Annotated in this window: 107 protein-coding genes and 2 tRNA genes (1 of these 109 running past the window's edge); 48 read left to right on the top strand and 61 right to left on the bottom strand. The window is 63.3% G+C overall.

Translation table 11 applies throughout. The annotated features are described in order from the left end of the window. From B5D62_RS21545 to B5D62_RS21515, 7 genes are all read left to right on the top strand, one after another. Positions 1-1,143 (top strand): tripartite tricarboxylate transporter permease (locus tag B5D62_RS21545; RefSeq protein WP_085935996.1); only part of this gene is annotated, 1,143 nt, incomplete at its 5' end. A gap of 18 nt (positions 1,144-1,161) precedes the next feature. After that, positions 1,162-2,130, top strand: a complete 969-nt coding sequence (locus tag B5D62_RS21540) for a hydroxymethylglutaryl-CoA lyase (protein ID WP_085935995.1) — start codon at positions 1,162-1,164, stop codon at positions 2,128-2,130. After that, positions 2,127-2,498, top strand: a complete 372-nt coding sequence (locus B5D62_RS21535) for a cupin domain-containing protein (protein WP_085935994.1) — start codon at positions 2,127-2,129, stop codon at positions 2,496-2,498. Before B5D62_RS21540 ends, B5D62_RS21535 begins: the two co-directional genes overlap by 4 nt. A gap of 8 nt (positions 2,499-2,506) precedes the next feature. Next, positions 2,507-3,691 carry a CaiB/BaiF CoA transferase family protein gene (locus B5D62_RS21530; protein WP_085935993.1) on the top strand — a complete coding sequence of 395 codons (1,185 nt, stop codon included), beginning with the start codon at positions 2,507-2,509 and terminating at the stop codon, positions 3,689-3,691. A gap of 52 nt (positions 3,692-3,743) precedes the next feature. After that, the gene (locus B5D62_RS21525; protein ID WP_139374007.1) at positions 3,744-4,439 is read left to right on the top strand and encodes a DUF6134 family protein; all 696 of its coding nucleotides are present in this window, start codon (positions 3,744-3,746) and stop codon (positions 4,437-4,439) included. Beyond that, entirely contained in the window at positions 4,436-4,816 is a 381-nt protein-coding gene (locus B5D62_RS21520) for a hypothetical protein (protein WP_085935991.1), read from the top strand. Before B5D62_RS21525 ends, B5D62_RS21520 begins: the two co-directional genes overlap by 4 nt. 1 nt (position 4,817) lies before the next feature. Continuing rightward, the gene (locus tag B5D62_RS21515) at positions 4,818-5,669 is read left to right on the top strand and encodes an alpha/beta fold hydrolase (protein WP_139374006.1); all 852 of its coding nucleotides are present in this window, start codon (positions 4,818-4,820) and stop codon (positions 5,667-5,669) included. A 48-nt stretch (positions 5,670-5,717) separates the two neighbouring features. Here B5D62_RS21515 and B5D62_RS21510 read toward each other — a convergent pair whose 3' ends face one another. The 5 genes from B5D62_RS21510 to B5D62_RS21490 all read right to left on the bottom strand — a co-directional run bounded on the left by B5D62_RS21510 (position 5,718) and on the right by B5D62_RS21490 (position 10,814). Beyond that, entirely contained in the window at positions 5,718-6,188 is a 471-nt protein-coding gene (locus B5D62_RS21510) for a DUF3237 domain-containing protein (RefSeq protein ID WP_085935990.1), read from the bottom strand. Between the two features lie 7 nt (positions 6,189-6,195). Further along, on the bottom strand, positions 6,196-7,797 hold the full coding sequence (locus B5D62_RS21505; protein WP_085935989.1) for a class I adenylate-forming enzyme family protein: 1,602 nt from the start codon (positions 7,795-7,797) through the stop codon (positions 6,196-6,198). A gap of 9 nt (positions 7,798-7,806) precedes the next feature. Then, on the bottom strand, positions 7,807-8,217 hold the full coding sequence (locus B5D62_RS21500; protein WP_085935988.1) for a rhodanese-like domain-containing protein: 411 nt from the start codon (positions 8,215-8,217) through the stop codon (positions 7,807-7,809). A gap of 90 nt (positions 8,218-8,307) precedes the next feature. After that, on the bottom strand, positions 8,308-8,718 hold the full coding sequence (locus B5D62_RS21495; RefSeq protein WP_085935987.1) for a DUF3775 domain-containing protein: 411 nt from the start codon (positions 8,716-8,718) through the stop codon (positions 8,308-8,310). 50 nt (positions 8,719-8,768) lie between these two features. Next, positions 8,769-10,814 (bottom strand): NAD(+) synthase, encoded by a 2,046-nt coding sequence (locus tag B5D62_RS21490; RefSeq protein ID WP_231714888.1) that lies wholly within the window; start codon positions 10,812-10,814, stop codon positions 8,769-8,771. A 36-nt stretch (positions 10,815-10,850) separates the two neighbouring features. Between B5D62_RS21490 and B5D62_RS32985 the strand changes: the two genes are divergently transcribed. Then, the gene (locus B5D62_RS32985) at positions 10,851-11,069 is read left to right on the top strand and encodes a hypothetical protein (RefSeq protein ID WP_139374005.1); all 219 of its coding nucleotides are present in this window, start codon (positions 10,851-10,853) and stop codon (positions 11,067-11,069) included. Positions 11,070-11,179: 110 nt separating this feature from the next. Here B5D62_RS32985 and B5D62_RS21485 read toward each other — a convergent pair. Beyond that, positions 11,180-11,254 (bottom strand) — tRNA-Val (locus tag B5D62_RS21485). Between the two features lie 91 nt (positions 11,255-11,345). Here B5D62_RS21485 and B5D62_RS21480 point away from each other — a divergent pair. The 3 genes from B5D62_RS21480 to B5D62_RS21470 all read left to right on the top strand — a co-directional run bounded on the left by B5D62_RS21480 (position 11,346) and on the right by B5D62_RS21470 (position 15,586). After that, the gene (locus B5D62_RS21480) at positions 11,346-12,245 is read left to right on the top strand and encodes an N-formylglutamate amidohydrolase (RefSeq protein ID WP_085935985.1); all 900 of its coding nucleotides are present in this window, start codon (positions 11,346-11,348) and stop codon (positions 12,243-12,245) included. A gap of 364 nt (positions 12,246-12,609) precedes the next feature. Then, the gene (locus tag B5D62_RS21475) at positions 12,610-14,109 is read left to right on the top strand and encodes a M81 family metallopeptidase (protein WP_231714887.1); all 1,500 of its coding nucleotides are present in this window, start codon (positions 12,610-12,612) and stop codon (positions 14,107-14,109) included. A 10-nt stretch (positions 14,110-14,119) separates the two neighbouring features. Next, positions 14,120-15,586, top strand: coding sequence for an N-acyl-D-amino-acid deacylase family protein (locus B5D62_RS21470; RefSeq protein ID WP_085935983.1), 1,467 nt, complete (start codon positions 14,120-14,122; stop codon positions 15,584-15,586). A 58-nt stretch (positions 15,587-15,644) separates the two neighbouring features. Here B5D62_RS21470 and dksA read toward each other — a convergent pair whose 3' ends face one another. From dksA to B5D62_RS21450, 4 genes are all read right to left on the bottom strand, one after another. Further along, positions 15,645-16,070, bottom strand: a complete 426-nt coding sequence (gene dksA, locus B5D62_RS21465) for an RNA polymerase-binding protein DksA (RefSeq protein ID WP_085936020.1) — start codon at positions 16,068-16,070, stop codon at positions 15,645-15,647. A gap of 196 nt (positions 16,071-16,266) precedes the next feature. After that, on the bottom strand, positions 16,267-17,058 hold the full coding sequence (locus B5D62_RS21460) for an HvfC/BufC N-terminal domain-containing protein (RefSeq protein WP_170921060.1): 792 nt from the start codon (positions 17,056-17,058) through the stop codon (positions 16,267-16,269). Next, the gene (gene bufB / locus B5D62_RS21455; protein ID WP_231714886.1) at positions 17,039-17,878 is read right to left on the bottom strand and encodes an MNIO family bufferin maturase; all 840 of its coding nucleotides are present in this window, start codon (positions 17,876-17,878) and stop codon (positions 17,039-17,041) included. The genes B5D62_RS21460 and bufB overlap by 20 nt, the downstream gene beginning before the upstream one ends. A 2-nt stretch (positions 17,879-17,880) precedes the next feature. Beyond that, on the bottom strand, positions 17,881-18,126 hold the full coding sequence (locus B5D62_RS21450) for a BufA1 family periplasmic bufferin-type metallophore (RefSeq protein WP_085936019.1): 246 nt from the start codon (positions 18,124-18,126) through the stop codon (positions 17,881-17,883). A gap of 23 nt (positions 18,127-18,149) precedes the next feature. On the opposite strand from B5D62_RS21450, the gene B5D62_RS34270 reads away from it, so the two are divergent. Next, a complete protein-coding gene (locus tag B5D62_RS34270; RefSeq protein WP_336470168.1) occupies positions 18,150-18,446 on the top strand; it encodes a DUF3553 domain-containing protein in 297 nt (98 codons plus the stop codon). On the opposite strand, the gene mobA is transcribed toward B5D62_RS34270, so the two are convergent. Continuing rightward, positions 18,379-19,086, bottom strand: a complete 708-nt coding sequence (mobA, locus tag B5D62_RS21440; protein WP_085935981.1) for a molybdenum cofactor guanylyltransferase — start codon at positions 19,084-19,086, stop codon at positions 18,379-18,381. The two genes, B5D62_RS34270 and mobA, sit on opposite strands and share 68 nt — an antisense overlap. Positions 19,087-19,136: 50 nt before the next feature. On the opposite strand from mobA, the gene B5D62_RS21435 reads away from it, so the two are divergent. Then, a complete protein-coding gene (locus B5D62_RS21435; protein WP_085935980.1) occupies positions 19,137-19,937 on the top strand; it encodes a 2-keto-4-pentenoate hydratase in 801 nt (266 codons plus the stop codon). A gap of 2 nt (positions 19,938-19,939) precedes the next feature. Here the strand turns inward: B5D62_RS21435 and pdeM are convergent, their stop codons facing one another. After that, positions 19,940-20,662, bottom strand: coding sequence for a ligase-associated DNA damage response endonuclease PdeM (gene pdeM / locus B5D62_RS21430; RefSeq protein WP_085935979.1), 723 nt, complete (start codon positions 20,660-20,662; stop codon positions 19,940-19,942). A 134-nt stretch (positions 20,663-20,796) separates the two neighbouring features. Here pdeM and B5D62_RS21425 point away from each other — a divergent pair, with 134 nt between their 5' ends. From B5D62_RS21425 to B5D62_RS21400, 6 genes are all read left to right on the top strand, one after another. Beyond that, entirely contained in the window at positions 20,797-21,573 is a 777-nt protein-coding gene (locus B5D62_RS21425) for an EipB family protein (protein ID WP_170921059.1), read from the top strand. A gap of 78 nt (positions 21,574-21,651) precedes the next feature. After that, on the top strand, positions 21,652-23,055 hold the full coding sequence (locus B5D62_RS21420; protein ID WP_269435115.1) for a cryptochrome/photolyase family protein: 1,404 nt from the start codon (positions 21,652-21,654) through the stop codon (positions 23,053-23,055). 20 nt (positions 23,056-23,075) lie between these two features. Then, positions 23,076-24,434 carry an NAD(P)/FAD-dependent oxidoreductase gene (locus B5D62_RS21415; RefSeq protein ID WP_085935976.1) on the top strand — a complete coding sequence of 453 codons (1,359 nt, stop codon included), beginning with the start codon at positions 23,076-23,078 and terminating at the stop codon, positions 24,432-24,434. Further along, positions 24,434-25,210, top strand: coding sequence for a DUF1365 domain-containing protein (locus B5D62_RS21410; RefSeq protein WP_085935975.1), 777 nt, complete (start codon positions 24,434-24,436; stop codon positions 25,208-25,210). Before B5D62_RS21415 ends, B5D62_RS21410 begins: the two co-directional genes overlap by 1 nt. Beyond that, positions 25,138-26,379, top strand: coding sequence for an SAM-dependent methyltransferase (locus tag B5D62_RS21405; protein WP_231714885.1), 1,242 nt, complete (start codon positions 25,138-25,140; stop codon positions 26,377-26,379). Before B5D62_RS21410 ends, B5D62_RS21405 begins: the two co-directional genes overlap by 73 nt. 57 nt (positions 26,380-26,436) lie before the next feature. After that, the gene (locus B5D62_RS21400) at positions 26,437-27,804 is read left to right on the top strand and encodes an MFS transporter (RefSeq protein ID WP_085935974.1); all 1,368 of its coding nucleotides are present in this window, start codon (positions 26,437-26,439) and stop codon (positions 27,802-27,804) included. Positions 27,805-27,806: 2 nt separating this feature from the next. On the opposite strand, the gene B5D62_RS21395 is transcribed toward B5D62_RS21400, so the two are convergent. Genes B5D62_RS21395 through B5D62_RS21375 form a run of 5 tightly spaced genes read right to left on the bottom strand, consistent with a single transcriptional unit; the run spans position 27,807 to position 32,197 of the window. Further along, positions 27,807-28,967: a DUF1501 domain-containing protein gene (locus B5D62_RS21395; protein WP_085935973.1), complete on the bottom strand. Its 1,161-nt coding sequence runs from the start codon at positions 28,965-28,967 to the stop codon at positions 27,807-27,809. Positions 28,968-28,977: 10 nt separating this feature from the next. After that, complete coding sequence (locus B5D62_RS21390; RefSeq protein ID WP_170921058.1) at positions 28,978-30,510, bottom strand: DUF1800 domain-containing protein; 1,533 nt, start codon at positions 30,508-30,510, stop codon at positions 28,978-28,980. Between the two features lie 10 nt (positions 30,511-30,520). After that, positions 30,521-31,048: a Spy/CpxP family protein refolding chaperone gene (locus tag B5D62_RS21385; RefSeq protein WP_085935971.1), complete on the bottom strand. Its 528-nt coding sequence runs from the start codon at positions 31,046-31,048 to the stop codon at positions 30,521-30,523. Between the two features lies 1 nt (position 31,049). After that, positions 31,050-31,601, bottom strand: a complete 552-nt coding sequence (locus B5D62_RS21380; RefSeq protein ID WP_085935970.1) for an anti-sigma factor family protein — start codon at positions 31,599-31,601, stop codon at positions 31,050-31,052. Positions 31,602-31,651: 50 nt separating this feature from the next. Next, a complete protein-coding gene (locus B5D62_RS21375) occupies positions 31,652-32,197 on the bottom strand; it encodes an RNA polymerase sigma factor (RefSeq protein WP_085935969.1) in 546 nt (181 codons plus the stop codon). Positions 32,198-32,297: 100 nt separating this feature from the next. Between B5D62_RS21375 and B5D62_RS21370 the strand changes: the two genes are divergently transcribed. Both B5D62_RS21370 and B5D62_RS21365 read left to right on the top strand, forming a co-directional pair. After that, positions 32,298-33,854: a gamma-glutamyltransferase family protein gene (locus tag B5D62_RS21370; RefSeq protein ID WP_085935968.1), complete on the top strand. Its 1,557-nt coding sequence runs from the start codon at positions 32,298-32,300 to the stop codon at positions 33,852-33,854. 151 nt (positions 33,855-34,005) lie between these two features. Beyond that, entirely contained in the window at positions 34,006-35,433 is a 1,428-nt protein-coding gene (locus tag B5D62_RS21365; protein ID WP_085935967.1) for a DHA2 family efflux MFS transporter permease subunit, read from the top strand. Here the strand turns inward: B5D62_RS21365 and B5D62_RS21360 are convergent. Continuing rightward, complete coding sequence (locus B5D62_RS21360) at positions 35,386-35,910, bottom strand: TspO/MBR family protein (RefSeq protein WP_085935966.1); 525 nt, start codon at positions 35,908-35,910, stop codon at positions 35,386-35,388. The two genes, B5D62_RS21365 and B5D62_RS21360, sit on opposite strands and share 48 nt — an antisense overlap. A 7-nt stretch (positions 35,911-35,917) precedes the next feature. Next, positions 35,918-36,592 carry a DUF1345 domain-containing protein gene (locus B5D62_RS21355; protein ID WP_085935965.1) on the bottom strand — a complete coding sequence of 225 codons (675 nt, stop codon included), beginning with the start codon at positions 36,590-36,592 and terminating at the stop codon, positions 35,918-35,920. Between the two features lie 226 nt (positions 36,593-36,818). Here B5D62_RS21355 and B5D62_RS21350 point away from each other — a divergent pair, with 226 nt between their 5' ends. The 4 genes from B5D62_RS21350 (at position 36,819) to B5D62_RS21335 (ending at position 41,385) form a co-directional block, all read left to right on the top strand. Continuing rightward, positions 36,819-37,592 carry an orotate phosphoribosyltransferase gene (locus tag B5D62_RS21350; protein ID WP_231714884.1) on the top strand — a complete coding sequence of 258 codons (774 nt, stop codon included), beginning with the start codon at positions 36,819-36,821 and terminating at the stop codon, positions 37,590-37,592. 363 nt (positions 37,593-37,955) lie between these two features. After that, positions 37,956-39,497 carry a peptide ABC transporter substrate-binding protein gene (locus B5D62_RS21345; protein WP_231714883.1) on the top strand — a complete coding sequence of 514 codons (1,542 nt, stop codon included), beginning with the start codon at positions 37,956-37,958 and terminating at the stop codon, positions 39,495-39,497. A gap of 5 nt (positions 39,498-39,502) precedes the next feature. After that, positions 39,503-40,480: an ABC transporter permease gene (locus tag B5D62_RS21340; protein WP_085935962.1), complete on the top strand. Its 978-nt coding sequence runs from the start codon at positions 39,503-39,505 to the stop codon at positions 40,478-40,480. Next, entirely contained in the window at positions 40,477-41,385 is a 909-nt protein-coding gene (locus tag B5D62_RS21335) for an ABC transporter permease (RefSeq protein ID WP_085935961.1), read from the top strand. Before B5D62_RS21340 ends, B5D62_RS21335 begins: the two co-directional genes overlap by 4 nt. 9 nt (positions 41,386-41,394) lie before the next feature. Here B5D62_RS21335 and B5D62_RS21330 read toward each other — a convergent pair whose 3' ends face one another. Both B5D62_RS21330 and B5D62_RS21325 read right to left on the bottom strand, forming a co-directional pair. Beyond that, positions 41,395-42,396: a TauD/TfdA dioxygenase family protein gene (locus tag B5D62_RS21330; RefSeq protein WP_085935960.1), complete on the bottom strand. Its 1,002-nt coding sequence runs from the start codon at positions 42,394-42,396 to the stop codon at positions 41,395-41,397. A 72-nt stretch (positions 42,397-42,468) separates the two neighbouring features. After that, positions 42,469-43,044: a carboxymuconolactone decarboxylase family protein gene (locus tag B5D62_RS21325; RefSeq protein WP_170921057.1), complete on the bottom strand. Its 576-nt coding sequence runs from the start codon at positions 43,042-43,044 to the stop codon at positions 42,469-42,471. Between the two features lie 104 nt (positions 43,045-43,148). Between B5D62_RS21325 and B5D62_RS21320 the strand changes: the two genes are divergently transcribed. The 4 genes from B5D62_RS21320 to B5D62_RS21305 are packed head-to-tail and all read left to right on the top strand — an operon-like array spanning position 43,149 to position 46,456. Continuing rightward, the gene (locus B5D62_RS21320; protein ID WP_218191186.1) at positions 43,149-44,177 is read left to right on the top strand and encodes a LacI family DNA-binding transcriptional regulator; all 1,029 of its coding nucleotides are present in this window, start codon (positions 43,149-43,151) and stop codon (positions 44,175-44,177) included. A gap of 29 nt (positions 44,178-44,206) precedes the next feature. Next, positions 44,207-45,187, top strand: a complete 981-nt coding sequence (locus tag B5D62_RS21315; protein ID WP_085935957.1) for a Bug family tripartite tricarboxylate transporter substrate binding protein — start codon at positions 44,207-44,209, stop codon at positions 45,185-45,187. Continuing rightward, positions 45,184-45,705, top strand: a complete 522-nt coding sequence (locus tag B5D62_RS21310) for a VOC family protein (protein WP_085935956.1) — start codon at positions 45,184-45,186, stop codon at positions 45,703-45,705. The genes B5D62_RS21315 and B5D62_RS21310 overlap by 4 nt, the downstream gene beginning before the upstream one ends. 1 nt (position 45,706) lies before the next feature. Beyond that, positions 45,707-46,456, top strand: coding sequence for an SDR family NAD(P)-dependent oxidoreductase (locus B5D62_RS21305; protein WP_085935955.1), 750 nt, complete (start codon positions 45,707-45,709; stop codon positions 46,454-46,456). A 4-nt stretch (positions 46,457-46,460) separates the two neighbouring features. On the opposite strand, the gene B5D62_RS21300 is transcribed toward B5D62_RS21305, so the two are convergent. From B5D62_RS21300 to B5D62_RS21270, 7 genes are all read right to left on the bottom strand, one after another. Then, positions 46,461-47,309 carry a DUF6671 family protein gene (locus B5D62_RS21300; protein ID WP_085935954.1) on the bottom strand — a complete coding sequence of 283 codons (849 nt, stop codon included), beginning with the start codon at positions 47,307-47,309 and terminating at the stop codon, positions 46,461-46,463. A gap of 31 nt (positions 47,310-47,340) precedes the next feature. Beyond that, on the bottom strand, positions 47,341-48,534 hold the full coding sequence (locus tag B5D62_RS21295; protein ID WP_085935953.1) for a M20 aminoacylase family protein: 1,194 nt from the start codon (positions 48,532-48,534) through the stop codon (positions 47,341-47,343). Between the two features lie 116 nt (positions 48,535-48,650). After that, positions 48,651-49,694: an ABC transporter ATP-binding protein gene (locus B5D62_RS21290; RefSeq protein ID WP_085935952.1), complete on the bottom strand. Its 1,044-nt coding sequence runs from the start codon at positions 49,692-49,694 to the stop codon at positions 48,651-48,653. Next, complete coding sequence (locus B5D62_RS21285; protein WP_085935951.1) at positions 49,687-50,721, bottom strand: ABC transporter ATP-binding protein; 1,035 nt, start codon at positions 50,719-50,721, stop codon at positions 49,687-49,689. Before B5D62_RS21285 ends, B5D62_RS21290 begins: the two co-directional genes overlap by 8 nt. Next, entirely contained in the window at positions 50,721-51,656 is a 936-nt protein-coding gene (locus tag B5D62_RS21280; protein ID WP_085935950.1) for an ABC transporter permease, read from the bottom strand. Before B5D62_RS21280 ends, B5D62_RS21285 begins: the two co-directional genes overlap by 1 nt. Position 51,657: 1 nt before the next feature. Then, positions 51,658-52,647 (bottom strand): ABC transporter permease, encoded by a 990-nt coding sequence (locus B5D62_RS21275; RefSeq protein WP_085935949.1) that lies wholly within the window; start codon positions 52,645-52,647, stop codon positions 51,658-51,660. 106 nt (positions 52,648-52,753) lie between these two features. After that, the gene (locus tag B5D62_RS21270) at positions 52,754-54,373 is read right to left on the bottom strand and encodes an ABC transporter substrate-binding protein (RefSeq protein WP_085935948.1); all 1,620 of its coding nucleotides are present in this window, start codon (positions 54,371-54,373) and stop codon (positions 52,754-52,756) included. Positions 54,374-54,584: 211 nt separating this feature from the next. On the opposite strand from B5D62_RS21270, the gene B5D62_RS21265 reads away from it, so the two are divergent. The 3 genes from B5D62_RS21265 to hemA all read left to right on the top strand — a co-directional run bounded on the left by B5D62_RS21265 (position 54,585) and on the right by hemA (position 57,697). After that, positions 54,585-55,994 carry an aspartate aminotransferase family protein gene (locus tag B5D62_RS21265; protein ID WP_085935947.1) on the top strand — a complete coding sequence of 470 codons (1,410 nt, stop codon included), beginning with the start codon at positions 54,585-54,587 and terminating at the stop codon, positions 55,992-55,994. Positions 55,995-56,133: 139 nt separating this feature from the next. Next, on the top strand, positions 56,134-56,346 hold the full coding sequence (locus B5D62_RS33455; protein WP_170921056.1) for a hypothetical protein: 213 nt from the start codon (positions 56,134-56,136) through the stop codon (positions 56,344-56,346). A gap of 127 nt (positions 56,347-56,473) precedes the next feature. After that, positions 56,474-57,697: a 5-aminolevulinate synthase gene (gene hemA, locus B5D62_RS21255; protein WP_085935945.1), complete on the top strand. Its 1,224-nt coding sequence runs from the start codon at positions 56,474-56,476 to the stop codon at positions 57,695-57,697. 4 nt (positions 57,698-57,701) lie between these two features. Here the strand turns inward: hemA and B5D62_RS21250 are convergent, their stop codons facing one another. The 5 genes from B5D62_RS21250 to gor all read right to left on the bottom strand — a co-directional run bounded on the left by B5D62_RS21250 (position 57,702) and on the right by gor (position 63,721). After that, positions 57,702-58,904 (bottom strand): MFS transporter, encoded by a 1,203-nt coding sequence (locus tag B5D62_RS21250; protein WP_085935944.1) that lies wholly within the window; start codon positions 58,902-58,904, stop codon positions 57,702-57,704. 6 nt (positions 58,905-58,910) lie between these two features. Continuing rightward, positions 58,911-59,540 (bottom strand): glutathione S-transferase family protein, encoded by a 630-nt coding sequence (locus B5D62_RS21245; protein WP_085935943.1) that lies wholly within the window; start codon positions 59,538-59,540, stop codon positions 58,911-58,913. 12 nt (positions 59,541-59,552) lie between these two features. Beyond that, a complete protein-coding gene (locus B5D62_RS21240; protein WP_085935942.1) occupies positions 59,553-60,701 on the bottom strand; it encodes a nicotinate phosphoribosyltransferase in 1,149 nt (382 codons plus the stop codon). A gap of 92 nt (positions 60,702-60,793) precedes the next feature. Then, the gene (locus B5D62_RS21235) at positions 60,794-62,203 is read right to left on the bottom strand and encodes a class II 3-deoxy-7-phosphoheptulonate synthase (protein WP_085936015.1); all 1,410 of its coding nucleotides are present in this window, start codon (positions 62,201-62,203) and stop codon (positions 60,794-60,796) included. A gap of 129 nt (positions 62,204-62,332) precedes the next feature. Further along, positions 62,333-63,721 carry a glutathione-disulfide reductase gene (gor, locus tag B5D62_RS21230; RefSeq protein WP_085935941.1) on the bottom strand — a complete coding sequence of 463 codons (1,389 nt, stop codon included), beginning with the start codon at positions 63,719-63,721 and terminating at the stop codon, positions 62,333-62,335. A gap of 138 nt (positions 63,722-63,859) precedes the next feature. Here gor and B5D62_RS21225 point away from each other — a divergent pair, with 138 nt between their 5' ends. After that, positions 63,860-64,348, top strand: a complete 489-nt coding sequence (locus B5D62_RS21225; RefSeq protein WP_085935940.1) for an EF-hand domain-containing protein — start codon at positions 63,860-63,862, stop codon at positions 64,346-64,348. A gap of 55 nt (positions 64,349-64,403) precedes the next feature. Here B5D62_RS21225 and B5D62_RS21220 read toward each other — a convergent pair whose 3' ends face one another. The 7 genes from B5D62_RS21220 to B5D62_RS21190 form a co-directional block, all read right to left on the bottom strand. Continuing rightward, a complete protein-coding gene (locus tag B5D62_RS21220) occupies positions 64,404-65,624 on the bottom strand; it encodes an ABC transporter substrate-binding protein (RefSeq protein WP_085935939.1) in 1,221 nt (406 codons plus the stop codon). Positions 65,625-65,761: 137 nt separating this feature from the next. Continuing rightward, a complete protein-coding gene (locus tag B5D62_RS21215) occupies positions 65,762-66,988 on the bottom strand; it encodes an ABC transporter substrate-binding protein (protein WP_085935938.1) in 1,227 nt (408 codons plus the stop codon). Between the two features lie 127 nt (positions 66,989-67,115). Beyond that, a complete protein-coding gene (locus B5D62_RS21210; RefSeq protein WP_085935937.1) occupies positions 67,116-68,339 on the bottom strand; it encodes an ABC transporter substrate-binding protein in 1,224 nt (407 codons plus the stop codon). 72 nt (positions 68,340-68,411) lie between these two features. Then, entirely contained in the window at positions 68,412-69,416 is a 1,005-nt protein-coding gene (locus tag B5D62_RS21205; protein WP_085935936.1) for a branched-chain amino acid ABC transporter permease, read from the bottom strand. 1 nt (position 69,417) lies between these two features. Then, positions 69,418-70,323, bottom strand: coding sequence for a branched-chain amino acid ABC transporter permease (locus tag B5D62_RS21200; RefSeq protein ID WP_085935935.1), 906 nt, complete (start codon positions 70,321-70,323; stop codon positions 69,418-69,420). A 19-nt stretch (positions 70,324-70,342) separates the two neighbouring features. Next, positions 70,343-71,056, bottom strand: coding sequence for an ABC transporter ATP-binding protein (locus B5D62_RS21195; RefSeq protein ID WP_085935934.1), 714 nt, complete (start codon positions 71,054-71,056; stop codon positions 70,343-70,345). Next, entirely contained in the window at positions 71,056-71,844 is a 789-nt protein-coding gene (locus B5D62_RS21190; RefSeq protein WP_085935933.1) for an ABC transporter ATP-binding protein, read from the bottom strand. Before B5D62_RS21190 ends, B5D62_RS21195 begins: the two co-directional genes overlap by 1 nt. 261 nt (positions 71,845-72,105) lie before the next feature. Here B5D62_RS21190 and B5D62_RS21185 point away from each other — a divergent pair, with 261 nt between their 5' ends. Then, entirely contained in the window at positions 72,106-73,182 is a 1,077-nt protein-coding gene (locus B5D62_RS21185) for an EF-hand domain-containing protein (protein ID WP_085935932.1), read from the top strand. 56 nt (positions 73,183-73,238) lie between these two features. Here the strand turns inward: B5D62_RS21185 and glmS are convergent, their stop codons facing one another. Beyond that, a complete protein-coding gene (glmS, locus tag B5D62_RS21180) occupies positions 73,239-75,062 on the bottom strand; it encodes a glutamine--fructose-6-phosphate transaminase (isomerizing) (RefSeq protein WP_085935931.1) in 1,824 nt (607 codons plus the stop codon). 22 nt (positions 75,063-75,084) lie between these two features. Continuing rightward, positions 75,085-76,443 carry a bifunctional UDP-N-acetylglucosamine diphosphorylase/glucosamine-1-phosphate N-acetyltransferase GlmU gene (glmU, locus tag B5D62_RS21175; RefSeq protein ID WP_085935930.1) on the bottom strand — a complete coding sequence of 453 codons (1,359 nt, stop codon included), beginning with the start codon at positions 76,441-76,443 and terminating at the stop codon, positions 75,085-75,087. Positions 76,444-76,502: 59 nt separating this feature from the next. Here glmU and B5D62_RS21170 point away from each other — a divergent pair, with 59 nt between their 5' ends. From B5D62_RS21170 to B5D62_RS21160, 3 genes are all read left to right on the top strand, one after another. Continuing rightward, the gene (locus B5D62_RS21170; RefSeq protein ID WP_170921055.1) at positions 76,503-77,204 is read left to right on the top strand and encodes an HAD-IA family hydrolase; all 702 of its coding nucleotides are present in this window, start codon (positions 76,503-76,505) and stop codon (positions 77,202-77,204) included. A 64-nt stretch (positions 77,205-77,268) separates the two neighbouring features. Next, positions 77,269-77,343: transfer RNA gene (locus B5D62_RS21165), tRNA-Val, on the top strand. A 233-nt stretch (positions 77,344-77,576) separates the two neighbouring features. Continuing rightward, the gene (locus tag B5D62_RS21160) at positions 77,577-77,909 is read left to right on the top strand and encodes a hypothetical protein (protein ID WP_085935928.1); all 333 of its coding nucleotides are present in this window, start codon (positions 77,577-77,579) and stop codon (positions 77,907-77,909) included. A 45-nt stretch (positions 77,910-77,954) separates the two neighbouring features. Here B5D62_RS21160 and B5D62_RS21155 read toward each other — a convergent pair whose 3' ends face one another. Then, positions 77,955-79,256, bottom strand: coding sequence for an alginate O-acetyltransferase AlgX-related protein (locus B5D62_RS21155; RefSeq protein WP_085935927.1), 1,302 nt, complete (start codon positions 79,254-79,256; stop codon positions 77,955-77,957). 141 nt (positions 79,257-79,397) lie between these two features. After that, positions 79,398-80,132: a DUF2061 domain-containing protein gene (locus tag B5D62_RS21150; RefSeq protein WP_170921054.1), complete on the bottom strand. Its 735-nt coding sequence runs from the start codon at positions 80,130-80,132 to the stop codon at positions 79,398-79,400. Positions 80,133-80,359: 227 nt separating this feature from the next. On the opposite strand from B5D62_RS21150, the gene B5D62_RS21145 reads away from it, so the two are divergent. Both B5D62_RS21145 and B5D62_RS21140 read left to right on the top strand, forming a co-directional pair. Then, positions 80,360-81,412, top strand: a complete 1,053-nt coding sequence (locus B5D62_RS21145) for a 2OG-Fe(II) oxygenase (protein WP_170921053.1) — start codon at positions 80,360-80,362, stop codon at positions 81,410-81,412. Beyond that, positions 81,409-81,780: a hypothetical protein gene (locus B5D62_RS21140; RefSeq protein WP_139374002.1), complete on the top strand. Its 372-nt coding sequence runs from the start codon at positions 81,409-81,411 to the stop codon at positions 81,778-81,780. The genes B5D62_RS21145 and B5D62_RS21140 overlap by 4 nt, the downstream gene beginning before the upstream one ends. A gap of 11 nt (positions 81,781-81,791) precedes the next feature. Here B5D62_RS21140 and B5D62_RS21135 read toward each other — a convergent pair whose 3' ends face one another. From B5D62_RS21135 to B5D62_RS21115, 5 genes are all read right to left on the bottom strand, one after another. Then, entirely contained in the window at positions 81,792-83,303 is a 1,512-nt protein-coding gene (locus tag B5D62_RS21135) for a M81 family metallopeptidase (protein WP_085935923.1), read from the bottom strand. A 19-nt stretch (positions 83,304-83,322) separates the two neighbouring features. Beyond that, the gene (locus B5D62_RS21130) at positions 83,323-83,871 is read right to left on the bottom strand and encodes a carboxymuconolactone decarboxylase family protein (RefSeq protein WP_085935922.1); all 549 of its coding nucleotides are present in this window, start codon (positions 83,869-83,871) and stop codon (positions 83,323-83,325) included. A 62-nt stretch (positions 83,872-83,933) separates the two neighbouring features. Next, positions 83,934-84,587 (bottom strand): ChrR family anti-sigma-E factor, encoded by a 654-nt coding sequence (locus B5D62_RS21125; RefSeq protein WP_085935921.1) that lies wholly within the window; start codon positions 84,585-84,587, stop codon positions 83,934-83,936. Beyond that, on the bottom strand, positions 84,584-85,147 hold the full coding sequence (locus B5D62_RS21120) for a sigma-70 family RNA polymerase sigma factor (protein ID WP_085935920.1): 564 nt from the start codon (positions 85,145-85,147) through the stop codon (positions 84,584-84,586). The genes B5D62_RS21125 and B5D62_RS21120 overlap by 4 nt, the downstream gene beginning before the upstream one ends. A gap of 12 nt (positions 85,148-85,159) precedes the next feature. Further along, entirely contained in the window at positions 85,160-86,554 is a 1,395-nt protein-coding gene (locus B5D62_RS21115) for a M20 family metallopeptidase (RefSeq protein WP_085936014.1), read from the bottom strand. A 157-nt stretch (positions 86,555-86,711) separates the two neighbouring features. Between B5D62_RS21115 and B5D62_RS21110 the strand changes: the two genes are divergently transcribed. After that, positions 86,712-87,533 (top strand): TIR domain-containing protein, encoded by an 822-nt coding sequence (locus tag B5D62_RS21110; protein ID WP_085935919.1) that lies wholly within the window; start codon positions 86,712-86,714, stop codon positions 87,531-87,533. Positions 87,534-87,536: 3 nt separating this feature from the next. Here B5D62_RS21110 and B5D62_RS21105 read toward each other — a convergent pair whose 3' ends face one another. Then, on the bottom strand, positions 87,537-89,888 hold the full coding sequence (locus tag B5D62_RS21105) for a RyR domain-containing protein (protein WP_170921052.1): 2,352 nt from the start codon (positions 89,886-89,888) through the stop codon (positions 87,537-87,539). 110 nt (positions 89,889-89,998) lie between these two features. On the opposite strand from B5D62_RS21105, the gene B5D62_RS21100 reads away from it, so the two are divergent. The 5 genes from B5D62_RS21100 to B5D62_RS33805 all read left to right on the top strand — a co-directional run bounded on the left by B5D62_RS21100 (position 89,999) and on the right by B5D62_RS33805 (position 94,857). Then, on the top strand, positions 89,999-91,111 hold the full coding sequence (locus B5D62_RS21100) for an iron-containing alcohol dehydrogenase (protein ID WP_085935917.1): 1,113 nt from the start codon (positions 89,999-90,001) through the stop codon (positions 91,109-91,111). A 281-nt stretch (positions 91,112-91,392) separates the two neighbouring features. Next, positions 91,393-92,715, top strand: a complete 1,323-nt coding sequence (locus B5D62_RS21095) for a hypothetical protein (RefSeq protein WP_085935916.1) — start codon at positions 91,393-91,395, stop codon at positions 92,713-92,715. Next, the gene (locus B5D62_RS21090) at positions 92,712-93,896 is read left to right on the top strand and encodes a glycosyltransferase family 2 protein (RefSeq protein ID WP_085935915.1); all 1,185 of its coding nucleotides are present in this window, start codon (positions 92,712-92,714) and stop codon (positions 93,894-93,896) included. Before B5D62_RS21095 ends, B5D62_RS21090 begins: the two co-directional genes overlap by 4 nt. Beyond that, the gene (locus tag B5D62_RS21085; protein ID WP_085935914.1) at positions 93,893-94,264 is read left to right on the top strand and encodes an EamA family transporter; all 372 of its coding nucleotides are present in this window, start codon (positions 93,893-93,895) and stop codon (positions 94,262-94,264) included. The genes B5D62_RS21090 and B5D62_RS21085 overlap by 4 nt, the downstream gene beginning before the upstream one ends. A gap of 74 nt (positions 94,265-94,338) precedes the next feature. After that, entirely contained in the window at positions 94,339-94,857 is a 519-nt protein-coding gene (locus tag B5D62_RS33805) for a ribbon-helix-helix protein, CopG family (protein WP_218191181.1), read from the top strand. Between the two features lie 49 nt (positions 94,858-94,906). On the opposite strand, the gene ggt is transcribed toward B5D62_RS33805, so the two are convergent. From ggt to B5D62_RS21055, 4 genes are all read right to left on the bottom strand, one after another. Beyond that, the gene (gene ggt, locus B5D62_RS21070) at positions 94,907-96,592 is read right to left on the bottom strand and encodes a gamma-glutamyltransferase (protein ID WP_085935913.1); all 1,686 of its coding nucleotides are present in this window, start codon (positions 96,590-96,592) and stop codon (positions 94,907-94,909) included. A 33-nt stretch (positions 96,593-96,625) separates the two neighbouring features. After that, on the bottom strand, positions 96,626-97,600 hold the full coding sequence (speB, locus tag B5D62_RS21065) for an agmatinase (protein ID WP_085935912.1): 975 nt from the start codon (positions 97,598-97,600) through the stop codon (positions 96,626-96,628). Between the two features lie 19 nt (positions 97,601-97,619). Beyond that, positions 97,620-98,960: an aspartate aminotransferase family protein gene (locus B5D62_RS21060; RefSeq protein ID WP_419188798.1), complete on the bottom strand. Its 1,341-nt coding sequence runs from the start codon at positions 98,958-98,960 to the stop codon at positions 97,620-97,622. A 145-nt stretch (positions 98,961-99,105) separates the two neighbouring features. After that, positions 99,106-100,272 carry an NAD(P)/FAD-dependent oxidoreductase gene (locus B5D62_RS21055; protein ID WP_085935910.1) on the bottom strand — a complete coding sequence of 389 codons (1,167 nt, stop codon included), beginning with the start codon at positions 100,270-100,272 and terminating at the stop codon, positions 99,106-99,108. 295 nt (positions 100,273-100,567) lie between these two features. On the opposite strand from B5D62_RS21055, the gene B5D62_RS21050 reads away from it, so the two are divergent. Beyond that, a complete protein-coding gene (locus B5D62_RS21050) occupies positions 100,568-102,463 on the top strand; it encodes a WD40 repeat domain-containing protein (RefSeq protein ID WP_085935909.1) in 1,896 nt (631 codons plus the stop codon). A gap of 11 nt (positions 102,464-102,474) precedes the next feature. On the opposite strand, the gene B5D62_RS21045 is transcribed toward B5D62_RS21050, so the two are convergent. The 4 genes from B5D62_RS21045 to phnA are packed head-to-tail and all read right to left on the bottom strand — an operon-like array spanning position 102,475 to position 106,448. After that, entirely contained in the window at positions 102,475-103,959 is a 1,485-nt protein-coding gene (locus tag B5D62_RS21045; protein WP_085935908.1) for a flavin-containing monooxygenase, read from the bottom strand. Position 103,960: 1 nt separating this feature from the next. Beyond that, entirely contained in the window at positions 103,961-104,785 is an 825-nt protein-coding gene (locus B5D62_RS21040) for an isocitrate lyase/PEP mutase family protein (protein WP_085935907.1), read from the bottom strand. Between the two features lie 24 nt (positions 104,786-104,809). Then, positions 104,810-105,166 (bottom strand): GFA family protein, encoded by a 357-nt coding sequence (locus B5D62_RS21035; protein ID WP_085935906.1) that lies wholly within the window; start codon positions 105,164-105,166, stop codon positions 104,810-104,812. Positions 105,167-105,185: 19 nt separating this feature from the next. Continuing rightward, positions 105,186-106,448 (bottom strand): phosphonoacetate hydrolase, encoded by a 1,263-nt coding sequence (gene phnA / locus B5D62_RS21030; RefSeq protein WP_085935905.1) that lies wholly within the window; start codon positions 106,446-106,448, stop codon positions 105,186-105,188. A 104-nt stretch (positions 106,449-106,552) separates the two neighbouring features. On the opposite strand from phnA, the gene B5D62_RS21025 reads away from it, so the two are divergent. Both B5D62_RS21025 and B5D62_RS34035 read left to right on the top strand, forming a co-directional pair. Beyond that, the gene (locus B5D62_RS21025) at positions 106,553-108,241 is read left to right on the top strand and encodes a Na/Pi cotransporter family protein (RefSeq protein WP_085936012.1); all 1,689 of its coding nucleotides are present in this window, start codon (positions 106,553-106,555) and stop codon (positions 108,239-108,241) included. A gap of 144 nt (positions 108,242-108,385) precedes the next feature. After that, the gene (locus B5D62_RS34035) at positions 108,386-109,579 is read left to right on the top strand and encodes a cyclic nucleotide-gated ion channel (protein ID WP_170921050.1); all 1,194 of its coding nucleotides are present in this window, start codon (positions 108,386-108,388) and stop codon (positions 109,577-109,579) included. 33 nt (positions 109,580-109,612) lie between these two features. Here the strand turns inward: B5D62_RS34035 and B5D62_RS21015 are convergent, their stop codons facing one another. The 3 genes in view from B5D62_RS21015 to B5D62_RS21005 are tightly spaced (at most 12 nt apart) and all read right to left on the bottom strand, a layout consistent with a single transcriptional unit that may run on beyond the window. Next, entirely contained in the window at positions 109,613-110,905 is a 1,293-nt protein-coding gene (locus B5D62_RS21015) for a glycosyltransferase (protein ID WP_085935903.1), read from the bottom strand. Between the two features lie 12 nt (positions 110,906-110,917). Beyond that, positions 110,918-112,159, bottom strand: a complete 1,242-nt coding sequence (locus B5D62_RS21010) for a glycosyltransferase family 2 protein (RefSeq protein ID WP_218191180.1) — start codon at positions 112,157-112,159, stop codon at positions 110,918-110,920. Positions 112,160-112,171: 12 nt separating this feature from the next. Continuing rightward, positions 112,172-112,219, bottom strand: partial view of an ABC transporter ATP-binding protein gene (locus B5D62_RS21005; RefSeq protein ID WP_085935902.1) — the 3' portion only. Its footprint extends 669 nt past the window's final position; 48 of the gene's 717 nt are visible here — the last part of the coding sequence; the start codon falls outside the window, past its right edge; the stop codon is at positions 112,172-112,174.

The following is a 112,219-nucleotide window of genomic DNA, read 5'->3' as shown; positions in this document are numbered from 1 at the left end:
ACGGTCGGCACCATCATCATCGTCATCTTCGCCGAGCCGCTGACGGCGATGGCCCAGAAGTTCGGCCCGGCCGACTATTGCTCGCTCATGGCGCTCGGCCTCGTCGCCGCCGTCGTGCTGGCCAGCGGCTCGGTCCTGAAGGCGATCGCGATGGTGTTCCTCGGCCTGCTGTTCGGCCTGGTCGGCACCGACGTCAATACCGGCGCCCAGCGCTTCACCTTCGACATCCCCGAACTCAGCGACGGCATCGACTTCGCCCCCATCGCCATGGGCCTGTTCGGCATCGCCGAGATCGTGGTCAATCTCGAACGCAAGATGTCGCGCTCGGGCGCCATCAAGGTGAGTTCGCTGTGGCCAACCCGCGAAGAAGTGCGGCGGGCCTGGCCCGCGGTCCTGCGCGGCACGGCGCTCGGCTCCATCCTCGGCGTCCTGCCGGGCGGCGGCCCCACCCTCGGCGCCTTCTCGGCCTACACGCTGGAGAAGAAGCTCTCCAAGCGCCCAGGCGAGTTCGGCAAGGGCGCGGTCGAAGGCGTCGCGGCGCCGGAATCGGCCAACAATGCCGCTGCCCAGACCTCGTTCATCCCCATGCTGACGCTCGGCATCCCCTCCAACGCCGTCATGGCCTTGATGGTCGGCGCCATGATCATCCAGGGCATCCAGCCCGGCCCCGAGGTCATGACCAAGAAGCCGGACCTGTTCTGGGGCATGATCGCCTCGATGTGGATCGGCAACCTGATGCTGGTCATCATCAACCTGCCCATGATCGGCATGTGGGTGAAGCTGCTGACGGTACCCTACCGCTTCCTGGCCCCGGCCATCCTGCTGTTCTGCTCGATCGGCGCCTACAGCCTGCAGAACAGCACCTTCCACGTCGTCCAGGTCGCCATCTTCGGCGTGCTCGGCTACGTCTTCGTCCGCCTCGGCTGCGAAGGCGCCCCCTTCCTGCTGGGGCTGGTGCTCGGGCCCCAGATGGAGGAGTATTTCCGGCGCGCCATGCTGCTGTCGCGTGGCGACCCCGCGGTCTTCATCCAGAGGCCCATCAGCCTCGGCCTGCTGATCGCTACCGCCGTCCTCCTCCTCCTCATGGCCCTCCCCAGCATCAAGAAAGCAAGGGAAGAGGCCTTCCAGGAAGAGGACGCCTGACCCTTAGGGAGTTTTGCCATGTCCGACCTGCCCAAGCGCGTCACGATCGATGAGGAAGGCCCTCGCGAAGGGTTCCAGTCGGAAAAGAAGATGATTCCCGTCGCCGACAAGGTCCGCCTCATCGAGGCCTTGGCGGAGACGGGACTGACGCACATCGCCTGCGTCTCCTACGTCAATCCCAAGCGCGTACCCACCATGGCCGACGCCGAGGAAGTGGCAGCGGCCATCCGGCGCAAGCCCGGCATCCATTACAGCGCGCTCTATCTCAATCAGCAGGGGCTCGAGCGAGCGTTGCGCGGGCCACTCGATGTGCAGGGCAGCGTGCGCATCACGGCCTCGGAGACCTTCTCGCGCAAGAATATCGGCAAGTCGGTGGCGGACTCGCTGGTCGAGCAGCGGATGTCGCTGCAGACCTTCAAGGATCGTGGCATGCCCGTCGAATGGGGCGTGGTGCTGGGCGCCTTCGGCTGCAACTACGAGGGTGAGCTGTCGACCGAGTTGATCCTGCAGCGCTGCCGCCAGGTCCTCGACGAGGCTGAAATGGCCGGATTCCAGCTCAAAGGCATCAAGCTGACCGATGCCATGGGCTGGGCAACCCCGCTATCCGTAGAGCGGCTGATTGGCGCCATCCGCAGCAAGTGGCCGGAACTCGAGATTTCGCTCCACCTCCACGATACGCGCGGCACCGGCATGGCCGCTGCGTACGCCGGCCTTCGTCTGGGCGTGACCAAGTTCGACGCTTCGGTCGCCGGTCTGGGCGGCTGCCCGTTCGCGGCCACGGAAGGTGCGGCGGGCAACATCTGCACCGAGGACTTTGCCTTCATGTGCGAGGAGATGGGCATCGAAACCGGCCTCGATATCGAGCGCCTGATCGAGGTAGCCAAGCTCGCCGAGCAGGTCGTCGGCCGGCAGCTGCCCGGCCATGTGATGCGCGGCGGCACGCTCAAGGCCGCCAAGCAACGGGCGGCGCAAAAGGCCGCTGCATGAACGCCGAGTCCCGGCTCGCCGATCTGGTGCCCGACTCGACTTATGTCGACGTCGCCGCCCTGCCCTGGCAGCCGACGCGCTTTCCCGGCGTCGAGTGCAAGGTGCTGATGGAGAACCGCGCGACCGGCCTGTCGACCGCCCTGATGCGCTGGGCACCGGGCGCCCGCCTGCCTCATCACGAGCATGTCGAGATCGAGCAGAGCTTCATCCTCGAAGGATCGCTGATCGACCGCGACGGTGTCTGCACCGCCGGAAACTACGTCTGGCGCCGTGCCGGCAGCCGGCACGATGCCTGGACCGAGGAAGGCTGCCTGGTGCTGGCGATCTTTCTGAAGCCGAACAGATTTTTCGATCAGTCGGGAGAATAACGAGGGTAATGGCTGGCGTTCTTGAGGGGATCCGCGTCCTCGATTTCGGTCGGTACATAGCCGGCCCCTTCTGCGGCACCATGCTGGGTGATCTTGGCGCCGAAGTGATCCGTATCGAGAAGCTGGAGGGCAGCGAGGACCGCTGGGTCACACCGGTCACCGACAGCGGCGAAGGCGCCATGTTCCTCCAGATGGGGCGCAACAAGCTCGGCCTGACACTCAACCCGGTGAAGCCGGCGGGCCGCGAGATCGTCAAAAAACTCGTCGCCGTCTCCGACGTGGTGATCGCCAACCTGCCCTACGAAGACCTGCAGAAGATGGGGATCGACTACGAGTCCCTGGAAGCGATCAATCCACGCATCATCCTCGCCACCAACTCCACTTTTGGATCCGAGGGTCCTTACGCCACCCGCGTCGGTTTCGACACGATCGGTCAGGCCATGTCCGGCGCCATGTACCTCTCCGGCGACGGCAAGGTCCCGACCCGCATGAACGCGCCGTTCGTCGATTTCAGTTCAGCCCTGCTCAGCACCGTGGGCGTCCTGGCGGCGCTGATGGACCGGCAGAAGACCGGCAAGGGCCAGAAGGTCGAGACCGCCCTGCTGCGCACGGCCATCAACATCACCAACGGCCACCTCATCGAGCAGGCGATACTGGATCTCAACCGGATCGCCACGCTCAACCGAGGCTTCACCGCCGGCCCCTCCGACACATTCAAATGCAAGGATGGCTGGATCTACGCCATGACCATCGGCCAGCCGCTGTTCGTGCGGTGGTGCCGGCTGATGGGTGACGAGAGCCTGGCCACGGATCCGCGTTTCAAGGACGATCTCGCTCGCGGCGACAATGGTGAGGCCCTCTCCGAGATCATGCAGAAATGGTGCGAGCAACGAACCGTGGCCGAGGCCCTGGCGGAGCTCGAAGCCAACCGCATCCCTGCCGGCGCGATCTATACACCGCAACAGGCCCTCGACGACCCGCATGTCCAGCAGGCCGGGTTCTTCCACCCGATGGAGTTCCCAGGGGCCGCCAAACCCATTCCGGTCTTGCAGGAGCCCGTCAGGCTTTCCCGTACTCCGCTCACCATCCGGCGCCGCGCGCCGAAGCTCGGAGAACACACGGACCAGATTTTGCAGGAACTCGGCTACGGTCCCGCCGCCATAGAACGGTTGCGGGCGGACCGGGTGGTCTAAAGCGCGTGACCGATCCAGGGACCTCGCGCCTTCGTAGACGTTACGGGGACTGATGAGGCGCCGTTTCTTTCTCACGACGATGTTGTCTACCGGAGCCGCTCGAGCCGCGGCCGCCTTGGATTTCCCCTACGGCAGCAGTCATATCTTCGCCGTCTATCGAAAGGGCGAACTGATCGGTCATCATGCGCTGCGCTTCCGGCACGAGGACGGCAAGCAATACGTCGCGACCTCGCTCGACCTGGCCGTGAAGGCCTTGGGAGTCACGCTCTTTCGCTATAATTATCGCTGTCATGAGGTTTGGGAGGGCTCCACCTTCCTGCGCCTGGAGTCCGAGGCAAACGACAACGGGACGAAATATGCCGTGAAGGCCGAGCACTCTGCCAGCGCCGTAGCGGTCGACCGGCTCGAGCCAGCCGCATCCTCGCCCGGAGGCCAGGAGAGCGTGCAGCCGGCGACGGAAGTGCGCGACAAGCTGCCTGCCGGCATCCTTCCGTCGACGCATTGGAACCGTCTTCAGGTCGAACAGTCGGCTTTGCTCAATACCCAGTACGGAACCATCTCGAAGATAAAGGTGTCCGTCGTCGGCCAGGAAGCGGTGAAGACGGTGACCCATACCCTGACCGCGACACGCTACGACTACACGGGCGACTTGCGGTTCAGCCAATGGTTCGATGATCGCAATCGATGGGTGAAAGCCAGCTTTCCCGCTCCCGACGGCTCGATCATCGACTACATTCTGCAGGAATGACTCCGCCTGATCGCTTCGCCCGCCTGCCGCGGCTGCTCGCAGCCGACGCCGATCTCATGCGGCGCGGCCATTGGCTCACTGTCGAATGCCGCATCGATATCGGCGCCGAACCGTTTTTCCTGTCCATCAGCGCCGGCGCGATAGCGAACCTCGATCGCGGCCTACGGCTGATGCGGTCGACTGCCTTCACGTTTCGCGCCGCGGAGGAAGCTTGGGCCCGCTATTGGGAACCCATTCCAAAGCCGGGCTGGCACGATCTCTTCGCGCTGACCAAGCGCGGCGCCGCCTCCATGGAAGGTGATTTGCGCCCGCTGCTGCAGAACCTGCAGTACTTCAAGGACCTGCTGGCCCTGCCGAGACTGGCACAGGGAGCGTAACGTGGCGCCGAAGCTCGATCCCATGATTGGCCGCTACCTGCGCACGGAGATCGGCGGCGTTCCTCACCGGCTCTATTTCGAAGAGGCGGGCCAGGGAATACCGCTCGTGTGCCTCCACACGGCCGGGGCCGACAATCGGCAATATCGACACCTGCTTGCGGATCCCGAGATCACGCGGCGTTTTCGGGTGCTTGCGTTCGACCTGCCCTGGCATGGCAAATCGACGCCGCCCGATGGCTGGGAACGCGAGGAGTATCGGCTGACCACCGAGAGCTATACGGCCGCGATCCGGGCTTTCTGCGCCAGCCTGGAACTGGACAAGCCGGTCGTCATGGGCTGCTCGATCGGCGGCCGCATCGTGCTGAACCTCGCGATCGCGCACGCGGCTGAATTCAGGGCTCTGATCGCGCTCGAAGCGGCCGACTTCCAGCAGCCCTGGTACGACACCGCCTGGCTGCATCGCCCCGATGTGCATGGCGGTGAGGTCTGTGCCGCCCTGATCTCCGGCCTGATCGCGCCGCATAGCCCGCCGGTCAGTCGTCATGAGACGCTCTGGATGTACATGCAGGGTGGACCGGGCGTCTTCAAAGGCGATCTTTATTTTTACCGCGTCGATGGCGATCTGCGTGAAAGGGTCAAGGCGATCGACACCAGACGCTGCCCTCTGTACCTGCTTACCGGCGAGTACGATTTCTCCTGCACGCCCGAAGATACGCTGCGCACGGCAGAACAGATCCCCGGCGTCGAGGTGCAGATCATGAAAGAACTCGGGCACTTCCCGATGAGCGAGAACCCGGCCAAATTCCGCGAGTACATCCTGCCGGTTCTGGAGAAGATCGCGTCCGGACCGTGAACGAGCCTCCGAAAACCATCGACGCCCCGAAAGGGCTATGATCTTCCCTCAAAGGATCTGGAAAACCTCGTAGACTGGCCCGGTCGGATCGCGCCGACCGGTGGCGACGCAAACGATGCGATTGAGGAACCGATATTTCTCGGAGGCGGTCTCGAACCAGGGCGTGGTGCGGAAATAATACTGGCTCGGATCGACCTTCTCGCCCTTATTGAGCTGCTCAATGACCCAGGCTGGGCCGTGCCGCATGCCTCGATAGTGCATGTAGATCAGATGATCGTCGTGCGTCTTGAGGCTGAGCCGCACATCGAGCATGAGGATACCGTCGCGCCGCTGCAGCAGCCAATCCCCGCCCGGGGTCGGCAGCACGATTCCCTTCAGCTCCTTACCCTCGAAATGCCCGCCTTTCACCGTCGCGATACGGCGGCGGCCGTAGGGAGTATCGCCGACGTCGGTCACGTTGGAATCGACGTCGAGCGTTAGGGTGAAGAGATGAGATGACAGCAGTGCTGGTTCGGCCATGACGCCCTCAGATTCTGGCGCTGCGTCCAGCCCAGTAAGGCTCACGCAGCTCACGCTTCATGATCTTGCCGATGGTGCTGCGCGGAAGCGAGTCGCGAAATTCGACTCCGACCAGGCGTTGCGTCTTGCTGAGCTGGGCGTTGGCCCACTCCTTGACGTCGCCCTCACCGACCTTTGCCCCTGGACGGCGAACACAAAGCGCCAGCGGCGATTCACCCCACTGATCGCTCGGAACACCGATCACCGCAGCGTCGACGATATCGGGATTTTTGAGCAGCAGCACCTCGATGTCGGCGGCATAGACGTTGAACCCGCCGGAAATGATCATGTCCTTCTTGCGATCAAGCAGGACGACGAAGCCGTCCTCGTCGATCTTGCCCATGTCTCCCGACTTGAAATACAGCCGCCCCTCCTTGTCGTACCAGAGAAGGTCGCGCGTCTTGTCATCCTGCTTGTAGTAGCCCTTCATCATCAGCTCGGCTCGCCCGGCAAGCTCGCCGACCTCGCCTTGCGGCAGCACCTGCCCCTGCTCGCCCAGGACCACGATCTCGCTGCCCAGCCCGGGCTTGCCGACCGTATGTAGCTTGTCGGGGTAAAGGTTTGCCTCCAGCGTGCAGCTTCCTCCACCCTCCGTAAGGCCATAGATCTCGATCAATCGGCCGGGCCAGCGCTTCAGGCAATCGGCCTTCACCTGCGCACGGAGCGGCGCACTGGTGGAGAGCTTGGCCTTGAAGGCGCTGAGATCGTATTTGTCGAAATCCGGATGGGCGAGGATGCGCTGATACTGCACCGGCACGAGCATGGCATGGGTGACGCGCTCGCGCTGGGCGATCTCCAGAAACTGCACGACGTCGAACTTGCGCATCAGGATGGTCGTGCCGCCGATGCCGATCGTGGCCAGCACCGCGACCAGCGTCGTGTTGGAATAGAGCGGTGTGGACGCTAGCGAGATGGTGCCGGGACTGTAGTCGAAGGCCGTGAAGCGCACCGCCAGCATGTCGCGCATCACGTGGCTGTGTAGTATCCCTTTCGGCAGCCCAGTGGTTCCGGAGCTGTAGATGATATTGAAGTCGTCTAGGGCATGGATGGGCTGTTCGAAGGCCAGCTCGCTGGCTTGGCTCATCCAATGTTCGAAGCCTTGCCATCCCGGGCGCTCGAAGTCGTAGGCGATACGGCCGCCAGGAACGAGCTTGGACAGCTTCTGCTCGTAGGGCTCGACCAGCTGGCGATACTGGTCCGACAGAAACAGCACTTTCGCGTCGCAGTCGTCCAGCATCTTCTCGAGCGCATCCGATGCCGCCATCGTCGACAGCGGCACGACGCAGGCCCCGGATCGCAACCCGCCGATGAAGGTCTCGAGATATTCGATCGAGTTCACTGCCAGGACGGCGATCTTGTCGCCTCTGCCGATACCCATGCCGGCAAGAGTGCGCGCGATCTTGTTCACGCGACGGTCGAAGTCGTGCCAGGTCCGAGCCTCGCCCTGGCATTGCACGACGATCTTGTCCGGATAGAGCTTCGCGTTGCGGGCGACCCGCACAGGGATTGACACGAACTCGGGGAATTCCCGCTCCGTCGGCTGCGGAACCAGCGGCTGATCCGCGCTCATGTCCCTCACCTACTTCTTCTTCGGCTCCACCTGTTCGACAGGCCCGCCTGCCTTCTTCCACCCGCTCAGGCCGCCCTCGAGATGGGCGACCGGCGAAAGCCCCATATCCTGGGCCGTCTTCGTCGCCAGCGCCGAGCGCCAGGCACCGGCGCAAAAGAAGATGAACTTGTTGCCGGTCTGGAAATAGTCCTTGGCGTACGGACTATGTGGATCGATCCACATCTCGAGCATGCCCCGCGTCACGTTGATCGCGCCCGGGATCGTGCCGTCCCGCCACAATTCCCGCGGATCCCGGATGTCGATGAATGTGATGCCCGGTTGTCCGAGAAGCTTCTTCGCCTCTTCGACCGACACGGTTTCGATCTCTCGGCTCGCTTCGTCGACCATCTGCTGCACGGTCTTCTTGATGTTCAACGGCATCGATTCTCCTCCCGGACGATGCCCATTTGTACTTGCTGGGCACGAAGCGCGGAAGCCCTCCGCTTGTTCGATATTCGCGGAACGATGCCTTCACAGCCGACCCACTTCGAACCCCGAGCAGGTGAATCCGAATTGAGCCAGACCTTCCTCAAGATAGTCGCTGACCAGTGGCTGGCCGAGGAGGTAGTCCGCGGTGCGCTCGATATATTCGCGCAAGGCCTCGTCGTGGAGTGCCTGCCATTCCTCCATCTCGCGGTCGCCGCGTCCGAGTTGCATCAAGGCCACGAGATCGGCCTTCTCGTCGTCGCCCAGCGCGTCGATAAAGGCGACGATTTCCTGAACGACGGGATTGTCCGAATGTTCTTCGAGAACGGCGATCATCCTGTCGTCAGCGGCGTTGGATGCATCGTCCGGATCCGTCGTCACGTCCTGCACGTCGAACTCGCGCGCCTTGACGATGAGGTAACAGACCTGCTCGGCCGAAATCGAAAGGGTTGGCATCGCGGGCGACTCCTCCTGGCGAGCCGAACGACCCGCCGCGCGGCGGCCGCCTAGCGCTCGGGGACGGACTCCTTCAGTTCCGCGAGCCAGACATCGGGGCTGCCATCCGAAGGAGCTCGCCAATCGCCGCGCGGCGAGAGCGATCCCCCCGACGAGATCTTCGGTCCATTGGGCAACGCCGAGCGTTTGAACTGGTTGCTGAAGAAGCGGCGCAGAAAGAGCTCGAGCCACCGCCGGATCTCCTCGAGTGCAAAGGCTCGTTTCGTCCCTTCCGGAAGGTTCGCCGGCCAGGCGCCGCGCTCGACATCGTGCCAGGCATTCCAGGCCAGGAAGGCGATCTTCGACGGCCGGTAGCCGAGACGCGTCAGATAGTACAGATTGAAATCCTGCAGCGCATAGGGCCCGACAAACTGTTCGGTCGACTGGATGACGCCGCCGGCATCGGCCGGAATGAGCTCGGGTGAGATCTCGGTGTTGAGGATATCGTGCAGGATGACCGCCGTTTCCTGATCGACGTCGCCCGACGCTGCGACGAAGCGGATCAGATGCTGGATCAGCGTCTTGGAGACGGAGCCGTTCGGATTGTAGTGGGACATGTGGTCGCCCACGCCATAGGTGCACCAGCCGAGACCGAGCTCGGACAGGTCGCCGGTTCCGACAACCAGCCCGCGATGTTGGTTAGCGAGCCGGAACAAGTAATCCGTGCGCAGCCCCGCCTGCACGTTCTCGAAGGTGACGTCGTAGAGCTTCTCGCCCTTGGCGAAGGAATGGCCGATGTCGGCCAGCATCTGCTTCGCCGCCGGCTTGATGTCGATCTCGTCGGCCGTCACCCCGAGTGCCTTCATCAGCCGCCAGGCATTGGCATAGGTCTTGTCCGAGGTCCCGAAGCCCGGCAGCGTGAACGCCTTCACGTTCTTGCGGTCGAGGCCCAGCATGTCCATCGCCCGACAGGTCACAATCAATGCATGAGTGGAATCGAGACCGCCTGAAACACCGATGACAGCGTTCTGCACGCCGCTCGACTTGAAGCGCTGGGCAAGGCCCTGGACCTGGATATTGTAGGCCTCGTAGCAATTATCGCGCAGCTTTGCCGGGTCCGACGGCACATAGGGGAAACGCTCCACCAGGCGATCGAGCGCGACCGATTCGGTCGGCGCGTCGAACGAAAAGGCAATGCGCTTGAAACAAGCCACCCGCTCGCGTTCCTGCAGCGCGCAATCGGCGAAGCCATTGTTGCGCAGCCGTTCCTGGCGGATTCGGCCAACGTCGACATCAGCCTGCACGATCGTGGAGTCTTTCTCGAAGCGCGACGACTCGGCCAGCAGATCGCCGACTTCGTAGATCGCCGCCTGGCCGTCCCAGGCCAGATCGGTGGTCGATTCACCGGGCCCCGCCGCGGAGTAGGCATAAGCCGCGATGGCGCGCATCGACTGGCTGCCGCACAGCAGCTGGCGCGCCTCGGCCTTGCCGATGGTGATGTTGCTGGCGGATAGGTTCACGAGCAACTCGGCACCGGCCAGCGCGGCGTGGCTGGAGGGCGGCACCGGAACCCAGATGTCCTCGCAGATCTCGACATGGAACGTGAGATCGATGCCCTTGGCCTCGAACAGAAACTCGGTGCCGAACGGCACTGTGTGTCCGGCAATCTCGACTTCCTGCCGAATCACGTTAGCACCCGAGACGAAGTGCCGCTTTTCGTAGAACTCGCGATAATTCGGCAGATAGGTCTTCGGCACGACGCCGAGAATCTTGCCACGGTGGATAACGATCGCGGTGTTGTAGAGCCGGCCGGCCAGACGCAGCGGCGCGCCGACGATCAGGACCGGGAACAACGTCTTCGATGCCTCGACCACCTTGGCGACGGAGTCTTCGACCTCGTCGAGAAGGGCATCCTGCAGAAGCAGGTCCTCGATGGCGTAGGACGAAAGGCCGAGCTCGGGAAAGACCATGACTGCCGTCCGGGCCTTGTCCCCGGCGGCGGCAAGCTTCAACGTCTCGGCGAGGTTGTAAGGGGCATCGGCGACGCGGGTACGCGGAACGCAGCAGGCGACGCGAACGAAGTCGTGGGAGTAGAGGGAGAAAAAATCGGATTTCAAGGGATCGTGGTCCGGCGATGGTGGGCGCGACAGGGATTGAAGCTGTGCCCCCGCCATGTCAAGGAAGTCGGAACGGACAAATACAATGGCGCCAAGCCGGCGGAAATGCCCGTCTCACAGCCAACCCTGTTCGAGCTCTTCATCAACCGTACGACCGCCAACGAGCTGGGACTCGTGGTTCCACCAGCCCTACTGGCGCGCGGCGAGCGTCGCCGAAAGTGCGCTTTCCGCGACAGTCGCCAGCTCACCGGATGATGACACAGTTGAACCGGCCGGCTTTGACCTTCCTGCTCATCGCAGGCCTCCCGATCTCTGGCAGAACGTGCCGCAAGCGATACCGGGAAAATCAAATGAGACCAAGGTGATGGTGGGCGCGACAGGGATCGAACCTGTGGCCACTGCCATGTCAAGACAGTGCTCTACCGCTGAGCTACGCGCCCATCACCGGAGGGCGGTCGTCTACATCGCCGCTTGCCGCTTTGCAAGCCCGGGACGCGTGACGTCCTCCCGCGCACGCGCTATGAAGGCCGGATGGACTTTGCGGCGCCTTCGTCGGAACACGAGGCTTTCCACTGCCGCCTGCCAGAGCGGCAGACCTTTCCGATGGTCGTGGCCTCTCCCCACAGCGGCGACAGCTACCCTGCCGATTTCCTGAAATTGGCAGCAGTGCCGCTTGCGGCGCTGCGGCGCGCCGAGGATGCTTTCGTCGACGAGTTGTTCGGAGACGCACCCGGCCTCGGCATACCGCTCCTGGCGGCCCGTTTCCCGCGCTCCTATGTCGACGTGAACCGCGAGCCCTACGAGCTCGATCCGGGCATGTTCGAAGGACCGCTGCCGCGTCCCCTCAACCACCGCACCACCCGCGTGGCCGCGGGTTTGGGCATGATTCCCCGTGTCGCCGCCAGTGGCGAGGCCATCTATCGCCGCCGCGTTCCGGCAGACGAGATCGAACACCGGCTCAAGACCTGCTGGCGGCCTTACCACACCGCCCTGGCGCGACTTGTCGAAGAGACCCACTGCCATTTTGGCACGGCCCTGCTGATTGATGCGCATTCCATGCCTTCATCCGCTTCAGGGCTGACGGGACGGGACAAGGATCAACGCGTGGATATCGTCCTGGGCGATAACCATGGCGATGCCTGCCCCCCCGACATCGTCGACCTGGCGGAGCGCTGGCTCGCAGGCCAGGGGCTCCGGGTGCTACGCAACCAACCCTATGCCGGTGGCTTCACCACCCAGCGCTACGGACGGCCGGCGGCCGGCCGTCACGCCCTGCAGATCGAGATCAATCGAGGACTGTATATGGATGAGGCGCGCCACGAACGCCTGCCGACGATGGGGGTCGTGAAGCGCCTGATGACCGGTCTGCTCGAAGAGCTTGGTCGCAACACCCTGCGCTCACAGCTTCAACATCCGTTGGCTGCCGAATAGGCAAGCCCAGCACGACGGCAAAATCGATCCAGACACAATGCGGGCAAAAAAAGGGGCCGTGACAAGCACGGCCCGAGTTTAGGGAGGAAACGCCCAAGACGGGCATACAGCAAACAAAGAGGCCGCCGAGGCGGCGTTTGCTGCCCGCTAAGAATGGTGCACCTGCGAAGAGAATGCAAGGGGCAAAAAGAGCCTTTCAGTTCACACCCTTAACCAATCCTCATGTAACGGAACGGGTGTGGCCTTTCTGCAACGCACAAGAAATCCGGGAAGCAGAGTTGCAATGATTGCAAAGCTATGACGTCCGCGTCACTGCGAATTTTATATAGTGTGTCCAATGGTTTAGCCGCATGGGGAGGGTCTGGTGGCGAAAAAGTTCGTAGTCGCGATGATGATGCATGAGACGAACACGTTCTCGCCCCTTCCCACTCCCATCGAATCCTTCGCCAAATCGGGCGCTTTGAGCGGTCTGCAGGCCATCGCCGAGGCCGAGGGGACCAATACGTCGCTGGGCGGCTTCATCGAGATTGCCCGCAAGGCGGGGGCGGAATTCGCGGTGCCGATGGCCGCCGCCGCCAACCCGTCCGGCCTGGTCACCAAGGCTGCCTACGAGCAGATGACCACGGCCATCGTCGACGAGGTCCGGAAGGGCTGTGACGCCGTCCTGCTGGCGCTGCATGGCGCCATGGTCGCCGAGCACTATGACGACGGCGAGGGCGAGTTGCTGAACCGCATCCGCCGTATCGCGCCCGACGTGCCCATTGCCGTCGCCCTCGATTTCCACACCCAGATGACCGACGCCATGGTCCGGGGCGCGACTGTCATGACAGGCTATCGCACCTACCCCCATGTCGACATGGCCGATACGGCCCGCCGCGCCGGCCGGACCCTGATGCGGGCTCTGGCCGGCGAGGTCGAACCCAAGATGGTATGGGGCAACCGCCCGATCATGAGCAGTTCCCTCGTGCACACGCCGTCGCGCGAGCCAATGAAGACCCTGATGGGAATGGCCAGTCAGGCCGAGGATACCGGCCAGGTCCTGAACGCCTCGGTATTCGGCGGCTTCCCGCAGGCCGACATCCCTCACCTCGCCCTCTCCTCCGTGATCGTGTGCGACAAGCGCACTGCCGAGGGCGAGATCCTGCTGAACAAGATCCTCGATACGGCCTGGGAGAGGCGTGAAGGCTTCCTGTTCCATCCGGAACCGCTGTCGGTGCAGGTGGCCCGCGCGAAGTCCCTGGAAGGCGGCCCGATTGTCATGGCCGACCACGGCGACAACACCGCCTCAGGCGGCACGCAAGACGTCATGAGCGTCATCGAGGAAGCGATCAAGCAAGGCCTCGAGGACGCCTGCGCCGGACCGGTCTGCGATCCGGCCTGCGTCGATCAGATGATCAAGGCGGGCGTGGGCGCGGACGTGACGCTGGAGCTGGGGGGCAAGATCGACATGCCCGCCATGGGCCTCAAGGGCAAGCCGCTCAAGATCAGGGGCAAGGTCAAGGCCATAACCGACGGCACATTCGTGGTGACTGGGCCGATGGCCACCGGCACCACCATCCGCATGGGGCGCACCGCCGTCCTCGACACCGGCAAGATGCAGATCGTCGTCTCGGAGCGCCGCAGCGAGCCGTTCGACCTCGGCTGCTTCACCCATTGCGGCATCGATCCGCGACGCAAGAAGTACGTGCTCATCAAGTCTCGCCAGCATTTCCGGGCGGGCTTCGAGCCCATCGCCAAGCATATCGTGATGTGCGACGGTGACGGCTGCACGGCGTCGGACCTGAGGCTGTTCAAATACACCAGGATCAAGCGCCCGCTTTATCCATTCGATCCAGACATGCGGCTGGGCCGCAACGAAGCGTAGGAGTTCGTCAATGGCCAGTTACGACACCGTCATCCGCAATGGCCAGGTGGCCGACGGAACGGGCAAGAAACTGTTCTCGGCCGACGTCGCCTTGAAGGGAGACCGGATCGCTGCCGTCGAGGCTCCGGGCTCGCTCAAGGGCGACAACGAGATCGATGCGTCAGGCCGGGTGGTGGCGCCGGGCTTCATCGACGTCCATACACACGACGACACAGCGCTGATCGACAATCCAACGATGGCGATGAAGGCCAGCCAGGGTGTGACCACCGTCGTGTGCGGCAACTGCGGTGCCTCGGCGGCCCCCTATATCCGTGACGACTTCGGCCATTTCCTGAGCCTGATTGTCAAAAGACAGGAAAACGTCTCCAAGACCTTCGCGGAATTCGCAGCCAAGGTCCAGGCAGCCAAGCCGGCCATCAACGGCGCCTTCCTGATCGGCCATTCGACCCTCCGCATGAACGCGATGGGCGACGATCTGGCACGCCAGGCGACGCCGTCGGAGATCGGCCTGATGCGCGACCTGCTCGACCAGAGCCTGGAGCAAGGTGCCATCGGCATGTCGAGCGGCCTGTTCTATCCGCCCGCCATGGCGGCCTCGACCGACGAGGTGGCCGAGATCGCCAAGCCGCTGGGCAAGTGGGGCGGCGTCTACACGGCCCATATGCGCGACGAGGGCGACGATGTCCTGAAGTCGATGGACGAGACGTTCGAGATCGGCCGCCGCGCTGGCGCCGAGGTCATCGTCTCTCACCACAAGTGTTCGGGCCGCACCAACTTCGGCCGGATGAAGGAGACGCTGCCCAAGTTCACCGAAGCGATGAAGCAGCAGCAGATCGCCTTCGACGTCTATCCCTACGTTGCCGGGTCGACGATCCTGCGCAAGGAGATGCTCGATCGCGCCGACAAGGTGCTGATCACCTGGTCCGACACCGTGAAGGGCGTGAGCGGGCGCGACCTCAAGGAGATCGCGCAGGAGATGGGCTGCACCATCTACGAGGCGGCGGACCGACTTCAGCCGGCCGGCGCCATCTACTTCATGATGGACGAGAAGGATGTCCAGGCGGCTATGTCGCATCCGGGCGCCATGATCGGCTCCGACGGCATCCCCTTCGACACACATCCGCACCCGCGCCTGTGGGGCACCTTCCCTCGCGTCCTGGGCCACTATTCGCGCGACCTCAAGCTGTTCCCGCTCGAGGATGCAGTGCGGCGCATGACCTCCTACTCAGCCCAGCGCTTCCATCTCACCAAGCGCGGCGAGCTGAAGCCGGGCTTCTATGCCGACATCTGCATCTTCGATCCGGCGACCGTGATCGATACGGCGACCTTCGAGAAGCCGATCTCCGCAGCGAAGGGTATCGACACGGTCCTGTGCAATGGCGAGGTGGTATGGCGCGACGGCAAATCCGCCAGCGGCCGGGCCGGCCGCGCGCTCAAGCGCCAGGATCTGCAGGCAGAAGCAAAAGCCTCGGCCTGAAAACCGTCACCTGCAAAAGACAAAGGGCCTTGCTGATGCAAGGCCCTTTCTGTTTGCCTCAGTCGGCGCCTTCGTCCCGCCGTGTCCGTTCCAGTCGCTCATGTCGCTCCTGGGCTTCCACGGAAAGCGTCGCGATCGGACGGGCTTCGAGGCGCTTCAGCGAGATCGGCTCGCCGGTCTCCTCGCAGTAGCCGTAGCTGCCTTCCTCGATCGACTTCAAGGCGGAGTCGATCTTGGAGATGAGCTTGCGGAAGCGATCGCGGGTCCTCAATTCGAGGGACCGGTCCGTCTCCGCCGTTGCACGATCGGCGAGATCGGGCTGAGCGAGGCTCTCCTCCTGCATATTCTGCAATGTCTGGTTGGACTCCTCGATCAGCTCGGCTTTCCACTTCAGAAGCTTCTGACGGAAATATTCCTGCTGCATTGCATTCATGAACGGTTCGCGATCGGTCGGCCGGTAATTCTGCGGCAACGTAATCGACATCGTCGGCAACTCCACTCGCAGCGACTACACGTCCGCCTGGGGGAGGCGGACCTCAAGGCGCGCGGAGTATAGGGGCGGTCGATTGCCCCGCAAGTTCGTTCATGTGCCCCGTAAGTTCGTTCATGCCACCGCGCGGACTCTAGCCGTGCACTGCAGCAAAAACCGGGCCGCCAAAAGCCCTTAAGTTAGGGCAAATTCAGCCCGTCACGGAACCGTCTTTGCTGCAATGCAGCAAAACACCAAGTCCCAGCACCCGGGAAAACGCGGTGGAGAGATCAAAATCTGGATTGGCAGCAGTTGCTGCCACCGCCGCCTGCTCGAGGGTCGAAGAGGAGTGCAAGGCTGCAACCAGTGCCGCTTCGCCCTCCTCCAGGACAACAAAGCCCGCGTCGTCCGGTCGCCGGAAGACGAGGAGCCGGACGCCGGCGGCGCCGATATCCACCGGCTCTTCCGCGGCATCGGGCTGGGTCGCAGCCCAGATCCGATCCAGGGGATAGGCAGAACAGATCAGCGTCGTCCCTGCCGCCAGTTCGATGCACTGCAAGGGAAGGTCGTCGACCGGGATGCGAGCAAGATGGTCCCGCGTCAGACGGCTTCCGGTGGGGCTGTAGAACGCCATGTTCAACGCCCAGTCCAGGCGCGCAACGTCGGGCAGGTACGGCAGTTGGCCTACCACGGGATGCCGCTCGAGAAAGGCTGGGAAGGCGGCTCCGTATTCCGCGAGTACAGGACCTTCGGGCAGCTCATTCGTGATGAACGAGCGGGCCAGCCCCTTGAAGTAATCCTCGCCGACCAGCCGCTCGACGGTGACGTAGGTGCCGGCCAGGGCCTTGCTCAAACTCGTGAGGACATGGTGGCGATGGACGCGTAGGCGTGCGGCGGCCGATATCGAGTCTCCGGCCACGGGCAATGCGGTGTCGATGGTGATGCCTGATCCCAGCAGCTGCGCCGCAAAGGCTTTCTGAAGATCACGCAGCGCGGGCGCCACGTTCCTCTCCCTGCCGCAAGACCGCTTGCGCCTGTGCCGCCTCCGCCAACAGGACAGGCAGGCCGGGAATATCCGTGTCCCATTCAATCAGGGTCGGCCGCGGCCCGAAGCGATGCAACATCCTGCCGAAAAGCGACCACACAGCTTCCCTGACGGGAGAGCCATGGTCGTCGATGAGGATCGGCTCGCCATCGGCATCGTTCACGGCATAACCGGCCAGATGGTACTGCGTGATCGCCGCGCCAGGCAGTGTCTCGAGCCAAGCATTCGGGTCGAGGCGCAAATTGTGCGCCGTGACATGGACATTGTTGGCATCGAGCAGAAGGCCGCAGCCGGTCCGCCTGGCAAGTTCCGCCAGAAATTCCGGCTCCGACAACGTCGAATGCGCGAACGCCAGATAACAGGACGGATTCTCGATCGAAAGCTGGCGTCCCAGGGCCGATTGCACGCGGTCGACATTGCGGGCGACAACGTCGAGTGCCTCCTCCGTGTAGGGCAAGGGCAGGAGGTCGTTTAGGTACCTTCCGCCGACCACACTCCAGGAGAGATGGTCGGATACCAGATTCGGCTGCAGCCGCCGCACAAGCGTCGCGACGCGTTCAAGATGGTGCTCGTCGAGACCCTCGGCCGAGCCCAGCGACAGGCCGACGGCATGGATCGAGAATGGATAATCAACCCGCAGGTTCTCTACTGATGCGAGCGCCGGCGAGGGCAGAAGATAATTTTCCGCGTGAATCTCGAGGAAGCCGATCGCCGGCCTCTCCCGCACCACCTGATCCAGGTGCTGGGCACGAAGTCCGATCCCCGCGACAGCGCGCACCCTCAGCTCGACGTCAGCTTGCCGCCCACGATCTTCTGGCAAACGCCCTTGGGCACGGAGATCCAGGCATCGGTCTGCCCGTCGGTCTTGGAAGTGCCCGCGCAGGAAGAATGATCGGTCTGGCAGTCATTCTTCCCTGCCTTGGCGACGCCAAAGCATTTTTCCATACTGCCTTGGGCCTGCGCCGTCGCGGGCAGGGCAAGGGCCGCCGCCAGTGCTGCTGCGATCGCCATCCGACCTGTGCTCATCTGAAGCTCCCTCCAAAGGACATATGCTCTTATACAGGATACCGGCCGTTCTCGGTTCACATGCCGGCTATCGCTTTCACGCGCTGCTCTCACGCAATGGTGACGATCCTATGCCCGAAAAAGCCGGAAATGCCATGCTCATGCCCGGGGCGTTCGTGCGCCATCCCGATCGCCCAGACTGGGGGCTGGGCCAGATCCAGTCGATGATCGGCCATCGCATCACCGTCAATTTCGAGAATGCGGGGAAGGTTCTCATCGACGGGAACGTCGTGGAACTCGTGCCTGCCGAGCCGGGCCGAGATGCTGCTCCGCAATCTTGAGCTGCTCGGGCGTATTGACGTTCAGGAAGCACTCCCCACTCCCCGGCCAGACCAGTTCCTCGAAGCGATGCCGACGGGCGAACTCCTCGACTCGCCGCAGCCCTTCCTCCAGAAGCGCGCGGCGGAGGTCGGGAGCAAGCATGACCGACCAGACCCCGACTGTATGCTCCCGACGCAGCCCATGGCGCACCATCAGCACGTCGGGCTCCGGTACATGCATGTGGCCGCACAACCGCACCGTCAGATCCATCGGCAGCAATGGCACATCCGCTGGTGCCGTGACGATCCATCCGGCATGCGGATGATGCTTCAACGCCCATTCCATACCGGCAAGGATGCCGGCGAGAGGCCCTAGCCGGCGACCTTCCCTTTCAGCCAACTGCTGCACTTCCGGCAGATCCGGAATGACAGGCACGTTCAGGGATCGCCACGCAACAGCCGGCTCGTTGGCGACGACCACAAGGTCCATAACCTGGGGCCGTAGTCGCTCGACGACATGCGCGACCATGGGCTTGCCGGCCAGAGGCCGGAACGGCTTCGGCAAGCCGGGCCCCATTCTTCGCCCCTCGCCGCCCGCCAAGACCACCCCCACAAGCGCCGCGGCGCGAACCGGTCCAAGATTGTCGAGCGCGTTGACCATCGTGGGGGCACTATGCGAAGCGCTGACGGACAAGCAAGGGGAGGATTACCATGGCGCTGAACGTCAACAAGGTCGCCAACTGGCTGTATTCGGTCGAGAAGGCGCGGGCCGTGGTCGGGTGGTGGCCAGCGCAGTACATGCCGGAAGACGAACGGACTGCGTACAAGATCCAGGACGCCTTCCTGAAGAAGATCATTGCGAAGCAAGGTCCGGTCGTTGGCTACAAGATCGGCCTGACGGCTCCCCAGATATGGGAACAGACGGGCCTGCGCAGTCCAGCCTACGGCCCGATCCGCAAGAGGCGGGTATTCGAAGGCAAGACGTCGGTCCGCGCCGACCGGTGGACCCGGCTCGGCGTCGAACTGGAGATCATCCTTACCGTGAACGCCGATGTGCCGAAGCCCAAAGGCAAGCCGTACGACAAGGACACGATCGCACCCTATGTCGACAGCGCAAGAGCCGGCTTCGAACTCATCGAGGATCGTGGCGCGGACTACAGTCGCCTCACCGCCTTCGCCCTGATCATGGACCTGGGTTGGAACGGCGGGTCCCTGCTTGCCAAGCCGAACAAGAACTGGCGCAACCTCGATCTCGGCAACCTGGAGGGCTCGATCTCCTTCGACGGCAAGGTGGTCCGCACCGGCCATTCCGGCGATGTCATGGGCCACTGCTACAATTCATTGGCCTGGGTCGCCAACAAGCTCGCAGAGCATGGCAAGACGCTGAAAAAGGGCATGATCGTCTCGACCGGCAGCATGGTCGCCTGTCAGTTCGTGCCTCCAGGCAGCACGGCGGTCGGCAGGATCGAAGGGCTCGGAGAGGTCACACTCAAATACGAGCTGCCCAAATAGCCTCAGCGACGATCGCGCATCCAGGCAAAATCGGCAAAAGACGGATCGGCCCGCAATTGCCGCCACGACAGGCGTCGGACGGCATCGCGACCGACGACCAGCGCATCGTAATCGTCCGGGAAGAGCTGGGCGATCGCCGGATCGAGGGCGTTGAGCCCGCCGGTATAGGCGCCGAAGGCCGGCAGGATGACCCTGCTGCCATCGGTCAGGAAGCAACGCCGACGCAGCCCCCGGCCGCGAATCGTCAAGGCCGCGACCGGATGATAGTGGCCGGAAATCTCCCCCTCGGCTGGCCCGAACTGAGCCTCGTGGCGGAAGACGAGCGGCGCATGAGCGATCTGCTCCGCTACCAGTCCCCAGCCTTCGGGCGGTGGTGCCGGATCATGGTTTCCCGCAATCCAGATGAACTTCGCCAGGCTCGTCAGTCGTTCTATTTCGGCCCGCTCGAATGGCGGCAGCCGCTCGACGGCTTCGCCATCATGGAACGAGTCGCCGAGGCAGACGACGATTTCGGGACGCAACGCTTCGATCAACCTCCCCAGGGCTTGGAGCGTCTCGCGGGTATCATGTCGTGGCAGGAGCTTCAGAGCGTTGACCGCATAGGATGAGCCCTTCTCGAGATGCAGATCGGCCACCGCCAGCAACCGGCGGGCCGGCCAATGCAAGGCCCCCAATGGCAGAGCCTCCAGCCGCTCCCCGGCACAAACGAACTCGTAGGGCGTCATGGATGGATCGCTACCTCGGCACCGGTCGGAGTGACCGACGGCGCCATCGCAGCGCCATGAAGTCACGCCATCTCATCGTCAGAACGATTGACCAACCGGAGTCCTCTACGCAAGGTGGACCGATGAGTCGAGCTATGTGTTTGATTGCTGCCATGTTGCTGGTGCTGCCTCACGCGGTGTCAGCGCAAATGCAGCCCCATCGAGCCGAATATGCGCTGCGCTTGGGCACCAGCGCCAATGCGCCGCGGATCGGTACGGCTTTTCAGGACATCACGCTCGACTGCACCGGGTGGCATATCAAGCGCGACATCTCTTCGGAGATCGCGATCACCTCGGCCTGGAAACTGAGCCTTGCCTCCAAGCTCGACGGCGAAGAGGCCCGTAGCGGCAACGGCTTCCGCTATCGCGCCGTGCAGATACAGAATGGGGCGGAGCGCGACACCAAGGGCAAGATCCAACGCAGCGGCAAGGACTTGCGGGCGGAGATCGTTTCCCCCACTGGGCCATCGCAATTCATCCTACCTCCCCCGACCCTGATGCCTGTCGCCGCCATCAGCCATCTGGTGGATCGTCTCAAGGCGAAAGCGGCAGCTTTTCCCGCATTGATGTTCGACGCTGAGGTCGTGGGCGATGCCTTCCTGGTCGATGTCACGGAACTGGAGCCTGGCAGCCTGCGGCCCGCACCGCCTGCTGACAGCCCGGTCGCCGTACCGTCATCGCAGTCTTGGCCGGTGTTCATGACTTTCACCCGCGGTCGGGAGCAGGAGCAGAGACCGCTTTTTTCCGTCAGTGCGAAGGTGTTCGACAGCGGTGTTCTCGACCGGCTGACAGTCGATACCGGCCTGCTCAAGGTCACGGCGGACCTGCAGAGCCTGGAGATGCACAAGGCACCGACTTGTCCGGGTTCCTGAGAATTTAGAGCCTCCTCTTCTCGATCATCCGATCGGTAACACCGCGCGTATCAGATACGGAAACAGCGGTGGATACTGGTGACGTCTCTTGTCTGGTTTCGCAACGATCTTCGCCTCGCCGACAATCCGGCGTTGATGGCCGCGCTCGGCGCCGGCGAACCGATTGTCCCCGTTTACGTGTTGGACGAGGAAACAGAAGGCAAGCGTTCTCGTGGTGCCGCTTCCCGCTGGTGGCTCCATCATAGCCTTGCCGCTCTCGATTCGTCTTTGTGGCAACTCGGATCCCGCCTGATCCTACATCGTGGCAGCGCCGAACAGGCGATCGGGGCGATCGCCTCGGCGTGCGGCGCCTCTACCGTTTACTGGAACCGGGTCTATGACCAAGGCACTCTTGGCTCTGATCACCGGCTGAAGCGCCGCCTGCAAGATCGCGGCATCACGGTCGGCGACTTCAGGGGAGATCTTCTGTTCGAACCTTGGGAGGTCAAAACTGGCAGCGGCGGGCCCTTCAAGGTGTTCACGCCGTTCTGGAAAGCCTGCCAGGCGTTGCCGCCGCCGTCCGATCCGCTACCAGCGCCAAGGACACTGCCATCCCCCGCTTCATGGCCCGCCAGCGACCGTCTGGACAACTGGCGATTGCTACCGGCCGCGCCCGACTGGTCGGGCGGCCTCAAGGCGACATGGAGTCCGGGCGAAGCGACTGCGATCCGGCGTCTGGCGGCATTTCTCGAAGAGGCGTTGGCTCACTATCAGCAATGCCGCGACAAGCCGGCTTGCAATTCGACATCCCGCCTGTCGCCCCACCTCGCATTCGGCGAAATCAGCCCACGGCAGATCTGGCACGCTGTCAGATGCCGAGGCGCGTCGCCGGCATCCGACAAGTTTCTTGCCGAGCTGGGTTGGCGCGAATTCTCCTACCATCTTTTGTTTCACTTCAGCGATCTCACCGAGCGCAACTTCCGGGCACAATTCGACGCCTTTCCCTGGCTCGAAGGTGGGAGCGCGCTCGAAGCCTGGCGTCGCGGCCACACCGGCTACCCGATCGTCGATGCCGGTATGCGGCAACTTTGGGAGACGGGCTGGATGCACAATCGGGTGCGCATGATCACAGCCTCCTTCCTGACCAAGCACCTGCTCGTCGACTGGCGGCAAGGCGAGCGCTGGTTCTGGGACACGCTGGTCGATGCCGATCCGGCCAACAACGCCGCCTCGTGGCAGTGGGTCGCCGGCTGTGGCGCGGATGCGGCACCTTACTTCCGGATCTTCAATCCGATTCTGCAAGCCGAGAAATTCGATCCCAATGGCGAGTATGTACGCCGCTGGGTGCCAGAGCTCGCAAACCTTCCGGCAGAGACGATCCATCGCCCCTGGATGGCGAGGCTGCGACCTTCGCTCGAGATCTATCCGCCTCCGATCGTCGAGCACAGCGCTGCTCGCACAAGAGCGCTGCAGGCCTTTCGATCGCTGGCGCAAGCGGCCTAGGATCACGCGGGGGGAGGCTTATGAAAATCGCTGTCGTCGGGGCCGGTATCGCCGGGCTGGGAGCTGCGTGGCTGCTCCATCGAAAGCACGATGTCGTCGTCTACGAACGCGAGCCGCGGTTGGGCGGCCATGCTTGCACCGTGGATGTCCTTACCCCAGAGGCCCGTCGAGCGGTCGACATGGGCTTCATCGTGTTCAACGAACGGAACTATCCCGATCTTGTGGCCCTGTTCCAGCAGCTCGGCGTGGCGACCGAGCCGTCCGACATGTCCTTTGCCGTGAGCCAGGACGATGGCCGGTTTGAGTATTCAAGTTCGTACGCGGGCTATGTCGCGCAGCGAAGCAATCTGGTGAGACCATCGTTTCTGCGCATGACCCGGGATATCCTGCGCTTCAACCGGCTGGCACCGAGGCTTCTGAAGAAGGCCGAAAATCTCGACCTCTCGATCGGCGACTTCATCAAGGAGGCGAAGCTGAGCGATGCCTTCCGCGATCGTTATCTGGTACCCATGGCTTCCTGCATATGGTCCAGCCCGCTGGCCGAAGTGCTTGATTATCCGGCACAGACCTTTGCCCGGTTCTTCGACAACCATGGCCTGTTGTCGGTGGGGGCCCATCTGCGTTGGCGCACCGTGAGCGGCGGCAGCCGAACCTATGTCGAGCGCATCGCTGCTCCGCTGCGCCGCCGGGCTCGCCTTGGAACGGCGGTCGTGTCGATACAACGAGACCGGAATGGCGTTCTGATCCGGGACAGCGCCGGGCAGTGGGACCGCTTCGATAAGGTCATCCTGGCTTCTCATGCCGACCAGGCGCTCGCGCTTCTCGCCGATCCGAGTGCTCTGGAACGAGAACTGCTGGGCTGCTTCGCCTATTGTTCCAACGAAGTATGGCTGCATGCCGACCCGGACCTGATGCCGAGACGACGCAGCGTGTGGTCGAGTTGGAATTACATCGCAGCGAATGGCGATCGCATGGCCAAGACCAGCGTGACCTACTGGATGAACCGCCTGCAGAACCTACCCGGCCGCGACCTGTTCGTCTCGGTCAATCCTCCCCGCCCGCCCGCCGCGGCGACTGTCTACGACCGCCGAACGTTCGAACATCCCATGTACGATGCCGCAGCCATCCGCGCCCAGCGGGCGCTGTCGCAAATCCAGGGCGTTCGCGACATCTACTTCTGTGGCAGCTATTGCGGTTACGGCTTCCATCAGGACGCGTTGTCGGCTGGACTCGAGGTCGCAGAACAGTTGGGAGTCACGCGGCCCTGGGCAACACCGCGGCGCCGGGGAGTGCTGCAAATCCCGACGCTGCTCGCCCCCGATCCCGATCTTCATCCGCAGCCCGTGCCCGCTCTGGCGCGGGCTGCCGCGGAAGCCTGATGACGGTGTCCCATACGGTTGTGGACTCCGTCGTCGTTCACCGGCGGACTCGGCCGGCCACGAATTCCTTTCGCTATCGCGTACCGTATCTTTGCCTGAACCTCGATGCTCTGGATCACGTCGGCCTGCATCGGCTCAAGATCGACCGTCCCGGACTGGTTGCCTTCTACCGCAAGGATCACGGGGCGCGCGACGGCGGAGATCTTCTTACCTGGATCCGCGCCATCCTTGCCAGTCACGGCCTGGCGGATCGAGCCCGCGGCGCGATCGTATTGATGACGCTGCCGAGACTCCTGGGCTTCGTTTTCAATCCAGTCAGCTTCTGGTTCTGCCACGACACGGATGGCTCACTGCAGGCCGTACTGTGCGAGGTCAACAATACCTTCGGCGAAAGCCATTGCTATCTCGTGCATCATACCGAGCCGCGTCCGCTCGAACCGCAGCACTGGGTCGATGGCCGCAAGGTATTTCACGTCTCTCCGTTTCTCCCGGTCGACGGGACATATCGCTTCCGCTTCCGGTTCGAGGTAGACCGCGTCCTGGTCGACGTGCAGTATCACGACAGCGACGGTCTCCTCCTGAAGACATCAGTTGGCGGCCAGCGGAAGCGACTCGATGATCCTCAGCTCCTCCGACACTTCCTTCTCAACCCTACCGCGACTTTCTCGGTCGTGGCGCGCATCCACTGGCAGGCGCTGCGGCTTTGGCGGAAGGGTATCCGGTGGTACCGCAAACCACCGCCGCCGCGCACCGCGGTCACTCGATCGACATCATGACCATCTCTGCGCATTTGCTGCTCAAGGCGCTTGAGCGCCTGTCGGTCGGGCGGTTGACACTGCGCCTGCCCGACGGAACGACGCGCAGCTTCGGAAGTGCCGACGCCACGCTTCAGGCAGACCTGTCGGTCAAGCGGTGGCGCTTCTTCCGCCGTGTCCTGATGGATGGCGATATAGGTTTCGCCGAGGCCTATATGGCCGGAGACTGCGATTCATCCGACCTGTCCACGCTCATCACCGTGCTTGCCTCCAATATGGAGTCGCTCGGCCGCGTCTCTTATGCCAACCCGCTACAGAATGTCTTCCTGAAGTTGCTGCATCGCCGACGGAATAACACCCGCAGAGGCTCGAAGCGAAACATCCAGGCCCATTACGATCTGGGCAACGACTTCTACAGTCTCTGGCTCGATCGGACGATGAGCTATTCCGCGGCGCTCTATGCAGGTCGCGCCGATAAGTCCCTCGAGGCAGCGCAGACGGACAAATATCAACGCATCCTCGACCGGATCGACGCCCGCCAGGGCGACAGCATTCTCGAGATCGGATGTGGCTGGGGCGGCTTCGCCGAGGCCGCCGCCCGACGCGGCCTGCGTGTGACCGCCGTCACGATCTCGCGGCAACAGCTCGAATTTGCCCAACGTCGATTGGCGCAGGCCGGACTTGGCGACCGGGTCGACCTTCAGTTCCGCGATTACCGCGATATCGAGGGATGCTACGACCACATCGTTTCGATCGAGATGGTCGAGGCGGTCGGGGAGAATTACTGGCCCGATTACTTCAGGGCCCTGAAGCGGCATCTCTTCCCCGGCGGCTCCGCTCTGGTGCAGGCTATCGTCATCGCCGACCACCTGTTCGAGACCTATCGCCAGCATCCGGATTTCATCCAGACCCATATCTTCCCCGGGGGCATGCTGCTATCGCCCACCAGGATCACCGAGCAGTGCCGCAGGGCAGGGTTGAAAATTGCCGAGCTGTATAGTTTCGGACTGGACTATGCATATACGCTGGAGAACTGGCTCCAGCGTTTCGACAAAATGGCGGACCAGATCGCCGCCCAGGGCTTCGACGAGCGTTTCCGCCGCATGTGGCGATATTACCTGGCCTACTGCGCCGCCGGCTTTGCCAGCGGCCGTACAGATGTTTTGCAGGCGCACTTCAAACATATATAAGAAGGCCCAATAAAACGTCGTCCAAGCAAACGCGACGCGTCGCAGGAAGGCCTTGGGGTGCACGCAGGACCGACCGGAACCGGCACCGCCGGATCCGCGAAAATCAAGTTCGAGCGCTTGGTCGCCTACTCGACCTTGCAATTGCCGCTGGCCATGGCGGCCTTGCCGGTCGTGCTCAATGTCAGCCATTTCTACGGCGAACTGCTGAAGGTGCCACTCGAGTTGATGGGCGCGATCTTCATCTTCGCGCGCATCGTCGATGCGGTTCAGGACCCCGTCATCGGTTTGATCAGCGATCGCTTCACGCATCGCGGGCCACGCGGCCGCCTGACCTTTGTCGCGCTGATGATTCCGGTCCTTGCCGCCGGCTTCCTGATGCTGTTCGCCCCGCCACAGGCCTGGCACGAGCGCCAGACGGTCATGGCGATCTGGCTAATTGCCGCCCTGCTACTGGTCCATCTCGGCTATTCCGGCGTGTCCATCAGCTACCATTCCCACGGGGCCGAGCTCACCGACGATTACAACGAACGCACCAAGGTAACAGTAGGTCGCGAGGTCTTCGGGCTGCTCGGCATGACCATCGCCGTGGTGATGCCGACCGCCCTCACCGCCCTGCTGGGCGAAGGGCGCGGCTACATGCTGCTGGGACTGCTCTTCATCCCGGTCGTGATCCTGTTTGCGGCGCCGACGCTGCTCGGCTCGGGTCCCTCGGTGCATCCGCCGGTCGTGCACGGCAATCGCAGCCCCTTCTTCGCCTTCTTCGCGCCGCTCAAGAACCGGCTGTTCCGCCGCCTGCTGCTGATCTTCATCGTCAACGGCTCGGCGCTCGGCGTCGCGGTTACCGTCATGCTCTTCTACGTCGAGCATGTCCTGCAGGGCACCAAGCTGCAGGCCGGCATCATCCTGCTGGTCTATTTCGTCACCGGCGCGGCCAGCGTGCCGATGTGGCTGCTCCTGTCCCGCCGCATCAGCAAGATGGCGGCCTGGTTCGTCGGCATGCTGCTGACGGCCGTGGCGATGGGGCTGGCCATCTTCATCGGGCCCGGCGACTTCTACTGGTTCCTGGGCATCTCGGTCATCACCGGTATCGGTCTCGGCGCCGATTACGGCCTGCCGCCCTCCATCCTCGCCGACATCATCAACGCGCCGGAAGGCGGCGAAACACGCGGCAAGACCGGCACCTATTTCGGCCTCTGGGCGCTGGCCACCAAGCTGGCGACGGCGATCGGCGCGGCCGGTTCCCTACCCGTCTCGGCCCTGCTCGGCTTCGATCCGGCGCGCGGCCGTTACGGCACCTTCGCTCTGGTGGTCGTCTATGTAGTGGTGCCGGTGGTGATCAAGATCGCGGCCGCCCTGCTGGCCTGGTTCATCCATGTCGAGCCGGACCGTGGATCGGTACGCGAGGAATTTCGCCGCAAGGCCTGACGTCAGGCAAAGAGGTCGAGCGTTCTCGCCGGACGCTGGCCGAAGTCGACCGGGCGTCCCCAGCAGCCGCGGGCCAACGTCGAATAGACATTGCGGAAATCCACGGTGTGCCTGAGGTCACCGTCCTGAAGATCCGCCAGCGAGGGATACTGTCCATGCAGCCCGCCCTTGATGGCGCCGCCCAGGATGAACTGCGGCGCGGCCGTGCCATGATCGGTACCGCCGCTGGCATTCTGGCGCGCACGCCGGCCGAATTCCGAATAGCTCATGACAACCACCTCTTTCCAGAGATCCGCCGCGATCAGATTCTTGCGGAAGGTGGCCAGGCCATCGGCCAGCGCCCCCAGCAGGCGTTCCTGGGTTGGAACCTGGTTGGCATGCGTGTCGAACCCCGTCAGCGCCACCTTGATGGCGATCACCGGCACCCGGGCAAGAAGCAGGCGCGTCGCCAGATCGAGCTCTCGCCCGAAGCCGTTGTCGGCGCCATAGGCATAGGCCGGCGCCGGACCATCGCGCAGCTGACTGCGCAGTCCGGCCGCCGCCGCGTTGACCTCGTGCCGCACCTCGAGCAGATGCCGCAGCGCCGGGTTGCCGTCGTCACGGGGATCGCCGGCATCCTTCATCGCCGCCGCCTGCTTCAGGAAATTCTCCGCGTCCTGCATGACGATCGTCCGCAGACCGCTTCCCATCATCGGCAAGGAATTGGTGTCGACCACGATCGCATCGACTCCGGCTCCCTTCGGCAGAGAGACGCCATCGAAGGCATGGGATACCCATCCCTCGCTCAGCGTCTGACTGGACGCGGACGCCGTGTCCCAGATCTCGATCGAGCGGAAATGGGAGCGATTGGGATAAGGATAGCCAACGCCCTGGACGATGGCGAAATCCCGCGCCTTCCACGACTCCATCAGAGGGGCGAGCTTGTCGTGCAATCCCACGTGCTCGTCGAGCTGCAGTACACGATCGCGTGCCACGCCGATGCCTGGGCGATACTGGCGGTAGAGCGGGTCCGCATAGGGCACGACGGTGTTGAGCCCGTCGTTACCTCCCTTCAGCTCCACGACGACCAGGATGCGCCGGGACGATGCGTCCGCGAGTGCGGGCCGTGCCGCGATGACCGCAGACAACGCGCCGATACCGAACAGGAAGTGGCGGCGATCCATGGCAACCTCCTCACTTCAATTGGTAAGCGGGATCGAGCAGGGCCGCGGCGACCACGGCGCCGGCCGACAGGCCGGTGGTATCGACCGCATCGATCGGCTTGTGCGGCAGGAGCGTGCGAACCAGCCGTCCGGTGTCGACACCCAACAGCGTCGGGCCGAGCCGGGCTTCGTAGCCGGCATCCCGCAGGCTGCGGCCCTCGACCGGGCGCATGTTCGCCATGGCCTGATCCGGACCGACCTGCTGGCGCCGCTCCGCGCGGCGATTGGGCGCCATCGCCATGTTGCCATCGAGCGATGAAACCGTGCTGGCCTCGATCATGCGGCGCAGGAACTGCTGCCGAAGAAGCAGGGTATTGGTCGTGATCCAGCTCTCGCCGCCCGGCCATCCCTTGACGTTCGGCGGATCGAACAGCGATTGGCCGAGCCCAGCCATCATGCGCACCAACGGTGTCTTCTCGGGAACCGGCAGGCCGAGCAGATGGGCCGTGCCGACGATGAGCTCGACCGGCGACTTGATGAGCGCGCCGCGATTGCCTGGATCGCGGAAAGCGGGCGACAGGAACATCGCCCGCAGCAGCGGCTTCATCTCGTAGTTGCTGCTGCGGAAGATGCCGGCGAGGCGGCCGATCTCGGCACGGTCGGGCGTCAGCGACACGAATTCCCGCCACAGCTTCTCGACAATGGTTTCCGCCGTTCGCGGCTGGCGCAGCAGGATGGCAATGATGTCGTCGCCGTTGAAAGCGCCGGTCTGGCCGAGGAAGGTCTTTTCGCCGTTGTCGTGCTGCTGCATGCGATCGAGGAATTGCCCGGTATCGCGATCGATCGACCAGCCGGTGAAGGCTCGCGCCGCATTCTTGATGTCCGCCTCGCTGTAATGACCCTCGCCCAGGGTGAACAGCTCGAGCAATTCGCGGGCGAAGTTCTCGTTGGGCTGCCGGGCCACATTGCGCACGCCGTCGAGATAGATGAGCATCGCCGGATCGCGTGCGACAGCCTTCAGCAGCGTCGCGAAATTGCCGAGAGCCTCGCGCCGGAACAGCACGTTCTGCCGATAGAGCGACGGCACATAGCGCACCTTCTGGACCGAGGAGGTGAAATGGTTGTGCCAGAACAACGTCATCTTCTCGACCAGGGGCTGGTCGGTCACGAGCATCTCCTCGACCCACCAGCACCGCAGCTCACGCCCCTGCTCCCGGATGAGTTGGGCCACGACGTTCACGGGCTTGCCGTCTGCTTCCTTCCTGGCGGCCGCCTCGCGCTGCTGGCGAACGAAGGATGGCGCCTCGTCGACCCAGCCCGGCGCCGGAGCCGACGCTAGCGTCCGCGACCTGGACAACATCCGGTCGACGACCGCGGTAAAATCCAGCGGCTCCAGCGCCTGGATTTCCGCCGGTGTTCCACCAAAAGAGGTGCGGGACAGCAGGTGGCGCGCGTCGTCGAAACCCATTGCCGATGCGGCGCGGCTCAAGCTCGGAGCCGTCAACGCCACCGGAAGTGCAACCGCTCCGCTCACGAAACCACGTCGACCGAGCCGAGCCGTCATGACAACGCTCCTATTGCGAGGGACGCGCCGGACCTGGGGGTGGTGGTGGCGTCCCGTTGGGTCCACGCCAGCCTGGCGGGCCGCCATAGCGATCGGCAAGGATGGTATGCAGCCGGTCGCGTTGATCCGGACGGAGATGATTGGCGAGTTCGGCAATCGCCGCGAGATTTTCCTTTTGCTGCTCGGCCCGCAATTTCGTCATCTGATCGACCAGCCCATTGATCTGGCTCATGTCGAACTCGGGCTTGCGCAACTCGTCCGCCATGGCGTGCCGGATACTCTGGATCTCCAGGAACCGCTCGTGGCGCGCACTGGCATAGCTGTCGAATGTCTCCTTGAGAGCCTGGCGCTGCGAGGCATCGAGATTGACGTCCTGGGATAGCATCTCGAGCGGACTGCTGCGCCCCGGCGCGGGACGTGGGCCGGGTTGGACGACAGCAGGTGGCTCGATCCAGCTTCGATAGACAAACCCCGCGAGAACGAAGCAATTCAGGAGCAACGACAGGCCGAGCAGGACCTGGGTCAGGCGGGACGACATGTCAGATGTTGTCCGTGAAGAGGTCGTTCAGCTGCCGCGTGGTATCGCTGCCCAAAGGCGCCGGGACTGTCGTCGACGACTGGATCGACGCGTATTTCTGTTCGGCGAAGGAGGCGCCGAGGCCGCCGCCCATGGCGAAGCCGACAGCCGCCACGATCACGGCCGCTCCGGCCATCACACCGCGCTGGAACGCAAAGCCCGAGTCGAACGAGGGCAGCAGGCTGGCCAGCAGACCGCTCGGCCACCAGGCACCGACTCCCGCGGACGACCGCCCTGACTGCGCCCCGACAAGCGCCTGTGCCCGTCGCACCATCTTGGGCGGCGGTGCAGGCAACGGCTTGCCCAGAATATCGGCGAGATCCAATGCCGCCGCGCGCAGCTTGGGATCGCGTGCCAAGGCCGCCTCGATCTGGGCCGCTTCGCGCTCCGTCAGGGTGCCGTCGAGCCAGGCCGCCAGTTCGAGATCGGAAACCGCCACCGACCCCTGAGCGGGCTCGAGGGCAAGGCCCTGCCACAGCTCCTTGTCGCTCTTTCTGGTTGGTTCCGTGTTCATATCCGCTCTCCAAAGTACCTTACGCCATACTGACGAACTTCATCCCCCGACTATCGAGATTCTTCCCGGAAATGTTCTCGCAACCGCAGCAATGCCTTGTGATGTGTGCTGCGTACCGTCTGGGCGTCAATTTTCAGCATCTGCGCAACTTCGGAAACCTCGCATTCTTCGTCATAGAGAAACTTGAGAATGAGTGTCTGGCGCTCGGTCAGCAGGCCGTCCGGGATCTTCAGCTTCTCGACATGGCGATCCTCCACCGCCAGCGCCGTTTCCGGCACCTCGTCGATCGGAGAGGTCGCCTGCCGCCGCCGCCGGGCGAAATCGACCGCGGCCGAACGCGCCACGACCGCGAGCCAGGTGGACATGCCGGCGCGCGCCGGATCGTAGGTCTTGAGCAGCCTGAAATCGTTGGCGCACAGGCGAACGAACACATCCTGGGCCGCATCCAGCACATCGTCCTCGCTCAGGCGGTAGGTGCTAAGAGCCCGTCTGACGACCGCGTTGATCAGCGGAGAAGCCGCCTCGACGAACGCGTCCCATGTCCGTTTGTGTCCTGCCGCCAAAGAGCGCAGGTCGATCTGGTTAAGTTCCGTCACACCCGCGCGTTCCGTTCCGTGCTGCCCTGCAGTTTATCAGTGTTTGTGGCCAAATCAGGCCCCGCTACAGTCAGGCCCGCCTAGGCAAGAAGGGATATCGATGAGCGAGTCGCTTACACAACAGACCAAGATTACCAAGCAGCCGGTACGGGGAAAGGGCGTTGTCGTTTCCCAAAATGTCCAAGCCGCCCGCGTCGGCGCCGAAATCCTGCGAAAGGGCGGCAACGCCATCGATGCGGCGGTGGCGACCGGCATGGCGATCGGCGCCCTCGAACCATGGATGAGCGGCATTGGCGGCGTCGGCTTCATGACCATCTGGAGTGCCAAGGAGCGACGCGCCTGGACCGTCGATTACGGTCCGATCTCGGCCGCCAAGCTCGACCCGGCTCAGTACAAGATCGTCGGCCCCGGTCCTGCCAACTACTTCGCCTGGCCCGATGTCCTCGAGCGGCGGAACGAGGTGGGCTACCACTCGATCGCGGTCCCCGGCATGGTCGCGGGCCTGGCCAAGGCGCTCGAGCGCTTCGGCACCATGCCCTGGAAGGACGTGCTCGCTCCGGGCGTCGCGCTTGCCGAGCGCGGCATGGAACTCGACTGGTACATGCAGCTTCAAATCGCAAACGGCGCCGCCAACCTCAGCAAGTTTCCCGCCTCGAAGGCGAGCTATCTCTGCGACGAGGGCCGCGTCCCGACCAACGATTGGAAGGGCACGAAGCGCTATATCAAGCTCGGCAATCTTGGAGAGACCATGCGGCGTCTCGCCGAGGGAGGGCCGCGCGAATTCTACGAAGGCAGCCTCGCCCGGGACATCGCCGCCGATCTTCAGGCCGGCGGCTCGGCCATCTCCTACGAGGACCTGAAGGCCTACGAGGCCCGCATCGTCGAACCGCTCGCCTTCGACCATCACGGCGTAACCATCAATGTCGCGGGCGGGCTGACCGCCGGCCCGACGTTGCAGCGTACGCTCCAGCTCACCGGCTCCGGCACCAAAGGCAAGGGTGCGCCCGATGGACAATTCTTCGTGGCGATCGCCGAGGCGATGCACCAGGCCTACCAGGAACGCCTCACGAGTCTGGGCGACAAGCCGACCAACACCTGCACGACGCATTTCTGCGCCGCCGACAGCCAGGGCAACATGGTCGCCCTCACCCAGACTCTGATGTCTCTGTTCGGGTCGGGCGTCATGCTGCCCAAGACCGGCATCACCATGAACAATGGCATGCTGTGGTTCGACCCCGAACCCAATCGGCCCAATTCGATCGCTCCCGGCAAGCGTCCACTCTGCAACATCTGCCCGGTCGTCGTCGTGAAGAATGGCGAGCCCTGGTTCTGCATCGGCGCCTCGGGCGGGCGCCGCATCGTTCCGGCCGTGACGCAGCTGTCGCTGATGCTGATCGATCGCGGGCTGGATGTCGAAGCGGCCTTTCATCAACCGCGCCTCGACATATCCGGAGTCGGTCCGATCAACGTCAATCGCGACATCGCCGACGACATCAAGAAGGCGATCGCCGCCAAACTGCCGATCGTCGAGGTGGCCAACCAGATCCATCCGCTTGGCTTCGCCAACCCCTCCTGCATCGTGCGCGACGCCTCGACCGGCGAGCTTGTCGGCATGAACGAGGTGATGTCGCCCTGGGCGGGCGGCGCGGCGCAATAAGCCGGGTGTCGCAGCGCCCTGTTCACCGTAGCGTGAAGCCAGCCCCTCGCCAGGGCTGGCTTTTTCCACTGAGGGAAGGTTCACGCGTCACCCTCTTTGGGACAAGCTGCGTTCCAATGAATACTCCGGCTCCGTCCGACGCCACGCTGTGATGGCAACGACCACTGTCTCCGCCGCTCCCGGCGACACCATCAAGCGGCTGCTGCCCTGGCTGGTTGCCGTGGCCTTTTTCATGCAGTCGCTCGACACCACGATCCTCAATACCGCGGTCCCCGCAATCGCCGAGGCGATGACCGTAACGCCGCTCGACATGAAGTCGGTTCTGGCGAGCTATACGCTAAGCTTGGCCGTCTTCATTCCGATCAGCGGCTGGATGGCCGATCGCTTCGGGACACGCGCGGTTTTCGCTTCGGCCATCGGCTTATTCACCCTGGGCTCGCTCCTCTGCGGCCTGTCGATGAACATCACCATGCTCGTCGCCTGTCGCGTGCTTCAGGGCATGGGCGGCGCGATGATGGTGCCCGTGGGTCGCATGACCATGGTGCGCACCTTTCCCAAATCCGAACTCATCCGCGCCATGAGCTTCGTCTCCATCCCCAGCCTGATTGGCCCCATGCTCGGCCCGATCCTGGGTGGGCTGATTGTCCATTATCTCCACTGGAGCATCGTCTTCTTCGTCAACATTCCGGTCGGGCTGGCCGGTCTGATCCTGGTCTATCGCTTCCTGCCGGACTATCGCGAGGACAACACGCATGCGCTCGATATCGTCGGGCTGATCCTGTTCGGATCGGGCGTGGCACTCCTCTCCTACGTGCTGGAGGTGTTCGGCCAACATACCCTGGGGGACGTCGAGACGGTCGGACTGCTCGCCCTCTCGGCGCTGCTCCTGACAGGCTATGGCATCAAGGCGGCGCAGACGCCGTTTCCCCTGCTCCAGCTCGGCTTGTTCCGGCTCAGGACGTTCCGGGCCTCCGTCGCCGGCAGCTTCTTCAGCCGCCTCGGTCTGGGCGGCATCCCGTTTCTGTTTCCGCTGCTCTATCAGGTCGGCCTCGGCTACTCCCCGATCCAATCCGGCCTCCTGGTGATGCCGCAGGCGATGGCCGCCATGGGACTGAAGGTGATCGTTCCCAAGATCCTGGGAGTGCTGGGCTATCGCAACGTCCTGGTCGGCAATACGATCATCCTGGGCGTGCTCATCATGCTGTTCGCGACCATCGATGTCGGTACGCCAGCCTGGCGCATTGCCCTGCAGGCCTTCATCCTCGGCTTCTTCACCTCCACTCAATACACCAGCATGAACACGCTCGTTTATGCCGACGTCTCGGCGCAGCAGACGAGCGCCGCGAGCACGATTGCAAGCACGGTCCAGCAGATGTCGATCAGCTTCGGCGTCGCTTCCGCGTCGTTGATCGCGGCCATGTTCGTCCCCGAGACACTGCGCTCCACGCCGAGCGCCATGATCCACGGGGTGCACCAGGCCTTCATCATCCTCGGCCTCATGACGATGGCCTCCTCCATCGTCTTCATGGAGCTACGCCAGAATGACGGCGGCTCCATCAGCGGCAAGAAGCTGGTTTAGCCGCCAGATGGCTACGGTCAGGACCGTGGCGAACGAAATCCAGAGCAGATAGGGGACCAGCAGCCCCACCGCCAAGAGGTCGACCCGACGGAAAGAGAACATCGTCGCCAGCACCGCCATGTCCAGGGCCACGATCACGACCACTGCTCCCGACAGGCTGTGGAAGCCAAAGAAAGTGACGCTCCAACAGAGGTTCAGCACAAGCTGCAGCGCGAAGAGGAGAAGCGGCAATCGGGATCCGGCGTGCGGCGTGTGCCGCCAGATCCGCCACCCGGCAATCGCCATCAGGATGTAGAGAGTGGTCCAGACGGGCGCAAAGACCCAATCCGGCGGATTGAAGGAAGGCTTGCGCAGCGTCGGATACCAACTGGTTACGCTTCCAGCCGTCACCCAGCTTCCCAGGAGCCCGATTCCCAGACAGAGGGCGAGGAAGAAGACAAGGCTCGCACCCTGCAGCCACGGGCCGCGTTTCGACATCGGTACCTCACGACAGAAGGCTGGCCCCCACATTGATCGAGAGCGCCAGGATCGCCGTATTGAAGACGAAGGAAATGACGCCTTGGATCAAGCTCACGCGCCGCATCGCGGGCGAGATCGTGTTGACGTCGGCAGTTTGCGCGGCGCAACCGATCACGAAGGCGTAATAGACGAAGTCGCGGTAATCCGGCGGACGGTTGCCGGGGAATTCCAGGCCCCCCGGAACGCCCTGTTCGTTCGGACGATAGTAGAGATTGGCATAATGCAAGGCGAACACCAGGTGCGTGAAGGTCCAGGACAGCACCACCGTCGCGCCCGTCACCAACATGCTTATCCAGGGCGTCGCCTGCGCCGACTTGATGACCGCGAGCTCGGAAAAGATCGTACCCAGGCTTGCGGCCGCACTGGTCACCACAATCACCGTGATCACCCAGTCCTTCTCGTCATAGAGCGACGCCCGCTTATGGCAGGTGTGAACCGTTGAGCGGGCGATCATGGCGAAGACCGAGACCACATAGATCGCCGCGGTCAGATCCCACCCCATCAGGATCCGTGTCACCAATCGTATGGAGGGAGGAAGCGCCAGGAAGAGGAGCGCCCCGGCAACCATCGCCAGGAACAGACGCCGACGAGAGAGGAGAAGGCGGTGAAGCCGCCGCCTGAACCGAATTTTCCTGGTCATCTACCGCTCCCCTCTCCATTCGACGTGCCGCTGGCCGGCGCAAACTCCGTCACGGCTGGCCTCTCCACCTGTGGCAATTGCCATCATCGAGTTAGTATCATAAAGAAACTTATCATGTTCCTCATGACCGATCGGCAAATCCGTTCACATGGCCTTGCCGGTCTTGTGGATGAACGCTAAACACACGCCCGTCATTTTGTCGCAAGCGGCCGGGGGGAAAAGCAGCATGGCGACGAAGAAGAAGTCTACATCGTCTATGGCTCATTCGCCTGCTAAGGGTCTGAATGGAAAGGCCGAGTCCAGCCGTGCAACGGGAACGCCGGAGGCGCGCGAGACAGCGCGCCTGCTGCTCGATATCGAAGCGATCCACTGCCGACCGGAAAATCCCTACATTTTCACATCTGGCCGAGCGAGCCCGGTCTATATCGATTGTCGCAAGCTGATCTCCTTTCCCGAAGCGCGCAGCAAGATCATGAACTACGCGCTGAAGGTGATCGAAAAGGATATCGGCTGGAACAAGATCGACGTGGTCGCCGGAGGGGAAACGGCCGGTATCCCCTTTGCCGCCTTCCTGGCGGCTCTAGCCAAGAAACCGATGATCTATGTCCGCAAGCAGCCGAAAGGGTTCGGCCGCATGGCGCAGATCGAGGGCGACCTGAAGCCCGGCAAGCGCGTCCTGCTGGTCGAAGACCTTGCCACGGACGGCGGCAGCAAGCTGGTCTTCATCGACGCGCTCAAGAAGGCGGATGCCAAGGTCACCGACTGCTTCGTGATCTTCCACTACGGAATATTCCCGCAGAGCATCGAGACCCTGGCGGTTGCCGGCGTCAAGCTGCACGCGCTGGCCACCTGGTGGGATGCGCTGGAAGCCGCCGAGAAGCACAAATACTTCGACGAAAAGGGACTGAGCGAGACTCGGGCCTTTCTCGAGGGACCGGAACAATGGTCTGCCGCTCATGGCGGACGTATCCCGGGCTCCCGGCCCTCACTGTCGCGCTGACCCGGCGAATGCGTGCGTGGGGTGGGACCTCACCGCCCCGCCCGATCGCTCCGTTGAAGACCATAATCCCCGGAAACGACTTCCGACCTTAAGATGGGGCCGTACAACGGCCAATAACGCGAGGTCAGATGCTATCGATTGGGGACCATTCCCGTTTTTTTGCCGTTTATTTAACGGACAAACGGCTGGTCTGACCTCGAGCATCGAAGCCCCCCGATGAATTTTCCTCTTCCGCTTCCACCAGTCCGAGCGATTGGCCGGCGCGCTTTCTGTACCCTCGCCTTGGTCTCTGCGGCCGCATCCCGCGCCTGGGCTGCCGGCAAGGATGAACTTGTCATCGGCACCACACAGGCACCTGGGACGATGAATCCCCTGATCAGTTCCATGCTGGCCAGGACGCTGATCCAGAACATGACGCTGCGCCCTTTCACGGCTTACGACCCCGACTGGAAGCTCACCTGCCTGGCTTGCACCCGCCTGCCCAGTCTCAAGGACGGCACCGTGCGGCTTGTCGATCTTCCCGACGGGAAGCAGGGCATGGAAGTGGACATCGAAATAAAGCCGCTGAAGTGGGGCGACGGCACTCCAGTCACGACCAAGGACATGGCATTCACACTCGCGGTCGGCCAGCATCCCCTGTCGGGCGTGGCGTCGGCCGAGGGCTACAAGCGGATCATCAAGCTCGACCTCAAGGACGAGCGGCGATTCACGGCAACGATCGATCGCGTCACCTTCGACTACGACAGCTTCGATTTCACCGTCATTCCGGCCCACATCGAGAAGCCGATCTTCGACGTCAACCCGGCCGACTACCGCAACAAGACGGCTTACGACACGGACCCGACCAATCCCGGCCTGGGCTTCGGCCCGTATCGGCTTTCCGAACTCGTGCCGGGCAACCGGATCGCGCTCGAGCAGAACATCCATTGGGAGGGGGAGAAACCGCATTTCAAGCGAATCGTGGTGAAATTCATCGAGAACACCTCGGCGCTCGAAGCCAACCTCCTGTCCGGCAATGTGGACTATGTCCTGGGCGAACTCGGCCTGTCCCTGGACCAGGCCGTCGGAATCGAGAAACGCCACAAGGACAAGTTCAACGTCGTCTACAAGCCGGCACTGGTCTACGAACATATCGACGTCAATCTCGACAATCCGCTGCTGAAGGATCGCCACGTCCGGCAGGCCATCCTGATGGCGATCGATCGCAAGGCGATCTCCGACAAGTTGTTCGAGGGCAAGCAGCCGGTGGCCAATGGCAGCATCAATCCGCTCGACCCGATGTACAGCCCGGCGGCCCGTCATTATCCCTACGATCCCGATGGCGCCCGCAAGCTTCTCGATGAAGCCGGTTTTGCGACCCTCAAGAATGGCGTGCGCACCGACGCCAAGGGAGAGCGCTTCTCCATCGAACTCACCACCACGGCGGGCAATCGCGTACGCGAACAGGTGGCGCAGGTGATCCAGAGCCAGCTCCGGCAGATTGGCGTCGACCTGCGCATCAAGGCCGAGCCGCCGCGCATCTTCTCGGACGCCATCAACCATCGGCGCTTCACCGGGCTGGCCATGTATGCCTGGGTCGAAAGGCCGGAAGGCGTTCCCCGCAGCACGCTGCACTCGCAGGAAATACCATCCGCCAAGAACGGCTGGAGCGGTCAGAATTACCCGGGCTACGCCAATCCCGAGATGGACAAGGCGCTCGATGCCGCGGAACGGGAACTCGATCCGGACAAGAGACGCGCCCTGTTTGCCGAAATCCAGCGGCTCTATGCCGACGACCTCCCCGTCCTGCCGCTCTACTTTCGCGTCGATCCTTTCGTCATCCCGAAGCCCCTCAAGGGAATCCGTCCGACGGGACATCTCAACAGCTCGACCCTGTGGGTTGAGCAATGGCGCTGGGAGGATTAGCTGGGGTGAGCCGGTATCTCGCCTCGCGGTTGCTGGAGATCGTCATCACCCTGGCCGTGATGAGTCTGGTGGTCTATCTGCTGATCGGCCTGATGCCGGGCGATCCGATCGATCTGATGATCTCCGGCGATCCGAAAATGACCAGCGCCGACGCGGCCCGACTGCGGGCTGTATACGGCATCGATAAGCCGCTCCTCGAACGCTATCTCGCCTGGGCGCATCAGGCCCTGCTCGGCAATTTCGGCTATTCGCGATCGTTCAACCAGCCCGTGCTCGCGGTGCTGTGGCCGCGCCTGCTGAACACGTTCGAATTGGCCGGCATTGCGTTGCTGGTGGCCACGAGCATCGCCCTGCCGCTTGGCATCTGGGCAGCCTCGCGGCCCCGCAGCCGGACCGACTACGTCATCAACCTGTTGTCCTTTGCCGGAATCTCCACGCCGCCCTTCTGGCTCGCCCTCCTGCTGATCACACTCTTCTCCGTCGAGCTGGGCTGGCTGCCGGCCGGGGGCGCGGCCGATTTGCGCGCCGGAACGGGCTGGGCTGCAGGCCTGGCCCAGACGCTACGCTTCATGGTGATGCCGATATTGACGCTCAGCCTGCTGCAGCTCGGCACCTACACACGCTTCATGCGCGGCGCCATGATTGAGGTCCTGCGCCAGGACTATGTGCGGACGGCGCGTGCCAAGGGGGCGTCGGAACGCCGGGTACTGCTGGATCACGCCTTCGCCAATGCCCTTCCCTCCGTGCTGACGGTGCTCGGGCTTTCGTTCGGTGGCCTGTTCTCTGGAGCGCTGATCACCGAAACCATGTTCGCCTGGCCCGGCATGGGCAAGATGATCTACCAGGCAATCCTCGACAACGACTACAACCTCGCCCTGATGGGGCTGTTGATCGCGACTTTCGCCACCATCGCCGGCAACCTGTTGGCCGATCTCGCGCTGGTGGCGCTCGATCCTCGCATCTCGATCTCGGATCGCGGATGACCCAGGCGACCACCCCACGCCATCTTGTCTGGCGGCGCCTGCTGCGCCATCGCCTGGCCGAACTTTCCCTGGGGTTCCTGGCTGTTCTTCTGCTGCTCACATTGGCGGCCCCCCTGATCGCCGAGTGGCGAGGGATCGATCCGACCATGACTGACCTGTTCCGGCGCCTTGAACCGCCTTCCGCCGAGCATTGGCTGGGCACGGACGAGCTCGGGCGCGATCTGTTCCAGCGCCTGCTCGACGGCGGACGGGTCTCGCTCTTCGTCGGCTTCGCCGGCGCACTCCTGTCAGCGGTGCTCGGGTCGATCATCGGAGTCGTCGCCGGCTATCTCGGCGGACGGCTCGACGGCCTGCTGATGCGCATCACCGACGGCGTCATAGCCCTGCCGCTGCTGCCGCTGTTGATCGTCCTCGCCGCGATCGATCCGCGAAAGCTCGGCATCCCGGCGGATATTGCCCAGTCGGAGACCTTCTCGCTCTATCGCATCGTCGTCATCGTCGGCCTCACCGGATGGACCACCGTTGCCCGCCTCGTTCGTGCCGAGACGCTCTCCCTGAAGGCGCGCGATTTCGCCCGCGCCGCACAGGCGCTCGGGGCGTCGCCGCTGCGGATCATGTTCCGGCATATCCTTCCCAATGCCGCTGGCTCGCTGGTGGTCGCCACCACCATGTCGGTTGGCGCCCTGATCCTGCTGGAATCGACCCTGTCCTTTCTCGGCCTCGGCACGCAGCCCCCGGCGGCGAGCTGGGGCAACATGCTCACAGGCGCGCAGGAACTGCTGCAGGATGCCCCCACGCTGGCCCTGTGGCCCGGGCTGATGATCCTGCTCACCGTGATCGCCTTCAACTTTCTGGGCGACGGACTTCAGGAAGCGCTGGATCCTCGCAGCGAGCGGCGGCTCTGACCGCTCTGTTCAGACCGCCGCTTGGTCGAGGGGGATCCAGCTCTTGCGCTCGCCCGCATAGAGCGGTCCGGGGTTACCGCCGACGGTCGTCCGCCACATGACCCGGCGATCCTTTTCCGGGTCGTACCAGGTCGCGGTATGGATCAGGCAACGATTGTCCCAGATCAGCAGGTCGCCCTCGGTCCATTCGTGGACGTAGACGAACTCGGGACGGGTGTAATGCGCCATCAGCTCGTCCAGCAGCGCGGCGCCGTCGCCGTGGGGGCCGGGCTGCATGCCAACGAACGGTCCCTCGAACCAATCCATCTGGCTGTATTCGCACAGGTAGAGGGCGCGCTCCCCTGTCACAGGATGCGTCCGGACGACCGGCTGAGGCTGGGACCGCTCATGCGGCGCGAAGGCGCGCGGGGGTGTGCCGGCCAGCGCTTCCTTCCGGCCGCGGCCGGATCCCGGCTGGGCATGGAGCCCTTGCAGCCCGTCCACCCGCGCCTTCAGCGCCGGCGGCAGGGCCTCGTAAGCCAGGATGCCACTGGCGAAGAGCGTCTGGCCTCGGGTCCGGTCGACGGGAACGGCGGCGTAGAACAGCGAGATGTCCGGCGGCGGTCGGCGGTAGCTCTGGTCCGTATGCCAGCCACGGCGATGCGGATACTGCACCGGGAACTTGCCATCGGCCGTCAGAGGCGGATCGGGAAGCGCCGGTGGAGGGCGAGCGCCGGGCACGGTGTTCGTCACCAGCAGGATCTCCGGCTGGGTCTCGTGGACCATGTGCCGGCCGATCAGCAGATTCCGATAGTCCTCGACCTCCGGGCCGAACAGACGACTGAGCTCGACCAGCAGCGCCGGCGCCGGGCCGATCTCGGTCCGGCCGGGGATCAGCAGCAGCCCGCCGGCATCGGCCAGGGCCTGCGGCAACCCTTCCGGCGTCGCTTCCCCCAAAGGCCTGTCCAGCCGAACCGTCGCGCCGAAGCGGGCCCCGGGCAACGGGCCATCGATCTCAAGCCTTCCGCTCATCGCCGCGATCCCCTCCTCGACTCCGCTGCCCTTACAGATGCCGACACCATACAAAAACAGTGCCGGATCGTGTCAGGTCGGCGCCCCGGCAAATCGTGCCGCGCCATCCTCCAGCGGCACACCGACCGCGTTCAGGAAGAACGCCGCCATGTGATAGTAACCGATGGCGAGAATCAGCTCGACAAGCTGCTCCTCCGACCATTCCGAAGCCAGCTCGCGCCAGAGCGCATCCGACACCGTGGATGTGTCGTGCAGTTCGTCGACCGTCCTGATGATGAGCCGCTCCCGCGCGCTCCACACGGGATCGTCGCCGGCGCCGTGCAGCGTCGCGCAAATCTCGGCGTCGCTGAGGCCACAGCTGCCTTGATAGAGCGCGACATGCATGCCCCACTCGTATTCCGACCGCGTTCGCGCGCCCGTGCGCATGATCGCGATTTCCCTCTCGCGCGCCGGCAGCTTGCCACTGAACAGGATCGTTCCGCCCAGCGCCTGGAAGCGCATCAAGAACTTCGGTGCATGGGCCAGCGCCTGCATCAGGTTCCGCGGCGACGGCCCCTCGAAGCGCATGCCGTCCATCATCTTCTCAAGATCGGGCTCATAAGGGCGGGGTCTCGGCGACAGGCGCGACATGGTTTGGTGCTCCTTCATCGCCATCTCATAGGAGAAAATGGAAACGTTTCCAATTTTCTCTTGCCTGAAGGTCCTTCAGCATCAATTATTATTCAAAATAGTTGAAGGGAAACGTTTCCAAATTGGTTCGGGCCACCATTCGTGATGTCGCCGAAGCGGCCGGTGTTTCCCTCGGCTCGGCCTCGCGTGCCCTCAATGGCGGGCGCAATGTCAGCGCGCGCGTTGCCCAAGACGTGGCGCAGGCGGCGAAGCGGCTCGGCTACCAGCCAGACTTCCTTGCGCGTAGCTTGCGGACTCGCTCGAGCGGCATGGTCGGCTGCCTCGTCTCCGACATCGCCAACCCGCTCTATGCCGAGATCGTCCAGGCGGCTGAGGGAAGGCTGCGCGAGGCGGGATGCCTTCTCGTCGTCGCCAGCACCGGCAACGATCCGAAACGGGAGCAGGACGCGGTGGCCGAATTCCGCGGCCGGCGCCTCGACGGCTTTCTCGTCGCGCCCGGCAGCGATGCGAACGCGAAGACCTGGCGCACGCTGGCCGACTCCGGAACGCCGGTCATTATTCTCGACCGCGACCCTCCAGCCGGCGGCGATGGTCTTTTCCCGAGCGTTCTCGTGGACCACCGCGGCGGGGCCATGGCTGCCACCCGGTATCTCCTCGGACTCGGTCATCGTCGGATTGCCCTGCTGACGCCGGGAGCGCGCATGCGACCGGGACGCGAGCGCATCGCGGGCTTCCGCCAGGCCTTCGCGGACGCCGAGGCAAGCCCGACCGGCGCGATCGTCTGCCCGCAGGAGTCGTCCATGGATTTCGCCTACAGTGCCGCGCTCGCGGTTCTGGAAGCATCCTCCCGCCCCACTGCCGTCATCGCACTCGGCACCCGTATCCTGGCCGGCGTCCTGCGCGCGGCCCGCACGCTGAAGCTTTCGGTTCCAGACGATCTGTCGATCGTATCGGTCGGCGATACCGATATCGCGGCGGTCCATACGCCGGCGATCACCGCGCTGCGCTGGAGCCTCGAAGAGGTTGGCCGTGCCGCCGCGGAGATGCTGCTGCAACGCCTGAAGGGCGATGGAACGGCCGCCCCTGCGCGCGCGCTGTTGCCGGTCGATCTGGTACTGCGGGAGTCCTGCGCGTCGCCTCCGAAAATCTAAAAACTGAACCGAGGGAAGGGAACCAGACCATGGATCGCAGACATTTCTTGCTGGCACTGGCGCTAGGTGCCGTCGCCGTGCCCGTCATCGCCCAGGGCAGCGATGTGCCGGCCACACCAGGCTGGCCCAGCAAGCCGCTGCGGCTGATCGTTCCCTTTGCCGCCGGAGGTGGGACGGACCTGGTGGCGCGTTCGCTCGCGGACAAGCTGGGTGCGGCCCTCGGCCAGGTCGTCGTCGTCGACAACAAACCCGGGGCCTCGGGCGTGATCGCCATGGAGGCCGGCGCCCGAGCCCAACCGGACGGCTATACCCTCGTCCTCGGCTCGGCCAGCACCGTGGTCGTGAATCCCGCCGTCCTGCCCGACCTGCCCTACGATTCGGTGAAGAGCTTCGAGTACATCGGCGATGTCGGCTCCGCCTCGATCGCCATGGTCGCCCACCCGGACTTTCCGGCCAAGAACCTGCGCGATGTCATCGCGCTCGCGAAGGCAAAGCCCGGCGAACTGAACTACGGAACCTGGGGCCTCGGCTCGACGGGCCATATGTGCGCCGAGATGGTGCGGGCCGCCACCGGCATCGAATGGACCCATGTTCCCTACAAGGGTGCAGCGCCAGTCCTGAACGACATCGTGGCCGGCAACATCAAGCTGGGCTTCGCCGACGTCCAGTCCGTGGTGCCGATGGCGAAGTCGGGCAAGGTCAAGGTCGTGGCCGCGTGTGCGCGCCGATCGATCAACTTTCCGGACGTGCCCGGCTATGTCGAGCAGGGTGTGAACTTCGACTTCGTGTGGCGCTACGCCCTGCTCGCCCCGGCCAACACCCCCAAGCCGATCGTCGACCGTCTGCATGCCGAGCTCATGAAGGTGCTCGCCCTGCCCGACATCAAGGAGCGGTGGGCGGAATTCGGCATGACGCCCTCGACCATCAGCTCCTCGGACCTCAAGGCACAAACGGAGCAGGACATCGCGAGCTTGACCAAGCTCGCCCGCGACGCGGGGATCCGGCAATGAGCCGTCTGCTGGGGCCGGTGCGCCAGAACGGCTATGTCGTGCGCGACATCGAGAAGGCGATGAAGTACTGGGCGGAGGTAATGGGCGTCGGGCCCTGGTACTATATCGCCCAACCGCCGATCGAAGCCTTCGAGTACATGGGACAGCCGTCACAGCCAGATATCTCGATCGCGCTTGCCAATTCCGGTCCTTTGCAGATCGAGTTGATCCAGCAGCGCAACGACGCTCCATCGATGTATCGGGACTTCCTCGAGGCCGGCCACGAGGGCCTTCAGCACATCGCCTACTGGACGACCGATTTCGATACTGCGCTGGCGCAATGCCTCGCAGCCGGCTACAGGATCGGCCATCGCGGCCAAATCGGGGCGCGTGGCCGCTTCCTCTACTTCGAAAGCGATGGCCATCCCGGCACGGTGATCGAACTGTCCGAGATCGCTGGCAACAAGGGCAAGTTCTTCGACAAGATCGCCCGCGAAGCTGCGACCTGGGACGGCAGCAATCCGATCCGGAGGCTGTGACATGACGCAAGGTATCTCCATCACGGGGCAGATCGCCGTCGTCACGGGCGCGGCGAGCGGTCTCGGCTTGGCAATCGCCCGCTGTTTCGCCGACGCCGGCGCGCGCGTCGCGCTGTGGGACCGCAACCGCGACGGCGTCCGAGACGCCGCGGCCAAGATGGGCGATCAAAACCTGGCCCTGGAAGTCGACGTGACTGCTCCAGCGAGCGTGCGCGCGGCGTGGGCGGAAACGAAACAGGCCCTCGGAACGCCTTCGATCCTGGTCAACAGTGCCGGTATCCTCGGACCCACCGCGCCCTTCGCTGACTATCCCGAAGAGGCCTGGAAACGGGTACTCGATATCAACCTCAACGGAACATTCCACTGCTGCCAGGCAGCCGTGCCCGACATGGTGGCCTCGGGCTATGGCCGCGTCGTCAACATCGCCTCGATAGCCGGCAAGGACGGCAATCCCGGCGTTGCCGGATATGTCGCCTCGAAGGCCGCGGTCATCGGCCTCACCAAGTCGATGGGCAAGGAACTGGGAAAACACGGCGTTCTCGTCAACGCGATCGCGCCCTCGGCATCCGAGACGGCCATCTTCGGCGCGCTCACGGAAGCCTATCGCGCCCGGTTGATCGCCAACGTGCCCATGGGGCGGTTCGTCAGGCCGGATGAAGTGGCCGCCCTCGTCCTTTGGCTCGCTTCGCCAGCCTGCAGCTTCTCGACCGGCGCCACGTTCGACATCTCGGGGGGCCGCGCGACCTACTGAGTCCTCAGGGACGGCAGGATCGACAGGCGGATCGCGGCGCCGCACGCCGCCCGTCGGCGCGCGGGCGACTCTCGGAAAAGCCGCAGGCGTGGCAGCTATCGATCTCGAAATCGATCCAGTGCGTGGGCTCTCCGCAGTGCTCGCAGGGCAGGCCACGGCGCGAATGCATATGGCCGAAACCCGGCGTCCCGCAGCGCGGGCACAGCGACGAAAGCCGCTTGGCCAGCTTCCAGGCAAGAGCGCGCAGCACTTTCATCCGGGTTGGGTTCAGGTGCGCGCGCATGTCGGAGATCAGGATGGCCTCTCCGTCCTCGGAGCGCGCCGCTTCCTGGTCGATCGCGGCCACCACCTCGTCGACCTCGGTGAGGCCCTTGATGGGGCGGGTGGGATCGCTGCCACAGATCACGAACACGCCGAACTGCGGGAAGCCCATCGACTTCAGCACCGCGGGAACGCGCGGGTCTCCCTGGCCGAAGCGCTGCAAGCGCCAGTTGGTCCGATGCGTCCCCAGCGTCTCGACGAAGCGCAAGCCGCGCCGGCGATCGACGAAGGCCATGATCTCGACACCGGACGGAATGAAGGGAAGCCTGTCGATGGGCCCGTAACTGCCCTCGCTCGCAACAGCGCAATCGACATCCAGGGTGTTGAAGACGAGTTCGGCCTTGAGCAGCGACGTCTCGACCAACGCATCCGGCCTCGGCACCTCGCCGGAAAAGGTGCCGAGCGTATCCGTGTCGACATTGGGCGCAACGACCACATCAGCACCCATCAGGCGCCGGAACGGCGGCGCGATGGCGCGCTCCTTGGCGTGGATGGTCGCCAGACCGATCCGGCCGCCTGCGTATGGATGCATCGTCACAGTCTGGGCGGTCCGCCGCTTGGGCCTACTCCGCCGCTTGCGGTACCGCCTGCCGGGCCAGTTGCTGCTCGACCAGGGTCGCCCAGTAGGACGCGCCGAGCGGCAGGATATCGTCGTTGAAGTCGTAGCCCGGGTTGTGGACCATGCAGCTGCCCTCGCCGTCGCCGTTGCCGATCCAGATGTAGCAGCCCGGCTTCTTCAGCAGCATCCAGGCGAAGTCCTCGCTGCCCATGGCGGGGGTGGGATTGCGATTGACGTTCTCCAGGCCCACCAGCGTCGCCGCGGCGTGGGCGGCAAACTCGGTTTCCTGCGTCGTGTTCACGGTGGCGGGATAGCGCCTCTCGTAGCGCCACTTGGTGACTTCGCCACCGAAGCCGGCGGCCACGTTGCGCGCGATCTTTTCGATCTGGCGCTCGATCATGTCCTGCACCGGTTTCTTGAAGGTGCGGACGGTACCTCGCAGCACGCATTCCTGCGGGATCACGTTCCACGTATCGCCGGCGTGGATCTGGGTCGTCGACACCACGGCGGTGTCCATCGGATCGATGTTGCGCGCCACGATCGATTGCAGTGCCGTCACGATATGGGCGCCGACCACCACCGGATCGATGCCGTGATGCGGCATGGCGCCGTGGGCGCCGACGCCCTGCACGACGATCTCGAAGATGTCGTAGGCGGCCATCATCGGACCGGGCCGGACGGCAAAGCGGCCGACCGGAACGCCCGGGATGTTGTGCATGCCGTAAACACCCTCGCAGGGGAACTTCTCGAACAGCCCCTCTTCCACCATTACCCGGCCGCCGCCCTCGTTCTCCTCGGCCGGCTGGAAGATGAAATAGACGGTGCCGTCGAAATTCTTCGTCTCGGCAAGATACTTGGCGGCGCCCAGCAGCATCACGGTATGGCCGTCATGACCACAGGCATGCATCTTGCCCGGGATCGTCGAGGCGTGATCGAACTTGTTGGTTTCCAGCACATCGAGCGCATCCATATCGGCTCGCAGGCCGATGGCCCGCTTGCTCGTGCCCGATCGCAGCACGCCGACGACGCCGGTCTTCGCCAGGCCGCGATGCACCTCGATGCCGAATTCCTTCAGCTTGCCGGTAACGACGTCGGCCGTCCGCACTTCCTCGAACGCCGTTTCCGGATGCTTGTGGATGTCGTGCCGCCATGCCGTCATGTCCTTGTGGAACGAGGCGATGCGGTTGATGACGGGCATGGGGCTCTCCAAAAATATGGCTGCGGATCGTAAGGAAGGTCAGCGGTGGGTCAAGCACCGCGGCCATGCGCGGCTGCAGATCACCGATCGTTCACGGCATCGCCCCGCATTCGGCATCACGGCGCCGGCCGGTAGTCTCTGTCCTCGATCGCCAAGCGGCCTTCCTCGATGGCATGGCAGGCCACCGCTCCGCCCTCGATCGGCAGGGATCGCGGACGTTCGGCCTTGCAGCGATCATTGGCAAACGGGCAGCGCGGATGGAAGCTGCACCCCGACGGCGGATCGAGAGGGCTGGGAACCTCGCCGGCCACCGGCGTGCGCTGGCGGCCGGTCATCTCCAGGTCGGGAATCGTGTCCAGCAGCATCCGCGTATAGGGATGCTTGGGGCGCCTGAAGAGCGTGTCCGTCGGTGCCTGCTCGACCAGCCGCCCCAGGTACATCACGCCCACGCGGGTCGAGATGTGATAGACGACGGCCAGGTTGTGCGAGATGAACAAGTAGGTCAGCCCGAACCGGCGCTGCAGGTCCATCATCAGGTTGAGGATCTGGGCCTGCACCGACACGTCGAGTGCCGAGGTCGGTTCGTCGCAGACCAGGAATTCCGGCCGGCTGGCGAGCGCACGGGCGATCGAAATGCGTTGCCGCTGCCCGCCCGAGAATTCGTGCGGGAACTTGCGGCCGTCGGCTGGAGTCAACCGCACCTGTCGCAGGAGATCACCGACCTGCTTCTCGAGATCGGCCTTGCTCGTCGCCAACCCGAAGGCGCGGATCGGCTCGGCGATGATATCGAACACTCGCCAGCGCGGATTGAGGCTGGCATAGGGATCCTGGAAGATCATCTGCAGCCGACGACGCAGCGCGGCGCTTTCCGACCGCACGCGACGGCCTGCCATGTCCTGGCCGTCGAATTCGATCCGGCCGGCGGTGGGCGGATAAAGCCCCACAACGAGCCGCGCCACGGTGGACTTGCCGCAGCCGGACTCTCCCACGAGCGAGAAGGTCTCGCCCTTGGCGATGTCGATGTCGATGCCGTCCACGGCCTGGACGAGCTGCCGCGAGCGCCCTTCGAGCTTCCGCACCAACCAGGGTGCAGACACGTCGAAATGGCGCTTCAGGCCCTCGATGCGGACGAACGACCGTAGGGTGCTGCCATCAGGCATCGGCCAGCTCCTTGGTCGCGGCGGGCCCAACACCGGCCACGTCGTGCAGCCAACATGCGGCCCATCCCAATCCGGCGGGAATCAAGTCCGGCCGTTCGACCAGGCAGCGGCGGCCGCGCTCGCTGCATCGCGGGTTGAAGGCGCAGCCCCGGGGAATTTCGGTGAGACGAGGCATCGAGCCATCGATCTGGATCAGCCGCTCGCTGCGGTGGCCGAGGCTCGGGATCGATCCCATTAGCCCTCTCGTATAGGGGTGATTGGCGTGCTTGATGACGTTGTGCACCGGGCCGATCTCGACGATGCGTCCGGCGTACATGACCGCGACACGGTCCGCCGTCTCGGCGATGACACCCATGTCGTGGGTGACCAGCATGACCGCCGTCCCGTGATCGCGGCAGAGCCGCTTCAGGAGCGCGATGATCTGCGCCTGGATCGAGACGTCCAACGCCGTCGTCGGTTCGTCCGCCACGATCAGCCGCGGCCCGGCACACAAAGCCAGCGCGATCACCACGCGCTGCCGCATGCCACCTGAGAACTGGTGCGGATAGTGGTCGATGCGGTGCTCGGCGCCCGGAATGCCGACCTCCTTCAAGAGGTCGATGGCCCGCTTTCGGGCGTCGGCGGCCGACATCGGCAGATGGGTCTGAATGGTTTCGACGAGCTGCCGGCCCACCGAATAAAGCGGGTTCAGGCTGGTCAGCGGATCCTGGAAGATCGCACCGATGCGCGCGCCGCGGATCTTGCGCATCTGCTCATAGGGGAGATTGTCGATCCGTCGGCCCTCGAGCCGGATCTCGCCGCCCGCGATCCGCCCTGGTGGTTCGAGCAAGCCGATGATGGCATTGCCGGTGAGCGACTTGCCGGCGCCGGACTCTCCGACCACGCCCAGCACCTCGCCCGGGGCGATATCGAACGACACGTCATCGACCGCGAGTAATGTCCCCCGTCGAGTCGGAAACTCGACGCGCAGGTTCTTGACCTCGAGGAGCGGCTCCTTGTTGGAGAGAGAGCGTGCGACGGTTGTCATCAGCGTAGCTTCGGGTTGAGGGCGTCGCGCAGCCAATCGCCCAGCAGGTTCACCGCCAGAACCAGCAGAGCCAGCGTGGCGCCGGGGAAGACGGTGATCCACCACTCGCCCGACTGCAGCAGTTCGTTGCCGAGCCGGATCAGGGTACCGAGCGAGGGCTGCGTCGATGGCAGGCCGACGCCGAGAAACGACAGCGTCGCCTCGGTGATGATGGCCAGGCCGAGATTGATGGTCGCGATCACCAGCACCGGGCCAGTGACGTTGGGCAGCACATGGCGAACCATGATCAGGACCGGTGACAGGCCGATCACCCGTGCTGCCTGGACATATTCCTTGTTCTTCTCCACCAGCACGGAGCCGCGCACCGTGCGCGCATACTGGACCCAGAACGAGAGCCCGATTGCGCCGATGATCACGAACGTGGCGATTTCGTCGTGTCGCTCGACCGAGATGAGCCCGCGCACGACGCCATCGATCAGCAGCGCCACGAGGATGGCGGGAAAAGTTAGCTGCACATCGGCGATGCGCATGATCAGCGCGTCCACCGCTCCGCCGAAATAGCCGCTGACCAGTCCGAGCCCGATCCCGATGACCATGGCCACGACCACGGACGCAAAGCCCACGATCAGCGACAGGCGCGTGCCGTACATGATCGACGACAGCACGTCCCGCCCCTGGTCGTCCGTGCCGAGCGGAAAGGACCAATCGCCATCGGGTGAGAACAGCACAGGCGGCTTCAGACCATCGCTAAGGCTGAGCGTGCTGGGATCGAATGGCGTATGCGGCGCGATCACCGGAGCCAGGAAGGCCATGGCGACGATCAGGACGGTGACCGCCGCAGCGATCACCGTCGTCGCCGAGGACTTGAAGCTCCACCAGATATCGCTGTCGGCGGCGTAATGCAGCCATTGGCCGAAGGCGCTGCGCTCTGCCATGTCAGTGCGCTCCCGCACGGCCACCGACCTGCGACCGCAGGCGCGGATCCACGGCGAAATAAAGAAGGTCGACGCCGAGATTGATGACCACGAAGAACAGGCCGATCAGCATCAGATAGGCGGCCATGACAGGAATATCGGCGAACTGGACCGACTGGATGAAGAGCTGGCCAACGCCCGGCCAGGCAAACACCGTCTCGGTGACCAGCGCGAAGGCGATCAGCGAGCCTAACTGCAGGCCCGCGACCGTGATGACCGGCACCAGCGTGTTCTTGAGTGCATGGCCGAAATTGATCGCCCGATTGCTGAGGCCGCGGGCGCGGGCGAACTTGATGTAATCGGTCCGCATGACCTCGAGCATCTCCGAGCGCACCAGCCGCATGAGCAGGGTGAGCTGGAACAGGCCGAGGGTGATGGAAGGCAGGATCAGCGCCTCGATGCCCTTCCAGCGCAGGAAGTTGGTGGTCCACCAGCCGATCGTCACCGTTTCACCGCGTCCGAAAGACGGCAGCCAGTGCAGCATGACCGAGAAGAAAAGGATCAGAAGGATACCGATCAGGAAGGTCGGCAAGGATATGCCGATCAACGAGACCGCCTGCAGGGCGCGGCTGCTCCAATGCTTGGGATAGAGGCCCGTATAGACGCCCATCGGCACTCCGACCCAGAGGGCAAACATGGCGGCACAGAACGATAATTCGAGCGTCGCCGGGATGCGCTCGAGGATCATGCGGTTGACCGGTTCGGAGGTGCGGTAGCTCAGGCCGAACTGGCCGCGGGCTGCATTGGCTATGAAATGGATGAACTGGACCGGAGCCGGATCGTTGAGGCCGAGCTTCTGGCGGAGCGCCTCGCGCTCCACGGCTGGCGTGTCCTGCCCAACCATCGCGTTGATCGGGTCACCGACATAACGGAACAGAAAAAAAGACACCAACCCAACCGTCAGCAGCACGGCGACGGATTGGGCAAGACGTCTGAGGATAAAAGCGAGCATTTCTGGGTGGATTGATAACAGGCCAAGACCCAAGCAAAGATCGGGCCTTAAATGGAAACGGCCCCGGTCGCCGTGGACCGGAGCCGATTGTCGAGGTGTCGCAGCGCTACTTCACGTTGACGAAGCGCAGCGGGAAAGTGTTGTCGGCCGGCTGGACCAGGTCGACATTCTTGCGCATCGCCCATACCAGCGCCTGCTGGTGCAGTGGGATGTAAGCGAAGTCGTCGACATAGATCTTCGTCGCCTCGTGAATCATGGCATCGCGCTTGGCCTTGTCGGTCTCGACCTCGATCTTGTCGGCGAGCTCGTCGAACTTCGGGTTCGAATAACCGCCGACGTTGTAGAGGCCCTTCTTGCGCTTGATGTCGGGCGTCTGGATCAGCTGCTCGAAAACGTTGTGCACGTCATAGGTCGTGCCCGGCGACCAGCCCAGCATGAAGAAGCTGGTCTTGTTTGGCTTGCCGTCGCTGGTGCTGCGCAGGATCTTGGCGAAGTAGAGGTTACGCGTCTGGGCCCTCAGGTTCACCTTGATGCCGATCTTGGCCAGCATCGCCACAACCGCTTGGCAGATCTTCTCGTCGTTGACGTAACGATCGTTCGGACAGTCCATGCCGGTCTCGAAGCCATCCGGATAACCGGCATCGGCGAGCATCTTCTTGGCCTCTTCCGGCTTCAGCAGCGGCGGCCGCTTGTCGAGATCCTTGGTGTAGCCATTGATCCCGGGTGCCACCATCAACGCCGTCGGGAAGGACTGGCCGCGCATGACCGTGCGCTTGATCGCATCGACGTCGATGGAGCGGTACATTGCCTCGCGCACCCGCTTGTCCTTGTACGGGTTCTTGCCCTTTACGTTCGACTCGACCAACTCGTCGCGCTCGACATCGAAACCCAGATAGACAACGCGGGTCTCGGGTCCCTCGAGGACCTTGATATTGGGATCCTTCTTCAGGTTTTCGGTGTCCGCGGGCGGCACCTCGTAGGTCATGTCGATGTCGCCTGCCTTCAGCGCGGCGATACGGGTCGCGGCATTGGGAACCGGCGTAAAGACGATTTCGGTCAGGTTGTGGACCGGCTTGTCCCACCACAACGGATTGGGAACCAGGATCGTCTTCTCACCCGCACGACGTTCCTTGACCATGAACGGGCCCGTGCCCATCGCGTTGCGGGTCGCGTAGTTCTCCTCGTTCTTGATCATGTCCGCCGCCTGGGCGGCATTGTTCTTCTCGCACCAGGCCTTCGACATGATGCTGATCGACGCCCATTTGTCGATCAAGAGAGGATCCGGAACACTGGTCTCCACTTCGACGCGAAGATCGTTGACCTTCTTGATCGACTTCAGGGTCGAGAAATTGCCGTTCACGTTCGAGCCCGGGCCGTTCGCCCGGTTGATCGAGAAGATCACATCGTCCGCGGTGAAGGGCGTGCCGTCGCTGAACTTAACGTTCGGACGAAGATCGAAATACCAGTGGGTCGGGTCGGTCTGGCCCCACTTCACCGCCAGCGCCGGTTCGAGCTTGAGATCTTTGTCGCGGCGTACCAGGGGATCGTAGATGTTCGCCGTAAAGGTCAGGAGGAAGGTCTCCTGACGGGCGTAGGGATCCATCGAGCTGACGTCGCCCGAATTGGCCCAGCGGAATGTCTTGGCGTTCGCGGCCGTACCGGCAAGCGCGAAACCCGCGAAGACGACCGCCGTCAACGCCACGGAATGCCGCAAACGAAATTTCATCCTAATTCCCCTCCAGGCGCCGTCCGCAATCCTTGCAAGCGGTTTCCCCTTCGCCTGCCCCTGCATTGACGCATAGCTGCAAGTTGCACTTACAGTGTCGGGGCGTCAATTCCACAATAATTTTCACGCCCGCACTGAAAAGACATCCGTTGGACAGGCTTGGTGCGGGCTCCTATCGTGCTTTTCTCGCGTTTTCCTGCAGGTTCCGCCTATGAACGATGTTTCTCGCAGCTTCCGTGGTAATTCCAATGCCGCCCGCGACATTGCGCATCACCTCCATCCCTACACCAACTTCAAGAAGCACGAGGCGACTGGTCCCCTGACCATCGTGCGCGGACGCGGCGTCTATGTGATGGACGACGACGGCAAGGAATACATCGAAGGCATGGCCGGCCTCTGGTCGGCGGCACTGGGCTTCAGCAACGAGCGCCTCGCGACCGTTGCCTACGAGCAGATGAAGCAGCTGCCTTTCTATCACGCCTTCAACCAGCGCAGCCACGAACCGGCGATCAACCTCGCCGAGAAGCTCAAGGCGATGGCGCCGGTCCCGATGTCGAAGGTGTTCTTCGCCAATTCCGGCTCCGAAGCCAACGACACCGTCGTGAAGATGGTGTGGTACGTCAACAATGCGCTGGGCCGGCCCCACAAGAAGAAGATCATCTCGCGCATCAAGGGCTATCACGGGGTCACGGTCGCCGCAGCAAGCCTGACCGGCCTGCCGAACAACCATCGCTCGTTCGATCTGCCGATCGCCAACATCCTGCATACCAGCTGCCCGCACTATTATCGCTTCGGCAAGGACGGCGAGACGGAAGAGCAGTTCGCCACCCGTTGCGCGGAGGAACTCGAGCAGCTGATCCTCAAGGAAGGCGGGGCCGAGCATGTCGCCGCCATGATCTGTGAGCCGGTGATGGGCGCCGGCGGCGTGATCGTGCCGCCCAAGGGCTATTACGAAAAGATCCAGGCGGTCTGCCGCAAGTACGACATGCTGTTCATCGCCGACGAGGTGATCTGCGGTTTCGGACGTACGGGCAATGTATGGGGGTGCCAGACGCTGAACATCCAGCCGGACATTCTCACCTGCGCCAAGGCTTTGTCGGCCTCGTTCCTGCCGATCTCCGCCGTGATGGTGAACGACAAAGTCTATCAGGCGCTGGCGACCGAGAGCGACAAGATCGGCACCTGGGGTCACGGCTTCACCTATTCGGGTCACCCGGTGGCGGCCGCGGTCGCGCTCGAAACCCAGAAGATCTACGACGAGATCGACCTGTTCGGTCATGCCAAGCGACTGAGCCCGGTGTTCCAGAAGCATGTCGCCTCGTTCGCCGATCACCCGCTGGTCGGAGAGGCGATGAGCGTCGGCATGGTCGGGGCGCTCGAGATCGTCGCCGACAAGAAGACCAAGGCGCCGTTCGACCCGGTGGCCGTCGGTGCCGGGAACCGGGTCTACAACCACGCTGTCCAGCACGGCCTGTTCATCCGCAATATGGGCGACCGGGTCGCGATCTGCCCGCCGCTGATCATCAACGAGGCCGAGCTCGCCGACCTGTTCGGCCGCCTGCGCAAGGCCTTCGACGAGACGCTGGCCGATCTGCGCTCGGAAGGTCATTTCAAGGGCTGAGGTGACGGATCCTTCGGTATCCGGCGGGCGGGCGGAGAACGCACTGCCTGCCGGCACCAGTCAACGGATCCGAAAACGCGCGGTCTGGGCCGTCGCCCTGTTCGCGGCATCGATCCTGCCGATCCTTACAGGATTGGGAATGGCGGCCACACCCGGCGAGCGCGTCAATGTGGCCTTCCTCTTTGCCCTCGCCCTCTGGGTTCTCGGCGTCCTGGCAGCCCTTCTGGCAGCCGTACCAACACTGCGTCATTGGGATGGGCTGCCTTCACAGACGCGGTGGCTGGGCGCATTGCCTCTGCTCACGATCTCGCTGTTCCTGAGCGTCGCCTTGGTGGCGGGCCTCATCCTCTAATTGAGAACGACTCGCAACGAGACCTGCGCCTTATTGACATTGGTCAAGGCGCCCACCTGCTCCGCGACGAAAATACGGATATAGGCAGTATTGGAAGCCCACTAGGATCGGCGGCAGAGACAGACAGATGAATTACGAAGCCTTTTTCACTGGCCATCTCGATCGACTGCGCGACGAGGGTCGCTACCGCGTGTTCGCGGAGCTGGAGCGCATCGTCGGCGCCTTTCCACGCGCGCGGTTTCATCGCGAAGGCGGGCCAGCGAAGGACGTCACGGTCTGGTGCAGCAACGACTATCTGGCCATGGGCCAGCATCCGGTCGTGCTCGACGCCATGCAGTCCGCCATCGGCGCCCAGGGTTCAGGCGCCGGGGGAACCCGCAACATCTCTGGCACCAATACCTTCCATACCGCCCTCGAGCAGGAACTGGCCGCGCTGCATCGCAAGGACGCCGCCCTGATCTTCACCTCGGGTTATGTCGCCAACGAGACGACGCTTCAGACGCTCGGCGCCCTTCTGCCCGGCTGCGAGCTCTATTCCGATGCCTTCAACCACGCCTCGATGATCGCCGGCATCCGGCACTCGGGGGCGGTGCGGAAGATCTTCCGCCACAACGATCTGCATCATCTTGAGGAGTTGCTGGCGGCCGCCGATCCGAGCACGCCGAAGATCGTGGCTTTCGAATCCGTCTATTCCATGGATGGCGACGTCGCACCCATCGGCGACATCTGCGATCTCGCACACCGCTATGGCGCCCTCACCTATCTCGACGAGGTCCACGCTGTCGGCATGTACGGAGACCGCGGCGCAGGCGTGGCGGAGCGCGACGATGTCCTCGACAAGGTCGACATCGTGCAGGGCACGCTTGCCAAGGCCTTTGGTGTCGTCGGCGGCTACATCGCGTCGAGCGCGGCCACCGTGGATTTCATCCGCTCCTGCGGGTCGGGCTTCATCTTCACCACCTCGCTGCCGCCAGCCATCGCCGCGGCCGCGGCGGCCAGCATCCGCTATGTCAGCTCCCATCCGGAGCTGCGCGTGCGTCATCAGGAACGTGCGGCCACATTGAAGCGGCGGCTGGCCGCGGCCGGCTTGCCGGTCATGCCGTCTGCCACCCACATCGTGCCGGTCTCCGTGGGCGACGCCACCTTGTGCAAGCAGGCCAGCGACCTGCTGATGGATCGCCACGACATCTATGTCCAGCCGATCAACTACCCGACGGTGCCACGCGGTACGGAGCGGCTGCGGCTGACTCCGACGCCGTTGCACACGGACGAGCACATGGCTTACCTCGTCTCCGCCTTGCAGGACGTCTGGCAGACATTGGGCCTTGGCCGCCGTGCCGCGGCCGAATAGCCAGCTATTCGACTGTCCGCATCACCCACAGCCGTGACTGGACGAGGACCACGGCGATCAACAGGATCATGGCCGCGGCCGGTATCATCATGGCCGCCCGAATGCCCCAGACGGCGCAGATCGCGCCAGTAAGGAAGGCGCCGATCGGCCCGCCGCCGCCAAGTCCGAGCTGAAACAGCGACATGAGCCTCGCCCGATGCGTCGGCGGCGCGACGATCTGCACCACGGTCCGGCTTTGAGTCATCGTAATGCCGGCGCCGATCCCCCAGACGAAGTTCAGCGCGGCGAAAATCGGGAACGGCGGCAGCATCGACAGCAGCAGGAGGACGAGCGCACCCGTCATGACGGCGCATCCAATGAGACGTCCGCGCAGGGTCAGCCGCCGCGCCAGGGCTGCAAAGGCGATGCTGGCCACGATCGTCGCCGCCCAGAAGGCGAAACTGACCAACGAGAGATCGAACGCGCCGCCACCATAATGATCGCGCACAGCGAGCGGCAGGACGGCCATGAACGGCCCGACATAGAAGATCCCCACACCGAGATTGAGCAACAGTACCGGCCAGATCTGCTCCGTCTTGGCCGCGACCGACAGTCCCTCGCCGACGCTGCGCCAGAATCCCTGCTTCTCCTTCACAGTATGGGCGGCCGGATCGGGCAACCACCATACGAAGGCTGCGCCGGCCAGAACCAGAACCGCATGAAGCAGGAGAAGCGGTGCCGGCCCCAGCCGATCGGCAGACGAGGCGCAGGCGATGCCGACCAGTTGCCCGGCGAATTGCAATGCCGTGGCAAGGGCGACGGCTCGTGGCAGTCCGACCTCCGCCGACACAGCGGGCAGTAGGGTATCGCGTGTCGGCACAGCGAAAGCGCTGATGGAACCGGCCGCGAGCGCGTAGGCGATCAGCAGCGCGTAGCTGAGGCCGCCCTGGGACAGGACCACCGCCAACACGACGGGCGGAATCGCATAGGCCAGGTGATAGCGCAGCAGCAACCGACGCGGATTGCCGCGATCGGCCATCAGCCCTCCCAAGGGAAGGAACAGAAGTGACGGGGCCATGATCGCCGCCTGGGCCACGCCGACGGCGAACGCATCGAGGCGCAGGACGACGGCCACCAGCCAGGGGAACAGCACCATCTGGATGCCCATCGGCACGAACCAGCTGCCGAGCCCGGCGAGGTAAGCCGGGAAAACGTACCGCGGGACCACGCAGCTTTAGGGCGTCAGCAGGATGCTCTGTTCCCGTTCCACGACGCGCTTCACGGCGGGTCGGGCAAGCATTCGATCCTTCCAGCGCGTATAGTTCTGGAGTTCCTGCATCGGCAGGCCAATGCGCTTCCCCCAGCCATAGAAGACAAGTGCGTAACCGTCCACGACAGTGAACTGGTCACCCATGATCCATTGCTTGCCAGCCAGCAGGCCATCGATCTCCTTCAGAGCAGCGAAGAAGTTCTCGCGCCCTGTCGCCTTGAGAGCCTCGTGGACCGACACATCGGACGCGAAGCGTTCCGGCCGATTGATATGCGTGAAGGCCGGATGGACCGTGTTGGAGAACCACGCCATCAAGGAAATCGCCCGCGCATGCTGGACCGGATCCTTGGGCATCAGCTGCGGCGCATACTTCGCCGCGATATAATTCAGGATCGCCGTATTCTCGACGATCGTGCCCTCCTCGACCACCAACGCCGGTACGCGCCCGCGAGGGTTGATCTTGAGGTACTCGGGCGTCTTCTGCTCCGCTTTGGCGAAGGACAGCGCCTGGGCCTCGTACTTGGCGCCGCTTTCCTCCAGGCCGATATGCGACGCGGTCGAGCACGCTCCGGGAGCATAGTAGAGTTTGAGCATTGTTCTCCCCGCTCAGAGCGGAAGGCTGGCCTTGCCGTCCCGCACCCGATGCAGGAACTCGCGACCGACCTTCACGCGCTTCTGGCCGTCATATTCGACGATATCCGCCGTGGCATAGGTCTCGGTCCAGTTCGAGGGCAGGAACGAGCCGGTGCCGACCACGTCGATTGGCGCCTTCGCTTCGGCCATGATACGGCACTTCGCCGGTCCGAAGCCGGACGATGCGACGATCTTCACCGCGGTGAACCCGGCCCGGTCGAGCTGGTCGCGCAGATGAAAGATCGCCGCCGCCGACACGCCGGTGCCGACGAGGTAGCGCAGTTCTTCTTCGCTGCGATAACCGCGAATCGATTCAGGCGAGAAACGTTCCAGCACCGCGTAGGAAGTGGCCGGATCGAGGCCCTCGATATAGCGGCCGCCGGTCGTATCCAGGCGGAACGACAGCATGCCCTTGGCGGCGAGATCGGGAAACCGCCGGCAGACTTCCAGCGAATCGGAAATCTCGCGCGCAAAATAGTCGGCCAGGACCGTCATCGGTTCGTCAGGAAATGTCTGGTGGAACATCTCCGCCGCACGCACCGTCGAGCCCGCATAGCCGATCAGGGCATGCGGCATCGTTCCCAGACCTTCGTTACGACCAAAGAAATGGGCGGTGGCGTGCGTGGCGTTGCCGATGAAGCCGATCGCCCCGACCTTGCGCTTGGCCCGGGCAGACCCGACCGACGCCGCATAGGCCATCATCTCGGCCATTTCCCGGCCGGCGCAATGGCGCGCATCCATGGCGAGGAAGGCCGCCTTCGGCATGTCGGCGCACATAGTCCAGGCATTGTAGGCAGCCACGCAGGCCGGTCCCAGCTTCTGCAGGAAGATCGTTTCCAGATCGACCAGATGATAGAACGAGCCGGTGACATACATCATCGGTTCGCCGGCGCCGACCCATTTGCCTTCGGCGTAACGCAAATCGATCTCGACGGCGGTGCCACGTTCCTTGACCGTCTGGGTCAGCCAATCGAGCGCAAGCCGCGGCGCGAACACGACCGGCCGCCGCATGAAGATGGCATAGGTCACGCGGCTGTCGCCGAACTTGCCGACTACCTGCTTCGTCCGATTGAAGTAGTGATCGGTGTAACGCTCGATCTCGCCGTTGGCAGGATGCGCCATCGTCAGATCCCCCAACTCTGCTCAGACGGCGCGTTGGACCGCGCCGGACGTATCGGATGCATGGTGGGCCCTCCCCGGCCTCGACGCCTCGATCAGCTGGCGGCGCGGGCCCTCTGGATTTGCAGCCGTTCGGCCTTGAGTTGCTCAGCCAGCAGGAAGGCAAGCTCGAGCGCCTGGCTGGCATTGAGACGCGGATCGCATTGCGTTTCGTAGCGCTCTGTCAAGTTCTCGACAGTGATATCGACGGCGCCGCCGATGCATTCGGTCACTTCCTGGCCGGTCATCTCGAAATGCACTCCGCCCGGATGCGTCCCCTCGGCGCGATGCACGGCGAAGAAGTCCTTCACCTCGCTCAGAATGGCATCGAACCGACGGGTCTTCTTGCCGTTGGTGGCCGTGATGGTGTTGCCGTGCATGGGATCGCATGACCACACCACGGAATGACCGGACCGTTTCACCGCGCGCACCAGGGCCGGCAGCTTGTCGGCCACCTTCTCGGCACCCATGCGGACGATCATCACGATCCGTCCGGGCTCGTTCGCCGGATTGAGGATTTCAAGCAGGTGCAACGTATCGTCGATCGAGAGCGACGGCCCTGCCTTGAAGCCCAGCGGGTTACGCACCCCGCGCAGGAATTCGACATGAGCGCCGTCGGGTTGGCGTGTCCGATCGCCGATCCAAAGCATGTGGGCCGAGCAGTCGTACCAGTCGCCCGAAGTGGAATCGACACGCGTCAGCGCTTCCTCGTACTGGAGCAGCAACGCCTCGTGGCTGGTGAAGAAGTCGGTCTCGGCAATCTGCGGGGTCGTCGCGGAGTTGAGACCGCAGGCGGCCATGAAATTCAATGTCTCGTCGAGACGGGCCGCCAGATCCTGGTAGCGGGCGGAAGCCGGCGAACTGCGCACGAAATCGAGATTCCAGCGATGGACCTCGTGCAGGTCGGCGTAGCCACCCTGGGCGAAGGCCCGTAGCAGGTTCAAGGTCGCGGCCGACTGGTTGTAGGCCTGGACCATCCGTTCCGGGTCGGGACGGCGCGCCTCGGCGGTGAATTCGAAACCGTTGACGTTGTCACCGCGATAGGACGGCAGCTCGACGCCGTTCACCGTCTCGGTCGGCGAGGAGCGCGGCTTCGCAAACTGTCCCGCCATGCGGCCAAGTTTCACCACCGGCACACCGGCGCCGTAGGTGAGCACAACCGCCATCTGCAGGAGCACGCGGAACGTGTCCCGGATGTTGTTGGCGCTGAAATCGAGGAAGCTCTCGGCGCAGTCGCCGCCCTGCAGCAGGAACGCCTCGCCCGCAGCCACCTTCGCCAGTGCCGCCTTGAGCTTCCGCGCCTCACCGGCAAACACCAGCGGCGGATAGCGGCGCAGCCGCGCCTCGGCGCTCGCCAGGGTCAACGCATCCGGATAGACCGGCATCTGTAGGGCCGGCCGACTGCGCCAGCTGGTCGGTGTCCAGTCGGCGGCACTTGAACTGCGGGACTGCGCTTTCGCGGCCATCGGAGACGGGCCCTGAATCGCGGTCATCTCATCCTCCTGCTCCCCATGGCCGAGACGGGCCTTTCGGGGTGGGTGAACCTATACGCGCTGTGGATAAAAGGCCAGATGGCACGCGCGGCGGTTTTACCCCTATTCCGCCGCCACTTTCCGCGGGGCGGGTTCAGGCCGTGCCGTCCGCATGGTGACGAACTCCTCACCGGCGGTGGGATGGATACCGACCGTCGCATCGAACTGCGCCTTCGTTGCACCGGCTTTGACCGCGACGGCGAGGCCCTGGATCAGTTCCGCCGCGTCGTCACCGACCATGTGGACGCCGACGACCTTGTCGGTGGCCGCCTCGACGATCAGCTTCATGAAGGTCCGCTGCTCACCCCCGGTCAGCGTGTACTTCATCGGTCGGAACGCCGCCGTGTAGACACGCAATTTGCCCAGCGTGCGCGAAGCCTCTTCCTCCGTCAGACCGACCGTCGCCAACTCCGGTTGGCAAAACACCGCTGACGGTACGTTGCGATGATCGGGTTTGCGCGGCCTGTTGCCGAATACCGTGTCGGCAAAGCAATGGCCTTCCATGATCGCGACCGGCGTGAGGTTGATACGGTCCGTGACGTCGCCCACCGCCCAGATATTCTCACAGGTGGTCCTGGACCATTCATCGACGGCGATAGCGCCAGCCTTGTCCAACTGCACGCCGACCTTCTCGAGGCCAATGCCAGCCGTGTTGGCAACGCGGCCGGTCGCATACATCACCAAATCTGTCTCGAACACCGCGCCATTGCCCGTGCGGAGCTGGAACGGCGCCTTGCCGTTCGCCGACTCGATGCCGACGATCTGGGTTTCCGTTCGCATGCGGATGCCGCTCTTCGCCAGGGCCTCATGCACGAACGTACGACATTCCTCATCGAACCCTCGCAGCACGCGGTCCCGTCGCAACACCAGATCGACCTCGCAACCGAGACCGTTGAAGACCCCGGCGAACTCGACGGCGATATAACCGCCGCCCACTATGGTGATGCGCCGAGGCAGTGGGTCGGGAAGATGGAAGGCCTCGTTGGAGGTGATGGCGCATTCATGCCCGGGGATCGGAGGCACCTCGGGCCGGCCGCCGGTCGCGACCAGGATCTTGTCGGCCGTGAAAGTCTCTCCGCCCACCTCGACGGTATGGCGATCGAGCAGCCGGCCGCGCCCCATATGCAATTTGACGCCAGCGCCCTCGAGCAGGCGCAGATAGACGCCGTTCAGGCGATCGACTTCCTGCTGGACATTGTCGCGCAACACGGACCAGCTATGCGTGCGCTCGCCGAGCGACCAGCCGTAGGCCGCCGCGTCGTCGAATTCGTGCGCAAACTTCGAGCCGTATACGAGCAGCTTCTTTGGCACGCAGCCCCGGATCACGCAGGTGCCACCAACGCGATAATCCTCGCAGATGCCGACGCGAGCGCCATGACCTGCGGCGATGCGCGAAGCCCGCACCCCGCCGGAACCGGCACCGATGACAAATAGATCGTAGTCGTACGCCATGGCGGGAAGCCCCGAGAACAAAACCTCAACACGGCCTTAATTCGGTCGCGTGTCAGACTATATCGGCCCTTAAAGCGGCAAGTAAGGGAACCGGAACGTGTATTTCCGTATCCTGATACCACTTTAGGATGCCACCAGATGCCGAAATTCATCCCTATAGCCGCCGCGGCCCTGCTTCTCGCGATGCCAGCCCTCGCCGCCCCAGACAATCAGCCCTCTGCGCGCACTTCGCCGAACGGACAAGCCACAGGCGTGATGCGCTACGACGCCAATGGCGATGGCGTCGTCGATCGAACCGAGTGGGAGACGGGTCAGGACACGCGCTTCAAGCAGCTCGATACCAACAAGGACGGCAGGCTCAGCCGGGACGAGTTGTTCGCTCGGGCGCCCAGCACGGACGGGAACGTGCTGCCAAGCGACCGGCAGGTCCAGCGCCAGGCAGCCTACTTCCAGCGACTCGACACAGACAAGGACGGCTATGTTTCCAAGGCCGAGTTCATGAGCCAGGCGACCCGCAACTTCGCACGTTGCGATCTCAACAAGGATGGCCGCATCGACACGGCTGAATGCCGCCAGGCGCTGCGCCGGCGCCCCGCGCAGGCGCAGCCCGCCAGCGTCGACCGTTGAGGTAGCAAAAAGGCCGCCGGGTTGCGGCGGCCTTTTCCTTTCCGAGAGCCTGGGCTCAGCTGCTCTCGGCATGCATGACGTCACCGAACAGCTCCCACGTCTCGCCCTTGAAACGGGAGAGCTGAACCGCCTGGATTGGATAATAGTCCGTCGCACTCGTGTTGATGGTGATGCCGGGCAGCAGCAGAGGCAGTTGCAGCTTCTGGAAGCCGGCCGCCTGCTTCATCACGTTCTCGCGGGTGAGGTTGTCGCCGCAGCGCTTCAACGTCTCGACCATCAGCGAGGCCACCGAATAGGCGAAGACGTAATTGGCGTCTCCGGTGTTGGCGCCCGGCATGTTCTTGGCCATCCAGGCGCGCCAGGACTTCATGTCGGCCGCATCGTCCCACTGCTTGTCCGTCGGATCCTTCAGGTAGCTCGCGGTAATGACGCCCTGGCTGTTGTCGAAGCCGGCCGGCTTCATCACCGAGGCGACCGAGGCCGACACATTGTTGAGGTATTGCGCGGGCTTCCAGCCGATCTCGCCCGCCTTGCGGATCGCCTGGGCGGCGAACTTCGGCGTGGCGATATTGAAGAAGACGTTCGCACCGCTGTCCTTGAGCTGAATGATCTGGGAGTCGACGGTCGGATCCGTCACCTCGTAGGTGACGTGCTTGACGACCCGGTTGGCTTCCTTGCCAAGCCCCTCCTTGAAGCCATCCCAGTAGTCCTTGCCGTAATCGTCGTTCTGCATCAGCACGCCGATCTTGGCGTCCTTGACCGTCGCCAAGACATGCTTGGCGTAGATCGCGCCTTCTGTGTGGTAGTCGGGCTGGTAGCCCATCGTCCACGGAAAGTGCTTCGGATCGCCCCATTTCGACGCACCGGTCGAGACGTAGAGATGCGGGATCTTCTTCTGATTGACGTACTTGTGGATCGCCGTGTTGGTCGGCGTGCCGAGTGTGTTGAAGAGGCAGAGCACCTTCTCCTGCTCCACCAGCTGGCGCACGACCTCGACGGTCTTCGGTGGTGAATAACCATCGTCGAGCGTAATGAAGTTGATCTTCCGACCATTGATGCCACCGGCATCGTTCAGCGCCTTGAAGAAGGCCTGGTGCCCCTTGCCGATCACGCCATAGGCCGACGCCGGTCCGCTATAGGGGCAACAATGGCCGATCTTGATCTCGGTATCGGAAGCACCCTCGTCGTACTTCTTCTGGCCGAACGCGAAATTCGAGGACGATATAATGGCGGCAGCCGAAACGCCACCGATGAAACCACGCCTGTTTGTCTTCAACGTTTCCTCCTTGGTTATCGTTATGCGGAAGAAGCGTCGCCTCAAATTCGCAGCTTGAAAAGTCCAAAGTAACGCTATGCAAAACAAAAGGCCGCCGGTTTCCCGGCGGCCTCTTTTTCACGTCCCGCAGATGGCAATCAGGCGCCTTCAGCCGACATGACGTTGCCGAACAGCTCCCAGCTCTCGCCCTTGAAGCGCGCGAGCTGCACCGATTGGATCGGATAGAAATCGGTGGCGCTGGTGTTGATGGTGATGCCGGGCAGCAGCATCGGGACGCGGAACTTCTGGAAGCTCGCGGCCTGCTTCATGACATTGGCCCGGGTCAGCGTGTCGCCGCATCGCTTCAGCGTCTCGTGCATCAGGAACGACACCGTGTAGGCATAGACGTAGTTGGCGTCGCCCTTGTTGGCACCCGGCATGTACTTGTCCATCCACGCCGTCCAGGCCTTCAGTTCCGGATCGTCCGCCCACTGCTTGTCCGTCGCGTCCTTCAGGTAATAGGCGGTGATGATGCCCTGCGCGTTGTCGAAGCCGGCCGGCTTGATGACGGCAGCCACCGATGCGGACACGTTCGTCACATACTGGGTCGGCTTCCATCCCAGTTCGCCAGCCTTGCGGATCGCCTGGGCGGCGAACTTGGGTGTGGCAATGTTGAGGAAGACATTCGCGCCGGTATCCTTGAGCTGAATGATCTGGGAGTCGACAGTCGGATCGGTCACCTCGTAGGTCACGAGCTTGACGATCTTTCCGGTATCGGCGCCCAGCCCCTTCTTGAAGCCGTCGATATAGTCCTTACCGAAGTCGTCGTTCTGCATCAGGATCGCGATCTTCGCGTCCTTGACGTTCGCCAGGATATGCTTGGCGTAGATCTGGCCCTCGGTGTTGTAGTCGGGCTGATAGCCCATGGTCCAAGGGAAGTGCTGCGGATCACCCCACTTCGAGGCGCCAGTCGCGACATAGAGCTGCGGCACCTTCTTCTGGTTCATGTACTTGTGGATCGCCGTGTTGGAAGGCGTGCCGAGGATGTTGAAGGTGGACAGCACCTTGTCTTGCTCCACCAGCTGGCGGACGCATTCGACTGTCTTAGCCGGGTTGTACCCGTCGTCGAGGGTGATGAACTTGATCTTACGGCCGTTGATGCCGCCCTGATCGTTCACCATCTTCCAGTAGCCTTCGATGCCCTTGCCGATCACGCCGTAGGCGGAGGCCGGGCCGCTGTAGGGGCCGCAATGGCCGATCTTGATCTCGGTGTCGCTGGCGCCGTCGTCGTACTTCTTCTGAGCGAACGCGGTGGTCGAACCCGACAACAAAGCTGCGGCAGACACGCCGCCAATAAACGCACGCCTATTTGTCTTCACTGACATAACCTCCCAGTAGAGTCTTGAGACTTTCCATCGAAATCCCGGCGGAGAAAAGGCGCAAAAGAACGGCCGGCGCAAGAGCGCCGGCCTTTCCCTCCACGTGTTTGTAAAATGGGTTCCGCCGCGCGGTTCAGCTGCTTTCGGCGTGCATGACATCCCCGAACAGCTCCCAGGTCTCACCCTTGAACCGGGAAAGCTGGACCGCCTGAATCGGGTAATAATCGGTGGCGCTCGTGCTCACGGTGATTCCGGGAAGCAGGAGCGGCACCCTGAGACGGTGATGATTCGCGGCTTGATGCATCAGGTTGGTCCGCGTCAGGTCGTCACCGCATTTCTTGAGCGTCTCCTGCATGAGGAAAGACGCCGCGTAGGCAAACACATTAGACGCATCCGAAAGACTGGCGCCGGCATTGTGCTTGGCCATCCAGTCCTTCCACATCTTCATCTCGGGGTGATCGTCCCATTGGTGGTCGGTCGGATCCATCAGGTAGGCTGCCGTGATCACCCCTTGCACGTTGTCGAAACCAGCCGGCTTCATCACCGAAGCCACCGAGGCCGAGACGTTGTTGAGATATTGGGCAGGTTTCCAACCGATCTCTCCTGCCTTTCGCATGGCCTGGGCGGCAAACTTAGGCGTGGCGATATTGAAGAAGACATTCGCACCCGAGTCCTTGAGCTGAATGACCTGGGAGTCGACGGTCGGGTCCGTCACTTCGTAGGTCACATGCTTGACGACGCGTCCCACCTCCTTGCCGAGGCCGTCCTTCATGCCTTCCCAGTAATCCTTGCCGTAATCGTCGTTCTGCATCAGCACGCCGATCTTGGCGTCCTTGATGTTGGCCAGGATGTGCTTGGCATAGATCATGGCCTCGGTGTGGTAGTCGGGCTGAAAGCCCATGGTCCAGGGAAAGTGCTTGGGATCACCCCATTTCGACGCGCCGGTGGCAACGTAGAGCTGTGGCACCTTCTTCTGGTTCATGTATTTGTGGATTGCCGTGTTGGTCGGCGTGCCGAGCGTATTGAACGTACACAGCACCTTGTCCTGCTCGACCAGCTGGCGGATGCATTCCACCGTCTTAGCAGGATTGTATCCGTCATCGAGCGTGACGAAGTTGATCTTGCGGCCGTTGATGCCGCCCGTCTCGTTCACGCTCTTCCAGTAGGCCTGGATCGTCCTGCCGATCACGCCATAGGCCGAGGCCGGCCCGCTGTAGGGGTTGGTGTGGCCGATCTTGATCTCGGCATCACTCGCCCCTTCGTCGTATTTTTTCTGACCGAACGCTACGCGATTACCGGTAAGCACTGCCGCGGCCGACAGGCCAGCCACGAACGTACGCCTCTTGGTTCTCTTCATGTTCAGCCTCCTTGTCAGATCACTCCATGCACTACCCTCACGCTTGATTGCTGGAACGGACTTTTGGAATGCCTAGCTGCTGCGGCGCAGCCGGCGCATCATGCCGTAAACGCCGCCAACGATACCGGTCGGCATGAGATACATCAGTACGATCAGCAGGATGCCGAAGACGGTGTAGGCTGATAGGTCGAACTGCAGCCCGAGGTCGCTCTTGATGTAGGTCGACAGTGCTTGCGCCGAATTGTCGACCAGCACGTAGAAGATACCGCCCACCACCGACCCGGCGAGCGAGCCCACGCCGCCCACGACCAGTCCGATCAGGAATTTGATCGACAGGAAGAAACTGAAACTATCCGGGGCAACGAAGGCAACGGCCGACGCCGACAATGCTCCGGCGATGCCGGTATAGGCAGCGCTGATGCCGAAAGTGACGGTCTTGTAGAGCGACGTGTCTATTCCCATCGTGTCGGCGGCGATATGGTAGTCTCGGATCGCCATCATCGCGCGCCCGCTGCGGCTGTTGAGCAGGTTCGCCGCCGCCCAATAAAGGATCAGCATGACGATGAGGCAGTAGTAGAACAGCCACTGATCCTCCGACAGCGGCAAGCCGAACGGCGGTTCGGGCTTCGACAGCACGATCCCCTGCACGCCACCAGTGAGATCCTCGAGCCACTTGTACTTGAGGATCTGCGGTACCGAGAGGGCGAGGGCGAAGGTGGCGAGCGCCAGATAATGTCCCTCCAGACGAAGCGCGGGCAGACCGAACAAATATCCGACGATGAATGAGAGGATCGCCGCTGCCGGGAGGGTCAACCAGTACGGACAATCCAGCCGGTCCATCAGAATTGCCGCTGTATATGCACCGACCGCATAGAAGGCGCTGTGCCCGAGCGAAATCTGCCCGTTGAACCCCGTCAACAAGTTGAGGCCAAGTACCGCGATCGCAGCGATGATCATCGTGCTGACGAGAAACAGGCGGTAATCCGACACGAGGTCCGGAAACAGAGGCTGAAGCAGCGGCACCACGATCGCCAGAACGACCAGGGCCATCACCCACTTGCGCGAGAATGCGGGCATATCAGACCCTCTTCACGACGACGCGGCCGAACAGGCCCGCCGGTTTGAGCGTAAGCACGAAGATGACGATGATGAGGGCCACGGTGAGCTTCTCGCCATTGCCGATGATGTACACGCCGGTGGTCTTCTCGATCATGTTGCCGGCATAGGCGACCATGTTCTCGAGCACGCCGACGATGAAACCGCCAACGACCGCCCCGCCTGGATTGCCGATCCCGCCGATCAGCGCGCTAGCGAAGGCGTAGAGCAGGATCCCGCCCATCATGTTGGGATCGAGATAGACGATGTGCGCCACCATCATCCCGGCCACGGCGCCGACAGCGGCGGCGAGGCCCCAGCCCAGTGCCAACATCCAGTCGACACGCACCCCGACCAGCCGCGCCATCTGGGGGTTCTGGGCGGCAGCGCGCATCGCAAGACCAAGAGGCGTGAAGCGGAAGAACACGAACAGCAGAGTGAGTACGACCAGCGTGACCAGCACCACGCCGAGCTGGTGCGGACCGATGACGCCGGCGATGCCGAAGCTGCTCTTGGGGAAAGGTGACGGATATTCCTTGATCAGATAGCTCCAGATCGCGCCGGCCATCGAGTTGCAGATCGCCAGGAGTCCGATGAAAACCACCACGATCGACAAGACAGGTGCGTTATGAAGCGGCCTCAGGATCACCCTCTCGATCAGCACCCCCATGACGAAGGAGATCAGGATGGCGCCGACGAACGCGACCCAGAAATTGAGTCCCCAGTTCATCAACTGCCAGCTGATATAGGTACTGAACATCGCCATCTCGCCCTGGGCGAAATTGAGATGGTCGGTCGAGACGTAGATCATGACCAGCGCCAGCGCCACGCAGGCATAGATGGCGCCATTGGCGAGGCCGGAGGCGAGCTGTTCGAGAAGCTGTTGCATCGCTTGAGGTCTCCTTGCCTCAGTAGCCGAGGTAGGACTTGCGGATATTCTCGTCGTTCTTCACGACCGACGAGGGGCCGGACATCACAACCTTGCCGGTTTCCAACACGTAGGCATGTGAGGCGAGATCGAGCGCAAGGGCGGCGTTCTGCTCTACCAGCAGGATGCTCACTTTCTCTTCCTCGTTGATGCGCCTCAGAATGCGGAAGATTTCCAGGACGATCAGCGGCGCCAGACCGAAGGACGGCTCATCCAGCAGCATCAACCGCGGCTTCAGCATCAGGGCGCGAGCAATGGCGAGCATCTGCTGCTCGCCTCCGGACAGCGTACCGGCCTGCTGCTGGATGCGCTCTTTCAGGCGCGGGAAATAGTCGAAGACGCGCGCCAGTTCTTCCTTCACCGCAGCCTTGTCGCGCCGAGTGTAGGCTGCGATGCGCAGGTTCTCATCCACCGTCAGAGAGGTGAAGGTGCCGCGGCCTTCGGGAACATGGGCGATCCGCCGGCGCACGATCTCCTCGGTCGCCATGCGACCGATCTCCTGCCCATCGAAACGGATCATGCCTTCGGTCCGCACCATGTTGCAGATGGCACGCAACGTGGTCGTCTTGCCGGCGCCGTTCGCTCCAAGGAGCGTCGTGATGCCGCCAGAGGGGATCTCGAAGTTCACGTCGTAGAGCGACTGGGTCGTTCCGTAGAAGGCCTTGAGGCCTTTCACTTCCAGCAGCGGCGTCATCACGACGTCCCCAGGTAGGCGCGGATCACTTCCGGATCGCGCTGCACTTGGGCCGGGGTACCGTCGGCGATCTTCTTGCCGAAGTCGATCGCCACGACCTTGTCGGACACCGACATCACGAGGCTCATATGGTGCTCGACGAGCAGGACGGTGACGTGCTGCATGTCGCGCACACGTTTGATTTGGCCCTTGAGCACTTCGATCTCATCATGATTGAGGCCCGCGGCCGGCTCGTCGAGCAGCAGCAGCTTCGGGCTGGAGGCCAATGCTCGGGCGAGTTCCACGCGCTTGCGGATGGGAAAGGGCAATGGCCCGGCATAGGCACCAGCGAACGGCACGAGATCCATAAATTCGATCAGTTCTCGTGCGCGCGCCTCGATGCGCTCCTCCTCATGCCGAACTCTCGGAAGGCGAAACGCATTCTCGAAAAAGCTGGTCGAGCTGACGCTGTGACAACCGACCTTGACGTTGTCGAGGACGGTCATGCGGTCGAACAGGGCCACGTTCTGGAACGTGCGGCCGATACCGATATGCGGTATGTCGTGGCGAGGCCGGCCGAGGATCGACTTGCCTTCGAACACGACGTCGCCGCTATTCGGCGTATAAAGCCGGCTCAGGCAATTGAAGAGCGTGGTTTTACCGGCACCGTTGGGACCGATGAGGCCCGCGACCTGGCCCGGGAAAACGTCGAAGCTCACGCCGTCGAGCGCCACGATGCCGCCGAAGCGAACCGAGACGTTGCGCACGCTCAGCAGCGCCGAGCCGTTGGATGAAGACGGTTCTGCCATGGTTACGCTGGTTCCGCGGTCGCGCAATCAACACACCCGAAACGCGGAATTACCCTTGCCTCCCAGATACTTGCGGCCCTTCTATGGGGCCTGCATGGAAAACACGATGGCCCATCCCGCCAAGGGAAGCAACTTAAATGGCGCGATGTCACGGTTTTGGCGTGATTGGGTCGCACTAATGGATTGCAGCGCGAGATTGACACGCGTCCCATTGCCGCCGATACGGAATCCCCCTTCTCAAGACCTGCTGGCCCATCGCCGATGAACCGAGTTCTCTGTCTGATTGCTATCGCCGCCGCCGCTACGACACTTCCTGCGGCCGCGCAGACCCCGACGACGCCGGCTCAACCGGCAGCACCGCCGAAGGCAACGAGTCCTGCTCCTGCAGCTCCCGCCTCTCCGCCCACGGCCGCTGCGCCGCAGGGCGCGGCCAACGCCCCGGTCCCGCTGCCGACGTGGTTCAACGAGATCGACACGGCCAAGAAGGGCGAAGTATCGCGCGCCGACTTCCTGAAATACCGCATGAAGACGTTCGAGCAGCTCGACACCAACAAGGATGGCAAGCTGTCGGTCGACGAGTTTCTCAAGGTCGCCGAACCGCCCTACTCCCAGGACGGTCCGGGCGTACCGCCGCTCGAGGAGCGCCGCGCGCGCGCGCGCGCCGAGTTCGAGAACCTGGACACCAATCGCGATGGCTTCGTCGAACGAGCGGAAGCCGAGGCGCTGGTTCAGGCCGAATTCAATCAATACGACACCAACCGCGACAACAAGATCACCGAGCCGGAGCTTCGTCTGATCGTCCAGCAGGCGCTGCAGCGCGCCGCCGCGCAGCGCCAGCAGGCGGAAGCGCAGCGCCGCCAAGGCCTGGTGACGATCAGCGACTTCATCGACATGCAGCTGCGTGAAGCCGACAAGCTCGACAAGAGCGGCGACGGCAAGGTCACACGCGATGAATTCGTTGCCGTTGTGGCCGGTCCGCCCGATGGACCGCAGGCCAAAGGTCTGCCGCCGTATGACCTGCGCCGTCAGATCGCGCTCCGCAAATTCCAGGAGATCGACACGAACAAGGACGGCATCCTTGATCGCGTTGAATTGACGGCTCATGCCGTCGAGCAGTTCATGCAACTCGACCTCAACAAGGATCGGTTCCTGAACGAGGACGAGTTCAAGAAGGCGCAGGAAGCCGAGGGCGCCAAGCTGAGGGCTCTCGTGCAGACCTTGGCCCCGGCGCAACAGGCACCACGGCCCGCGCCGGCTCCCGCTCCGGCCCAGCCCCGTCCGGCACAACCCGCTGCCCCGCAAGGCCTCGCCCCCGGCCTTCCGCAAGGTACGCGCTAAGGAAAAGGACCCGCACAGGGGGGAGGAATTCCCTCCCCCGCCTGGACGGGTATCCGTTATTCGACCGTCACGCTCTTGGCGAGGTTGCGGGGCTGGTCGACGTCCGTGCCCTTGGCGACCGCCGTATGATAGGCAAGCAACTGCGCGGGCACAGTGTAGAGAATGGGCGCAATGACGGGATCTACGGCGGGTAGGACGATCGTCGCGATCGCCTGATCACCCAGCCGAGCCGCCCCCTTCGCATCGGTCATCAGGATCAGCTTGCCGCCACGCGCCTTCACCTGCTCGAAATTGGAGGCGATCTTGTCGAAGACCGAATCGGTCGGCGCCACGACGACCACCGGCACCAGCTCATCGATCAAGGCGATCGGCCCATGCTTCATCTCGCCGCCGGCATAGCCTTCGGCGTGGATGTAGGAGACTTCCTTGAGCTTCAGGGCACCTTCGAGCGCCACAGGGAAGGACGAGCCGCGCCCGATATAGAGCACGTCACGGGCCTCCGAGAGGATGTCCTCGGCAATGTGCCGATACTGGTCCTCCATATTCACGGTCTCGTTCACATGAGCGGGCAGTTCGATCAGGGCATGGGCCAGTCGCGCCTCGTCGGCGGCGGTTAACGTCCCCCGGGCACGGCCGGCGGCGATCGCGGCGGTCAACAACACAGTCAGCTGCGTCGTGAAAGCCTTGGTCGAAGCTACGCCGATCTCCGGGCCCGCCAATGTCGGCAATACAACATGCGATTCGCGGGCAATCGCACTTTCCGGAACGTTGACGACCGAAACAATGATCTGCTTCTGCGCCTTGGCGTAACGAAGCGCCGCCAGCGTGTCGATTGTCTCGCCCGATTGGGACACCGCGATGCAGACTCCGCCTTCCGGCAACGGAGGCTCCCGATAGCGCAGTTCGGAGGCGACCTCGACCTCGACCGACAGACGGGCCAGCTTCTCGAACCAGTATTTCGCCACCATGCCCGCGAAGCATGCAGTTCCACAGGCCGTGATGGTCACGCGGGATACCTTGGCCCAGTCGAAGGGCAATGCCGGAAGGGTCACCGCCCGCGTTGCCGGATCGAGATAGGTCTGCAGCGTGTCGCCGATCACGGCCGGTTGCTCGTAGATCTCCTTGAGCATGAAATGGCGATGATTGCCCTTACCGATCATCGCTCCGGAGATGCCGCTTTGCCGGATCTCGCGCTTCACCTCGGTATGGCCCTGATAGACCTTGCAATCGGTCGCCGTCAGCACGACCCAGTCATCGTCCTCCAGGTAGCTGACGCGTTTGGTGAACGGAGCGAGCGCCAGGGCATCAGTACCGACATACATTTCGCCATCGCCATAGCCGACCGCAAGCGAGCTGCCGCGCCTTGCACCCATCAGGATATCGTGTCGGCCGCTGAACAGCGCCACGAGGGCGAACGCACCGCGCAGTCGCTCCATCGCCTTGCCCATCGCCTGTTCCGGCGACATCTGGCGATCGAGCATGGATGTCAGGAGTTGCGCGACGACTTCAGTATCGGTGTCGCTTTCGAACCGGCGTCCTTCGGCCTCCAGTTCATCCTTCAATTCCTGGAAGTTCTCGATGATACCGTTATGCACGATCGCAACGCGATCGGTGGCGATCGGATGAGCGTTGCGTTCGCTCGGCTTGCCGTGCGTCGCCCAGCGCGTATGGCCGATGCCGATGGTGCCCGCCAGCGGCTCTTGGGCCAAGCGCGCCTCGAGATTGACCAGTTTGCCCTCAGCCCGCCGGCGTTCGATATGGCCGTTGATCAGTGTGGCGACGCCAGCCGAATCGTAGCCGCGATACTCAAGCCGCTTCAGCGCATCGACCAGCAAGGGCGTAACGGAGGCCTTGCCGATGATCCCGATGATGCCGCACATACGCTCTCCCCCGACTGACCGCCTACCGATCTTTGCCCCGTTTGGCCTCCGCCGCACGGGCCTTCAGTTTGGCACGAAGCGGGCTCGCCCGCCCGCCCTTTGTGACCTGCCGCGCCCGGCCGAAGGCGAGCGCATCGGCCGGAACATCCTCCGTGATCACACTGCCGGCGGTGACGTTGGCGCCGTCGCCGATCCGAACAGGCGCCACCAGCGAGCTGTTGGAGCCGATGAAGGCATCGGCTCCGATCACGGTGCGATGCTTGCCAAACCCGTCGTAATTCACCGTTATGGTGCCAGCGCCAATATTGCTGCCGGCGCCGATATCTGAATCGCCGAGGTAGGCCAGGTGGTTGGCCTTCGCGCCCCTACCCATTTTGGTCGCCTTGAGCTCGACGAAGTTGCCGATATGGGCATCCTCGGCAACGTCACTGCCGGGGCGGAGACGTGCGAAGGGCCCGATGACGGCTCCTTGTCCGATGTGCGCTCCTTCGATGTCGCAGAAACTTCTGATCTCGACATTGGAAGCCACGGTGACGCCCGGCCCAAAGCGGACACTCGGCGCGATCGTGACATCCGGCGAGAGACGCGTATCGGCGCAAAGCCAGACCGTGTCGGGATCCGTCATGGTCACGCCGATTTCGAGCGCTGCCGCCCGCAGCCGTTGCTGGAGCGCACGCTCCGCCGCGGCCAGCTCGGCTCGGGAATTCACGCCCTGGAATTCCGCCTCGTCTCCCTCGACCGCGATGGCACGATGCCCTGCCGCCCGGGCAATGGCCACGACGTCGGTCAGATAGTATTCCGCCTTGGCATTGTCGTTACGGATGGCGTTCAGCAGCGTATCGACAAGGCCCCCATCCAGACACATCACACCTGAGTTGCAAAAGTCGATTTTCCGCTCGATTTCATCGGCGTCTTTGCTTTCGACGATCTTTTCCAATTCCCCGGCCCGTATGATCAGACGTCCATAGGGACTGGGATCGCGTGCCGTGAAGCCAAGCACGCCAACGGCTGCCTTCTGTTCCCGGCACGCCTCGACCAGCTTCCGCAAGGTGACCGTCGTGACCAAGGGCGCATCGGCATAGACAACCAGGACGGGGCCTTCGTGACCCCGGAGTTCCGGCAGCGCTGCCTTGGTCGCATTGCCAGTTCCGAGCTGCTGGCGCTGCACCACCGTCGGATGGACACCGAAGGCGGCAGCGACATCCTTTGCCTCAGGCGCAACGACGCCGACGATGCGCGTCGGCTCGAGACCAGCGACATTCTCAAGGACGTGGCGCACCATCGGCCAGCCGGCCAGCCGATGAAGCACTTTCGGCAGTGCCGACTTCATGCGGGTGCCGGCACCGGCTGCCAGGACCACGACGGCAACGGGTGATTTCATGGTTGTCGGATGCCATGAGGATGGCGGTCCCGCAAGACGGATGTGCTAAGGCTTATTGCATGGAAATTCCCGTAAACGACCTGATTGCCACCCGCTTCGATACGATCATCTACGATCTCGACGGGACGCTCATCGACAGCGCCAAGGACATGCAGCTCGCTGTGAGCAACGTCCTGGCCGATCATGGCCTGCCTCCAGTGAGCGAGGACGATGTCCGCATCTTCATGGGCCAGGGCAGCAAGGTCACGATGAGCAAGGCCTTCGCCAAATTCGGCAAGGAGCTGGATGACCAGGCCCTCGCCGCCGTGACGCGGGAATTCGTGCGCTATTACGAGGCCGACCCCATCAGCCATACCGTCGCCTTCGACGGTGTGGCGCATGTGGTCGAACAATTCGCCGGGCTCGGCTTGAAGCAGGGCGTGTGCACCAACAAATTCGAACGTCCCTCCCGCATGATCCTCGAGCATCTGAAGCTGATGCCGCCGATCGCCGATATCGCCGGAGCCGACACCTTTCCCGTCCGCAAACCCGATCCGAGGCACATTCTCCTCCTTGTGGACCGTATGGGAGGTTCGCCTGGCCGGACCGTCATGATCGGCGATTCGATCCACGATGTGGAAGCCGCACATGGCGCCGGATTGCCGGCGGTCCTGGTCAGCTGGGGCTATACGGCGCGGCCCGCGGCCGAACTCGGGGCTGAAGCGGTCATCGAGCGCTTCAGTGCCCTGCCCCAGGCCCTGGCGGCGATCGCCAGCCGCTGACAACTGGCCTTTGACCGGCGGCCGGTTGACGGGTGCGCTGCAAGGCCTTATACGCGCGCCTTCCGGGCGCGTAGCTCAGCGGGAGAGCACACCCTTCACACGGGTGGGGTCGTAGGTTCAATCCCTACCGCGCCCACCATTGGTCTTCCGGACCTTCCCGGCTTCGCTCCGCCTGGACATCTGCGGCATCCTTCCGGCGGAAGATCGTCTCTCACAACATTCGAATCGGTCGATTTCGGCGGATTTCCGCCTCATCGGGCCTCTCGACGGTCATTCCAGCCTCGGCCCCCAGCGCTGCGACCACCATCATTCTGCCGCAGTTCAGGCGCGCGCTGCCATTGTCAATAAATGGCTATCGGACAGGAGGAAGGCATGAGCGAGCGTACCGTCATCCTTATCCGCAACCGAGCCCTTGAGGAGGCTGGCGGCCGGCTGCCCCCGCTCCTGTTCGCTCGGCTTCGAGAAGCCGTCGCGGCGAAGACTAGCATGGGCAACCCGCATCCAAGCATCACCGATACCCAGGATGGCTACGCTCTCACCGTCCATGTCTCGTTGACCGTCGCCGACCAGGCTTCCGCTCGTGCCTGGATCATGCGGGAGATCGACAAGCTGCGCGGTGCCGTTGCCTTCGATCCATGGCGCACCACCAATGCCAAGAGCAGCTTTCTCGGAAACGCGCTGGGGCTCGGCCGGGGAAGGAACTAGACAAGCAACGGCGGCCGAAGTTTGGGCCGCGCCAAGTACGCCGTTCTATTGCTTGACCGCCTCAGACGAGGGCGCCGTGCCTCCGCCCCGAGACGCTCTCCATTTCAGCAAGTCGTCCCCTACTCGTCGCGCCACGACCGCGGTGCCGAGTGCTGTCCAGTGGCCGTCGCTTAGCCTGTAGGTACCATCAATGCCGTTCATATCCTCTTCCAGATCGATCGGCGCAAATCCCTTGGCACGCAACGCCGCCACGAGATGGCGGCGATTCGCCTCCTGGCGTAGGTTCCAGCTGTAGTAGCGCGGCCACGGTCTCCAGAAATCGACATAGGCTGGATCGACCGAGCCCATGGGCGCTACCGCAATGATGAGCTTGATGCCCTTCGCCTTGGCCAGATCGTCGAGCGCAACGAGCCACGACAGGGTAGCCTCGATTCGGCGCGGCTCGACCATATGCTCGGCCTCGGCGGCATCGTGGGGCAGAGGCTGGCTTCCCGTCTCCCATTTTATCAGGCTGGCGACCAGCCAGCCCGTGAGCATTTCCGCCTTGTCGTCGGTACGCTCGAACGGCTGCCAGAAGCTGCCGTCATTGCGGGAAAGGACGCTTTCGATGAGCGCCTGGCTCATATCCGGGAAGTACTGCTTCTTCATATAGGCCGCGACCAGTGGCGTCCGTTCAGCCCTCGATTTCTTCATGGCGTCCGTCATGACGTGGTACTCGTTATCGGCGCCCTTGTTGCCACCTGCGATCTCGGACAGGCCGAGGCGGTTGACGATCTGCCAGGTCAAATGGGGAGCAACGCCACCCAGCAGCGATGGCAACGGACGCTCGGCGACGAAGGGAAGATGCGGTTGCGCCGAGAACCCTTCCGTCACGAAGTCGTTGCCTGGGTAGAACATCAGCAGGATGGCATCGGGGCGCAGTGCCAATCCGATATCGGCGATGCGGTAGTAATATTGCGATGGCCCCGTGGCCGAGATCCCGAAGTTCACGGCCTCCATGTCCCGTACGCCCGCGCTCGCCCATCGCGCCTCGACCACCTCGTTCAGAGGCGCGAGGCTGAACATGCCTTCCAGGAAGCTGTCGCCGTTGAAGATGACGCGAGTCCGAATCCCGGGGGGCTTCTCGAACGAGCGCTCGCGGTCCTTCATGCTCCAGCTGTTGTAAAAGGGAATCGTTTCCGGTCCGCCTGCCGCCTGTCGCACCAGATCCGTGGGCACCGCCACTGGCCGCAATTCATAGGCGGGCCAGGATGGGGTCACCAAGAAAGAGATGAATTCCAGGCCGCCAATCGTCACGACGAACAGCAGGCCCCCATAAATTGCCCAGAAGGTAACCTTCTTGATCATTGCTCCGACCATCTGCAGACGGACACCAAGGGCCCTTATACCGTGCGCCAGCATGGACGATGCAATGCCACCATGCGGCATGAAGACCGCACGGTCACTTGGTTGGTTAGAAGCGCTCTAAGAGGGCGGTATGCTAAGCGCTTACAGGGAGAACTGTCCGCCTTCGACGCGATCCCTCGGCGGCTCGATCTTGTCCTGCTCGCCCGGGCTGAAATGGTCCCAGGCCAGTTCGTGGCCAACATAGATGAAGGGACCGGCGACGAGACCGAACGCCGACAGTGCGAATGCCGTCGCGAGGTCGCCGACCACGATATAGTTCACCGTGAAATCCACGGTCGAGGCGATGGTCCGAAAGGTGATGGTTTTGGCCACCACACGGCTAATCCTGAGCTGCCGGCGATCGCGTGGCATGGATACCTCGCCTTGCCGCCGCGTCGCGAAAAACGGCAACTCGATCGAAATTTCCGAACGACCATGACGGTTCCAGACCGTCTCGTGAGCCAGATAGAACAACGGCCCAACGGCAAGCGAAGCTGCGGACAAACCGGCCGCCGTGGCAATCTCGCCGATCACCACATAGTTGACGGTGAAATCGAGACTGGTGACGATAGCGCGGAACGTGATGGTCTTGGCCACCGCCCGCTTTAATCCGAAGCCACGCAAGGTTGGTAGCGCACTGCCCTCTCGCAGGACCGGCAAGAAGGCATGCGATGACTCACGCTGTCGCAGCGCAGGGGTGACGCGCCTCGGCCGACGCCGTCCCAAGTTGGGCAAATATTCGGGCAGGATGACCGCGGCTGCACCGATGACGATGCCCGGTATTAGCGCTGCCTCCAGCGCTGCAGCGCCCGCGAGGACAGATAGGCCGATTGTCATATATCGATTCATTCCCCTGTCCTTCGATTGGCGCGCTCCGGTATCGAGCGCCGTCGGACAAACTCGCGGACGATCATGACATCCGCAAGACCGACGCCGGTTTCGCCTTCCGTAGTCCTCCGATGGAGGCCCTCGATTGACAAGGGGCATCCTGAACCGGCACACCGATGCTGCCGGCCCGTCACGGCGCCGCCACCGCTCCTGCCGTCCTCTGCTCTGATTCTCTGATGACCAACGCGCTACTGCTTCGCCCCGGTGATCGTCTCCCTGACTTCGCGTTGCCAGGGCTCGACGGCAAGTTCCGGAAGTTCCTCTGGTCGTTCAACGGCTGGCCCGTGGCGCTGCTCGTGGTCGATGATCTTAAAGCCCTGGACACGGCACAGTTCGCGAGCCTGATCGCCCGCTGCAAGGACGCGTCCGTCGTCCCTGTCGTCGTCGCGGGTATGGCTACCCCGGCAGCGTCACCGATCTGGAGCAAGCTCATCGGTGGAGCAAGCGACGCCCCGCTGCTGCTCTGCGATGGCGAGCGCCGTTTTGTCCCCGCTCTTCTCAGCCAGGCCGGTATCGGCTTCGGCCAGACGGCTGCCGCGCGGACACGCATCATCCTGCTCGACCCCAACCAGCACGTAGCGGCGACATATGACAGCCGCCCTCTTCTGGCGGCGGCCGAAGGAATCGGAGCAGCCGCGGAGCGCGTGCGCAGTAGCGCCGGCGCCGACGTGGTGATCGCCGGTCCGATGGCGCCGGTTCTCGTATTGCCCCGCGTGTTCGAGCCCGAGTTCTGCACCCAGGTGATCCGCCTTTGGGAGAAGGGAGATCATCAGGATAGCGGCGTTTCCAGCCGCTACGGCAATGTCGGTGTAGCCGAACTCAAGCGTACCGAGGATTACATGATCGCCGAGCCGATGATGCAGAAGGCGATTTCCGACCGTCTTGCCTATCGCATCGGGCCCGAGCTGGTGAAGGTATTCGCTTTCGATCACCAGTTTACCTTCGATGCCCATGTCGTGCTTTCCTACAGCGCCGACGGCGGCCATTTCTTCTCGGCGCATCGAGACAATGGCGCGCCAACGACCGCAGATCGCGCCTTTGCCGTGTCGCTCAACCTCAATGACGATTTCGACGGCGGCGAGCTCGTGTTTCCGGAGTTCAGCGCGGTCAAGGCCAAACCGCCGGCTGGGGCGGCCGCGGTGTTCTCCTGCGGTCTGCTGCACGAAGCCCTGCCAGTGACGCGCGGTCGACGCTTCGTATTGACCACTTTCTTTCGGCAGAAGAAGTGATCCGCCTCCTCCCGCTACTGCTGGGGGTGCTTGGCGTCACCGCGGGTATCGCGTGCGCTCAGTCGCGGGCGCACATGGAAGCCTGTACGCAGTGGAAGAAGGAAAGTAGCACCATCGGCACGCGCAATGACTGCGATCGGCCAATCTCCATCAAGTTCATGGCCTACGATGGATCACACCGAATCGAAGCGGACGTGCCAGCCGGCGGCTGGTTCGACACCGGCGTGCCCGACGGGACGATCGAAGGATTCATCTTCACCGTCTGTCCCGTCGGCAACGAGCCGAGCGTCCGGTTCTCGCTCGAGAACCAGAAGACGATCTCGGACAGTCTGTACAACTGCCTGCCGCGCGACCGGCCCGGCGTCTAAGGTCGCGCTTTTTACGGGCGTGTCCCGGCGTAGGGATCGTTCACGCCATCGAGCGGCCAGATCGGTCGGCGCAGCTTTGTGAACTTCAGGCGCGTGATGTCCGGCGAGCAGATGCCGCCCGAATCCACCAGCACGATCTCGCGCGCGATCGGCCCGTAAGCAGCACGGAAATGCTGGACACTCTTCACCACCAGAACGTCTTTGGCGCACGGGTCGATGCCCTGGCTCAGGAACACCTGCAGGTCGATGGTCTGGATGCGATTCGAGATCGTCACGACGTCCACGCCGCCAATGCGCAAGACAGCCGTCGGACCCATGTTCGTCTCTACGCCGGCATTCATCGGACCGTCGTTCTTGAAAACGCCGTCCGACAACATCTTGACCAACGCCTTGGCCTTAATCGGCGGCCCCATGGCCGGATCGGTATGTCCACCCAGCGACACCTCGATCTCGACGCCGACGCCGGCCTTCATCGCCTGTTGGACTGTGGCTGGATCGTAGATCGTGCCGAACCCGACATTCTCGATACCGGCATCCAGCAGCGCCTGCAGCACCGGCGTCGTGTCATTGTAGCCGCCACCGCCCGGATTGTCGGTGCCATCGGCAATCACGAGCGGTGCCTTCTTGTCGGTCTTCGCGCGGGCAGCAGCAATGCCATCGGCAATGGGGCGATAGTTGGAAGAATTCTCGTCGCGGCGCTTCCAGATCACGTCGATAAGCTCGGCCGTAATGGCCTTGGCTCGCGCCTCCGCCCCTGGCTCATGACTCACTGCGATCGACGGTCCCGTATAGGGAATATCGGACCAGGTGAAGCCTGCCTGGATGCTGACGACATTGATGCCGGGCTCTTTCTCATAGGCATCGGCCATTGCCAGCAGATCGCGCATCAGGCCCGGCTGTGTCGTCCGACCATGATCTGCGCCTTCCAGCATGGCCGGCTGGCTCAACAGGCAACGCGGTTTCTTCCTGCCTTCCAGCGTTTCCTGTACCAGCGCCGCGGCCTGAACTGCCCGGTCGTAGCCATCGACATGCGGATAGGTGCGGAAGCTAACCAGCGCATTGGCATTCTTGGCCATCTTCGCCGTCGCATTGGCATGCAAATCGAGAGTTGCCACGATCGGCACCTCTGGACCTACCACGCGGCGCAAGGCCTCGAGCAGCGCGCCCTCGGCGTCGTCCTCGGTCTCGGTAACCATCGCTCCGTGCAGGGACAGGCAGATGGCGTCAAGCTTGCCCCCCTTCTTCGCCGCACCGACGATCATGTCCCGGATCGTCTCCCACGTTTCCTTCGTCAAGGTCCCCGAGGGCGTGGCATTCGCAGCCGCTCCATAGATCGGCTCCCAGCCATACCGGGCAGCGGAATCCATGTAGCCGCCCACTTCGTTCCGACTGCCCTTGAAGAAAGGCACCATGGCCTCGCCCTCGATCAGCCAGCGGCGCCGGTAATCGTCCAGCGTCGTCTTCAGTTTGCTGAACGTATTGGTCTCATGCATGAATTGCGCGATCAGGACGCGGTACGCCATTTCTCGAACTCCACTCGAACTAGATCTTTGCCGTCTTCAACCATTCCGCCTGGCCGTCCTCGCCGTCCACGCCAGTCGTCTCGAGGAAGCGGCAGACCATCATGTAGTAGCCGATGGTAAGGGTAAGTTCGACCAGGGCGCCGGGGCTCAGGAAAGCTTCGACCGCCTTCACCGCCTTATCCGATGCCTTGACGTTGCGCACGACTTCGTCTGTGAAACGAAGCACTGCCTTCTCATGGTCCGAAAAGGCCGGAGCCTCGATTGTCGCGTCGCGCAGCGCGGCGATCTTGTCTTCGGCGACGTCGACCTCGCGGGCGATGCGTTCGTGCTGGAACACCTCGTAGGCGCAACGGCTGTGCCGTCCGACACGCAGGATGGCGATCTCGCGTAGCTTTGGATCCAGCTCGCAGCGGTAGAGCAGCGCATTGCCCATGCGCACGAAGCCCTTCAGGCCGGCTTCGGAGTTTGCCAGCATGCGATAGATATTCAGATGCGTACCGAGCTTGCCCAGGAACTCGGCATGCTTGCCGGTAGCCTTCTCGACTTCATAATAGGGAATGCGCGACATGGATTGGCTCCTCCAGGCGGCGGAGCCTGAAGGCAAGGCGCTGTGCGGTCAACGGATCCGTTTCAAATCCAGCCCCGGCGCAGCAGCGGATTGATCCACCGGCCCCAGCGTCCCGTCAGCACGATCGGCTCCTCCAGAACGATCAGGGCAATGCAGGGTTCGCCCGGATCGGCGACAGGCTCGTGTTCCGTCTCGCCGGAGCCCAGAGCGAAATCGCCGACGCTGTAGCTGCCCCTGCCGTCGCTGTATCCACCCTGCAAGACCACTGTGTATTCAGCGGCGACGTGGCGATGCACCGGCAATCCTTGCCCGGGCTGCAGACGCAGCAAGGACACGCGATGAGTATCGCTCTGCAGACCGATCCTGATCTCCTCGAATCCGCCAAAGACCCGCTTCCACGAAGCTCCCTGCGAGAGATACGGCCGCAGCGGCAATGGCGCCCAGTCGGGGCCCACAGGCCGGAGATTGCGCTGGGGCCCCGGCTCGACAGGCACCTTGTCCAGGCGGCCAAGCACATCATCGAGTGTGCGCTCCTCAAGGGAAGTAGCCGCCTCGCCGTCAAGCAGCGCCCCACCCGCGGCCGCCAGCGCATCGACCATCCGTCGCGATGCCGGATCGAGCGCGACATGAGCCGCGACCGCGAGCGCCGGCCCCTCAGGCAGCGCGCCGACGGCATAATCGAGCAGCAACTCATCGGGAGCGGGATGGCCGCTCATCGCTTCTCCTCGTCCTCTTTTTCCAATGCCTGCCGCAATCGCCCGAGGGCCAGCCGGATCCGCGATTTGACCGTACCCAGAGGCAGTCCCATCTCGGTCGCGATAGCCGTGTGGGTCTTGTCCTCGAAGAAGGCCTTGCGGATGACGGCAATCTGGTCCGGTGGCAGCCCTTCCATCAGATCCTTCATGCGTGCATACGTCTGGCCGGCCAAAACGGATCTGTCGGCGTCCTCGTCCTCTGGTGCGAATACGGTCAGCCAATCCTCGGTATCGATCGCCGGCTTATCGGAACGGCGTAACTGGTCGATCCGCTTGTTGCGGGCGATGGTGTAGATCCAGGTCGCTGCAGCCGCCCGCTGCCGGTCGAACGTGGCGGCCTTCCGCCACACCATGATCAGGGTCTCCTGAGCGACTTCCTGCGCGGACTCTGCATCGCAGCCACCGCGTATGACGAACGACTTCACGCGCGGGGCGTAATAGCGGAACAAGGCGGCGAAGGCAGTACGATCCTGGCGGATCGCAATGGCCTCAATCAGGTCGGCAGCCTCGTCGGCAGTCACATCGCGTCCCGGTCAGGAAGACAATCCATGGGCACCGACGTCCCAGAACAGGCCTGCCATCAGCCGCAGCCCCTCACGTGCCACCGGGGCGAGAAGATGCTCATTCGGTGCATGCTGCGAACATGCCGCGTAGGAGTGCGGCACCCAGACGGTTGGCATCCCAAGGATGTCCGTGAAGACCGCATTCGGGAGCGAACCTCCCAGATTGGGTAGCATGTTGGGCTTCTGGCCACAGGTCTTCTCGATCGACGAGGCGGCGAGTCGGGCCCAAGGGTTTTCCGGATCGAGGCGCGTGGCATTCATGATGACATCCCGGGCTGGCTCGACCTCGATCTGGCCGAAACCATGGCGCTCAAGATGCCGCCGCAGCGCCGGCACGACGTCATGAGGATCGGTACCCACCACAAAGCGCAGTTGGCAATAGGCAATGGCGCTCGGCGGGATGGCGTTGACGGGACGATCGGGATTTCCCGCTTTCAAGGCCAGCACCTCGAACGAGTTCCAGCCGAACACCCGCTCGACCGGCGTCAGATCCTTTTCCCCCCAGTCCGGATCGATTGCTGGCGCACCCTCGCCGGCATCGATATGCGCGTCTCCCAGCGCGGCACGCACCGAGTTGGTCAAAGTGCTGGGGCGCCATTCCGGCACCTGGATCTGGCCTCGCGCGTCGGTGATGGTCGCGAGCGCATGGGTGAGGATGATGGCGGGATTGGCGATCAGCCCACCCCAATTGCCGGAGTGGTGACCGCCTTCGCGCAAGGTGAGCTTGAGATTGAAATTCATCACGCCGCGGGTACCGCCGAACACCGTGGGTCGATGATGGTCGAGCCGAGGCCCGTCCGAGCCGATCAGCACGTCGGCTTTCAGGGCTTCCCGGTTAGCCTTGCAGAATTCCCCAAGGCCGGGAGAACCGGTCTCTTCGCCGGTCTCGATCAGGATGGTCGAGTTGAAGCCCAGGCTGCCGCGCTCCTCGAGCACACAGGCCAGGGCGGCGACATTGATCGTATGCTGGCCTTTGTTGTCGGCGGTTCCGCGGCCGTACATGCGGTCGCCCTCGATCACGATCTTCCAAGGCGACAGGCCGGATCGCCATTGGTCGTCCTGGCCGCGCACGACGTCGCCATGACCGTAGGTCAGTACCGTAGGTTTGGCAGGATCCTCAATCCGGCGAGCGATCAAGAATGGCCCATACTCCGACCGGGGATTGGGCAGCACGCTGCAGCTATAGCCCAGCTTCTGCAGTGATCCGGTCATCTCTTCAGCCACATATTGCTGGAGGGCGGGCATGGAGTCCCGTTCCTGGCTGGTGGTGGGAATGGCGACGCGGCGCTGCAGGTCGGTCAGAAAACCGTTGCTGTCGAAATAGGCCTCTACCCGCCCAATGGCGCCTTCGCGTGTACCCGTCATGCTCGTCCCCGCTGCCGCACTCTGAACCCAGTAGGGATTCTGGCATAGCGCGATCTTGAGCGCCATGACAGCACGGCTCTTCCGCTGACAAAGGCCCCATTCCGAGCCGTCTCTGACATCTAGGCAATCAGCCCGTTCTTGGCTTAGATTGCCGGTGATGAGCGGGGGAACGGACTACGATATCTTCATCAGCTATACCCACGAGGATACCGGTATAGCGAAGCGCCTGGCCGACGATCTGGCGGCCCAGGGCTGGACCGTGTTCTGGGATCGCGTCCTGCTTCCCGGATCGACGTGGCGCAGCCAGATCCAGTCGGCGCTGGTAAGCGCAAAGGTGGTGGTTGTCCTGTGGTCGCAGCGCTCTGTCGTGAGCCGCTGGGTCGAGATCGAGGCCGACCACGCCTTTCAACGCGATGCCTACCTACCCGCTACCATTGACAAGGCGCCCTTGCCCCTTGGACTGGGGCACGTCCAGGTCGCCGATCTCCGCGAATGGCACGCCGATCCATCGGCACCGATCCCGGATGTGCTGATGTCAGCCCTGCGATTGAGGCTCGGCCGTCCAAACCTGCCGCCTGTCCCATTACCGCGGCCAGCGCCGTCCACGGCACCCAGCGTCATCGCCGACGCGACCGTGGTTGCCAAGGAAGGCATCATCTCTCTAACCGGTACTGGGAGCGACGGCAGCAAGTACGAGCTCTCGGTCCGCCTCTCTCAATTGCGCATGAAGCCCGCCGGCCTGGTAATTGGCCGCCAGGCCGGCCACGCCGACCTGGTCTTGGCCGACGCGAGCGTCTCCCGACGTCACGCCATGCTGAAAAGTAGCGACGGCCAGATCACGGTCTACGACCTGGGATCGACCAATGGCACCTTTGTCGACAACAAACCCGCTTTGGCAGAACGGCCGCTAGGCCTGGTCCGCGGTTCGGTGATGCGGCTGGGCGAGGTCGAGCTCATCGTGCAGGGCGTCCTGCATTGACAGCTAAGTCCGAAGCGAGATGCATACAACACGCGCCTTCCACGGCTCGTCGATCTGGTTGAAGAACTTGCTCATGGCCGCGGCGGTCTCGGCGACAAGAATTACGTGATTGCAGACATCGCAGAAGGCCACAAAGAGACCGGCATCGGCATCGGCATCGGCATCTTGTCCTTCCTCCGAACCTCTCAGAACAAAGGCTCGGTCAGATGCCGTGATGAGATCCCGAGCCCGCTGCAAGTCGACGCTACCAACCTGCAACCTCTCGCCGCGCTCGATCAACAAAGCGACATCCGCGCCAAGGCTGTTGCCTTTGCCCAGCGACGAGACAAGCGCAAACTCCGCCATGGAACGCAGGGGCAATACGAGCTGCAGGTGGGCGTGGTCACCCGCGATACAGCCTTCGGCCTTCGCGACGACCTGCGCCATCAGCTCAGGAGCCGGGTCCGCTCCTTTGTCGAGAAACCAGATTCCAATGCGACGATCGGGGCTTAATCCAACTCCAAACTTGCGCAGCAAGCCGGGCACATTGCGGATGGTGTCGCGATCGAGATCCCGGATCGGCTCACTCAGTTGATCGTACGGGACGAGATTGGGGTGGTGCAGCAGAGCATCGTCCCGTGTCGGCGCGTAAGTCCATCCATCCAGCCAGCGATCGCGGCACCAACGCTCGTGTTCGCGCTCCGCCAGCGCCTCCAGGACGGCAGTATCGATGGCAATATTATCAGTCCGGGGTTGCGGTATCGCATGAAAGCCAAGGATACGCAGTTTCATCAAGACATCGTCGGCCTGCGAACGGTTGGCGGTCCGATAGGTGTCCGAGAGTTCCGGCCAAGGTGCTGCCGCGGGCACCGCCGGTAGCGGTGTTCCCGCATCTGCGGCCGTCTTCTCGCGGTTGCGTACGTACTCCTCATGCATGAGCCGGGCGAGGTCGTCACTTTCCTCGTCCACGAGATAGAAGGGATCGGCCTCCTGCTCGATGCCGCCGAAGGGAACGATCCGCAACGTGTCGAACTGCCGACTATGCATGCGCGGCAGCGCGTCAATCAGCGTAGTGCCCGCCTGCTGATGGACAAAGAAGGGAGGCGGAACGACGCGAAGGCGAGCATAGGCACGGCGCAGACCGATCGCCATCGACAGATCGACATGGTCGTCGCTCGAACAGACATACACGGACGTGGCTGGTACCGGCGCCATCAGCCAGGCCTCGACCTCCTCGGCCTTGATGGCGCTCGGCCTCACCTCTGCCTGGATGAACCGCAACTCGCCGCAGTTGGCGAGGCCGGGATGCTCGGCAAGGAGTTGCTCCCGCAGTCCATCCGCATCCCGATCGACAACCGTCAAAATCGTGCGACGGCCAGGAAGCGGCACCGCAACGCGCGCAAGCTGCAGCAGGATCTCCGCCCCCAAGTCGCCAAAGCCGATGATGGCGGCATGGATGTCCTGTGGTCCGGGCGCTTGTCCCCAATCCGGGGGATAACGCCCGATGAGCGACCGCGCGATCGCGCGCTCTCGAACATAGAGCTTCAGTTCGACCCGGCTGTGGCGCAGTGCGGCTGCGATTTGCGTCGCCATCAGGGCACGCAGTTCGCGGTGGGCCAGGCGAATCAACAAGGTCAGGGGCCTTTCGTCGACGCCGCGCCCCTCGTTCGCCTCGGCGACTGCACCAGCGAGCGCCACCGCCATCGGTCCGACGTCGTCCGCAGCGATGACAGCGCTGGCGCGCGCGAGCCCGGACCGCCGGAGGGTCCGTTGATCGGCAGGGTCGCCGAATACCAGACGCGCACCGGCTCGCTCCATTGGCGATGGGATGTCGCCTGCAAGGGGTGCCGAGATCGCCAGCACGTTCCGCCCAAGGCGACGGTAGGCGCGCGCGAGCGCCAGACTCAGCTCCGAAGTCCCGACCAGCACGATATGATTGCGCGACAATCCGGCCATCCATGCCAGCAATGGCCGATTGAAACGACGCAACAGCGCCGTCGCCGTGAACCACACGGCGAAGAGCGGCATGGCAAACCGTGCGATCTGCAATTGCAGCGGCAGCTCGGCTGGGAAATTGCTGGGAAACTGGGTGGTGAGAAGCTGCAGCGTGCGGAACATGTTGTTCCAGATCACGCTCGCTTCCCACGCGCTTTGCGGAGGAAGCACCGCGGCCTGGAAGCCCCAGAAGCCGAGCAACGCGGCCGTCACCATCAGCATTGCCCGGATGACGTTCCGTAGCGCCGCCTTGTCGAGGGCGCGAACAGTCGCCAATGTCGGCACCGGCGTGCCGGAGCGTGGTCGCAGCGCCTGCAGCCGGCCCATGCCGAGCGCCAAGTGCAGCCCCGAGGGCCGCTGGCCCGCCCGCAACACTTTCATCATCATCTCCCCTGGCTGACCCTATCCAATCTTCACGCCATTATGCAAAGGGAGCCTGTCGCGACAGGGAGGGACAAATGGTTCGAACAGGACGAGTGGTCCTTAGTCGGATGGATGAGGTGCGCTACGGTGCACCGGCAGCTGATGCCACAGCGGAATTGGTCGGTCACTACGGGGCCGAGCGTGTTTTCCTCATGGTGAGCGGCACGCTCAATCGACAGACCGAAGAGATCGACCATCTGCGCCATGCCCTAGGCGGCCGCTGCATCGGCACCTTCGACGCAATGCCGGCCCATTCGCCCCGCTCGGCGGTCATTGCCGCCGCCGACCAGGCGCGGCAAGGCAAGGCCGACCTCATCGTCACCCTGGGCGGCGGTTCGATCACCGACGGCGCCAAGGCAGTCCAGCTCTGCCTCTCCAACGATATCCGCAGCGTCGAGGCGCTGGATCGGATCCGGGCGCCGGCGCCAGCCAAGGCACCGGCGGTCCGGCAGATCTCGATTCCCACGACGCTGTCCGCGGGTGAGTTTTCGGCAATCTCCGGCATCACGAACGAAGCGACGAAGGGGAAAGAAATGTACCATCACCCCGATATCGTCCCGCGTGCAGTCGTGCTCGATCCGCGAGTCACGCGGCATACACCGATGTGGCTCTGGCTCTCCACCGGCATCCGTGCTGTCGATCATTGCGTGGAAGGCATTTGCTCGAATGAGGCCACGCCCTACGGCGATGCCTCGGCTCTTCACGGCCTGTCGATGCTCGTTCGTGGCCTGTCCAAGGTGAGAGCCGATCCAAGCGATATGGAAGCGCGTCTCGATTGCCAGATCGGTGCGTGGCTTTCGATGACGCCGTTGACCGCCGGTGTGCCGATGGGCGCCAGCCACGGGATCGGTTACGTGCTCGGCGCCGTTTTCGGCATTCCGCACGGCCACACGTCCTGCATCATGCTGCCGGCGGTGATGCGCTGGAACAAGCCAGCCAATGCCCATCGGCAGGCGATGATTGCGGCTGCCATGGGCCATCCTGGCAAGGACGCGGCGGACGTCCTTGCGGCTTTCATCGCTGGCCTCGGTATGCCACATCGCCTGCGCGACGTGGATGTTGATCACAGCCAGTTCGACCTCATCGCCCAGAAAGCCATGGCTACGCCCTGGGTTCTGCGCAATCCGCGTCGCATCGATGGGCCGACGCAGGTGCGAGAGATCCTCGAACTCGCCGCTTGAGAGAAGCAGCTTCAACGGGACTCTGAGAGGAATCGGCCCAACGGCGACGAACTGTATCCGGGCGATTCGTGGTCTTTGTCGCGCTTTCGGACCAGGTCGCTACATTCCTGCGAGCGTTCGCTAGCGCACAATCGGACGGGGCCCTGTAACCAATCGCGCCCGCAGTCGCTTCTGTCGTCAATGCGTGGTTCGAGTTTGTCGGGTGGTAGCTTTGTGCTGCCCCTGTCCGCGTGACGTTGAAGCGTCGCCTAGCCAGAGCGGGGCCGGAGGCTGCGAGGGTCGTGCTCGCCGGCGCTATCCTGGCATGGGCTGCCCTCGTCAACGGTTATCCCCTCCTGTTCAACGATAGCGCCCGCTATATCGATGGCGGCATCCGACGCTTCATCCCGAGCGAAGCGCCGATCTTCTACGGCGCTTTCCTGATTCCTTTCCATCTGAACGGGATCACGTTATGGGCCGTTCCCGTCGTCCAGGGCATTCTCGTCGCCTATGTTCTGCATGCAACAGCGCGAGCGTTCGGTCTCCTGGACGCGCGCGGCTTCCTGCTGATCACGGCATTCCTCGCACTTTTCACAGCGCTGCCCTGGTTCATTTCGTTCGTCATGCCGGACGTCTTCACGGGGATCTGCGTATTGACCCTGTTCGCCCTGTTCCGCGGCTGGCCGATATTCGGAATCCTGGAGCGCTTGATCCTGGCAGGGATCGCCTTCGTCGGACTCGCAAGCCATGTCAGCCACCTTGTCTTGGGGTTGGTCCTGGCGGTGCTGTTCGGCGCGCTGCATTTCTTCGGGCGACGGGCGGCAAGACCGGCGTTGTTGACTGTACTTTGTCTGCCGCCCCTCGCGCTTGGCGCCATTCTAGGTCTGAACTTGGTCGCCAAAGGCCGTCTGCAACTCACCCAGGATGGGCCGGTAATGCTGCTTGCGCGGTCCTATGCCGACGGGCCGGCCTACGAATACTTGCGCGACCATTGTACGGAGCGCCAATGGCGCCTGTGCTACGTCTGGCAACGCCTGCCGCGGGACAGCGACGAATTCCTGTGGAGCATGACCGACTCCGCCTGGACATTCGTTCCGGGAGACGTGCTGCGCGCCGAAGCCGGACCGATCGCACTCGCGGCCATGCGGGACCATCCCGGGGAAACGCTTGTCGCAGCCGTGCGCAACACGTTGAGACAGCTGATCACCTTCAGGGCCGGCGTGGACTTCAAATCCTGGCCCGAGGAAAGCCGGATCAACGTGATCATGCAGCGCTTCTTCCCGCGCGAGCATGAGCAGTACGTCCATTCGCTACAAGAGCGCGGCCAGCTTCATCTCGACGGCATCAACCATCTCTACACTATTGTCGTCACGCTCTCCGTCGTCGGCGCGATCGGGTTGGTCCTGGCGATGCGGGATCTTCTGCTTGCCGAGTTCCTCATCACCGTCGCGTTCTCCTTCCTCGTCAACGCGGCTGCCACCGGGGCGCTCTCGATCGTCGCCGACCGGTATCAGGCGCGGCTGATCTGGCTTGCTCCGCTCGCGCTGGCCATCTGCCTGCTCGCATTCCACCGACAGCGCGTTGCGGCGCTGTCCCATCGCTCAGTCCTTGGAGGTGACGTATGACGACCGCACCGGAGCTGACGATCCTGATGCCTTGCCTGAACGAGGCAGAGACGCTGGGGAGCTGCATCCAGAAGGCTTGGCGCTTCGTCCGCCGCTGCGGAATCCCGGCGGAAGTGGTCGTCGCTGACAATGGCAGTACCGACGGCTCCCAGGCCATCGCCCGCGAGTGCGGCGCGACCGTGGTCGACGTGCCGGTCAAGGGCTACGGCAGCGCCCTGATCGCCGGGATCCGCGCCGCGCGAGGCCGCTATGTCATCATGGGCGACAGCGACGACAGCTATGACTTTGCCGAACTCGATCCGTTCGTCGACAAGCTGCGCGAGGGCCGCGAACTGGTGATGGGCAATCGCTTCCGGGGCGGAATCAAGCCCGGTGCTATGCCGCCCTTGCACCGCTATCTCGGCAATCCGGTGCTGACCACGATCGGCCGCATTTTCTTCAGAAGCCCCTGTGGCGATTTCCATTGCGGCCTGCGCGGCTTTTCCCGCGACTCGATCATGCGGCTCGGCCTGCAATCCCCGGGCATGGAATTCGCCAGCGAAATGGTGGTAAAAGCGACCCTCAATGGTCTCGATATCTGCGAGGTACCGACGACGCTGTCGCCGGACGGGCGCTCGCGGCCGCCTCACCTGCGCAGTTGGCGGGACGGCTGGCGCCATCTCCGCTTCCTGCTGCTGTTCAGTCCGTGCTGGCTGTTCCTCTATCCAGGCCTGGCACTGGCAATTCTCGGCCTCATCGCCACCGGGTGGATCCTTCCGGCTCCGCGGCACATCGGTGACATCACGCTGGATATCCACACGTTGCTCTACGCCGCCATGGCAATCGTCGTTGGTGCCCAGGCCGTCATCTTCTGGGCGTGCGCCAACCTTCATGGCATGAGTGAGGGCATTCTGCCGAACAATCCATCATTGCGAGCTCTGATCGACCGGTTGACCATCGAACGAGGACTTGTCGTCGGCGGAGGATTGATCATCGTCGGCCTCGCGCTCGCGGTACTCGCCGTCAGTACTTGGAGCAACGTCGCATTCGGATTGTTGGAACCGACCTACACGATGCGACTCGCCATCCCCTCGGCTGCTTGCATCGTGCTGGGCTTCGAGATCGTCTTCGGCGCCTTCGTTCTCAATGTGCTGCACATTCGGCGGCCGCGCGAACTGGGCCTGCAACGAGGACTGCCATGAACCTGGCCTTCTCGAACCTGATCGGGCTCACCTGTTTCACTTCGATGCTCGCCGTCGGCCAGCTCCTGTTCAAGAAATCGGGGCTGGCAATGCGGGGCCTGCCGTTCAGTCACGGTCTGATGACTCTTGCGCAGTTGCCGGCTTTCTACGCCGCGCTCTGCCTTTATGGACTGTCGACGATACTGTGGGTCTGGTTGCTTTCCCGCATCACCCTGATGCAGGCCTACCCCTGGGTCTCGGCCGGCGTGGTCATCGTACCCCTGCTGAGCGGCCTGATCTTTGGTGAGAAGGTAAACCCAGCCTATTGGGCCGGCGCCGCCCTGATCATCGCCGGAATCGCGGTCACGCAATACGCCATGCAGGGTTAACGCCCACGAGAACTCACCCTTCTCGCTATGCATTGGCGCTGACTCCTTTCTGTTATGCTAGCATACTAGAAAAAATGACAGCCGAGCGCGTCAAACAGTTCAATGTGTATCTGCCGGTAGAGCTGATCCGGCAGGTTAAGCATCACGCGATCGAACTCGAGCTTTCCCTCTCAGCGTTGGTCGCTGATGCCTTGCGCGCCTATCTCGGCACCCGCGAACACCAACCACGATCCTCTGCAAGGAGCTCCGACAAGGCGACTGAAGGTATCGAAGCTGTGTTCCTGACTACCCACAACTGGGGAAAGGCCGCGAAGTTCTTCCAGGCACTCGGTTACACCCTGGAATTCGAGACCGACCACAATTCCGGCCAGCTGCGGGGCGCATCCGGCCCCTATCTCTTCATCGCCGAAGTCCCCAAGGCCCAGGAGCCCCAGATCCAGCTCGTGATAAAAGTGGCCGACGAGGCCAAATTCCAGCCAGCTCCAAATGTCGAGATCGTCACGCCATTTCAAGATACCCATTGGGGCACGCGCGAGATGACGGTGCGCGATCCAGACGGGCGCACTTGGAGCCTACAGGCTCCGAAAGCCTGACTTAGGGTTGCGGCATCCTCCAGGAGGCGTGCAGTCCAAACACCCTGCCCTAATGAGGCAGGACGAACCGCACGCCTGCCCGGGCCAGTCCGCCACTCAGGGCCGATGCAAAGCCATCGGCGCGCCAGCAGGCAGCGCCGGTCATGCTGCCGTCGTCGTGGAACTGGATCGCGTTCATGCCGCCGGCCACAGTCGGCATCACCTGGATCTTGTGACCGCGCGCCTGCAGTCCCTGCCGTACCCTTTCAGGAATGCCATGCTCGATCTCCAGCATCGGCCCTTCCGTCCAGATGCGCGGTGCTTCAACCGCCTCCTGTAGGGTCATCCCGTGGTCGATGAGGTTGACCAAGGCCTGTAGAGCCGATGGGAAGATCTTCCGTCCACCCGGCAGGCCGAGTGCATAGGCGATCTTGTCGCCCCGCCCTGCCATCATGGGCGACATCGAGGTCGTGACCCTCTTGCCGGGCGCGATCGACAGCGCGTTCCCGGGCCTTGGATCGAAGTTGTTCATGTAGTTGTTGGGTATCATGCCGGTCCCGGGCACGATGAAACGCGCACCGAACAGGCTGTTGATGGTCTGGGTCGTGCAGACCACGTTGCCTTTGCCGTCGGCCACGGTGAGATGCGTCGTATCCGCACCTTCTGCTCCCACCAGCCCGGTACTCCAGCTCTTGGCGTGCGCGAGATCGATTCCGCTGCGCCGCTCGGCGGCATAATCCTTGGCGATGAGGCGCTCGACCGGCACGCGCACGAAGTCCGGATCGCCACTTGCCTCGGCCCGGTCGGCGAAGGCGATCTTCAGGACCTCGGCCAGCAGATGTAGCGTTTCCACCGTGCCGAATCCGAAGGCCGCAATGTCGTAGCCTTCTAGGATGTTCAGCATCTGGGCGATGTGCACCCCGGAAGCTGCCGGCGGTGGCGGCCCCAGAATCTCCCAGCCGCGATAGAGGGCGCGGATCGGCGCGCGCTCCGCCACCTTATAGTCCACAAGATCGGCACGACCGACGTACCCGCCGCTCCTTTCCATACACTCGACAAGCAAATCGCCAAGCGGACCACCGTGGAGCGCCTTCTCTCCCTGTTTGGCAACAAGCGCGAGCGCATCCGCATAGGCGCCCTGGACAAGGCGTTCGCCCGCCTTGAGCGGCATGCCGCCCGGCATGAGAAGAGCAGCTGCGAGCTTGTCGCGGGATAGATCGGCAGCCGCGCTTTCGATGCAGTCGGAAAGGTAGGGCGTGACGACGAAACCGCGTGCGGCATGGCTGATCGCAGGTTGCATCACGTCAACGAGTGACATTGTGCCGTAGCGTTCCAGCGTCAGGCACCAGGCACGCAACGAACCGGGCGTCGCGACCGACTTCGGGCCAACAAGATTTTCCTGACCTTCGACGTCGTACACTTCCGGTGCGGCGCCGACGATCGGACGATACATGTCGGGCCGGCCGGCTTTTGGCACGGCGCTCATGCCGTCGAAGATGCGATGGCTGCCGTCGGCCAAGCGGATATGGCAGGTCGTGCCACCGACCAACCCCACCATCATGGGCTCGACCACAGTCAACGCGAACTGGGTAGCAACCGCCGCATCGATCGCGTTACCGCCTGCGGCCAGCATTTCCAGGCCGGCCGCCGAGGCGAGCGGATGATTGGACACGACCATTCCGTCCGTGCCCTGGGCCGGCTGCTTCTCGCACACGAATTGCGTGCCCGCGCGCTCGCGCCAACTCGGCTTGCTCATGCCGCTCGATCCTCCCCAGCCCCGAGATGCAGGCTACAGCCTGCCTTTGCGCTTTCCGATCCCCTCCGCCAGAAGGCAAAGGATTTCCCACATCATGGTGACGCCCACGAGGGCGGTGTTGCCGCTCATGTCGAAGGGTGGAGAAACCTCGACCACATCACCCCCCACGAGGTTGAGCCCGCGCAGGCCCCGTAGCATTCGCTGCGCCTCATGTGGCGTGTAGCCGCCGATCTCCGGCGTACCCGTCCCGGGCGCGTACGCCGGGTCGAGACCATCGACATCGAAACTGATGTAGGTCGGACCGGAGCCGACGACGCGACGCGCCTCGGCGATCACCTTCTCGACGCCGAGATCGAAATATTCCTCGATCGTAATGACGCGCATGCCTTGCGCGAGAGCCCAGGCATTGTCATCGCGATTGTAGAGCGAGCCACGGATGCCGATCTGCACCACGCGCTTGGGATCGAGCAGTCCCTCCTCCACCGCGCGACGGAACGGCGTACCATGCGTGTACTTGTAGTCGCCGAAATAGGTGTCCCAGGTATCGCTGTGAGCGTCGAAATGGATCAGGCCGAGCGGCGCCTGGCCTTTGGCGATGCCGCGCATGATTGGCAACGTCACGAGGTGATCCCCGCCTGCGGACAGTGGCGTGACGCCGGCCGCATGCACCTTGGCGTAGAACTTCTCGATGCGCCCCAGCGAATCGTCGATACTGGCCGGGTTGACGGATGCATCACCCAAATCACCACACTTCGCGAGCTCGTAGGGAGCGATTCCCGTGACGTGGTGGATGCGGCGCATCATGGTGGAAAGATCCCGCATCTGCCGCGGACCGTGGCGCGCACCGGGCCGATTGGTCGTGCCGCCATCCCAGGGAACGCCGATCATGCCGATCTCGACCTGGGACGGATCGCGAAACAGCGGCAGGCGCATGAAGGTCGCGACGTCGCCAAAGCGCGGCGTCACGATGCCCGAAACGGGCTGCGGAAAAGCTGCTTTGTCGGTCATGCCAAGATTTGGGTACTCATTACGGCTGCAATAGGGCCTTGCGGGCGGTGACGAACTCTTCGACCGCCGAAACGAAGCGATCGGCTTCGGCCTCGCCGATCATGATATTGAGGGCGGCGAAGCCACGGCGGGCAATCCAGATCCCGGCCGCTGACATGTCGAAGAAGAACAGCTCCTTGGCATCCTGGTTGGAACTGGCGATATCCGCCGCCGTCCTGATCGGCCGGGTCGTCGCATGCGCTGTCATCATCGAGCCGATGCCCGAGAACTGGAATGCCACGTCGTTCTTCGCGCAAATGGCATTCAGACGGTCCCGGATCCGGTCGCCGCGCGCATTGAGCGCGTCGGCCACGTCTGGCGTATAGACCTCGCCGTAACCGGCGACGCCAGCGGCCATGGTGAGGACATTGTTGTTGAACGTGCCGGCATGCGGCAACGAGTCGGGCTTAGTCGGGTCAAACAGTTCCATGATCTCTCGACGGCCGCCAAACGCCCCGAACGACATGCCGCCACCGATATATTTGCCCAGTGTCGTCATGTCGGGGACGATACCGAGCCGGGCCTGGAGCCCGCCAGGCGACAGGCGCGACGTCATCACCTCGTCGAAGATCAGCGTGATGCCGCGGGCACGCGTTTCATCGCGCAGCGCCCGCAGGAAGTCCGGATCGCCCGGCAGACAGCCATGACTACCCTGCATTGGCTCGACCAGCACGGCGAAGATCTCTTCCCCGTGCTTGGCCAGCAGCGCACGAGTCCCCTCAATGTCGTTATAGGGCGCCACGACGTAGTCGTAGGGCATGTTCACCGGGCTGCCGCCGCTGACGAAATAGAGGACGCCGCCATGGTAGCCGCCGTGGAAGACCATGACCTTGGTTGCCTTGGCCCGGCCCGCCCGCTGGGCAAAGACCTTTGCGCCAGCCAATGCCATCACGTTGCCCTCGGTGCCGGAATTGGTGAACCGCACCAGATCGATAGAGGGAATACGATCGACGATCAGGCGAGCGAGTTCGCCCTCATAAGCGTTTCGGCCGGCATAGTTCCAGCCATGATCGAGCGCTCGATCGATGGCGGCCCGGATCACCGGATGGGAATGGCCATAGATGCCAGCAGTATATTCCCCCAGCACATCGATATACTCGTGGCCATCCGCATCCCACAATCGGCAGCCTTCGCCGCGCACGACGGTCAGCGGGAACGGGGCGTTGTGCAGCGTGGTCCGCGTATTGCCGCCCGGCATGGCCTGACTGGCTTCCTGATGCCGCGCGAAGCTCTTCGGATTGCGGTCGATATAGGCTTGGCGCGCTTCGACGAGCGCGGACTGCAGGTCCGAATTGGCCAGGACTTGATCGGGCAACGTCACTCTCCCTCGACACTCTTCATCGGCTGGAGCGACCCTATCACATGCGGTCTGCTTCCGTACGAGATGGCCTGCCGATATTGGTTCATAACTGTCCCAAACTGAGCTCGCGCTCGACGGCACCTTCTTCGAAGTAGCGCCACAGGAACTACACGACATTCAGCTCGCGCACGGGTCGGCCAGCCGCGATGCGATCGTAGGCGAAGGGCGCGAGGTCGAGCGTGCGATAGCCGCCATGCACGATCAGTTCGGCGATGGCGCGGCCCACAGCGGGCGACTGCTGGATGCCATGTCCGGAAAAGCCGGTCGCGAACAGCAGGTTCTCGATCGTTGGATGACGGCCGACGATCCCGTTCTGGTCGAAGGTATTGTACTCGTAATATCCGGCCCACGAATTCACGACCTTGGCGGCTTCGAACGCGGGCACCCGCGCGGCAAGGGCAGGCCAAACCATGTTGTCCCACTCTTGATGCTGCACCTCGAGCGGTGCGCCGGCCGGATCGTTGCCCTCGGCCGGTGTGGTGCCCGCGATATAGAATCGTCCTTCGGGCCGGAACCACACACCGGAAGGATCGATCGTCAGCGGCGTCAGGCCCGGCGGCTGGCGCACATCGAACACGAAGACCGAGCGCCGCCGCGGTTCAACGGGCAAGGCGACGCCCGCCAGCGCCGCGACCTGCCCGGACCAGGCGCCCGCCGCAATCACGATCGTCTTGGCCGGCATGCGTCCGTTGGTACGCAGGTCGACGAAGTTTGGCCCCATGCCCACCACTTCGTCTGGCACGTAGACGGCACCGCGTTCGCGGGCGGCCCGACTGAACCCCTGCATCAGCGAAGGTCCGTCGAACCACCCCTCGTTGGCCGTGCCGTGCGACGCCAGGACCAGGCCGTCGATGGACAGCCAGGGAAAGCGTTGCGCCAGCGCGGCGGACTCCAGCAGTTCGACCGAACAGCCTTCGGCCCGCTGAACCGCATTGTTTGCGCGGAGCACGGGTACGCCGGCCTCGGTGGCAAGGAACAGATAGCCCGGTTCCTTCAATCCCAGCTCGACGCCCAGCACTTCAGGTGCCCGCCGGATGAACTCGACACCATAGCGCGACAGCCGAATGTTGAGGGGGGTGGAGAATTGCTGGCGGATGGAACTCGCGGACAAGGCCGACGAGGCGCGAATGTAGGTCGGATCACGCTCGATCACGGCGACCTTGCCGGCGAAAGCCGGATCTGCGGTGAGATGATAGGCGATGGACGAGCCCATCGCGCCGCCGCCGACAATGACGACATCGACGGGGCCCGAGGAGGAATTGCCGTTGGACAAGGGTCTGCTCTTCCAAAACTTAACGCGGAATGACAGAAGGCATGAGACGTCGTTTCGAGCTTCCGTTCAACGACGAAGCAATGATCTTTCCTCTTGTAGACACGACTACAAGGGCTACGGACTGGTATTTCCCTCTCCTCGGTCAGCGACCCTTTGCCGCCATTCACCGAGCCGGCCCCTCGATCCATCTGCAGCCTTGTCGGCGGCACAGGACATCCTTACTACGGTGACACCGGCTGTGGGGGATGAGAGGCGGATGCTCCGCTGGAGCGATGCGAGGCGGTGTGCAACGAGGATGGCGGCAGGTCTGCTGGCCGGTGCCGGCAGCGCCGTTCCTGTCTTCGCCCAGAGCGCCCTGCCCATTTACGATCCCAGCTCTGTCGCATCGCTGTCATTCCGCCCCGGCAACGCCGATATGCTGCTGCTGGCCGTCGCCGACAGTCAGCAACATCTAAAAACGAACCTGGTGCAGGTCACGAAAGACGGACGCACGCTGCTCCTGCGCACGCTGCCCGAACTGGCAGCATCGGCGGCCTGGCTCGATGACAAGCATATCGTCACTGGCGGCGGCGACGGCCGCCTCCTGAGCTGGCCGATCGAAGGCGGCGGTCCAACGCTCCTCATCACATTGCCCGAGCCCATTTCCGGCATCGGCGTTGCACCCGTGAGCCACAATCTGGTGCTCCGGCAGACGCAAACGCTACGGTCGACGACATCAGATGGCCATCCTAACGGGCCGACCATCACCCTCGGCATGGCCGGCAAGTCTACGGATATCTGTCCGCCTGCGGGGATCGAAACGGCCCCCGCCTTCTCACCGGACGAGCGGCTCCTCGCGATCGCGGGTTTTTGCGGCGACCTGCGCGTCATTGGCCGTGACGGCAGCCGCCTCATGCATGCCGATGTCCCGCGTTCCTACGTAAAGCGCCATGTCTTCTCGACCGACGGGCGTACCCTCGCCGTTGCCTACACCGGATCGAACAACACATCCGGGGGAGGATTGGACTTTTGGCCCCTCGCCCCGGGCCGTCTTGGCACCCCTCGCCCCTTACCCGGTCCCTTCCCGCCAGACGATCCGGCAGATGTTGCGGCGCTCCCCGGCAAGGCGGGTTTCGTGCTGCTGTCCGGCGATCATGTGCGCTTCATGACGCCAGACGGGCCCCTTTCCAACAACGATCTTCCGCTCAAGACGCCAAGGCGCGTTGCCGTTTCGTCGGACGGCAACCGGATCGCCGTCGCCGCCGCAGAAGGCCTCGTGTTGCTCGATGGCAACGGACAACGCGTCGTACCGCAGCCTTTCGCCGAATTTGGCCAGCCGCTGGCCGTGCGCTCGATCGCTGGCGGCACCCGGCTCGTCACCCTCTCCCCCGACGGCCGGCTGCGGGTCTGGGGACTCGACGGCAAGGAAGTGGGCGAGCCGTTGCGGCTGTGGAAGCCGCTTCCCCCTTCGAGCAATGTGCCGACCCAGATGCCCCGCCTGTTTGCTTCCCCGAACGGGCGGCGGGTGGCGGTGCTGGAGCCCGACGGACAGTTCGAAGTGTTCGACGAGAACTGGAAGGGCATCGGCAGGCCAATTCGCTTTCCGGCCGCAACCAGCGGTGCGACGAACAACGCCATGATCCTGCTCGACGATCGCATTCTGCGACCGCTGCCCGACGGGACCGGCTTCCTGGTCCTTGGCTTCGACGGCCGGGTGCTGGGACGCATGCTGTTCGGAAACGAGACAAAGCTTGCGCCGGAAGCCGCAGCCGCCTCGGCCACTGTCATTGCTGTCTTCACAGCCGACGGACGGCTTGCTGCCTGGGACAGCGACGGCAAGCCGTTACGACAGCAGCGGATTCCCGTATCGGGCCTCAGCCAACCCAGCCTCACCATTTCAGCCGATGGCAAGACCATCGTATTGTACGACCAGCCTCGGAATCTGCCTCCGCATCTGCTGGTCTGGAGGCCGGCCGATGGCGGCAGCATCGAGAATCGCGATGGAGCCTTCGCGGGCCTGCTGGCCGACGGCTCGCTTTTCCGAGTCAACCAGCGCCGGCTGGTGGCCGACGGCCCGGATGGTACCGTGCGTTTCAGCCAATCGATCGACGGCGATACCGTCGCAGCCGTTACGCCCGACGGCAAGACGGCACTCGTCGTTGTCAATAACGGTGCCGTACGGGCAGTCGAGATCAATCCGGCAAAGCGGTAGAGCGATATCTATCAGCGAACGAAGGTCATTGCCCGATCACGCAACGAGCCAAAACGCAGGCTCAAGAGATCGAGCACGTAATTCTGATAGAGTTTCCAGGGACGCTTCGAGCCCTGCTTGGGCTGATGCTTCAAGGCACGCTGGATATAGCCCGACGAAAAATTCACCCAAGGCTCTGCCGTCAAGGCCGGATCGGCGTTATGCGGCATGCAGTAGCGATAGCCCTTGCGGTCCATGAGATTCAGCAGCCGGCAGACATACTCGCACACGAGATCCGCCTTCAGCGTCCACGAGGCGTTCGTGTAGCCGAACACCGACGCGAGGTTCGGAATGTCCGAATACATCATGCCCTTGTAGATGAAGGTCTCGGACGTCTCGACTTTGCGGCCATCGATGGCGAGCCTGACACCCCCCAGCGGGACCAGCACGAGACCCGTCGCCGTGACGATGATATCGGCGGCCAGTTCCTGGCCAGACTTCAGCTTCAGGCCACTCTCGGTGAAGGTCTCGATATGGTCGGTAACGACCGACACCTTGCCCTGCCGAATGGCGCGGAAAAAGTCCGCATCCGGTACCAGGCACAGCCGCTGGTCCCACGGCTTGTAGGCGGGCGTGAAGTGCTTTTCGACATCGTAGTCCGGCCCCAGCGCCTGGCGTACCCCGCCCAGCAGCAGGCGCTTCACCTTCTCTGGCTGGCGCTTGCAGAGCTGGTAGAAATACATGCCGAACAGCACGTTCCGCCACCGTGTGACCGCATAGGCGAGCTTGAGCGGCAAGCGGCGGCGCATCTTGTTGGCAAATGGATCCTTCGACGGCCGCATTGTCATGTAGGTCGGCGAGCGCTGCAGCATGGTGACGTGGGCGGCACCCGAATTCGCCATGGCCGGAACGAGCGTCACTGCCGTCGCGCCGCTGCCGATCACGACCACGCTCTTGCCGGAATAATCGAGATCCTGTGGCCAGTTCTGCGGATGGACGATACGGCCCTTGAAGCGATCCATGCCGGCAAACGTCGGCAGATAGCCGCCCTCGTAGCTGTAATAGCCGCTACACATCCACAGAAAGCTGCAACTGTAGCGCCGCAGTTCCCGTTCGGGCCCACACTCGACTTCCACCGTCCAACGCGCTTCCGGGGTTGACCACGACGCCGCCACGACGCGATGCTGATAGCGGATGCGGCGATCGATGCCATGATCGTTCGCAACCTCACGGATGTAGCTCAGGATCGACGACCCGTCCGCGATCGCCTTGGCATCCTTCCAGGGACGGAAACGATAGCCCAAGGTGTACATGTCGGAGTCCGAGCGGATACCTGGATAGCGGAACAGGTCCCAGGTGCCGCCGCTGGCCGCGCGTCCTTCAAGGATAGCGAAGCTCTTGCTCGGGCATTCCTTCTGCAAGTGCCAGGCAGCCCCGATCCCCGACAGGCCGGCCCCAACAATGAGCACGTCGAAATGCTCGACGGCACTCGTCGAGATGATCTGGGTATCGGGCACGTCAGTCCTTCATGAAGGCGTTGAGCTCCGGAGTGGTGATGGAGCGATCGAGATAGCCGAAGCTGCCTTTTTCCTGCACTTCGCGCGCAGCTTCAAGCAGTCCCGTCATGGCAGCCCGATAAAGGGACGTCGCAAGGCTGATCCGCTTCACGCCGGCAGCCTCAAGATCCTGTTTGCTGAAGGATTTGCCCTTGATGCCGACCATGAAGTTGAACGGCTTCTTCAGAGAACTGCACACTTTCCTGACGGCCTCCAGATCTGGCAGGCCGGGCGCGAACAGCACGTCCGCGCCGGCGGCTTCGAAAGCCTGCAGCCGCTTGATCACGTCCTCGAGGTCGGGCCGGCCGCGCAGGAAGCCCTCAGCACGGGCAGTCAGGACAAAGGGAATGGGAAGCGAACGGGCTGCCTGTACGGCAGCTTTCACCCGAACCGCCGCAGTCTCCAGATCGAAGAGCGGAGCGTCCTTGTCGCCCGTGGCATCCTCGATCGAACCGCCGACCAGTCCGACATTGCAGGCCTCGCGAATCGTCTCGGCCGCCGCCTGTGGCGAGTCCCCGAATCCCTTCTCGAGATCGCCCGCCACTGGCAAGTCGGTTGCCTCGACGATCATCCTGGCGTTCGCCAGGGCCTCTTCGCGCGTGATCTTGCCATCGCGCTTGCCCAGAACAGCCGCCTTGGCCCCGCTCGACGTTGCAAGCGCTTCGAATCCCAATCCGGCCAGGATGCGGGCCGAACCGGCATCCCAAGGATTGGCGATGACGAATGCTCCTGCCCTCTCGTGAAGGGCACGGAATTTCATCGCCTTGTCGGCCTGGCTTATTGCCATGACATTTCTCCTGCTTGGCGGGCCCTAAAGACTGCGACCGTCGTGTAGACGCGGCGTGAGTTTCTCGATCTCGACGCCGTCCAGGCAGCGCAGGTTGATACCGACGGTCGGCGTGCCATCCGGCGCGACCCCTTCGGCGAAGCTCTCGATGCCGCAGTGGCGGCAGAAGCGATGATGCAGTCGCTTCTGGCCAAACTGATAGTCGTCGAGTGCGTCCGCCCCCGACGTGAACGTCATCCTGGCCTTGGGCGCAAATGCCCACACGGCGCCGAGCTTGGTGCAGATCGAACAGTTGCATCGCAACGCCTGATCAAGATCGAGATCGACCGTGAAAGCGACGGCGCGACAGTGGCAGCTTCCGGTATAGGTCTGTGTGCTCATGTGCTGAAGGCTAGCACCTTCAGGCGACGAGGTTCAGCCCCAGATCGAAGGCATCGAAGTTTCGCCAGCGCCGGGCCATCGTCTGATCAACGAGCTGCCGATTGCAGATCAGCGGCACTTTCTGTTCCGAAAGTCCGCCATGGCTGCGCAGCGGTTCCGTCAAACCGGACAAATCGTGCCGTGAGGCCGAGGTGCCGAGCACCTTATGTCGCTTGGAGATGACGACGAGATCGCCGAGACGGTCGGCCGGCAGCTCGAAGCGAGAGGCCGCCTCTACTCTCGGTATCGCTAGTTCAATGTCTGGCATGGCCTCGAGCCGGGCGCCCCACTCTTCCACTCCGGCACCGGCCGGCAGGTAGACAACAGCGTAGGATCCAAGCGCCCCGTGATGGACCACATACGGGTCGGTGATCGGCAGGATGACCCGCGCTTTTCCGGTCCCCAACCATCCATCGAACAGATCCTGCAGGTACAGTACATCCGGTCGGCCAGCAGCATCGTGCTTGTCGTTCATGCCGTGATCAGCGGTGATCACAAGAGTGCACCCCAGCCCTTCCAGCCTGGCCAGGTAACCATCCATCATGGCATAGAACTCGTTGGCGACCGGGCTGCCGGGCGGATGTTTGTGCTGGATGTAGTCCGTTGTCGAAAGATACATGATCTCGGGCCGATCACGTTCCATAAGCTTCACGCCGGCGGCGAACACGAACTCCGACAGCGCCGCGCTGTACACGTCAGGCACTGGACGACCGACCAGGGCATTCACATCGGCGATGCCGTTCTCCGTCGGAGTTGCCTGGTCGGATTTCTCCGAGGAGAAGCTGCAGGCCTTGCCCGGTTCGAGCCGCAATCCGTTGCCCAGCAATCCACGCAGCTTGTCCTTTGCGGTGACAATCGCGATGCGGCAACCGGCGCGCTGAAAAGCCGGAAATACCGTCTCCACGCGCAGGAATTTCGGGTCGTTCATCATCACTTCCCGACCGGTCTCGGGATCGAGCAGATAGTTGCCACAAATGCCGTGCACCGACGGCGGTTGCCCAGTGACGATGGAAAGGTTGTTGGGATTGGTGAAGGAGGGCATGACGCAGTCGGCAAGGAGGTTTGTGCCCTCTTTCAGCACCTTCGCGAACCAGGGTGCCCGTCCAGCCTCGACAGCACGTTCGATATAGCCTGGCTCCGAGCCATCAATGCAGATGACGATCGTCGGCTGTTGCGGGAGCCGGTAGATCCGGCCGTTCACTGTTACCGTATCGCGGCCCGCATCAAGACTATCGGGAGACATATTTCCTTCTACTGCGTCCACTATGGCACTGCCAGTGGCGCCGCCATTTGCCCGATGTCAAAAAACTTTCATCACCCTTCCGCGAAGCGTAGGTTGTGCAGATCATGCATGGCGTCGACACCATCCTGAATGTTGCGGGCAGCGTTGCCTTGCTCTTGTGGGGTGTGCGCATGGTCCGAACGGGCCTGACGCGCGCCTTCGGCGCGACGCTACGCCGTGCCATCGGACTCTGCTCCCGCAATCGTTTGACCGCCTTTGCGGGGGGAGTCGGGCTTACTGGACTTCTGCAGTCGAGCACGGCGACAGCCCTTCTCCTCGCCTCCTTTGCGGGTCGTGGCCTGATCTCCCTGCCGATAGCGCTGGCGGTGATGCTGGGCGCCAATGTCGGCACGACGCTGACCTCCCAGGTTCTTTCGTTCGATCTTGGTTGGCTGTCGCCATTGATGATTGCCGTCGGCGTCATTTCCTTCCTGTCCAGCGATTCCGACCGCCCCCGCCATCTCGGCCGCGTCGCCATCGGATTGGGCTTGATGCTGCTGTCGCTGCACCTGCTGACCCAGGCCACCGAACCTTTGCAGACATCGCCCTCGTTCATTGCCCTGCTGGCCGGCATGCAGGACGAGTATGTCATTGCCGCCATTCTCGGTACGCTCGCCACCTGGTTCGTCCATTCAAGCCTGTCGATGGTGCTGCTTGTGATGTCCTTCGCGTCCAGCGGCATCGTCAGCCAGCCGCTCGCCCTTGCCCTGGTGATTGGCGCCAATATCGGCGGTGCACTGGCGCCCTACATGGATCAGTCGGCCACAGACATCGAGGCTCGGCGGGTGCCGCTTGCCAACCTGATCTCGAGACTCCTGATCGGCCTCGCGTTCCTCCCCTTCCTCGTTCCGGTAAGTCACGGGCTCGGCTTGCTGGAACCGGCGGCAGCGCGCGTTGCAGTCAATTTCCACACCTTGTTCAGCTTGGTGGCAGCGGTTGTCTTCCTGCCGCTGACCGACCCGATGGCCAACCTCTGTCGACGTCTGGTCCCCAGCAAGCCCCTTACCGATGATCCCGGCCAGCCTCGACATCTCGACCCGAACGTTCTCGACACGCCCACCGAGGCGCTGGCCTGTGCCATGCGCGAAACGCTCAACCTCGGCGACAAGGTGGCGGACATGCTGCGCCAGACGATGACGGTGTTCGAGCAGAACGATCAGAAGGGCGTCCGCACGATCGAACACGCGGACAACGCCATCGATCGGCTCTACGAAGCCATCAAGCTCTATCTGATCCAGGTATCGCGCAACGATCTCGGCGAGGAAGAGAGCCGGCGGTACGTCGAGATCCTGACATTCACCACCAACCTCGAGCACATAGGCGACATCATCGACAAGAGCCTGATGGAGCTGGCGAACAAGAAGATCAAAAACCGTTACGCCTTCTCTCCGGAGGGCTTGGCGGAGCTCAAGGCCTTCCACGCCCGCGTGCTGGAGAACCTTCAATTGGCACTGAATGTCTTTACCACCCGCGATCTTGCCTTGGCCCGGCGTCTCGTCGCCGAGAAGACCTCGGTACGCGAAGCGGAAGCCAAGGCAGCCGACAATCATTTCGCGCGACTGCGTCAGGGCCGGCCGGAGTCGATCGAGACCAGTTCGATCCACATGGACGTGATCCGCGATCTCAAGCGCATCAACGGGCATGTGACATCGGTCGCCTACCCTATCCTTGAGGCGGCCGGCGAGCTGGCCGAAACGCGCCTGAGGGACACCAATGACCCGCTGGTGCGGGCAGCGACTGGATCGCAAGGATAGAGCACAACTGACACAACGCTCGCAGGCGCCAAAGCTCTCTTCCCCGCAGGGGCCGCCCCCGCCGTTCAGTCTCCGGCACCATTAACTGCTAACCAGATGCAGCCACGTTGCAAATCATAGCCTGGGATGCTTATGGTTTGTCCTGTGCCGGCAACGTCTTCGACCCTGGGCGAGCGCCTCTATACGGCGCTCAAGCCGACGGACAGCGGCGCCGGGAGCCGGCGCTGGCAGTCCTTCCATCTGTTTGCGCTCGGTGCGGGCCTTCTGGCCGTAACGCTATCGTCGGTCGATAGCCTGCCCGACCTCGCGAACGAAATCGCATCATTCGTCATAATGCTGGTGGCCGTCGTATTCCTCGTCGAGTACGCGCTGCGGCTCTGGACCGCCCCGGAGGCACCCAACTACGCCGGCCACTCCGAGATGGGAGCCCGTATACGCTGGGCCTGCTCGCCCATCGGCCTGATCGGGCTGCTGGCGATCGTGCCGGCTTTCGCCATCTCGGTCCATGCCGTCGGGGCCGACAGCGATCTGGCCGCGCTTTTTTGCATCCTCTGGATCCTCAAGCTCGGTGTCCACGCGCCGGCATTGGGTACCCTTGCGCGTGTCATCTCCAACGAGCGCGCGACACTGGCCTCGGTGCTGATCATTTTCATCATCGTGTTGGTGTCGGCCGCCACCGCAACCTACTTCTTCGAGCGCGCACGCCAGCCCGAGGCTTTCAGCAATCTGCCCGCCGCACTGTGGTGGGCCGTGGTGACGCTGACAACGACGGGCTATGGCGACATTGTTCCCCTGACGACCGGCGGTCGGATCGTGGGATCAGTGGTCATGGTAAGCGGCATCCTGGTGCTGGCTCTGATGACCGGTATCCTTGCCACCGGGTTTGCCGAGGAGGAGCGCCGGCGCGAATATCTGCGCGTCTGGGACCAGGTCGTCAAAGTACCGATGTTCGCCGAGCTCGGCACCGTTACGCTCTCGGAGATCGTCGGCAAGCTCCGTGTGCGGCACTATCCACCTCGGTTCGTGGTCGTGCGGCGCGATGAGCCCGGCGATGCGATGTTCTTCATTTCCGAAGGAGAGGTCGAGGTTCGCCTGCCGCACGAGCCGGTGCGCCTTGGTCAGGGCGGATTTTTTGGCGAAATGGCCCTGCTCGACCGCCTGCCGCGCAGCGCCACTATCGTGACGACGCAACCGACCACGTTGCTGGTCCTCTATGCGAGCGACTTCTACGAAATTGCTGCCCATATTCCGTCGCTGGTCGCCGCGGTGGAAAAGGAAGCGCGCCGACGCCGACAGGAGAACGAAAGCGGCAAGGCGGCAGTCGGCACCCAGAGGTGACCCTCATCATCGATCGCTGTTCCGGCGTGTAATCTATCCGCCGCGCTTGGGGGTGCGGTCGAAGACGATCGGCTTGGGCGGCGCGACGACCTTCTTGAGATGCACGATCAGACTGCGCGCCAGCATGCCGACCTGGCCGCCGACGAATCGGACCAACACCAGGGCAAAGCGTAGCGGACGCATCTCCCCGTCGCGGAGGAAATTATGCCCGGCTCGCAGGAAGGTTGTCGCGCATACCAGCACCCAACCCAGGGTAATGAGGAAAAGCGTGAGCAACAAAGGCACGAGCGACGGTGCGAGAAGACCGGCGAGAATTCCGCAGACGACACCCACCAGAAGGACGGGCTGATTGAGCGACATGCAGAGATGCAGAAGGGCCGCGCCCTTGGACGCCAGCGAGATGTCACGGCTCTTCAGAATCACCGGGAACATGCGCATCGAGACATGCCGGAAACCGTCCTGCCAGCGCTGCTGTTGGCGCAGCCAGGTCTTGGTGTCGGCCGGCAACTCCCCAGGTACTGAAACGCTGGTGAGAAAGACCGCCCGCCACCCTTTCACCCACCCGCGATAGGTCAGGTCGAGATCCTCGGTGACCGTGTCTCCCTTCCAACCGCCGCCAGCCTCGATGGCAGCACGTTGCCAGATGCCGCATGTCCCGTTGAACGGCAGCGGATGGCCGGCCCAGTACCGCGTCGCCTGCTCGATGCCGAGATGGGCATCGAGGGTGACCATCTGCATCTCGGTCAGCGCATTCTCATGGGGGTTGAGGAAATCGAAGCGCGCCTGGACGAAGGCGGTGTTCGGTTCCGCAAAGAACACCCGCATGCACCGGCGCAGGAAGTCGGTCGGCGGCACGTAATCGACGTCGAAGATCGCAAAGTAGTCGTAAGGAGTCTGCTGCATCGCCTCGTGCAGCGCGCCGCCCTTGAAGCCGCTGCGATCGGTCCTCTGCAAGGCGACGACATCGTAACCCTGGGCACGCAGTTCCACCGCCACCGTGCGAGCAAGTTCGGCGGTCTCGTCGGTGCTGTCGTCAAGAATTTGGATATGCAGCTTGTCGCGCGGCCAGTCGAGCCGCGCTGCCGCTTCCACTCCGCGGCGCAGGACCGGCCCTTCATTGAACGACGGTATCTGCACCACGACATGCGGCAGCTGGGCGTCCGGCGGCAGAGGTGTCATGAGGAGATCTTCCTCGTGTTCCAATGCCTTCTGTCGCAGGCGGTGGTTGAGCACCACCATGTACAGCAAGCTGCCGATGAAGGCTGCCAGCAACAGGCAGCAGGCGGCGAAGATAGCGGCAAGAAGCAGGGCGAGAAGCGCGATCACAGCATCGATCCGTTATACGCCGGTCTTCGGCGTTCGCTTGAACTCGGTCTTGCGCCCCATGCCGGCACTCAGGATTGCGCCGGCATTGGCAACGGCAAGATATACGATCAGGGCCGGCACGGTCGCGGCTGTCGCAAGATAGCCCGCGATCCCGCCCCGCTTCAGCCGGTGGTAGCCGCTCCAGGTCATGCCGAGGAGCACGACCAGCATGGCGATGAGCCACATCCATAGCAACGCGCCGAAGATCGGGAGCAGCCTGCCGTGCCCCATAACCGACAGGATCAGACCAACGACGCCGACGACCAGGGCAGGAAAAATGAGCTGTTGGCCGAGCGCAATTGTTGTTGTGAACTTGGCCTCTCCGGACCAGTCGGCATTCCAGACTTGGGGCAAAAGCTTGCGCGCGACCTGAACGAATCCTTTGGACCATCGGCTCTGCTGCGCTCCGAAGTCTCCCAGCCGCTGCGGCAGCTCGCCGACGACGTGCGGCTCCATCAGGAACACTCCACCCCAGCCCTTGAGATGGGTGCGCAGCACCAGGTCGAGATCCTCCGACAGCGTGTCGTGCGACCAGCCGCCGGCATCGTCGATCGCCGCACGGCGCCAGATGCCGCCCGTGCCGTTGAACTGAAAGGGCACGCCGCGACGCGCCCGAACGTCCTGCTCGACCGCGAAATGGGCGTCCTGCATCAAGCGCTGCGCCCGCGTCAGCCAGTTGCGACCGCCGTTACCCCATTCGATTCGGGTCTGGACGAAGGCGGCCTTGGGCGCGGCAAGCAGCGCCGCCATGGCGCGCTTAAGCCAGTCCCGCGCCGGAACGAAATCCGCGTCGAACACCGCAACGTAAGGGGCGTCACATAATGCCATGCCGGCAGCCAGGGCACCGGCCTTGAAGCCAGTGCGATTGCGGCGCCGGATATGCTCGGCATCGATCCCCTCGCGTTGCAGTCGTGAGATGGCATGATGCGCCATATCCGATGTGAGGTCCGTGCTGTCGTCGAGAAGTTGGATCTTCAACCGATCGCGCGGCCAATCGAGCGCCGCGGCGGCGCGCACCGCCCGTTCGACCACCATCGGCTCGTTGTAGACGGGGATCTGAACCAGAACGCGCGGCAGGTCATCAGGCAGCGCCGGCGGCGGAGAAGTGGCGGCCGAGTCGTCGGCCAGCCAATACAGCAGGTAAAAGAAATAGGCCGCGATCGCGAACTGCGCCGCCAGGCAAAGCAGGACGACGAGGTCGATGATCGTCAGCACCTTATCCGCCACTCAGTGATAGTGAATCGGCACTTCGAAGCAGCGACCGTCCTCGATGTG

The organism is Enhydrobacter aerosaccus (assembly GCF_900167455.1).
GTDB classification, from domain to species: Bacteria; Pseudomonadota; Alphaproteobacteria; order Reyranellales; family Reyranellaceae; genus Reyranella; species Reyranella aerosaccus.
Note: the sequence above shows the minus strand (reverse complement) of the source record. Positions and strands in the feature narration are given on the sequence as shown.

Bases quoted from the DNA above. Each gene is read 5' to 3' on its own strand.
- B5D62_RS21540 (WP_085935995.1), top strand. From the start codon at position 1,162: ATGTCCGACCTGCCCAAGCGCGTCACGATCGATGAGGAAGGCCCTCGC.
- B5D62_RS21535 (WP_085935994.1), top strand. From the start codon at position 2,127: ATGAACGCCGAGTCCCGGCTCGCCGATCTGGTGCCCGACTCGACTTAT.
- B5D62_RS21530 (WP_085935993.1), top strand. From the start codon at position 2,507: ATGGCTGGCGTTCTTGAGGGGATCCGCGTCCTCGATTTCGGTCGGTAC.
- B5D62_RS21525 (WP_139374007.1), top strand. From the start codon at position 3,744: ATGAGGCGCCGTTTCTTTCTCACGACGATGTTGTCTACCGGAGCCGCT.
- B5D62_RS21520 (WP_085935991.1), top strand. From the start codon at position 4,436: ATGACTCCGCCTGATCGCTTCGCCCGCCTGCCGCGGCTGCTCGCAGCC.
- B5D62_RS21510 (WP_085935990.1), bottom strand. From the start codon at position 6,188: ATGGCCGAACCAGCACTGCTGTCATCTCATCTCTTCACCCTAACGCTC.
- B5D62_RS21505 (WP_085935989.1), bottom strand. From the start codon at position 7,797: ATGAGCGCGGATCAGCCGCTGGTTCCGCAGCCGACGGAGCGGGAATTC.
- B5D62_RS21500 (WP_085935988.1), bottom strand. From the start codon at position 8,217: ATGCCGTTGAACATCAAGAAGACCGTGCAGCAGATGGTCGACGAAGCG.
- B5D62_RS21495 (WP_085935987.1), bottom strand. From the start codon at position 8,718: ATGCCAACCCTTTCGATTTCGGCCGAGCAGGTCTGTTACCTCATCGTC.
- B5D62_RS21480 (WP_085935985.1), top strand. From the start codon at position 11,346: ATGGACTTTGCGGCGCCTTCGTCGGAACACGAGGCTTTCCACTGCCGC.
- B5D62_RS21470 (WP_085935983.1), top strand. From the start codon at position 14,120: ATGGCCAGTTACGACACCGTCATCCGCAATGGCCAGGTGGCCGACGGA.
- dksA (WP_085936020.1), bottom strand. From the start codon at position 16,070: ATGTCGATTACGTTGCCGCAGAATTACCGGCCGACCGATCGCGAACCG.
- B5D62_RS21450 (WP_085936019.1), bottom strand. From the start codon at position 18,126: ATGAGCACAGGTCGGATGGCGATCGCAGCAGCACTGGCGGCGGCCCTT.
- B5D62_RS34270 (WP_336470168.1), top strand. From the start codon at position 18,150: ATGCTCTTATACAGGATACCGGCCGTTCTCGGTTCACATGCCGGCTAT.
- mobA (WP_085935981.1), bottom strand. From the start codon at position 19,086: ATGGTCAACGCGCTCGACAATCTTGGACCGGTTCGCGCCGCGGCGCTT.
- B5D62_RS21435 (WP_085935980.1), top strand. From the start codon at position 19,137: ATGGCGCTGAACGTCAACAAGGTCGCCAACTGGCTGTATTCGGTCGAG.
- pdeM (WP_085935979.1), bottom strand. From the start codon at position 20,662: ATGACGCCCTACGAGTTCGTTTGTGCCGGGGAGCGGCTGGAGGCTCTG.
- B5D62_RS21425 (WP_170921059.1), top strand. From the start codon at position 20,797: ATGTGTTTGATTGCTGCCATGTTGCTGGTGCTGCCTCACGCGGTGTCA.
- B5D62_RS21415 (WP_085935976.1), top strand. From the start codon at position 23,076: ATGAAAATCGCTGTCGTCGGGGCCGGTATCGCCGGGCTGGGAGCTGCG.
- B5D62_RS21410 (WP_085935975.1), top strand. From the start codon at position 24,434: ATGACGGTGTCCCATACGGTTGTGGACTCCGTCGTCGTTCACCGGCGG.
- B5D62_RS21395 (WP_085935973.1), bottom strand. From the start codon at position 28,967: ATGGATCGCCGCCACTTCCTGTTCGGTATCGGCGCGTTGTCTGCGGTC.
- B5D62_RS21390 (WP_170921058.1), bottom strand. From the start codon at position 30,510: ATGACGGCTCGGCTCGGTCGACGTGGTTTCGTGAGCGGAGCGGTTGCA.
- B5D62_RS21385 (WP_085935971.1), bottom strand. From the start codon at position 31,048: ATGTCGTCCCGCCTGACCCAGGTCCTGCTCGGCCTGTCGTTGCTCCTG.
- B5D62_RS21380 (WP_085935970.1), bottom strand. From the start codon at position 31,601: ATGAACACGGAACCAACCAGAAAGAGCGACAAGGAGCTGTGGCAGGGC.
- B5D62_RS21370 (WP_085935968.1), top strand. From the start codon at position 32,298: ATGAGCGAGTCGCTTACACAACAGACCAAGATTACCAAGCAGCCGGTA.
- B5D62_RS21365 (WP_085935967.1), top strand. From the start codon at position 34,006: ATGGCAACGACCACTGTCTCCGCCGCTCCCGGCGACACCATCAAGCGG.
- B5D62_RS21360 (WP_085935966.1), bottom strand. From the start codon at position 35,910: ATGTCGAAACGCGGCCCGTGGCTGCAGGGTGCGAGCCTTGTCTTCTTC.
- B5D62_RS21355 (WP_085935965.1), bottom strand. From the start codon at position 36,592: ATGACCAGGAAAATTCGGTTCAGGCGGCGGCTTCACCGCCTTCTCCTC.
- B5D62_RS21350 (WP_231714884.1), top strand. From the start codon at position 36,819: ATGGCGACGAAGAAGAAGTCTACATCGTCTATGGCTCATTCGCCTGCT.
- B5D62_RS21345 (WP_231714883.1), top strand. From the start codon at position 37,956: ATGAATCCCCTGATCAGTTCCATGCTGGCCAGGACGCTGATCCAGAAC.
- B5D62_RS21335 (WP_085935961.1), top strand. From the start codon at position 40,477: ATGACCCAGGCGACCACCCCACGCCATCTTGTCTGGCGGCGCCTGCTG.
- B5D62_RS21330 (WP_085935960.1), bottom strand. From the start codon at position 42,396: ATGAGCGGAAGGCTTGAGATCGATGGCCCGTTGCCCGGGGCCCGCTTC.
- B5D62_RS21325 (WP_170921057.1), bottom strand. From the start codon at position 43,044: ATGAAGGAGCACCAAACCATGTCGCGCCTGTCGCCGAGACCCCGCCCT.
- B5D62_RS21315 (WP_085935957.1), top strand. From the start codon at position 44,207: ATGGATCGCAGACATTTCTTGCTGGCACTGGCGCTAGGTGCCGTCGCC.
- B5D62_RS21310 (WP_085935956.1), top strand. From the start codon at position 45,184: ATGAGCCGTCTGCTGGGGCCGGTGCGCCAGAACGGCTATGTCGTGCGC.
- B5D62_RS21305 (WP_085935955.1), top strand. From the start codon at position 45,707: ATGACGCAAGGTATCTCCATCACGGGGCAGATCGCCGTCGTCACGGGC.
- B5D62_RS21300 (WP_085935954.1), bottom strand. From the start codon at position 47,309: ATGCATCCATACGCAGGCGGCCGGATCGGTCTGGCGACCATCCACGCC.
- B5D62_RS21295 (WP_085935953.1), bottom strand. From the start codon at position 48,534: ATGCCCGTCATCAACCGCATCGCCTCGTTCCACAAGGACATGACGGCA.
- B5D62_RS21290 (WP_085935952.1), bottom strand. From the start codon at position 49,694: ATGCCTGATGGCAGCACCCTACGGTCGTTCGTCCGCATCGAGGGCCTG.
- B5D62_RS21285 (WP_085935951.1), bottom strand. From the start codon at position 50,721: ATGACAACCGTCGCACGCTCTCTCTCCAACAAGGAGCCGCTCCTCGAG.
- B5D62_RS21280 (WP_085935950.1), bottom strand. From the start codon at position 51,656: ATGGCAGAGCGCAGCGCCTTCGGCCAATGGCTGCATTACGCCGCCGAC.
- B5D62_RS21275 (WP_085935949.1), bottom strand. From the start codon at position 52,647: ATGCTCGCTTTTATCCTCAGACGTCTTGCCCAATCCGTCGCCGTGCTG.
- B5D62_RS21270 (WP_085935948.1), bottom strand. From the start codon at position 54,373: ATGAAATTTCGTTTGCGGCATTCCGTGGCGTTGACGGCGGTCGTCTTC.
- B5D62_RS21265 (WP_085935947.1), top strand. From the start codon at position 54,585: ATGAACGATGTTTCTCGCAGCTTCCGTGGTAATTCCAATGCCGCCCGC.
- B5D62_RS33455 (WP_170921056.1), top strand. From the start codon at position 56,134: ATGGCGGCCACACCCGGCGAGCGCGTCAATGTGGCCTTCCTCTTTGCC.
- hemA (WP_085935945.1), top strand. From the start codon at position 56,474: ATGAATTACGAAGCCTTTTTCACTGGCCATCTCGATCGACTGCGCGAC.
- B5D62_RS21245 (WP_085935943.1), bottom strand. From the start codon at position 59,540: ATGCTCAAACTCTACTATGCTCCCGGAGCGTGCTCGACCGCGTCGCAT.
- B5D62_RS21240 (WP_085935942.1), bottom strand. From the start codon at position 60,701: ATGGCGCATCCTGCCAACGGCGAGATCGAGCGTTACACCGATCACTAC.
- B5D62_RS21235 (WP_085936015.1), bottom strand. From the start codon at position 62,203: ATGGCCGCGAAAGCGCAGTCCCGCAGTTCAAGTGCCGCCGACTGGACA.
- gor (WP_085935941.1), bottom strand. From the start codon at position 63,721: ATGGCGTACGACTACGATCTATTTGTCATCGGTGCCGGTTCCGGCGGG.
- B5D62_RS21225 (WP_085935940.1), top strand. From the start codon at position 63,860: ATGCCGAAATTCATCCCTATAGCCGCCGCGGCCCTGCTTCTCGCGATG.
- B5D62_RS21215 (WP_085935938.1), bottom strand. From the start codon at position 66,988: ATGTCAGTGAAGACAAATAGGCGTGCGTTTATTGGCGGCGTGTCTGCC.
- B5D62_RS21210 (WP_085935937.1), bottom strand. From the start codon at position 68,339: ATGAAGAGAACCAAGAGGCGTACGTTCGTGGCTGGCCTGTCGGCCGCG.
- B5D62_RS21205 (WP_085935936.1), bottom strand. From the start codon at position 69,416: ATGCCCGCATTCTCGCGCAAGTGGGTGATGGCCCTGGTCGTTCTGGCG.
- B5D62_RS21200 (WP_085935935.1), bottom strand. From the start codon at position 70,323: ATGCAACAGCTTCTCGAACAGCTCGCCTCCGGCCTCGCCAATGGCGCC.
- B5D62_RS21195 (WP_085935934.1), bottom strand. From the start codon at position 71,056: ATGACGCCGCTGCTGGAAGTGAAAGGCCTCAAGGCCTTCTACGGAACG.
- B5D62_RS21190 (WP_085935933.1), bottom strand. From the start codon at position 71,844: ATGGCAGAACCGTCTTCATCCAACGGCTCGGCGCTGCTGAGCGTGCGC.
- B5D62_RS21185 (WP_085935932.1), top strand. From the start codon at position 72,106: ATGAACCGAGTTCTCTGTCTGATTGCTATCGCCGCCGCCGCTACGACA.
- glmS (WP_085935931.1), bottom strand. From the start codon at position 75,062: ATGTGCGGCATCATCGGGATCATCGGCAAGGCCTCCGTTACGCCCTTG.
- glmU (WP_085935930.1), bottom strand. From the start codon at position 76,443: ATGAAATCACCCGTTGCCGTCGTGGTCCTGGCAGCCGGTGCCGGCACC.
- B5D62_RS21170 (WP_170921055.1), top strand. From the start codon at position 76,503: ATGGAAATTCCCGTAAACGACCTGATTGCCACCCGCTTCGATACGATC.
- B5D62_RS21160 (WP_085935928.1), top strand. From the start codon at position 77,577: ATGAGCGAGCGTACCGTCATCCTTATCCGCAACCGAGCCCTTGAGGAG.
- B5D62_RS21155 (WP_085935927.1), bottom strand. From the start codon at position 79,256: ATGATCAAGAAGGTTACCTTCTGGGCAATTTATGGGGGCCTGCTGTTC.
- B5D62_RS21150 (WP_170921054.1), bottom strand. From the start codon at position 80,132: ATGACAATCGGCCTATCTGTCCTCGCGGGCGCTGCAGCGCTGGAGGCA.
- B5D62_RS21145 (WP_170921053.1), top strand. From the start codon at position 80,360: ATGACCAACGCGCTACTGCTTCGCCCCGGTGATCGTCTCCCTGACTTC.
- B5D62_RS21135 (WP_085935923.1), bottom strand. From the start codon at position 83,303: ATGGCGTACCGCGTCCTGATCGCGCAATTCATGCATGAGACCAATACG.
- B5D62_RS21130 (WP_085935922.1), bottom strand. From the start codon at position 83,871: ATGTCGCGCATTCCCTATTATGAAGTCGAGAAGGCTACCGGCAAGCAT.
- B5D62_RS21125 (WP_085935921.1), bottom strand. From the start codon at position 84,587: ATGAGCGGCCATCCCGCTCCCGATGAGTTGCTGCTCGATTATGCCGTC.
- B5D62_RS21115 (WP_085936014.1), bottom strand. From the start codon at position 86,554: ATGACGGGTACACGCGAAGGCGCCATTGGGCGGGTAGAGGCCTATTTC.
- B5D62_RS21110 (WP_085935919.1), top strand. From the start codon at position 86,712: ATGAGCGGGGGAACGGACTACGATATCTTCATCAGCTATACCCACGAG.
- B5D62_RS21105 (WP_170921052.1), bottom strand. From the start codon at position 89,888: ATGAAAGTGTTGCGGGCGGGCCAGCGGCCCTCGGGGCTGCACTTGGCG.
- B5D62_RS21100 (WP_085935917.1), top strand. From the start codon at position 89,999: ATGGATGAGGTGCGCTACGGTGCACCGGCAGCTGATGCCACAGCGGAA.
- B5D62_RS21090 (WP_085935915.1), top strand. From the start codon at position 92,712: ATGACGACCGCACCGGAGCTGACGATCCTGATGCCTTGCCTGAACGAG.
- B5D62_RS21085 (WP_085935914.1), top strand. From the start codon at position 93,893: ATGAACCTGGCCTTCTCGAACCTGATCGGGCTCACCTGTTTCACTTCG.
- B5D62_RS33805 (WP_218191181.1), top strand. From the start codon at position 94,339: ATGACAGCCGAGCGCGTCAAACAGTTCAATGTGTATCTGCCGGTAGAG.
- ggt (WP_085935913.1), bottom strand. From the start codon at position 96,592: ATGAGCAAGCCGAGTTGGCGCGAGCGCGCGGGCACGCAATTCGTGTGC.
- speB (WP_085935912.1), bottom strand. From the start codon at position 97,600: ATGACCGACAAAGCAGCTTTTCCGCAGCCCGTTTCGGGCATCGTGACG.
- B5D62_RS21050 (WP_085935909.1), top strand. From the start codon at position 100,568: ATGGCGGCAGGTCTGCTGGCCGGTGCCGGCAGCGCCGTTCCTGTCTTC.
- B5D62_RS21040 (WP_085935907.1), bottom strand. From the start codon at position 104,785: ATGGCAATAAGCCAGGCCGACAAGGCGATGAAATTCCGTGCCCTTCAC.
- B5D62_RS21035 (WP_085935906.1), bottom strand. From the start codon at position 105,166: ATGAGCACACAGACCTATACCGGAAGCTGCCACTGTCGCGCCGTCGCT.
- phnA (WP_085935905.1), bottom strand. From the start codon at position 106,448: ATGTCTCCCGATAGTCTTGATGCGGGCCGCGATACGGTAACAGTGAAC.
- B5D62_RS21025 (WP_085936012.1), top strand. From the start codon at position 106,553: ATGCATGGCGTCGACACCATCCTGAATGTTGCGGGCAGCGTTGCCTTG.